We start from the raw sequence: 85,487 nt of genomic DNA, 5'->3' as shown, positions 1-85,487 counted from the left end.
GTAGCATAGAGCCACTTTTGGCAAGGATCCCGATATGCACGATTTCACTTCCCTTCTGCAGCAGGGCAATGCCTGGCTGTTTATTCCCAGCGCGATACTGCTCGGCGCGCTGCACGGCCTCGAACCCGGCCACTCAAAAACGATGATGGCCGCCTTTATCGTGGCGGTACGGGGAACCTTAAAGCAGGCGGTTCTGTTGGGGCTGGCGGCGACGGTCTCGCATACCGCGGTGGTCTGGCTGATCGCCATGGCCGGCCTGTGGTTTGGCCGCGGCTGGAACGCCCAGACTTCTGAGCCCTGGTTTCAGCTGATCTCGGGGATTGTCATTGTGTTGATTGCCTGCTGGATGCTCTGGCGCACCTGGCGCGAATCGCGGCCCCACGCCCACCACCATCATCCTCAGCACGGGCACGACCATGACCATGACCATCATCATCATGAACATCATGACCACCATCATTCTCACTCCCCTGGCGCGCCGCTGGTGGCTTCCGGGGCTATCGCCGCCCTGAGCATGAAACATGCCACCCGCCGCTGGCCGTGGCTTAACGACATCTCACGCAAAGCGCCATGGATCTCAGGCTTACTGATTATTGTGGTGGGGATCTACATGATGCTTCATGGCCTGAGCGGCCTGTAAACCACAATGCGCCCTCTTCTTGACGACGAGGGCGCGGGTTCCCTTCAGGAGACGCTCTCCCGGGGAGTGCTGACCGCCCGGCGGCGGACGGGCTGGCTGAACCGCGGCAGGCACAGCTGGATCAGCGGCCCAATCGACAGCGCGTAAATGACGGTTCCGACGCCAAACTTGCCCCCCAGCAGACAGCCAATCAGCAACACGGAGAGCTCGATCGCCGTACGGATACTGCGCAATGACCAGCCGGTGCGAGCGTGCAGGCCGGTCATCAGGCCATCGCGCGGACCCGGGCCAAAGCCCGCGCCAATGTACATCCCGGTGGCGATAGCGTTCATCACAATCGCCACCACCAGCAGCGCACTGCGCGCCACCAGCGACTCCAGCGGAGGCAGGACGGCCAGCGTGGCGTCCGCCGCCAGCCCCAGCACGATAACATTACTCACCGTGCCGAGCCCCGGCATCTGCCGAATCGGGATCCATAGCAGCAGCACCGCGGCGCCGGTCAGGATAATCACGGTCCCGAAACTGATCCCCAGCTGTTTAGCCACCCCAAGATGAAAAACGTCCCACGGATCGGCGCCGAGATTAGCATGCACGAAGAGCGCCGTGGACACGCCGTAGAGCACCAGACCGATATATAACTGCAGCAGGCGACGAAGCATATTTTTTCCTCAACATCATTGCGAATGCCCTCATCATCAGCAAAAATGGACTGATAATTAATGGCCAGTTTTGGAAAAGTGGATCGCTATGTCAGCCCGACGCTTTGGAACACAGTCCCTGGTACGCCTGCTTGGCAACTGGCAGGAGTCCAGTTCCCGCACACCGCTATGGCGCCAGCTGGCGGAAGCGCTCCGCCTGCTGATCCTCGATGGCCGTCTGACGCTACAGACGCGCCTGCCCGGCGAGCGCGAGCTGGCGGCAGCCCTCAACGTCAGCCGGACGACCATCGCCAGTGCCCTCGGCCAGCTGCGGGAGGAGGGGTTTCTCCATAGCCGCCAGGGGAGCGGGTCGCGCATTGTCCTGCCGGAACGCCCTGCCGATCTGCCGCCGCACTCTGCGACCCCCTCGACGATCAATCTCTCTACCGCTGCCCTCAGCGCCGGTCCGGAGGTCCATCAGGCCTTCCAGCACGCCATGACCCTGCTGCCGCCCTATCTCACCCAGACCGGCTACGATCAGCAAGGGCTCCCGGTGCTGCGGGAAGCGATTGCCCGGCGCTACAGCGAACGTGGCCTGCCGACGCGGCCCGATGAAGTGATGGTGGTCAACGGCGCGCTCAGCGCCTTCGCGCTGATCCTGCGTCTGTTCACCGGCCCCGGTGACCGGGTGGTCATTGACGCCCCGACCTATCCAATGGCCATCAGCGCCATTCAGGGCGCCTCCTGCCGGCCCGTCGGGGTCGCACTCCCCCAGCAGGGATGGGACTGCGATGGATTAGCGGCGACCATTGCGCAGACCGCGCCGCGTCTGGCATGGCTGATGCCGGATTTTCACAACCCTACCGGGCGCTGTATGGATGCCCCTACCCGCCAGCGGGTCGCGGACATCGCGGCCAGGACGCGAACAACGCTGGTGATCGATGAGACCATGGTCGACCTCTGGTATAACGCCCCGCCCCCGCCGCCGCTGGCCTGCTTTAATCCCGACGCCGCGGTGATCACTATCGGTTCGGCCGGGAAAAGTTTCTGGGGGGGACTGCGCATCGGCTGGATCCGCGCCAGCGCGCGAACGATCGCCTCGCTGATTCAGGCCCGCGACTCTCTGGACCTGGGTACGCCGCTGCTGGAGCAGTTGGCCTGCAGCTGGCTGCTGGCAAACGCCGCCACACTGCTGCCGCCGCGACGGGAGATGCTGCAGGCGCGCCGGGACATGTGCGAAGTGCTGATGAAAGAGTATTTTCCCCGCTGGCGCTTTACGCCACCGGAAGGCGGACTCTCTTTTTGGGTGGAACTCCCTGACATGCTGGCCACCCTGTTCTCTGCGCGGGCGGAAAGCCAGGGGATCCATATCGGCACCGGGACGCGGTTTGGTCTGGAGGGCGCGTTCGATCGCTATTTACGTCTGCCGTTTACCTTGCCGGACGAAGCATTGCGCCAGGCCTTCTCCACGCTACAACCATTGTGGCATAGCCTTGCAGAACAGCGGGAAAATACGCGTTTGCGGAAAATAATATAAGAAAATATCGACGGGCTGGCTTCAGCCCGTCAAAAGTCCGTCATCCATGAGGTATATGAGATGTTTTTATAAAATTGCCTGAGTATCCTGCCATCTGGTTATGGCAACCCGGTGACGGAAATAAGGCAATTTCATTAATGCTGGCGCGGAATAGGAAACCCTTTCAGGGAAATAATAAAGCCATCTTCATCTTTTTTAATTTTAGCGCCGGTGTCACACCAGTCGGAGGCAATGCGAAAGAACTCATCACTACCGATATTCCAGTTCAGGCGAACGTGTTTTACGTATCCTGAGCGCAACATATCGCAGGCTTCGCTATAGTTGCTGGCTGTAGAGAATTGTTGTTTCATTTTTTCTTCTTCAGAAGTTTTCTTAATGCTTTGATTTCTTTAGGGGTTAATGGCGTCGCTTCCTCTTCGGTATGCTGGCTGTCAATGTCCTCTTCCGTCACCCCCGCCTCACCTGCTGATGCCTCCAGCTGAAAAGCCAGCTGCAGCAGCTTTTCCGTTGCCGTACCCAGGTTCTCGTTATTCACTTCCGCATAATGACGCAACTTCTCTTTTAACTCAGCGTCAATTTTTACATTCAAAACCACTGTGGTCATAGCTACGCTTCCCGTGCAATAAAATCATCATAATTAATACACGAAGTTAACATGCTGATCCAGAGATATATTTTATAGCATGGATCTGGCAACAAATTCCCAGCAATAAGATGCGCTTTATTTATGACACGCAAATGACATTAATATTGCAGTAGCATTTCAGATTTATGACAAGTCAATATTATGGAATAAAAACGGGTTGTTTTAGCAACAAAAAATAATATGTGATCTGTATCAGGTATTGAATATAGCAGGAATAAAGACCGGAAAAATATAAGGGATATATCATGAGGGCGAAATGGGTGGGGGCCCTGCCAGCTACATCCCGGCACACACGTCGTCTGCTCTGGCTGCTTCCTTCCGGACCTGACCTGGTAAACAGAGTAGCGTTGCGGGAGAACCAACAGAGCCCCCATTGAGAGCGTTGTTACCCAACGCGCTGGCGCATTATCCCTGCTGACCTGGTGAATTGCAAGCGCGCCCCGACTGCCTGCTGGTTTATTGCGCAATAACGCGAATAAAACCAGTCACTCACGCTCAATCTGTGAGAGTGAGAGCATGCGCTCAGCACACAGCCGGGATATCCACCATACTTATCCACCTTATGTTCTCTTTTATCATCAGCGCATTGTCTCTACGGTAATCGAATGACTGACTCATCACCACAGACCATCACTCTGCCTTTGCCCGCCATTGAAGGGATGACCATCGCCTTTCAGGGGGTGAATTATCTGCGCCCTGAAAAAATGCTCGACTTCGTGACTATCAGTCAGGCGCCGGTGCGGGCGGTCACGCCGCTGGCGCTGCTCTATTCCACCGTCGGCGTGCTGCGTCAGGTGGAACTGCGCAAGCTACCGGTCTACATCAGCGGTCGGGTGGTCTACCCCATCTCGTCGCTGACCATGCCGGGCCTGCGCGCGAAGCTGATCATCAACGCCACCTCGCAGCGGTTAAAATTCCTGGAGAGCCTCATCGCCAGTTCACCTTCCGACAATGTCCATGGCATGCAGATCCTCGGCCTGGCCCTGACGTTCACCGTCGAACAGCCCGCCTGATCTGCAGGCTGTACAGCCTGCAGATCAGCGCTTATGCTGGCGTTTTTCGGGTAACAGGACTGAATATGGATCCGCTCGATACATTTCCCCAACGTGTCTGGCACATTGTGGCGTCAATACCGGAAGGGTATGTCACGACCTATGGCGATGTCGCCAGGCTGGCCGGTTCTCCGCGCGCGGCGCGCCAGGTGGGCGGTGTGCTGAAGCGTCTGCCGGAAGGGTCCACTCTGCCCTGGCATCGGGTGGTCAATCGCCATGGCGATATCTCCCTCACCGGCCCCGATCTGCAGCGGCAGCGTCAGGCATTGCTGGCCGAAGGGGTACAGGTCTCCGGCAGCGGCCATATCGATCTCCAGCACTATCGCTGGGTTTACTGAAGACCAAAAAAAGCCCCCATCCGGGGGCTCATCGAGCTTACTGTGCGACAGGTACGGCGGTCTGCTGAACCGGAACCAGCGTCAGGTCGGCATGGGTGCCCCCCTGATTGATCACCGTCTGCACGGTATCGGTAATGAACATCAGCTGGCCATTAACCGTAATCGCTGCACTCAACAGAATGCGGGCGTTCGGTTGAATATCTGCCGGGTTGTAAGGCAGGGCAAAGTTAAATGGCGCCTGCTTGCCTTCGGTACGCACCGCTTTTTGCGACAATACGCGGGCTGGCGCATCTGCCAGAGAAGCATCCGACAGGGTCACCGTCAGCACCGCATCCGGCGGTAATGCGATTCTCTGGCGGATATTAATCGTCCCCGTGACGCTCGGCTGCTGCTGCGCCACGCTCAGCGTCGCAATACCGTAAGGGTCGGGTGCGGCTGCCTGAGCGGAAGAACTGGTGGAGTGGTGATTAGCACAGGCGGTCAGCGTCGCGGCGACGGCTAAGGCACTAAACATATAGGCAAATTTCATGATGTTCTCCTTATCATCCCTTTATACCCAGGAGGATGTTCCGCCGCTTCGCCGGCAGGAACTTTCGTGTCGTCAATAAGTGTGGCACAGATCTCAGATTTCTTCCTGTTGACCGGTTGTTATTCAGATTATTACACCCATCGGACCACTTGCGATTCCAGGTTATACTTTGCCACATTACGCGCACGGCGCCGCCATTGTTAATTGAGGATAAGTATGAGTCAGGCACTCTCTAACCTGCTGGCATTATTAGATCTGGAAAAAATTGAGGAAGGGTTGTTCCGTGGACAGAGCGAAGACCTGGGTTTGCGCCAGGTTTTTGGCGGCCAGGTGGTGGGCCAGGCGCTGTATGCCGCAAAAGAGACCGTGCCCGTTGAACGTCTGGTGCATTCGTTTCACAGCTACTTTCTGCGCCCCGGCGATAGTCAAAAACCGATCGTCTACGATGTGGAGGTCCTGCGCGACGGCAACAGCTTTAGCGCCCGCCGGGTCGCCGCTATCCAGAACGGGAAGCCGATCTTCTATATGACCGCCTCCTTCCAGGCGCCAGAGCACGGCTATGAGCATCAGAAAGCGATGCCGGCCGCCCCCTCCCCTGACGGACTGCCTTCGGAAACCGACATCGCCCGCAAGCTGGCGCATCTCCTGCCGCCGCAGGTGAAAGACAAATTCCTCTGCGATAAGCCGCTGGAGATCCGCCCGGTGGAATTTCATAACCCGATGAAAGGCCATATCGCCGAGCCGGCGCGCCAGGTCTGGCTGCGCGCCAACGGCGCCGTTCCCGACGATCTGCGCATTCATCAGTATCTGCTGGGCTATGCCTCGGACTTTAACTTTCTGCCGGTGGCGCTGCAGCCGCACGGCGTTGGTTTCCTTGAGCCCGGCATGCAGGTCGCCACCATCGACCACTCAATGTGGTTCCATCGGCCGTTTAATATCAATGAATGGCTGCTGTACAGCGTTGAAAGCACCTCGGCCTCCAGCGCCCGCGGCTTCGTTCGCGGCGAGTTTTACACGCAGGATGGCACGCTGGTTGCCTCAACGGTCCAGGAAGGGGTGATGCGCAACCGCAATGCATAAAAAAAAGCCTCCCTGACGGGAGGCTTTTTGCTACATGGAGAAGGGGTTTCTGTCAGGCGTTGTAGGCGTTTTCGCCATGGCTGTTGACGTCCAGCCCTTCGCGCTCCTGCTCTTCCGGTACGCGCAGCCCTACGGTCATATCCGCCACTTTGTAGCCGATGAAAGCGACGACGCCGGACCAGACCACGGTAATGCCGATACTTTCCAGCTGCACCAGCAGCTGATGGCCCATGGTGACGCCTTCCGCATAACCGACGCCGCCCAGTGAAGTCGCCGCGAAGATACCGGTCAGGATACAGCCGACGATGCCGCAGACGCCGTGGACGCCGAAGACGTCGCAAGGGTCATCCACACGCAGCCAGCGTTTCAGCGCAGTCACGCCCCAGATACCCGCCAGGCCAGAGGCGATACCGACGATCAGCGCGCCGCCGACACCGATATAACCACACGCCGGCGTAACGCCAACCAGACCGGCAATTGCCCCGGAGCAGGCGCCCAGCAGTGAAGGTTTGCCGCGCAGAGCCCATTCGCCAAAGGTCCACGCCAGGATAGCCGCGGCGGTCGCCACGACGGTGTTAACGAACGCCAGGGCCGCGATTTCATTCGCTGCGCTGGCAGAGCCGGCGTTGAAGCCGAACCAGCCCACATAGAGGATAGCGGTGCCGGTGAACACCATCGGCAGGTTATGCGGTTTGAACGCTTCTTTGCCGAAGCCCACGCGTTTGCCCATCATATAGGCGCCCACCAGCCCGGCGACCGCGGCGTTGATGTGCACAACGGTGCCGCCGGCGAAATCCAGCGCGCCATGGGTCGCCAGCAGACCGCCGCCCCAGACCATATGCGCAATCGGCACGTAGGAGAGCGTCATCCACACCACCACGAAAATCAGCACCGCGGAGAAACGGATACGTTCAGCCAGCGCGCCGACGATCAGCCCGACGGTGATGCAGGCGAACGAGCCCTGGAAGGCGACGTGGATATACTGATAGAAGGTGCCCATCAGCGCTTTCAGTTCAATATTTTTCAGCATTACCCAGTCAAAGCTGCCGAAGAAGCTGCCGCCGGTGCCGAAGGCCAGGGTATAGCCATAAATTACCCACAGTACGCAGACGAGGCCAAAGGTGACAATCACCTGCGTCAGCATGGAAAGAACGTTCTTACCGCGGATCAGCCCGCCGTAAAACAGCGCAATCCCCGGGATAGTCATAAACAGAACCAGCGCGGTGCAAATCATCATAAACGCATTATCGGCTTTGTCCGCCACCGCAGGCGCGGCCATCGCCAGCCCCGGAAGAAGGGCTAACGCCCCCAGACCCGATTTCATTGTTGCCATTTTCATTGTTTCGTTCCCCATCACTGTGTGGTCTGGAAATTACAGTGCCGCTTCGTCAGCTTCGCCGGTACGGATGCGAATGACGCGCTGCAATTCAGCGACAAAAATTTTGCCGTCGCCAATTTTTCCGGTGTAAGCCGCTTTGCTGATGACATCGATAACTTCATCCAGCTGATCGTCGGCGATCGCCACATCAATCTTCACTTTTGGCAGAAAGTTGACGCTATACTCGGCGCCGCGGTAGAGCTCCGCATGACCTTTCTGACGGCCAAATCCTTTGACTTCAGTGACCGTCAGGCCCTGAATGCCGATGGAAGACAAGGCTTCACGCACGTCTTCCAGTTTGAATGGTTTGATTACCACGGTAACCAGCTTCATAAGTCCCCTCCAGTCAGTATTCGGTAATGGCCGCAGCTAACACGATGGATATAAAGCAAGGGCTATGCCAGAAATGAAAAAAGGCCGCTGAGCGGCCCTTTGATGGCAAAAAACAGGCGAGAGGTCAGGCATTAGCCTGCGTAAAGACGTTTAACGGGCAAAAATGCACCACGGCGGTGCATTTGATGTAACGTTTTTGCACCACGACAGGCCGACCCGCCTTCGCTGCCTGCTGGTGGTGCATCAGGCGCTGAGCGACTCTTCTCTGGCGCTGGCCGCCAGCTCTTCACCAGCCAGCTGTAGCTGATACATCTGCCAGTAGCGGCCTTTCGCCGCCAGCAGTTGCTGATGGTTGCCCCGCTCGACGGCCTGACCGCGATGCAGGACCAGAATGGTATCCGCCTCAACGATGGTCGACAGACGATGGGCAATGACCACCAGAGTGGTATGCTGGCGAACCTTCGCCAGCGCCTGCTGGATCGCCTGCTCGGTGCCGGAGTCGATGTTCGCCGTCGCCTCATCCAGAATCAGAACCTGCGGGGTCTCCACCAGCACGCGCGCCAGCGCCAGCAGCTGCTTCTGCCCGACGGAGAGATTATTGCCCTGCTCGCCCAGCTGGGTATACAGGCCGTCGCTCATGCTGCGCGCCACCGCCGCCAGCTGCACCGCCTCCAGCGCTTCCCAGACCTGTGTTTCGCTGATGTCCCGGCCCAGCGCGACGTTGGCGTAGAAGGTATCCGCCAGCACCACCGGATCCTGTTGCACCATCGCGATGCCCCGACGCAACGCGCTGTGCCTGAGAGAAGAGAGCGGCCGGCCATCGATGCGGATCTCCCCGTGGGTTAACGGGTAATAGCCCATCATCAGACTGGCGAGGGTACTCTTCCCACTGCCGGTATGCCCGACCAGCGCCACAAAACTGCGGGAAGGTATATCCAGCGTGATATCCTGGAGGACCAGACGATCCCCGCGGTAGGCAAAGGAGAGATGGTCGATTTCCACCCGACCGCTGCTCAGCGGCGCGTCATCGGCGCCCCACGCCTGGCGCGGACGGTCCATCAGTTCGAAAACGCGTTCGCCAGCGACCACCGCCTGCTGCAGCATCGACTGCTGGGTGGTCAGCTCAATGAGCGGCTCGTTGAGGCGTCCGAGATAGCTGATAAACGCGTACAGCACCCCGACCTCAATCGTGCCCGCCGCGCTAAAGCCGAACAGCATCAGCAGCCCGCACAGCACCAGCGAGGAAAAGAGGCTCAGCAGCGGACGCAGCAGAAAACCGTCCAGGCGCAGCGTCTGCATCCGCGCCAGGTAGTGGGCGTAGCTGGCCTCGCGCATCCGTTCGCCAAAGCGCGCCTGCTGGCGGAACTGCTGGATGACCCCCATGCCGTTGATCACTTCGTTAAAGCCATCGTTGATGTCGGCAAGCCAGGCGCGCACCCGGCGCACGATCGGCGTGCTATAGCGCTGATAAATGATCATCACGATCAGCACCGCCGGGAAAATCGCGATCGCCACCAGCGCCATCCGCCAGTCGAGGCTAAACATCGCCACCAGCATCGCGCCAATCAGCGCCGCGCTGCGCAGCACCGTCGCCACTACCGTCACATACAGGTCACGAATGACTTCGGTATCGTTGGTCACGCGTGAGATCAGCTGCCCGACCGGCTGAGTATCAAACTCGCTGAGCGGCTGATGCAGGGCGGCATCCATCACATCGCTGCGTAACTGCTGGACCACGCCGACCGCGGCGCGGTTAAACAGCAGCGACTGGTTATAATGCAGTAGCGCCGCCAGCAGCTGCAGACCGATATAGGCTGCCGCCAGGCCTGCCACCAGCTTCAGCGGTAGAGTCTGTTTCGCCACCATATTGTCGATGAAATAGCTGATAAGCAGCGGGCCGCTCACCTCCGCCGCCGCCGCGATCCACATCATCGCCACCGCGATGGCCAGCGGCTTACGCCACGGTGAACCATAGGCCAGCAGGCGTTTAAGCGTCGGCCAGAATTCGGTAAAGCTACGCATCCAGGGCCTCCTCTTGCTCCTGGGGAACCTCGTCGAGCGCGGCTTCCAGCTGCTGATACCGATACATGTCGCGGTACCAGCCGGGCTGCACCGCCAGCGCCTCATGGCGGCCGCGCTGGGCGACATGCCCATGCTGCAGCACCAGGATTTCGCTGGCCTCAGTCAACGCCGACAGGCGGTGAGCGCTGATGATCACCGTCCGCCCCTCTCCCCACTGACGCAGGTTATGCAGGATCTGGTGTTCGGTGCGGCCATCCACCGCGGATAAAGCATCATCAAGGATCAGAATTTCGGCCTCCAGCAGCAGGGCGCGGGCAATCGAGATGCGCTGTTTCTGGCCGCCGGAGAGCATCACGCCGCGCTCGCCCACTTCAGTATCGTACCCCTGGGGCAGACGCAGAATGTCGTCATGCACGCTGGCCAGCCGCGCCACCCGCTCAATCTGTTCCGGCGTCGCGTCCGGTTGTCCCAGCGCGATATTATTGGCGACGGTATCGGAGAATAAAAACGGCGTCTGATTGACCACCGCCAGCCGCTCGCGCCAGCTGTCGAGCTGCAGACGCGGTAGCGGCAGATCGTGAAAGCGGATCTCGCCGCTGGTGACGTCAAAATGGCGCTGCAGCAGGGCCAGAATGGTGCTTTTGCCAGCGCCCGTTGGCCCGCAGATGCCCAGCATTTGCCCCGGCTGCAGGGTAAAATTAACCTGTTCCAGCGAAGTTTTGCTCGCCTGCGGATAGATGAAATCGCGGATAGCGACCTGCAGGACGCCGCGGCCAGCCGGTACCGTCTCGGTCCCGTCGTCCACCGCCGGCGCCTCTTCGAGCATGGTGCGAATACGACCATAGGCCGCGCTACCGCGCTCCACGATGTTAAACATCCACGCCAGCGCCAGCATCGGCCAGATCATCAGACCAAGGTACATCACAAAGCTGGTGAGCTGACCCAGCGTCAGGCTACCGTGGATCACCATCCAGCTGCCGCCGCCGATGGCCAGCAGATTCGCCGCCCCGATGGCGATATAGATAGTAGGATCGAAGCGAGCGTCAATGCGCGCCACGCGCATATTTTTCGCTCCGGTATCGGCCGCATCGGCGGCAAACTGCGCCGACTGGCGATCCTCCAGCCCGAACGCCTTAATCATGCGGATGCTGGTCAGACTCTCCTGCGTGCGATCGTTGAGGCTGGAAAAGGCCGCCTGAGCAACGCGAAAACGTTCGTGAAGGGCATCGCCGTTGCGTTTGATCGCCAGGGCCATCAGCGGCATCGGCAGCAGCGCCAGCAGGGTGAGCTGCCAGCTAATCTGCGTCGACATCACAATCAACACCGCACAGCCCATCACCAGGGAATCCACCAGGGTTAACACCCCTTCACCGGCGGCAAACACCACCCGGTCCACGTCGTTGGTGGCGCGGGCGATCAGATCCCCGGTGCGATGGCGCAAATAGAACGCCGGATGCTGGCGGCTCAGCTGCCGGTAAAAATCTTCCCGCAGTTCAACCGCCAGCTGGTAAGAGGCGCCGAACAGCAGCACGCGCCAGACATAGCGCAGCAGGTAAACCATCACCGCGATCAGCACCAGCGCGCCGATCCACATCCACACCTTCTCCGCGGTGTAATGTTGTTGCGTCACGCCGTCGACCACAATGCCCACCACCTTCGGCGGAACAAGCTGCAGGACGGCAATAATGGCCAGCAGGGCAATGGCGCCAAGATAGCGGCGCCACTCCCGGCGGAAATACCAGCTGAGTTGTGCAAATAATCGCAAGCAGTAAGATCCTGATTTTGTTATGGGTTACGGCGCAGTACCGTTATTCGACAGGCAAGGCGGTGGTGTATTTTATCTGTTCCATGGCAAAACTCGAAGTGACATCCGACAGCCCCGGCACGCTGTTCACCAAACGTTTATAAAAGTCGTCATAGCGCTTCATATCGGCCACCTGCACCCGCAGCAGATAGTCATACTCCCCCGCCATCCGCCAGAAGCCGAGCACTTCAGCCATCTGCGTCACTTCGCTTACAAAATGGCAATACCAGTCGCTGCTGTGATGTTGGGTCTTGATCAGGACAAACGCCGTCAGCCCCAGCCCCACCTTTTCCGCATCCAGTAAGGCGACGCGCCCGCGGAGAATACCGTCATCCTCGAGTCGTTTCAGGCGTTTCCAGCAAGGGGTCGTGGTCAGATTAACGGCATCAGCCAGCGCCTGCAAAGAGAGGGTGCAATCTTCCTGCAGCAGCGCCAGCAGCTTACGGTCAATTTTATCTAACATAGGGCCACCAGAGAGAATAATTTACTCCCGCAATTGTAATTGAAAGGCTAAATAGCAACAATTTTTCCCGCACAATCCGCTAAGCTGGGCACAAAATGACAAACAGGAATCCGAGATGAATAGCGCCTGGGTAAAACACGCCATTAGTGAAATTAACGCCGACTATCAGCGTTCCGCCGATACACACCTGATTCGCCTGGCGCTGCCTGGTTTTCCCGGGATCCCGATTTATCTGAAGGATGAAAGTACGCATCCGACCGGTAGCCTCAAACACCGTCTGGCGCGGTCGCTGTTTCTCTATGGCCTGTGCAACGGCTGGATCAAAGAAGGCACCACGATTATCGAATCGTCTTCGGGTTCGACCGCGGTTTCTGAAGCCTATTTCGCCCGCCTGCTGGGGCTGCCGTTTATCGCCGTGATGCCCTCCTGCACCGCCAGACGCAAAATCGAACAGATCGAGTTCTACGGTGGACGCTGCCATTTTGTGCAGAACGCCTGCGAAATCTACGCGGCTTCCGAAACGCTGGCGCGCGAGCTGAACGGTCACTATATGGATCAGTTTACCTTCGCCGAGCGGGCCACCGACTGGCGCGGCAATAACAATATCGCCGACAGTATTTTCCGCCAGATGAGCCATGAGCCGCACCCGCAGCCATCGTGGATCGTGATGAGCGCCGGCACCGGCGGCACCTCAGCGACCATTGGCCGCTATATTCGCAGCCAGGGCTACGAGACGCAGCTGATGGTTGTCGACCCGCAAAATTCGGTGTTCCTCGATTACTGGCAGACTCGCGACGCCAGCCTGCGCAGCCCGGTCGGCAGCAAAATTGAAGGCATCGGCCGCCCGCGGGTCGAGCCATCATTTATTCCCGACGTTGTCGATGAGATGCTGCGCGTGCCGGATGCGGCAAGCGTGGCCACTGCTTTGTGGCTGGAAACGCAGCTTGGACGAAAAGTCGGCGCCTCGACCGGAACCAATATGTGGGGGGTGCTGCAGCTGGCCGCGCGGATGCGCGAGGAAGGACGCACGGGTTCCCTCGTGACCCTACTGTGCGACAGCGGCGAGCGTTATCTGGAAAGCTATTACAACCCACAGTGGGTGGCGGCCAACATCGGCGATATCGCCCCCTGGCAGGCGGAGCTCGCCCGGCTGGTCGGCAGAACATAAAAAAAGCCAGATAGAATGCTATCTGGCTTGCTGGAAGGGTCTCTCTATTCGGGGGAATAAGGAAGATCAGGATTATCCAGCCAATGCGTTAAAAAATGGGAGACCGCCTGATGCCGGCAGTCGCCGATAACCGGGAGATGCGGCAGCTCGGCTTTCAGCTGCGGCATCGCGTTGCCCATGATGAACCCCCGCCCGACGCTGCGAAGCATCTCGCGATCGTTCATCGCATCGCCGAAGGCCATGCACTCCTGTAGGGTGAGGCCCAGGTGCTGGCTCAGCCTCGCCAGCGCCGCGCCTTTATTGCAGCCAACCGGCAGCACTTCCAGACAGTCCATCGCCGAGAAGCAGAGAAACGCGCGCTGGCCCAGCGCCTCATTCAGTTGGATCCGCAGTCGGCGCAGATCGTCATGATCGCCGCAGAAGCAGATCTTGGTGACATGATGCGCCGACATACGTTTCGGATCGCACAGTTGATAGCGAAACCCGCTAAAGACATGCGCCTTCAGCAGCTCAGGCCTTGCCTGGCCGGTGAACCAACCGCCGTCATTAAACACGTGCATGCTGGCCCGGGTATCCCATCGACTATGCAGCACTTCTTCCGCTACCTCGGGATTGAGATCCTGACGGTACAGCTCCTCCCCTTCCAGCGAGTGGATGCGCGTCCCGTTGCCCGTGATCAGAAAGGCGTCCAGGGAAAACTCACCCATCACATGGTGCATCTCCAGCGCATGGCGGCCGGTGGCGAACGTCAGGGTGATATCGCGTTCCCGCAGCCGTTTCAGCGCGGTGAGCGTCTTTTCTCCGAGACGATGGTCCGGCATCAGCAAGGTGCCGTCCATATCAAATGCTGCCAGTTTTGCCATGGTGTTTTCCCCAATGTGTGATTGGCTTCGCTTGTGCTGCAGTATCACCTGGGATATACGGAAGTAATAGTGAATAGATAATATAAATTGTTCCGGGTTTATTACGGCCCGGTGGACGACAGCGCTTATGCGACTCTTACACCGTTTAAATCAGTACCAGCGGCTGTGGCAACCCTCAGCCGGGGCGCCGCAGCAGGTCACCGTCGGCGAACTGGCGGAACGCTGTTTTTGCAGCGAACGCCACGTCCGTACCCTGCTGCGTCAGGCGCAAGAGGCCGGATGGTTAAGCTGGCAGGCCCGCTCCGGGCGCGGCAAGCGCGGACTGCTCTCTTTTTACAAAACGCCGGAACGTTTGCGCAATGAGATGATGGAGCTGGCGCTGCATAAAGGTCAGCAGCAAAACGCGCTGGAGCTGGCGCAGCTGGCCCCGGTGGAGCTGAAAGCCCTGCTCCACCCCTTTCTGGGCGGTCAGTGGCAAAATAATACCCCGACGCTGCGTATTCCATACTATCGCCCGCTGGAGCCGCTACGCCCCGGCTTTCTGCCCGGACGCGCCGAGCAGCATCTGGCCGGGCAGATCTATGCCGGGCTGACGCGCTTCGACGAAGGCGACACTATGCCGATCGGCGATCTGGCGCACCACTGGCAGGTCTCCCCTGACGGCCTGCGCTGGCAGTTTTATATCCGCTCCACGCTGTGCTGGCACAACGGCGATGCGGTGGAAACCGCACAGCTGCGGCAGCGCTTACTGCTGCTGCTGGATCTGCCCGCCTTGCGGACCCTCTTCGCCAGCATCAGCCGCATCGATGTCACTCACGCCCAGTGCCTCACCATCACGCTGCATCGTCCTGACTACTGGCTGCCGTTCCGCCTCGCCAGCTATTGCAGCGTGCTGGCCCATCCTGACGATCCGGCCATCGGCTGCGGACCGTTCCGCCTGAAGCGGTTTAGTCCGGAACTCGTCCGCCTGGAGAACCATCCCCGCTACCATCTGCGGCATCCGCTGATCCAGGCGGTGGAGTACTGGATCACCCCCCAGCTCTTCGATCGCGATCTCGGGACCAGCTGCCGCCACCCGGTGCAGATCACGATTGGCGATCGCGAAGAGCTCCATAACCTGCGCCAGGTCAGCAACAGCATCAGTCTTGGCTTCTGCTATCTGACCCTGCGTCACAGCCCTCGGCTTAGCAAAGCGCAGGCCCAGCGGCTGGTATCGATAATTCACCGCTCGTCGTTGCTGGAAACGCTGCCGCTCGACGAGGATCTGATTACGCCAAGCCATGAGGTGTTGCCGGGATGGTCCATCCCGCAGGGGCCGGAAAACAACGCGGTGCCGCTGCCGGCCAGGCTCACGCTGCTCTACCATCTGCCGGTCGAACTCCACGCCATGGCCGAACAGCTGAGACAGCGGCTGGCTGTGCTGGGCTGCGAGCTGACGCTTCTGTTTCATGACGCCAAAAACTGGGAGGGCTGCCAGCATCTGGGGCAGGCCGACCTGATGATGGGCGACCGCCTGATCGGCGAAGCGCCAGAGTATGCCCTGGAGCAGTGGCTGCGCTGCGATATGCTGTGGCCCAATTTGCTGACCGGGGCGCAATATGCCCATCTGCAGGCGACATTAGACGCGGTACAGGCGCAGCCGGAAGCCCGCAGCCGCAACGATGCGCTGCGCAACGTATTCAACAACCTCATGGAAGACGCCATCATGACGCCGCTGTTTAAATACAACTATCGGATCAGCGCCCCGCCGGGTGTCAATGGCTTGCGCCTCAACGCCCGCGGCTGGTTCGACTTCGCCAGCGCCTGGCTGCCGGCGTCGACGTGAGAGAGCTGGTGGTGGCGGGCGTCTGGCGCTACCATATCGCCTTTACTCATTAAGTCAGGAATTGCCATGAAACGCGCCGTAGTTGTCTTCAGCGGAGGACAAGATTCAACCACCTGTCTGGTGCAGGCTCTGCAACAGTATGATGAAGTGCATTGCGTCACTTTTGATTATGGCCAACGCCACCGCGCGGAAATCGACGTTGCGCGCGAACTCGCCCTGAAACTTGGCGCCGTCGCGCATAAAGTGCTGGACGTTACCCTGCTCAATGAACTGGCGGTCAGCAGCCTGACCCGCGATAACATTCCGGTACCGGACTATCAGCCTGATGCCGAGGGCATTCCCAATACTTTTGTCCCGGGGCGCAATATTCTGTTTTTAACCCTGACGGCAATCTACGCCTATCAGGTAAAAGCCGACGCTATCATCACCGGCGTGTGCGAGACCGATTTCTCCGGCTACCCGGACTGCCGCGATGAGTTTGTCAAAGCGCTGCACCACGCCGTCAGCCTTGGGATGGCGAAAGACATTCGCTTTGAAACCCCGCTGATGTGGCTGAACAAAGCCGAGACCTGGGCGCTGGCCGACTACTGGGGTCAGCTGGATCTGGTGCGCCGGGAAACCCTCACCTGCTACAACGGCATTAAGGGCGATGGCTGCGGCCAGTGCGCCGCCTGCAACCTGCGCGCTAACGGGCTCAACCAGTATCTGGCCGATAAGGTCGGGGTAATGGCGGTGATGAAGCAAAAAACCGGCTTGACACAGGCATAGCCTCCGAAGAGGTATCTGCCCGAAGCTTCAGTTCAAATTCCCCGGTGGCGCTACGCATACCGGGGCAAGGGGTTCATCACCTTCCGGGGGGCGAGGCGCGCCACCGCCCGGCACGCACGCGACGGTTGTCAGCGCAAGTTCATCTGGTCGAGTTTCTCACGCAGTTCCCCTTCCAGCGGCAGCGCCTTCTGGGTTTTCAAATCAATACAGACGAAGGTGATCAGCGCATCGGCCACCACCTCGCCATTGGGGTTGAGGGTGACCACCTGGCTGAGCGTGCCGCTTTTGCCGTTGAGTTGCTCCAGTTTGCTGCTCACCGTCAGCACATCGCCCAGGACCGCCGGACGGCGGTAGTTGATATTAATATTCACCACCACGAAGGCGATGTTTTTCTCGGTCATCCACTGAAACGCCGGGCTATTTTCCAGACCATCCCAGCGGGCCTCCTCAAGGAACTCCAGGTAGCGTGCGTTATTCACATGCTGGTAGACGTCCAGATGATAGCCGCGAACTTTAATTTGTGTTTGCATAGCATCAATGCCTTTCTGTTATTGTTGTTTGTGAGGTAAGAGGTCACACCACTTAATGCAACCTCTTTATCCTGGCAAAAAATCACCGCTGTGCAAGCGCTGGCATAAAATTTACAGCGTCAGATGGGCTAAATTCCGCTCCACCAGCGCGCTGCCCATCCCCGGGACCTGCTTCAGGTCATCAAGGGTTTTGAATGGCCCATACTCCTCACGGTAGCTGACAATCGCCTGGGCTTTTTTCAACCCCACGCCATTCAAAGCCTGCGCCAGCTGCTCGGCGCTGGCGTGGTTAATGCTGACTTTGGTCGCCCCGTTGTCGGCATCGCCGGGTTCCGCTTTCGCTTTCGCCGAAGAGGACGCAGGGACATGCTCTTTGGTTACCACCGCTTTGCCGCTGGCGGGGGCGGCCAGCGCGCCCTGTGCGCCCTGTGCGCCTACCGCGAAAACCAGAACGCCCGCGGCCATCAGTGCTTTTATTCCATATTTCATGCTGATATCTCCTTGTGTGTAGACAGCAAGGCTACGATAGCGTCAGTGCGGATGGCCGACAAAAGGCAAATCACAGAAATGGAAAGGGCCGCGAAAGCGGCCCCTGAGGATTACATGGTGTTGCGTATTTTTGCGAAACGACGCGAAATTACTGCTGCTGGTCGATGCTGTCGCCCAGCTTAATTTTCGCCGCCTTGCGCAGGTTGCTCATCAGCGCTTCGAAAGCGATTTGGGCATTGTTCTGGGTAATCCCCTGAACCATAGCCTTCTTCTGCTCTTCCGGCATGCTGCCTGCTTTCACTTCATCCAGCGCCACCAGCACCACATCGCCTTGCATGTTGCTGCCAACGCCATAGACCGGTTTGCCCTGCTGCGGCAGCGGCAGAGTGAATGCCAGCTGGCTCAGCGGATCCTGGCCGGTACGGGAAAGCGTCTGCGGCGCGCCAAAGCTCAGCCCAGCCGCCTTCATCGCCTCATCGCCTTTGCCGTCTTTCAGCGCCGCCAGCAGCTTATCGGCATCCAGCTTCGCCTGCTGTTCCGCTTTATTGTGCTTAACGATATCGCTGACCTGCGCCTTCACTTCGGCCAGCGGTTTCACCGCCTCGGCTTTGTGCTCGCTGATACGCAGAACAAAAGCGCGATCGCCATCAACGGTAATGATGTCAGAGTTGCTGCCCGGCGCGCCGTTCACACCGACCAGACCGCCGTTGAAGATAGCGTCAGCGACCGGTTTAAAGTTCAGCTCTTCCGGCAGGTTATCGCGGCCAAACCAGCCGGTTTCCACCACCTGCACTCCGGCGACCTGCGCCGCGCCCGCCAGCGATTCATTATCGTTGCTGGCCGCATCGCTCACCTTCTGCTGCAGCGCATAGTAAGCATCCAGCGCTTTCTCCTGCTTCACTTTCGCCGCAATGTCATTGCGCACGTCAGCCAGCGGCTTGACCTGCGCCGGCTGGACGTCGTCCAGACGGGCCACCAGGAAGCCAACCGAGGATTTGATCACCCCGGAGAGCTGGCCTTTCTCTTTCAGGCCGGCCTCTTTCAGCTCAGGCACGGTAGAGGCATCTTCCATCCACCCCATATCGCCGCCGTTGCGGGCAGAGATAATATCGGTCGATTTTTCTTTTGCCAGCGTGGCGAAATCAGCGCCTTTTTGCAGCTCGGCCAGCACCGCTTTCGCGTCGGCTTCAGTTTTAGTCTGAATCACGCTGTAGCGATTACGCTGCGGCTGAGTGAACTGATCTTTATGCTGGTCATACCATGACTGGATTTCTTCGTCAGAGGCGTTTTCCTGCATGCTGGCGGCATCCATCTTGATGTAGCTCACGCGGAACTGCTCCGGCGCCATAAAACGGGCCTGATTCTGCTGCCAGAAAGCGTTGATTTCCTCATCGCTGGCGGTCTGTTTTGCCGCCAGGGCGTTGACGTTGATGGTCGCTTCGCGGACGACACGCTGCTGAGACACCAGCGCCGCCAGCTGATCGGACTCGCCCGGCAGCATGAAGTCGGTACCCGCAATGGCGTTAATCAGCTGCTGCGTGGTCAGCTGGTTACGCAGCGCCTGGGCGTACTGATCGGTGGTCATTCCCATCTGGGCGACAATACCGCTGAAACGCTGGTTGTCGAACTTACCGTTCGTCTGGAACGCCTGGGTCTGGAAGATCGCCTGCTTCACCTGCTCATCGCTGATGCTGAGGCCCAGCTCGCGGGCATACTGATCCAGAAGCGACTCATCGATCAGGCGGTTCAGCACCTGCTGGCGCATGGTTTTCATGTAGTTTTCGTTCGCCGCCAGCTCGGAGAACTGGTCGCCAAGCTGCTGCTGCATACGGTTACGTTCGCTGGCGACGGCGTTTTCAAACTGCCCACGGCCAATCTCCTGGCCATTCACTTTTGCGGCATAGTTTTTGCCACCGCCAATCAGGTAACCACTCACCCCGGTCAAAATGAACGAGACGATAATGATACCGAAAATAATCTTGAGCACGACGCTGTTGGCGGCCGTGCGTAGGTTGTCCATCATGGTGTAACAACGCTCCGCTGTAGATGACTTTAGCTCGCGCAGCATAGCACGTGATGGCCGCCGCGCGTGAGGACGTATTTTGACAAGAAAACAGGGTGATTGTCAGCCCACAAGTGGCGATAAACACACATAAAGTGGTCTGAAAAGGCAATAAAAAAGGCACATCTCACGATGCGCCCTTGTACTTCGTCACATTCCCTGACGGGAAAGCCGATCAGTTCACCGCGTCTTTCAGCGCTTTACCAGCACGGAAGCCCGGCACTTTTGCGGCAGCGATAGTAATTTCTTTACCTGTTTGTGGGTTGCGACCAGTACGGGCGGCACGTTCTTTAACAGCAAAGGTACCGAAACCTACCAGCGCAACGTCATCCCCAGCCTGCAGAGATTCAGTAACAGAAGCGATTAAAGCATCTAACGCACGTCCAGCTGCAGCTTTAGAAATGTCCGCACCCGCAGCAATTTTGTCAATCAGTTGAGATTTATTCACTGTTCTCTTCCTCTCTTTATAATTTATATCGCACCAGAGTCCTTCATAGTGCGACCGCGCAGCAGTTATATCAGGACTGTCATGCCCTTACAACAGCAGTTGTCGATGACCCCCCTGCCAGCGATCTAAGTTAGCTACACAAAAAAAGGCTGGCAAGTCCGAAATGACTTACCAGCCCTATTTTTATTAGCGCAATTTGCGCAGAATCACTATTTCGCGGTCACAACCTGCATGCCGAACGGTTCGTTCTGCAGCGCAAGTGTCAGAACTTCCTCGATTCGTTTCACCGGATGGATATCCAAATCGGCGATAACGTTATCCGGAATTTCTTCAAGGTCGCGTTTGTTCTCATCAGGAATCAGAACAGTCTTAATACCGCCGCGATGCGCCGCCAGCAGTTTTTCCTTCAGACCGCCGATCGGCAGCACCTGACCACGCAGCGTAATCTCCCCGGTCATCGCCACATCGGCGCGTACCGGGTTGCCGGTCAGGCAGGAGACCAGCGCCGTACACATGGCGATACCCGCGCTCGGGCCATCCTTCGGCGTCGCCCCTTCCGGTACGTGGACGTGAATATCACGCTTCTCGTAGAAGTCGGCGTTAATGCCCAGCTTGTCCGCCCGCGAACGTACCACGGTCAGCGCAGCCTGAATCGACTCCTGCATCACCTCGCCCAGCGAGCCGGTGTAGGTCAGTTTGCCTTTACCCGGTACGCAGGCGGTTTCGATGGTCAGCAGATCGCCGCCCACTTCCGTCCACGCCAGACCGGTCACCTGACCGACGCGGTTCTCACTATCGGCGCGGCCATAGTCGAAGCGCTGCACGCCGAGATAATCATGCAGATTCTCACCGTTAATTTCGATGTGTTTCAGCGTTTTATCCAGCAACAGCTGCTTAACGGCCTTACGGCACAGCTTGGAGATTTCACGCTCCAGGCTACGAACGCCCGCTTCACGGGTGTAGTAACGAATAATGCCGATAATGGCGCTATCGTCGACGGTCAGCTCGCCTTTCTTCAGCGCGTTGCGTTCGATCTGCTTCGGCAGCAGGTGACGCTTGGCGATGTTCAGTTTTTCATCTTCGGTGTAACCCGAGAGGCGAATTACTTCCATACGGTCCAGCAGCGGCGCCGGAATGTTCATGGAGTTGGACGTCGCCACGAACATCACGTCGCTGAGATCGTAATCCACTTCCAGATAGTGGTCGTTAAAGGCCACGTTCTGTTCCGGATCCAGCACCTCAAGCAACGCGGAAGCCGGGTCGCCGCGCATGTCGGAAGACATTTTGTCGATCTCATCCAGCAGGAACAGCGGGTTTTTCACCCCCACTTTCGCCATTTTCTGGATCAGTTTGCCCGGCATCGAGCCAATATAGGTCCGACGATGACCGCGAATTTCCGCTTCATCACGCACGCCGCCCAGCGCCATGCGGACGTATTTCCGGCCGGTCGCTTTGGCGATAGATTGACCCAATGAGGTTTTACCTACCCCCGGCGGTCCCACCAGGCAGAGGATCGGCCCCTTGATTTTGTTCACCCGGCTCTGCACCGCGAGATACTCAAGGATGCGGTCTTTCACGCGCTCCAGACCATAGTGATCGGTATCGAGGATCTCCTGGGCCTGACGCAGGTCTTTTTTGACCTTACTGCGCGCATTCCACGGCACCTGCACCATCCAGTCGATGTAGCCACGCACGACGGTCGCTTCCGCAGACATCGGCGACATCATCTTCAGCTTCTGCAGTTCCGCTTCGGTTTTCTCTTTCGCCTCTTTCGGCATTTTCGCCGCGTCGATCTTACGCTTCAGCGCTTCGTTTTCGTCCGGGGCGTCGTCCATCTCGCCGAGTTCTTTCTGAATCGCTTTCATTTGCTCGTTCAGATAGTACTCGCGCTGGGATTTCTCCATCTGCTTTTTGACGCGGTTGCGAATGCGCTTCTCAACCTGCAGCAGATCGATTTCCGATTCCATCATCGCCATCAGATATTCCAGACGTTCGTTGACGTCGGACATCTCAAGCACGGACTGCTTGTCCGCCAGCTTCAGCGGCATATGCGCCGCGATGGTATCCGCCAGGCGCGCCGGATCGTCGATGCTGTTCAGCGACGTCAGCACTTCCGGTGGGATCTTTTTATTCAGCTTGATATAGCCTTCAAACTGGCTGATAGCGGTACGAACCAGCACTTCCTGCTCACGTTCGTCAATCGCCGGCGAGTCGAGATACTCCGCTTTCGCCGAGAAATGTTCGCCATTATCAGACAGCGCAGAAATGCGTGCACGCTGTAGCCCTTCGACCAGCACCTTCACGGTGCCGTCCGGCAGCTTCAGCATCTGCAAAATAGACGCCACGGTTCCAACGGTGAAAAGATCGTTTACACCCGGCTCATCCGTCGACGCTTCTTTCTGCGCAACCAGCATGATTTTTTTATCATGGTCCATGGCCGCTTCGAGGCAACGGATAGATTTTTCCCGCCCTACGAACAGGGGTATGACCATGTGCGGATAAACCACCACATCGCGCAACGGCAATACGGGGATTTCAATGCGTTCAGAACGCTCAGGATTCATAGAGCTCTCTCTTAGTTTAAAGTCCGCCAGGTAGCCGACGACGCCACACTCCACTGCATCGTCGTTAATATGTAATCCAGTATATGGGGATGTATTCCACACATTCAACGGCGGGAATGCAGGAAAAATAAAAGGGGAGATAAAATCCCCCCTTTTTGTTAACTGCTTGAGTGAAATGGCTAATTATTCGCCAGATGCCTGCTGAGCTTCCGGTTTGCCGTAGATCAGCAACGGTTTGCTCTGCCCGGCGATAACCGACTCATCAATGACCACTTTTTCGACATCTTCCATCGAAGGCAGGTCATACATGGTGTCCAGCAGCGCCGCTTCCACAATGGAACGCAGGCCACGGGCGCCGGTTTTACGCGCCATCGCTTTCTTGGCGATGGCATCCAGCGCTTCGTCGCGGAATTCAAGCTCTGCGCCTTCCAGGCTAAACAGCGCCTGATACTGCTTGGTCAGGGCATTTTTCGGCTCTTTCAGGATCTGGATCAGCGCTTCTTCGCTCAGCTCGTTCAGAGTCGCCACTACCGGCAGACGGCCGATGAATTCCGGAATCAAACCAAACTTGATCAGATCTTCCGGCTCGACCTGGGCCAGCAGTTCGCCTTCGCTCGCTTTGTCGGACTTCGCTTTAACCGTCGCGCCAAAACCAATGCCGGAGCCGGTTTCCACACGGTGGGAAATCACTTTATCCAGACCGGCAAACGCGCCGCCGCAGATAAACAGGATCTTGGAGGTATCAACCTGCAGGAACTCCTGCTGCGGGTGTTTGCGCCCGCCCTGCGGTGGAACGGCGGCGACGGTGCCCTCGATAAGCTTCAGCAGCGCCTGCTGCACGCCTTCGCCGGAGACGTCGCGGGTAATCGACGGGTTGTCGGATTTACGCGAAATTTTGTCGATTTCGTCGATATAGACGATGCCGCGCTGCGCTTTCTGCACGTCGTAGTCGCACTTCTGCAGCAGTTTCTGAATGATATTTTCGACGTCCTCACCCACATAACCGGCTTCGGTCAGGGTGGTGGCGTCCGCCATGGTAAACGGCACATCCAGCAGGCGCGCCAGCGTTTCCGCCAGCAGCGTTTTACCGGAGCCGGTCGGCCCGATCAGCAGAATGTTACTTTTACCCAGCTCTACGCCATTGCTGGTATCGCCATTGCGCAGACGTTTGTAGTGGTTGTATACCGCGACCGCCAACACTTTTTTCGCCTGTTCCTGACCGATGACGTAGTCATCAAGGTGGTGGCGAATCTCGTGCGGCGTCGGCAGCGCGCTGCGCTCGCGGTGCGGCGCAACTTCTTTAATCTCTTCGCGAATGATGTCGTTACATAAATCAACGCATTCGTCGCAGATATACACGGATGGCCCGGCGATCAGCTTACGCACTTCATGCTGGCTTTTGCCGCAAAAAGAGCAATACAACAATTTGCCCGATCCATCTTTGCGTTTATCTGTCATGAGTCCAAACCTCTTTTTAAGTTCTTTGTGCCGCACACGACGACGCAAATGCCATTCTCAGGCGCAAGCCGCCATATAGCGTTGTGCCGCCCTTCATTAGTATATACACAAAATCCTTCGCGCTACATCGAGGCGGTAGCGAAGCTACCGGCCGCCTGCCTGCCCGGCAAGCCTCCGGAAAAATGCCAACCGCTTAGCAGACGTGGCGAGAAGGATGCAGCGTAAAGCGGCACCCTTGCGCCTCGGGCATCAATTACGATGGGTCAAAATAGAGTCGACCAGTCCGTACTCCACAGCTTCCGCAGCAGAGAGGAAGCGGTCACGCTCGGTGTCACGCTCAATCTGCTCAAGAGACTGGCCGGTATGATGCGCCATCAGCTCATTCATCCGTCCTTTCACCTTCAGGATTTCACGGGCGTGGATCTCAATATCCGTCGCCTGCCCCTGATAGCCGCCCAGCGGCTGGTGGATCATCACGCGGGAGTTCGGCAGGCAGAAACGCTTGCCCTTCGCCCCGGCGGTCAACAGGAACGCGCCCATGGACGCGGCCTGTCCCATACAGATGGTGCTGACGTCCGGCTTGATGAACTGCATGGTGTCATAGATCGACATCCCGGCGGTGATCACCCCGCCCGGAGAGTTAATGTACAGGTAAATGTCTTTTTCCGGGTTTTCCGCTTCCAGAAACAGCATCTGCGCCACGATCAGGTTTGCCATGTGGTCTTCGACCTGGCCGGTCAGAAAAATGACGCGTTCCTTAAGCAGACGGGAGTAGATATCAAAAGAACGTTCACCGCGTGAGGTCTGTTCAATGACCATCGGCACCAGGGCCATATGGGGTGCAAAGTTGTCTCGTTCGCCACTGTATGACATTTCCGTCTCCTGGAGTAATTTTAAAATACCTGCTGCACTGATTGTAACCTTACGGACGGATTATCAGCCACAGTTTCTATCCGCTGAACGCGTCACCGCCTCTTCAACACGCGTGCAATTGCGGATGCAGTTGCCTCCCCCGGTAATGGGGATGGCGTTGCCATATTTCAAGCATAACAAGCTTTTGCTGTAACGCTATCATGGTAAATGCGTTTTAGCACCGTGCCTGAGGCTGGCATTATCCTAAAAAAAAACCCGCCGCCTTTCGGCAACGGGTTTTTGCCCGAACCTTACACCATCGCGGCGAAATTACGCCTGCTGGTTCATCAGTTCGTTGAAGGAAGTGGCTTTTTCAGACACTTTGGCTTTCGCCAGCACGGCTTCAACAGCCTGCTCTTCCAGCGCCACGTTGCGCATGTTGTCCATCAGCTCTTTGTTCTTGCTGTAGAACTCAACCACTTCTGACGGATCTTCGTAAGCAGAAGCCATCTCTTCGATCAGGCCTTTCACGCGCTCTTCGTCAGCTTTCAGCTCGTTGGTGCGAATCACTTCGCCCAGCAGCAGGCCAACCACTACGCGGCGTTTAGCCTGCTCTTCGAACAGCTCACGCGGCAGTTCCAGAGCCTGTTTCTCGTTGCCACCGAAACGCTGAGCAGCCTGGCGACGCAGCACGTCGATTTCGCTGTCGATCAGGGCCGCCGGAACGTCGATTTCGTTAGCTTTAACCAGACCTTCGATAGCCTGAGACTTCACGCGGTTACGCACAGCGCCTTTCAGCTCGCGTTCCATGTTTTTACGCACTTCAGCGCGCAGGCCAGCGACGGAACCATCTTCCACGCCGAAACGTTTGATGAATTCTTCGGTCAGCTCCGGCAGTTCACGTTCTTCAACTTTCTTCAGGTTGATAACGAACTTAGCCGCTTTACCTTTCAGGTTTTCAGCGTGATACTCTTCCGGGAAGGTCACGTCGATGGTGAACTCGTCACCCGCTTTGTGGCCTTTGATACCGTCTTCGAAGCCCGGGATCATACGACCCTGACCCATCGCCAGTACGAAGTCAGACGCTTTGCCGCCTTCGAACTCTTCGCCGTCTACGGAACCGGTGAAGTCGATGGTTACGCGATCTTCAGCGTCAACTGCGCCTTCTTTGTCTTTCCAGGTGGCCTGCTGCTTGCGCAGGGTTTCCAGCATGGTGTCAACGTCAGCGTCGGTCACTTCAACAACCGGTTTTTCTACTTCGATCGCTTCCAGACCCTGCAGTTCAACTTCCGGGTACACTTCGAACTCTACCGCGTAGGTGAAGTCTTCGCCCAGTTTGTATTCGCCCGGAACGTAGTTCGGCGCGCCGGCCGGATTGATTTTTTCTTTGATGATCGCGTCAACGAAATGACGGCTCATCAGGTCGCCCAGCACGTCCTGGCGAACGGATGCGCCATAACGCTGAGCAACAACATTCATCGGCACTTTGCCTTTACGGAAGCCGTCAATGCGAACTTTTTTCGCTACGTTGACCAGCTCGCTTTTGACAGCATTCTCGATGCTGTCAGCGGCGATAGTAATCGTTACACGGCGCCCAAGGCCCTGAGTGGTTTCAACTGAAACTTGCATCTTGTTACCTCAAAAAAATCACAGTGCTCGGTCAACTCTGGAAGCGCGTGTAGGTGGCTTCGCAGAACCGGGATGCCCTCTTCAAATCAGAAACACATTCCCTGTCGTCAGAATCATCCCGAAGACATTCATATATAAGACGCGGCATTATAGCGGCATCACTTTTGTGAGTCGAGAACGGTTGTCGCCTGGTGCTGCGGCATTTTTCACATTTCCCGCTCAATTTTGTCCGCAAAAGCGCTGACTTTGCGCATTTTCCAGGCAAAACAAAACGGCCCGTAGGCCGTTTTTGCTAAATCTGCAAGCAACATACTGGAAAAGCGCCAGCGGTTGCAAATGGGATTTCTAGGCGATGCTCCCCGCGCCGCGGCACGGCGGCGAGGCGAAAACCGTATCCTGTAGCGCTTCCCATTCTTTAATCGTGTAGGTGTGCAACGCCAGGGCGTGCACCGTATTCGACAGCTCCTCGGTTAGCGTGCCGTAGATCATACGGTGGCGATTAAGGAAACGCTCGCCAGTGAAGCGATCGCTCACTAACACCACTTTAAAATGACTTTCAGAGCCCGCAGGGACGTTGTGACGATAACTTTCATCCACGACTTCGAGATACATCGGGTCGAACGCTGCTCTAAGTTTTGCTTCGATCTGTTCACGTATCATCATGAATTTTCTCCTCCGACAACGCTGAGATGCCGCCACTCCTTTTAAATGTTAGCCGCTTTTACCGCTTCCATTAGGAGAAAACAACAAAAAATTAGCATTGTTCTGATATTTTCATTCAAAAGTATCACGTTTACTGGCTCTGGTCGCCAGATCCGCCGGGGAAAGAGCGATTAACCGTAGCGGGGCGCTCAGAAAACCGCCAGGGCGATGGATTTACACGCGTTGCCACTTCCCCTTGCCGTTGGCAATGCTATGATGGCGGTAATTTTCCTTATAACAACACCATGCGTTGAGACCTGAACATGCTTAAGAAGATCCTTTTCCCGTTGGTCGCCATGTTTATGCTGGCAGGATGCGCCACGCCGCCGACCACCATTGAAGTATCGCCGAAAATCACGCTGCCGCAGCAGGATCCGAGCCTGATGGGCGTGACCGTCAGCATCAACGGCGCCGACCAGCGTCCGGACCAGGCGCTGGCGAAAGTGACGCGCGACAACCAACAGGTCACCCTCACCGCCTCCCGCGACCTGCGCTTCCTGCTGCAGGAAGTGCTGGAGAAACAAATGACCGCGCGCGGCTATATGATTGGCCCGAACGGCGCAGTCGATCTGCAGATCATCGTCAACAAACTTTACGCTGACGTCTCCCAGGGCAACGTGCGCTACAACATCGCCACCAAAGCCGATATCGCCATCATCGCCACCGCGGCAAACGGCACGAAGATGACCAAAAACTACCGCGCCAGCTACTCGGTTGAAGGCGCCTTCCAGGCCTCGAACAAAAACATCGCTGATGCCGTCAACAGCGTCCTGACCGATACCATCGCCGATATGGCGCAGGACACCAGCATCCACGATTTCATCAAGCAAAACGCGCGTTAATGCCACCACGAACCCGGCCTCCGCCGGGTTCGTGCTTTATGCTATGTCCAGTCACTACTTACGCATTTTTCAGCAGCCTAAATCAGCGATTTTGCTGATCCTCGGCTTCGCCTCCGGTCTGCCGCTGGCCCTCACCTCCGGTACCCTGCAGGCCTGGATGACGGTGGAAAATATCGATCTGAAAACGATCGGTTTTTTCTCGCTGGTCGGCCAGGCCTATGTCTTTAAATTTCTCTGGTCCCCGCTGATGGACCGCTACACGCCGCCGTTCCTCGGCCGACGTCGCGGCTGGCTGGTCACCACCCAGATCCTGCTCCTGTTGGCCATCGCGGCGATGGGCTTTCTTGAACCCGTCTCCCAGCTGCGCTGGATGGCGGCGCTGGCGGTGGTGATCGCCTTCTGTTCAGCGTCGCAGGATATTGTCTTTGACGCCTGGAAAACCGACGTTCTGCCGGCGGAAGAGCGCGGCGCCGGCGCCGCGATCAGCGTGCTGGGCTATCGCCTCGGGATGCTGGTCTCCGGCGGTCTGGCCCTGTGGCTCGCCGACCGCTATCTCGGCTGGCAGGGGATGTACTGGCTGATGGCGGCGCTGCTGGTGCCCTGCATCATCGCCACGCTGCTGGCGCCCGAGCCGAGCGACGTCATCCCGGTTCCCCGATCGCTGGAGCAGGCGGTGGTTGCGCCGCTGCGTGATTTTTTCGGCCGTAACAACGCCTGGCTTATTCTGTTGCTCATCGTTCTTTATAAGCTTGGCGATGCGTTTGCCATGAGCCTGACCACCACCTTTCTCATCCGCGGCGTCGGTTTTGACGCCGGTGAGGTGGGGATGGTGAACAAAACCTTAGGCCTGTTCGCCACCATTCTCGGCGCCCTGTACGGCGGCGTACTGATGCAGCGGCTGACGCTGTTCCGGGCGCTGCTGATCTTCGGTCTGCTGCAGGGGGTCTCCAACGCCGGCTACTGGCTGCTGTCGATTACCGATAAGCACCTCTATTCCATGGCGACCGCGGTATTCTTTGAGAACCTGTGCGGGGGAATGGGCACGGCGGCGTTTGTGGCGCTGCTGATGACGCTGTGCAACAAGTCGTTCTCCGCCACCCAGTTCGCGCTGCTCTCGGCGCTGTCCGCGGTTGGCCGCGTGTACGTCGGGCCGATTGCCGGCTGGTTCGTCGAGGCCCACGGCTGGTCCACCTTCTATCTCTTCTCTGTGGTCGCGGCGGTGCCGGGGATCGCGCTGCTGCTGCTGTGCCGGCAAACGCTCGAGCATACCCAACGCACGGCAAGCTTTATACCGCGTAGCGAATATCCGCAGGCCTATGCGCTGGCGCTGGGGATCCTGACGCTGGGCTGCCTGCTGCTGGCGGTATGGCTGGGTCTGCTGATCCTCAACGCGCTGGATTATACGTCGTTCAGCTTCCTGTCCGGCCTGCTGGAGGTTGCCGCGCTGACGGCCGTTGGCGGTATTTTGCTCGGCGGCCTGCTCGACTACCTGGCGCTGCGTAAAACCCACCTGATTTAAGGACGCTGCATCATTATTAGCCGTTGTAATTACGAAACGTAATTATAACGGCTTATTAACGCTTTTATATTGCCCGCCGCGCTATTTGTTGTTTTGTGCGTTTTTGTTTTCTGGAAATTATTGACAGTTTTTATTCGATTCTTTAAATAATTTAACCGATTCAGCTAAGCCGATTTTATTTTACGTTTCCACAATGTCTTTTATTTGATAATTAAATGTTAAACAATTGTTCTAATTTTTGGGTGGTTATGCCCATTCGCCGCTAAGCACTCCTTTTCTTATCCCTTTCGTTATCGATCCCACGAAAATCAGGCTTTGCAAGCGATTACGTAACACTACGTAACATATGTGACAAAGCAAGCAGAAGCCGCTAACACAGAACTGACAGAGATCCAATCATGTTTACAGTAATGCAACCTTACCGTAAAATGCCCGTACACTTTAAACGCCACCAGATCCCGTGGAATTGAGGTCGTTCAATGAGACTCAGGAAATACAATAAAAGTTTGGGATGGATGTCATTAATCGCAGGTACTGTATTACTCAGTGGTTGTGATTCTGCACTCCTTGACCCAAAAGGACAGATTGGACTGGAGCAACGCTCTTTGATTCTGACGGCCTTCGGCCTGATGATGATTGTCGTTATTCCCGCCGTCTTGATGGCAGTAGGATTTGCCTGGAAGTATCGCGCGAGCAATAAAGATGCGAAGTATAGCCCGAACTGGTCACACTCCAATAAAGTGGAAGCTGTGGTCTGGACGGTACCTATTCTGATCATCCTGTTCCTGGCCGTTCTGACCTGGAAAACCACTCACGCACTGGAGCCAAGCAAACCGCTTGTCCATGACGAGAAACCAATCACCATCGAAGTCGTATCGATGGACTGGAAATGGTTCTTTATCTATCCGGAACAGGGTATTGCTACCGTTAACGAAATCGCCTTCCCGGCGAACGTACCGGTACACTTCAAAGTGACCTCTAACTCGGTGATGAACTCGTTCTTTATTCCGCGCTTAGGCAGCCAGATCTACGCAATGGCCGGGATGCAGACTCAGCTGCACCTCATTGCTGACGAAGCTGGTACTTATGACGGTATCTCCGCTAGCTACAGTGGCCCGGGCTTCTCTGGTATGAAGTTCAAAGCGATTGCTACCCCGGATCGTGCAACTTTCGATCAGTGGGTTGAAAAAGCGAAACAGTCTCCGAACGCTATGGACTCTATGGCCGCGTTCGAGAAAGTGGCTGTGCCTAGCGAATATAACAAAGTGGAATACTTCTCTAACGTGAAGCCGGATCTGTTCAAAGATGTTGTGAACAAATTCATGTCTCACGAGAGCATGAACATGTCCAAACCTGAAGGCGAGCATGCCGCTCACGACGGGATGGAAGGCATGGACATGAGCCACGCGGAAACCGCTCACTAAGGGGCCGAGGAAGAAAACGATGTTCGGAAAACTTACACTGGATGCAGTGCCCTACCACGAACCTATTATCGTGGTAACGGTGGCTGCGATTATCATTGGGGGACTGGCGCTTCTGGCGGCCATCACTTACTTCGGTAAGTGGTCCTACCTATGGAACGAGTGGCTGACTTCTGTCGACCACAAACGTCTCGGTATCATGTACGTTATCGTGGCAATCGTCATGCTGCTGCGTGGCTTTGCTGACGCCATCATGATGCGTAGCCAGCAGGTGCTGGCCTCGGCCGGGGAAGCAGGCTTCCTGCCGCCTCATCACTACGATCAGATCTTTACCGCCCACGGCGTTATCATGATCTTCTTCGTGGCGATGCCGTTCGTTATCGGTCTGATGAACCTGGTGGTTCCGCTTCAGCTCGGCGCACGCGACGTAGCCTTCCCGTTCCTCAACAACCTGAGCTTCTGGTTCACCGTTGTGGGCGTGATTCTGGTTAACCTGTCTCTGGGCGTCGGTGAGTTCGCGCAGACCGGTTGGCTGGCCTATCCGCCGCTGTCGGGAATTGAGTACAGTCCTGGCGTAGGGGTCGACTACTGGATTTGGGCGCTGCAGCTCTCCGGTATCGGTACTACCCTGACCGGTATTAACTTCTTCGTGACCATTATCAAGATGCGCGCCCCGGGCATGACCATGTTCAAGATGCCGGTATTCTCCTGGGCATCTCTGTGCGCTAACATCCTGATTATCGCCTCTTTCCCCATTCTGACCGTCACCATCGCGCTGCTGACCCTGGATCGTTACCTGGGCACCCATTTCTTTACCAACGATATGGGTGGCAACATGATGATGTACATCAACCTGATTTGGGCCTGGGGTCACCCGGAAGTGTACATCCTGGTTCTGCCGGTGTTCGGGGTCTTCTCCGAAATCGCCGCGACCTTCTCGCGTAAGCGTCTGTTCGGTTACACCTCTCTGGTGTGGGCAACCGTCTGTATTACCGTTCTGTCGTTCATCGTTTGGCTGCACCACTTCTTCACCATGGGTGCCGGCGCAAACGTAAACGCCTTCTTCGGTATTACCACCATGATTATCGCGATCCCGACCGGGGTTAAGATCTTCAACTGGCTGTTCACCATGTATCAGGGTCGCATCGTCTTCAACTCGGCGATGATGTGGACTATCGGCTTTATCGTGACCTTCTCCGTAGGTGGGATGACCGGCGTGCTGCTGGCGGTACCGGGCGCGGACTTCGTTCTGCACAACAGCCTGTTCCTGATCGCGCACTTCCATAACGTTATCATCGGCGGCGTGGTATTCGGTTGCTTCGCAGGTCTGACCTACTGGTGGCCGAAAGCCTTTGGCTTCACCCTGAACGAAACCTGGGGCAAACGCGCTTTCTGGTTCTGGATCATCGGCTTCTTCGTAGCATTTATGCCGCTGTACGTGCTGGGCTTCATGGGGATGACCCGTCGTCTGAGCCAGCAGATCGATCCGCAGTTCCACCCGATGCTGGTTGTTGCAGCTTGCGGTGCGGCGCTGATCGCCTGCGGTATCCTGTGCCAGCTGATTCAGTTCTACGTCTCTATTCGCGACCGCGATCAGAACCGTGACCTGACCGGTGACCCGTGGGGTGGCCGTACGCTGGAGTGGGCAACCTCTTCTCCACCGCCGTTCTACAACTTCGCTATCGTTCCTCAGGTTCACGAGCGTGACGCCTTCTGGGAAATGAAAGAGAAAGGTGAAGCGTACAAACAGCCTGCTCACTATGAAGAAATTCATATGCCGAAAAACAGCGGCGCCGGCATCGTCATTGCCGCCTTCGCGACGGTATTTGGTTTCGCCATGATCTGGCATATCTGGTGGATGGCGATCGCCAGCTTCATCGGCATCGTAGCGACCTGGATTATTAAGAGCTTTGACGAGGACGTGGATTACTACGTACCGGTTGCAGAAGTCGAAAAACTGGAAAAACAGCATTTCGATGAGATTAACAAAGCAGGGCTGAAAAATGGCAACTGATACTCTTGCGCATACTGCCCACGCGCATGAACACGGGCACCATGATACAGGACCGATGAAGGTATTCGGTTTCTGGATCTACCTGATGAGCGACTGCATTATCTTCGCTACGCTGTTTGCTACCTATGCCGTTCTGGTGAACGGCACGGCCGGCGGACCGACTGGCAAAGATATTTTCGAACTGCCGTTCGTTCTGGTTGAAACCGCACTGCTGCTGTTCAGCTCCATCACCTACGGCATGGCGGCTATCGCCATGTACAAAAACAACAAGAGCCAGGTGGTTTCCTGGCTGGCGTTGACCTGGTTGTTTGGCGCCGGATTTATCGGGATGGAAATCTATGAATTCCATCACCTGATCATGGAAGGCTTTGGTCCGGATCGTAGTGGCTTCCTGTCCGCGTTCTTCGCGCTGGTCGGCACCCACGGTCTGCACGTGACCTCTGGCCTTATCTGGATGGCGGTGCTGATGTTCCAGGTTTCACGTCGTGGCCTGACCAGCACTAACCGCACGCGTATCCTGTGCCTGAGCCTGTTCTGGCACTTCCTGGACGTCGTGTGGATCTGCGTGTTCTCGGTTGTCTATCTGATGGGGGCGATGTAATGAGTCATTCTACCGATCATAGCGGCGCTTCTCACGGCAGCGTGAAGAGCTACATGACAGGATTTATCCTGTCCATCATCCTGACGGTCATTCCGTTCGCCATGGTGATGAGTGGCTCCGCCTCGCATGCGGTTATCCTTGGCACCATTCTGGTGACCGCTGTGGTGCAGATCGTGGTACACCTCGTGTACTTCCTGCATATGAACAGCAAGTCCGATGAAGGCTGGAACCTGACCGCATTTATCTTCACCGTAATCATCATTGCGATCGTGGTTGTCGGCTCCATCTGGATTATGTGGAACCTGAACTACAACATGATGATGCACTAAGAGCGGCGAGTATGTTTAAGCAATACCTGCAAGTTACGAAACCAGGCATTATTTTTGGCAACCTGATCTCCGTGATCGGCGGTTTCCTGCTGGCCTCCAAAGGCCACATCGACTATCCGCTGTTCGTCTGGACGCTCCTTGGAGTATCCCTGGTGGTCGCCTCGGGTTGTGTATTCAACAACTACATCGACCGGGACATCGATCGTAAGATGGAACGGACGAAAAACCGGGTGCTGGTCAAAGGGCTGATCTCGCCAGAAGCTTCGCTGGTGTACGCCACCTTGCTGGGTATTGCTGGCTTTATGCTGCTGTGGTTCGGCGCAAATCCGCTGGCCTGCTGGCTGGGGGTGATGGGGTTCGTGGTTTATGTCGGCGTCTACAGCCTGTACATGAAACGCCACTCTGTCTACGGCACGCTGATTGGCTCACTCTCCGGCGCCGCGCCGCCGGTGATTGGCTACTGCGCGGTCACCGGTGATTTCGACAGCGGTGCGGCGATCCTGCTGGCTATCTTTAGCCTGTGGCAGATGCCTCACTCCTACGCCATCGCGATTTTCCGCTTTAAGGATTATCAGGCGGCGAATATTCCGGTGCTGCCGGTGGTGAAAGGCATTTCGGTCGCCAAAAACCATATTACGCTGTACATCGTCGCCTTTGCCGTTGCGACCCTGATGCTCTCGCTGGGCGGTTACGCCGGGTATAAATACCTGGTCGTGGCGGCAGCGGTCAGCGTCTGGTGGCTGGGTATGGCGCTGCGTGGCTACAAAGTGGCAGATGACAAAGTCTGGGCGCGCAAGCTGTTCGTCTTTTCCATCGTCGCCATCACTGCGCTGTCCGTGATGATGTCTGTTGACTTTATGGTGCCGGATTCACATAGCCTGCTGGCTTACGTGAGATAATCTCGCTCTCCAGTACGATATAAAGCCCCGTCTTGACGGGGCTTTTTCTTTTCTGTTTCAAATTGGTTCCTTTCTCATTTCATACTTCCCCTCCCCTCCCCCGCATCGGTTTCGCTATCTCACGCCAAAAAATGAGGAAAAAATGAGCTTGTGCTAACCGGTTATCGCTCGCGCCGCACGCGCCCGCGATGCTACTTTTCTCCTCGGGTTTACACCCGTTTGGGAAATATTCACTACAAGGAATCGCAATGAAAGAATTAACACTGAACGAAATGGAGTACATCTCCGGCGGCTTTAACCTGATCGGCGCGGCCAACGGCTTCGCCAGCTTTGTCGCCAACTCTGCCGTCGGCTTCACCTCGTTTGTCCTCACCTCCGGTACCGCCTTCGCCTCATTCGTTGGCGACAGCGCGATGGCGTTTGGTTCCTTCCTGACCGGTCAGACAAACTGGGAAACCTTTGTGACCACCGGTAAGGAAAACTGGGGTAGCTTCGTCAATACCGCCGGCACCAGCTGGAACACCTTTGTCGATAACGCCGCCAGCGACTGGAGCAGCTTCCTCAACAAAGCGTCAGCCTAAGCGACGTCTCGCCGAGGGCAGCGCATCGGCTGCCCTGTTTAACCCACCAGCATCGCCTGCGCGCTATAGAGCAGATCAAGGTGGTCGCGGCATAACGCGTCCAGCGAAGTCCGCGATTGATGACTGGTCAGACTTAACGCTCCCCACCAGGTCCCTTCCCTGTCGGTTAACGGTACCGCCAGCACCAGCATACCAATCTCAAACTCCTGCTCGATAGTGGCATACCCCTGACGCCGCACCTGGGCAATCTTCTCCATCAACGACGCGACGTCGGTCACCGTATAGGGCGTGCGTTGTTCCCGGGTAATGCGCTGTAGAACCGCTTCACACTCTGCTTCCGGCAGCGAAGCCAGCCATAGCCGCCCCCCGGCGGTACAAAAGATGGGCACCCGCTCCCCAAGCCGAACCGACGTGGAGTTAAATGGTGTGTGACGGCTGCGGGCGATATAGACCAGTTCATCTTCATCCACCACCCCCACCGAGGCGTGCTCCTCGGTCCGGCTGGCGATGTATTCGACAATCGGCCGCACCATGCGGGGAAACTGCGCCGAATCGACGTAGGCCTGACCAAGCCGCAGCGTCTTCGGGGTAAGCCAGTAATAGCGCCCATCGGTTTGCAAATAGCGCTCATGCAGCAGCGTCAACAGAAAACGTCGTGCCGCGCTTTGCGTCAGGCCGCTCATTTTCGCCGCCTGAGCGACGGTGAGCTTTGGGCAGGTTTTAGAAAAAAGCTGGATGAGCGCCAACCCTTTTTGTAAACCGACGATCAGATCGCGAGGATGAATGGTGTTTTGCATATTCGCTCACATTTTTGCAACATCATTATCGATTTCCTGCGATTATCGCAGCGATCGTGCGATTAACAACCGACATGTCCGAATTCTGCGTTGTCGCTCCCAGCTTCCACTGAAATACTTTCACAACATTCATTTAACAAATGAGGTTTGCAATGGTCAGTGGAACTACCCAGGTTGTCGCCGTGATTGGTCATCCGATCGCCCAGGTGAAATCACCGGATAACTTCAACCGCTACTTTGCCGAACAGCACATGGACAGCGTCATGATCCCGGTGGATATCGCCCCTGACGCGGTGGCCGCCTACCTCAACGCCCTGCGCGGCTGGCAGAACATGAGCGGCGTGCTGGTGACGGTGCCGCATAAACAACGCGCCGCCGCGCTGGTCGACGAGCTTACGCCGCGCGCCCGCCGACTCAACGCCATCAATGTGATCCGCAAGCTGGCGGATGGCCGGTTACAGGGCGATATGCTGGACGGCGTCGGCTTTCTGCTCGCCGCCGAGGCACAGGGTTTTCAGCCGGCGGGTAAGCAGGCGCTGCTCTCCGGTTGCGGCGGCGTCGGCAGCGCCATCGCCTGGGGATTGTGCGAGGCGGGGCTCCGTCAGCTGGCTCTGCACGATCAAAACCCCGCCACCCGGCAACGCCTGCACGACCTTCTGGCTGAAGCCTTTCCGGCGGTGCGACTGAGCGCGCTGCCGGACACCCTGCACGGCGTCGATCTGCTGGTCAACGGCTCGCCGGCCGGCATGGCCGGATTTGATGCGCTGCCCCTGCCGCAGGCGCTGCTGGAGACCCTCGGCAGCGCCACCCACGTGGCTGACGTTGTCACCGCCCCGGTGATGACGCCGTTGCTCACCTTCGCCGCCGCCCGCGGCTGCCGGGTACAGACCGGGCCGGAAATGGCGCTGGCGCAGATGACGCTGATGGGCCAGTTTATCGGCGCCATCCCGCCGGCGCAGGGAGCGGCGGCATGAAGAGCTGGGACGTGATCGTCATCGGCAGCGGCGCCGCTGGCTTTGCCGCCGCGGTCACCGCCAGCTGCAAAGGGCTGTCGGTGCTGATGCTGGAGAAAGCCGGTCAGTTCGGCGGCACCTCGGCCATCTCTGGCGGCGCCGTGTGGCTGCACGATACCGACCAGGCGCGCGCCGCGGGCAAAAGCGGTAGCGCCGAAGCGATCAAAACCTATCTGCGAACCATTATCGGCGAGGCCCACTACCGCGAAGATATCGCCGAGGCGTTTGTCAGCGCCGGGCGAGAGGCCCTCGCCTTTCTGGAGCGCGAGGGGGCGGTGAAGTATAGCCTGCGCCCACTCTCACCTGATTACTATCCGGATGAGCCCGGCGCCGTCGACGTCGGTCGGGCGCTGGAGGTGGTGGAGTATGACGGCCGTGAACTGGGTGACGCGTTTCGCGACCTGCGCTCGCCGCCGCCGGGGATGCTGCTGTTTGGCGGAATGATGGTCAACCGCGTCGACATTCAACATTTTCTCGATATGCGTCGCTCGCTGCGCTCCCTGGCCCATTGCACCCGACTGCTGCTGCGCTACGCCCGCGACCGGGTGACATACCCTCGCGGCACCCGCCTGGCGATGGGCAATGCCCTGATTGCCCGCATGGCGACCACGGCGCTGCGTAAAGGCATGAGCCTGCGGCTGAATGTCAATGTTCTGGCGCTGCGCGAAGCGCAAGGCGCGGTCACCGGGGTAGAGATCGAGTGTCAGGGGCAAAGAGAGACGCTGCACGCCCGGCGAGGAGTGGTGCTGGCCGCTGGCGGTTTTGCCGCTGGCGCGCTGGCGGCGCGCTATCGGCCTGACACCCGAGAGCACTTCACCATGTCGCCGCCGGCCAATGATGGCGCCGCGCTGCGTCTCGCGGCGGCGCTTAACGCTCGCGAGGGAGCCGATCGGGCATCCAACTTTTTCTGGGCGCCGGTATCGGTGCTGACCCGGTCCGACGGCAGCGAGGAGCGCTTCCCCCACCTGGTGACCGACCGGGCCAAGCCGGGCGTGATTGCCGTCAATCAGCGGGCGGTACGCTTCGTTAATGAGTCCAGCTCCTATCACCATTTTGCCAGCGCGATGCAGCGTGCTGCGGAGAATGCCCCCTGCTTTTTACTGTGCGACGCTCAGGCGATGAAGCGTTACGGCCTCGGGCTGGCGCGCCCGGCGCCGGTGAACAATGACGCCCTGATCGCCGCCGGCTATCTGCACAAAGCCGACACCCTGGCCGCGCTGGCGCAGCAGCTTGGGCTGGATGACCACACCCTGAGCGAGACGGTCGCCCGCTACAATCGTGACGCCGCGCAGGGCTTGGACCGTGAGTTTGCCAAAGGCGGCAACAGCTATAACCGGGCGATGGGCGATCCGGGCCATCACCCTGACGCCTGCAACGCTCCCCTGCTCAGCGCGCCGTTCTATGCCATCAAACTCTATACCGGCGATCTGGGGACTTCCCGGGGTCTGGTCACCACCGCCGATGCCCAGGTCGTCAACGCCGAAGGAAAGCCTATCGCGGGGCTGTACGCGGTGGGAAACGACATGGATTCGCTGATGGCCGGCACCTACCCGGGTCCCGGCATCACCCTTGGCCCGGGGCTGACGTTTGGCTACCTCGCCGCCTGCCATCTGGCGCAACCCGCCACCCACTAATCAGGAAAACATCATGATCTACGAAAAACGCACCTACACCATCAATCCGCTGAAAATGGCCGACTGGCTGGCGCTGTACCAAAGCGATGCCCTGGCGGTGCAAACTGACCATCTCGGCAAACTGATCGGCTTCTTTTTTACCGAGATCGGCGTGGTCAATCAGGTAGTGCACATCTGGGCTTACGAAAGCCTGGACGATCGCCTGGTACGCCGCGCGCGGATGGCCCAGGACGAGCGCTGGCAGACCTTCTCGCGGAAAAATCGCGAACTGGCCGCCGTGGAGCGCCTCGAGTCGGTGCTGATGCGCCCCACCGCTTTTTCACCATTGCAGTAAGGAGTCCATCATGAGCGGGCCTGTGAAGGTGGATATGCTGGTGGTCGGCTCCGGCGCGGCGGGACTCTCTGCCGCGGTCACCGCGGCAATGCACGGCGCCAGCGTCATGGTGGCGGAGAAGGCGTCAGTGCTCGGCGGAACCAGCGCCTGGTCCGGCGGCTGGCTGTGGATCCCCCGTAACCCGCTGGCGCGGGCGGAGGGCATCGACGAAGCGGCCGATGCCCCGCTGACCTATCTGCAGCATGAGATGGGGGGCGAAGCCGCCGACGAACGGCTGCAGACCTTCCTGCGTCACGGGCCGGAAATGGTGGATTTTTTTCATCAGCGGACGGCGGTGAAGTTTCTGTCGGGCAGCGCTATGCCGGACTTTCACGCGTCGCCGGGCGCGGCGAACGGTGGGCGGTCGGTGACCGCTCAGCCCTACGATGGCCGCCTGCTCGGCGACTGGCTCCACCGACTGCGCCCGCCGCTGGAGACCATCAGCCTGGCCGGGATGGGCATCGCCGGCGGCGCGGACATGGCGCATTTTTTTAACGCCACCCGCTCGCCGCGCTCCGCGCTGTATGCCGCCCGCCGCCTGCTGCGCCACGGCTGGCAGCGGTTGCGCGCCGGACGGGGGCAGCATCTGGTCAATGGCAATGCGCTGGTCGCCCGTCTGCTGCGATCCGCCCTCGACGCCGGAGTGCGCTTTCAACTCAATGCGCCTGCGGTTCGGCTGCTGCAGGGGCCGCAGGGCGTGTCCGGCGCGGTGCTGCGCAGCGATGACGGGGAGATGCACGTCGAAGCGGGCGCCGTGGTGCTCGCCTGCGGCGGTTTTCCCCACGATCGGCAGCGCCTGGCGCAGGTGGTGCCTCACGCCGCGGAGGGCTACGGCCATTTCTCCGCCGCGCCGCCTGACAATCAGGGCGAGGGGATCCGCCTTGGCGAATCCGTCGGCGGCCAGTTCGATACCCGCCTGCGCCACCCGCTGGCCTGGGCGCCGGTGTCCCGCGTCACCCTCGCCAGCGGCCAGCAGCTGATGTTTCCCCATCTGGTGGAGCGAGCCAAGCCCGGGGTGATCGCCGTCCTGCCTAACGGCAAACGCTTTGTTAACGAGGCCGACTCCTATCACGACTTTATCGCCGCCCTGCTGGCGGCGACGCCCGTGGGCGACACGCCGCAGGCCTGGCTGCTGGCCGATCGGCGCGCGCTGCGCCGCTATGGCCTGGGCCACGCCAGGCCCTTCCCGTTCACCCCTACCGCCTGGCTGCGTACCGGCTATCTGCTGCGAGGAAACACCCTGGCCGAGCTGGCGAAACGGTGCGCCATCGATACCGATGCGCTGGCGGAAACCGTTGAACGCTTTAATCACTTCGCCAGCACCGGTGAAGACGTCGATTTTCACCGCGGCGCATCGGCCTATAACCGCGCGCAGGGTGACCATCAGGTGACGCTCGGACCGCTGCGCGAAGGGCCGTTCTACGCGGTGCGCATTCTGCCCGGCTCGCTGGGCACCTTTAGCGGATTGCAAACCGACGAACACGCTCGGGTGCTGGACGGGCAGCAGCAGCCGATACCGGGCCTGTTCGCCATCGGCAACGACATGTCGAGCGTGATGCGCGGCTATTACCCCAGCGGAGGGATCACCCTCGGGCCGGCGATGACCTTCGGCTACCTGGTGGGCAAAAAACTGGCTGAAAACACAATAAAAACAGAGCAATAACAACCAGGGACGGCAATAACCCTGGCTAACTTCACCTGCAACTGAACCGGAGCCATTTATGAACATGCGTACCCTATCGCTCGCCGCGCTGAGCCTGCTCGATGTCTCTCCCCCCGAACAGGTGCGGATAGCGGCCAGAACCGGTTTTACCCACGTGGGTCTGCGGCTGCTGCCCGCCACCCCCGCCGACCCGGACTACGATATGCTGGGCGATACCCCCGCCGTCCGCGCGACCCTGGCCGCGCTGATGGAAACCGGCATCCGCGTCTCGGACGTGGAGATCGTCCGCCTGAGCCCGGGGTTTACCCTCGACGATCGGCTGCAGCGCTTTATGGAGACCGCCGCGCGGCTTGGCGCCGGGCAGGTGTTAGTCGCCGGGAATGACGACAACCTGCAGCGCAGCGCCGACAACCTGGCCACTCTCGCCGCGGCCGGCCGCCCGTTTGGCCTGACCATGAACCTTGAGCCAATGCCCTGGACCCAGCTGCGCACGATCGCCGATGCGCAGGCGCTGATCGCCGCCAGCGGGCGGGAGGATATCGGCATCCTGGTGGACGCCCTTCATTTCTGGCGCGCGGGAGAATCGCTCGCCGCCCTCTCCAGTCTGCCCGCGCATCATCTGAACTATATGCAGCTCTGCGATGGCGCGGCGCAGCGGCCGGAAAGCGAGCAGGAGCTCATCCGCCAGGCCCGCTCAGCGCGCAACGTGCCGGGGGAAGGCGGTTTGGATCTGTACGGTCTGATGTCGGCTCTGCCGGCGACGCTGCCGGTCTCCCTCGAGGTGCCGCTCGACGGCGAGCAGGGCGCCCTGCCGCCCCTCCAGCGGGCGCAATTACTGTTCACTGCCGCGCAGCCCTACCTGCGCTCCTGCGCATAAGGAATCCGCTATGACACAGACTCAACGCCTGGATGTCAGAGAGTTAATTAACCGTAACCCGCTGAGCCGCTTTCAAAAGCAGATTATTTTTCTCGGCTTTTGCGTTATCGCTCTCGATGGGTTTGATATCGCGATCATGGGCTTTATCGCCCCGACGCTGAAGCTGGAGTGGGGGGTAAGCAACCACCAGCTGGGCCTGGTGATCAGCGCCGCGCTGATCGGCCTCGCGCTGGGCGCTATTTTCTCTGGCCCGCTCGCCGACTGGCTGGGACGCAAAAAGATCATCATCAACAGCGTCTTCTTCTTCGGCTTCTGGACCATCGCCACCGCCTTCTCGCACAACATTGAGCAGATGATGTTCTTCCGCTTTATGACCGGCCTTGGACTGGGTGCCGCGATGCCGAACATCGGGACGCTGGTGTCGGAATACGCTCCGGAACGCCAGCGCTCATTTATTATTACCGTCATCTTCTGCGGCTTCACCTTCGGCGCGGCGGCCGGAGGATTCACCGCATCATGGCTGATCCCGCAGTTTGGCTGGCACTCGCTGATGGCGCTCGGCGGCATTCTGCCGCTGCTGTTTGCCCCCCTGCTTATCTGGCGGCTGCCGGAATCAGTTCGTTTTCTGGTGATCAAACAAGCGCCAGCGGCGCGCATTCGCGCCATCCTTAATCGTCTTTATCCCGGACAAATCAGCGACAACGTGACGTTTATCCTGCCGGCGCAGCCGGCGGCCGGCAACGCGATGCGCATTGTGCTCTCCCGCCAGTACGGCTTTGGCTCGTTGATGCTATGGCTGGTCTATTTTATGGGGCTGTTCCTGGTCTATATTCTCGGCAGCTGGCTGCCAACGCTGGTTAAGGAGGTCGGGCTTACCGTCAGCCAGGCGGCCGTGATGACGGCGATCTACCAGGCGGGAGGCACACTCGGCTCGCTGTTTGCCGGCTGGCTGATGGACCGCATCAATCCCCATCGCGCGCTGGGAATGATCTACGCCGTCGGCGGCCTGTTTACCATGGCGATGGGCTACGCCGCGGGCAGCTTTGCCTTGCTCTGTATGCTGGCGTTTATCAGCGGCGCCTGCCTGAACGGCGCCAATACGGGCATGAACGCCCTCTCCGCCCGTTACTACCCCACGCAGGCGCGGGCGACAGGCTCCAGCTGGATGCACGGCGTCGGGCGGATCGGCGCGATCCTCAGCGCCTTTGCCGGCGCTGAGATGATGGCGCTCAACCTGCCCTTCGAAAGCGTCTTTTTGATCCTCGGCATCCCGGCTGCCCTCACCGTCGCAGGCCTGGCGGCGAAGGGCATCTTCGCCGCAGGTAATCCTCCCGCCGCTTCGCCAGCCCCCGCCTCTGTGCGCGGAGCGTAATGCGGTATCCTTCCTCCGGTGCAATCTGCGGATTGCACCGCGCGCTGCGGCTAAAAAGAACATTTATTTCATCTTGCTGTGTAACGAAAAGCGCTCCGCAACCGTCCGGCCTGCACCCATTGCCGTTGTTTCCCCTCTCCTCTTTTCAAGCCAGCAGAAAATAAACTTCTGCTTATTCGATCCCCTTCGCATATATGAAAAATAAATTCCACATAACAATTGAAACAGAACAAACATTTCCTTAAGTTTAGGTCAGTTTATCCGGATGCGCGTTGCCGCAGGCGTCGGCATTGAGCGCCTCAGAGTGCGAATGATTTCAAAAAGGAGAGCACCATGTTAAACGGTCTGAAACCCTTATCCCGTTCCCTGCGTTGGGGCATGGTCGGCGGCGGGGGAACCAGCCAGATCGGCTACAGCCACCGCTGTGCGGCGCTGCGTGACAATGTTTACACCCTGCTGGCCGGCGCGCTTGACGTTGATGCCGAGCGCGGGCGCGCGTTTGGTGAGCAGCTGGGCATCGCGCCGGAGCGCTGCTACGCCGACTACCAGACCCTGTTTCGTGAAGAAGCCCGCCGTCCTGACGGGATCGAGGTCGTCTCGGTCACCACCCCGAACAATACCCATTTCGCCATCACCAAAGCGGCGCTGGAAGCGGGCCTCCACGTCATCTGTGAAAAGCCCCTCTGCTTTACCGCCGAAGAGGCGCGCGAGCTGGTGGACCTGAGCAAAAAACAGAACAAAATCGTCGGCGTCACCTACGGCTACGCCGGCTATCAGATGATCCAGCAGGCGCGGCAGATGATTGCCGATGGGCTGCTCGGCGAGATCCGCATCGTCAATATGCAGTTCGCCCACGGCTTTCATAACCAGGCCGTCGAGCTGCAGGCAGAATCCACCCGCTGGCGCGTAACGCCGAAGTTCGCCGGGCCCAGCTATGTGCTGGGGGATCTGGCCACCCATCCCCTGTTTGTCGCCGAAACCATGGCGCCGCAGCTCAATATCAAACGGCTGATGTGCTCCCGCCAGAGCTTTGTCCCCTCCCGCGCGCCGCTGGAAGATAACGCCTTTGTCCTGATGGAGTATGACAACGGCGCGGTTGGCTCGATGTGGACCAGCGCGGTGAACAGCGGCGCCATGCACTCGCAAAAAGTGCGCATCGTCGGCGAAAAGGCGAGTATCGAATGGTGGGATGAGCATCCTAACCAGCTCAGCTATGAGGTGCAGGGCGAGCCAGCGCGCATTCTGGAACGCGGGATGCCCTACCTGAGCGCAAACGCGCTGGCGGACGATCGCATCGGCGGCGGCCACCCGGAAGGGCTGTTTGAAGCCTGGGCCAACCTGTATCGCCGCTATGCGCAGGCGATTGACGCCACGGACCGTGACGATCGCGCCTTCCTGCAAGACTTCTGGTATCCGGACGTCGAAGCCGGGCTGCACGGCGTCTACTGGGTCGAGCAGTGCGTCAAATCGGCTGATGCCGGCAGCCAGTGGGTTGACTTTACTTTACCTTAATTTTCCCCCTCGCCAGTGGAGTCCCCCTCCACTGGTTTATTGATTTTTACCAACTTGTCGCATCACGCAACAGCCCCGTAATATCTGTTAAACAAACATTTATTTACGCTTCTTACCCCCCGCCGCTACACTAGGCGCAGTTTTTATATTGAGGTGGTAATGAACGATAACAAAATGACGCCAGGGGAACTGCGCGCGACCTGGGGTTTGGGGACGGTATTCTCCCTGCGCATGCTTGGCATGTTTATGGTCCTGCCGGTTCTGACCACGTATGGCATGGCATTGCAGGGCGCCAGTGAAGCGCTGATTGGCCTGGCGATCGGCATCTACGGTCTGGCGCAGGCGGTGTTCCAGATCCCCTTCGGACTGTTATCTGACCGTATTGGCCGCAAGCCGTTGATCGTCGGCGGCCTGCTTATCTTCGTGCTCGGCAGCGTCATCGCCGCGCTCACCGACTCCATTTGGGGCATCATTCTTGGCCGCGCCCTGCAGGGTTCCGGCGCCATCGCCGCCGCGGTCATGGCCCTGCTCTCCGATCTCACCCGCGAACAGAACCGCACCAAAGCGATGGCGTTTATTGGCGTCAGCTTCGGCGTCACTTTCGCTATCGCCATGGTGCTGGGGCCGATTATTACCCATCAGCTGGGCCTGCACGCCCTGTTCTGGATGATCGCCATCCTGGCGACCGTCGGCATCCTGCTCACCCTGTGGGTGGTTCCCAACAGCCAGAATCATGTGCTTAACCGCGAATCCGGGATGGTGAAGGGCTGCTTTAGCAAGGTGCTGGCGGAGCCGCGCCTGCTGAAGCTCAACTTTGGCATCATGTGCCTGCACATCATGCTGATGTCCACGTTTGTCGCGCTGCCCGGACAGCTGGAGGCCGCCGGCTTCCCGGCCGCCGAGCACTGGAAGATTTACCTGGTCACCATGGTTATCTCCTTCATCTCGGTGGTGCCGTTTATTATCTACGCCGAAGTGAAGCGCAAGATGAAGCGCGTCTTTTTGCTCTGCGTGGCCATCCTGCTGATTGCGGAAATTGTCCTCTGGGGCGCCGGAGGCTACTTCTGGGAGCTGGTAGCGGGCGTTCAGCTCTTCTTCCTGGCGTTTAACCTGCTGGAAGCGCTACTGCCGTCATTGATTAGCAAAGAGTCGCCAGCGGGCTATAAAGGCACCGCGATGGGCGTCTACTCCACCAGCCAGTTCCTCGGGGTGGCGATTGGCGGCGCCCTTGGCGGCTGGGTCGATGGTTTCTTTGATTCACAGACCGTGTTTCTGCTGGGCGCGCTGCTGGCGATGCTGTGGCTGCTGGTGGCCAGCACCATGAGCGAGCCGCCCTACGTCAGCAGTCTGCGGGTGGAGGTACCGGACGGCGTGGTGGTCGACAGCGCGCTGCAGGCGCGTCTGCTCAGCGCCAGCGGGGTTCATCAGGCGCTGGTGGTGCCCGAGGAGCGTTCGGTGTATATCAAAATCGACAGCAAGGTCACCAACCGCTTCGAGATAGAGCAGCTCATCAAAGGGGTATAAAAAAAGCGGGGAATTCCCCGCTTTTTGCTGTCAGTCTGCCGCCTTAGTCGCGGAAGTTTTTGAACTGGAACGGCTGTCCCAGATCGCCACCGCGCACCAGCGCCATCACCGACTGCAGATCGTCGCGGGACTTACCGGTCACGCGGATCTCTTCGCCCTGAATCTGGGCCTGCACTTTCAGCTTGCTGTCTTTAATCAGTTTAACGATCTTCTTCTGCACCGCGCTTTCAATGCCCTGTTTCAGCTTCGCTTCAACAAACCAGGTTTTACCGCTGTGTACGATATCTTCCGGCACGTCGAGGGAGGTGCCTTCAATGCCGCGCTTGAGCAGCTTGGCGCGCAGGATATCCAGCAGCTGATTCACCTGGAAGTCAGACTCGCTCAGCACTTTAATGGTCTTGTTGGCGTCGTTTAATTCAAACGTGGCTTCAACGCCACGAAAATCAAAACGCGACTCGACTTCGCGGCTCGCGTTGTCCACCGCGTTACGGGCTTCCTGAAGATCAACTTCAGAGACAATATCGAAAGATGGCATCTTTTCCTCTCCTTCCGTTTCTTTTGCGTTGCATAATACCTGCAACGCGGCATAACTCAACTTGTTATCCCGGAAGCTTAGCTGATTACGCAACGCTCGCGCTATTTTCCCCATGCTGCCCGACGACGCCGAAACCCCCTTTCCGTCCGACGATGCGAAAAGCGACGAGATATACTTTAGCCATCAGCGCCTGGGGTAGCGGCAGATGAGGAGGAACAATGAAAGTAACCGTACTGGGATGCGGTGCACTGGGACAACTATGGCTGACCGCGTTGTGCAAACAGGGACATGAAGTCCAGGGCTGGCTACGCGTACCGCAGCCATTCTGTAGCGTCAACGTCATTGAAACCGACGGCTCGGTGTTCAACGAGTCGCTGACGGCCAACGACCCCGATTTTCTTGCCAGCAGCGAGCTGCTGATTGTCACCTTAAAAGCCTGGCAGGTTTCAAACGCGGTGAAGCACCTGGCCGCGATCCTGCCGGTCACCACGCCGATTGTGCTGGTGCATAACGGCATGGGAACCGTCGAGGAGCTGCGCAGCGTGAAACAGCCGTTGCTGCTGGCCTCCACCACCCAGGCGGCGCGCCGCGACGGGAATGTCATCATCCACGTCGCCCAGGGCACCACGCATATCGGGCCGGCGAAAAGCTACGAAGAGGACTACAGCTACCTCGCTGAAGTGCTGCAGAGCGTGCTGCCGGATGTCGCCTGGCACAACAATATCTTCTCGGCCACCTGGCGCAAGCTGGCGGTTAACTGCGTGATTAACCCCCTGACCGCGCTAAAAGGATGTAAAAACGGCGATCTGCGCGACTATCCGCAGGAAGTTGCGGCCATTTGTCGCGAGGTGGCGGCAGTGATGGAGCGCGAAGGTATTCATACCTCGGCGGAAAACCTGCTATTTTATGTCGAACAGGTGATTGAAAGTACGGCAGAAAATATCTCATCCATGCTGCAGGACGTTCGCGCCCAGCGGCACACGGAGATCGACTATATCACCGGTTTTCTGCTCAACCGCGCCCGCGCCCACGGCGTTGCCGTACCGGAAAACGCCCGCTTATTTGAACTGGTCAAGCGTAAGGAGAATGAATATGAGCGCGTCGGCACTGATTTGCCTCGCCCCTGGTAGCGAAGAGACCGAAGCGGTCACCACCATCGACCTGCTGGTCCGCGGCGGAGTCAAAGTGACCACCGCCAGCGTCGCCAGCGACGGCAATCTGACCATCCTCTGCTCGCGCGGCGTCAAACTTCTGGCGGATGCCCCGCTGGTAGAGGTGGCCGATGGCGATTTCGATATCATCGTCCTCCCGGGCGGTATCAAGGGCGCAGAGTGCTTCCGCGACAGCCCGTTGCTGGTGGAAACCGTCCGACAGTTCCATCTCTCCGGGCGCATTGTGGCCGCCATCTGTGCCGCCCCGGCGACCGTGCTGGTGCCCCATCAGCTGTTCCCGATCGGCAACATGACCGGTTTTCCGGCGCTGAAGGATCATATCCCCGCCGATCAGTGGCAGGATAAACGGGTGGTCTGGGATCCACGGGTGAATCTGTTAACCAGCCAGGCGCCGGGAACATCGATTGATTTCGCCCTGAAAATGATCGATCTGCTGGTGGGGCGCGAGAAAGCGTATGAGGTCGCCTCGCAGCTGGTGATGGCCGCCGGCATCTATAATTACTACGAAGCCTGATAGCCGGTCCGCGCCGCGGACTGGCTCCCCCTTTTCCTGAGGAGTCGTAGCATGTCCCGAAGCGCAACCGATTCTCGCGATCTTGTTATCAGCCGCCTGCTCAGCGCGCCCGTCCCTGCCCTGTGGCGCGCGTGGGCCGACCCGGCATTACTCAAAACCTGGTGGTGCCCGAAGCCCTGGCAAACCGAGGTGCTGGCCTTTGATTTTCGCGCCGGCGGGGCCTTTCACACCGTGATGCACGGCCCTGACGGTGAACGCAGCGATAACCCCGGCTGTTTTCTTGAGGTTATCCCGCAACAAAAAATCGTCATGACCTCGATGCTGACGGCGGATTATCGTCCCGCCGTTTCCCCCTTCGCGATGACGGCTATCATCACCTTTGCCGATGAACAGGGCGGGTGTCGCTATATGGCCACGGTGCTGCATGCCGACGATGAAACCCGCGAGCAGCATGAGCAGATGGGATTTTTCGAGGGCTGGAATATTGTCATCGATCAGCTGAATGACCTGGCGCTGACCCTGCGCTAATACACGCCCCTGCCAATAGTAAAAAGGCCTTCCATCAGGGAAGGCCTTTTGCATCATAACAACCTGTTACGGGCGATAAACTTTTACGTTGCTGAAACCCTGCTCGCGCAGATAAAGCGCCTGCAGACGGCTCATCACCCCGCGTTCGCACCATAGCAGCCAGGTTTTGCTCTGATCGAGATCGCCAAATTTGGTGCTCAGCTTATAGAACGGCAGGGAAACGACCTCAACCCCCTCGACCTTCAGCGGCTTGTCTTCCTGCTCGTCGATGGAGCGAATGTCGAGGATCGCATCGTTGGCGCCAAAGCCGGTCACGGTTTCCACTTCCACCACCGTCTCTTCCGTCTGCTGGGCGATTTCGCGAATATCGATATTGCTCGCCTCTTCCACCACTTTATCGAGGATGCTGAAATCGAAGTGTTCTTCTTCCGCTTCAATCTTCGCCTTCACCGCCTTCACGGTCGGGCTTTTGGAGATCACGCCGCAGTACTCCGGCATGGTGCGGGCGAAATCTTCCGTGCCGATCTCGCGGGCCAGGTCGATGATGTGCTCTTTATCGTGCGAAATCAGCGGACGCAGGATCAGGGTATCGGAGACGTTGTCGATCAGGCGCAGGTTGGTGAGAGTCTGACTGGAGACCTGGCCCAGCGCTTCGCCGGTGACCAGCGCCTGCACGCCGTAGCGTTCCGCGACCTTTGACGCGGCGCGGACCATCATGCGCTTGAGCACCACGCCCATCTGACCGTCATCCACTTTTTCGAGGATTTCGCCGACCACCGGCTCAAAGTTAATCGCCACAAAGCGAACGCGGTGTGAGCTGCCGAAGCGGTTCCACAGATAATGCGCGACCTGGCGGACGCCAATCTCATGGGCGGCGCCGCCAAGGTTAAAGAAGCAGTAGTGCACACGGCAGCCGCGGCGCATCAGCATGTAGCTGGAGACGCCGGAGTCAAAGCCGCCGGAAATCAGCGACAGCACATCTTCCTGCGTGCCGATCGGGAAGCCGCCGATACCTTCATAGCGGCCTTTCACCAGCAGCAAGCGATCGTTTTCAATCTCAAGGTTGACGGTGACGTCCGGGTCGGTCAGCTTCACGCGCGCCGTTTCAATATGCTGATTCAGGCCGCCGCCGACGTAGCGCTCCACCTCAATTGAGGTGAATTCATGTTTGCCGCGACGCTTCACCCGCACGCAGAAGGTTTTGCCTTCCAGCGCCTCGCGCCACAGCGGTAGCGTCTGCTCAAAAATATCGTGCAGCGAGGTGAACGGTACGTCTTCGACTTCCAGAATATGGTGGATGCCGGGAATACGGGTCAGCGCATCGCGAATAGCCGGGCGCTGATTTTCATCTTTCGCGCGAACTTCGATATGATCCCAATGACGAACGACGGCCAGCGTCTCGTCAAAGTTTTTGAGAACGTTACGAATGTTCCCGGTTAAGATTTTAATGAAGCGCAACCGCACAGATTGGCTTTTGATGGTGATTTCCGGGAACAATTTAATGATAAACTTCATGGCGACAATAGTTCGTTGGCAAGCCCGACGGGGCTTTAAGCAAAAGTTGTAAAGCAGCGCACACCGGTGCCTGCATCCTGGGCGCGGAGTATATCACCATTGCGCGTTATTTGCTTACACGCGTGACTTCGTTACCATACCCGGTATTGCCGTCGCGACATAACAAGAGTCTACATTCACTATGCCAAAGAAAAATGAGGCCCCGGCCAGCTTTGAAACTGCGCTGGGCGAACTGGAGCAGATCGTTAACCGTCTGGAAAGCGGCGATTTGCCGTTAGAAGAAGCGCTCAGCGAATTTGAGCGCGGGGTCCAGCTGGCCCGCCAGGGGCAAAGCCAGCTACAGCAGGCCGAACAGCGCGTGCAGATCCTGCTGGCGGATAGTGAAGATTCCCCGACCACGCCTTTTACGCCGGACGCTGAATAAATGGATTTCCCGCAACAATTGCAGGCCTGTGTGGAACAGGCTAACGAGGCGCTGCGCCGTTTTATCGCGCCGCAGCCCTTTCAGAACACTCCGCTGGTGGAAGCGATGCATTATGGCGCACTCTTAGGCGGTAAACGCCTGCGTCCCTTCCTTGTCTACGCTACCGGCGAGATGTTCGGCGTGAGCCGCACCACGCTGGACGCCCCTGCCGCCGCGGTCGAATGCATTCATGCTTATTCCCTGATGCATGATGATTTGCCGGCGATGGATGATGACGATCTGCGTCGCGGACTGCCGACCTGCCATATTAAATTTGGCGAAGCCAACGCAATTCTTGCGGGAGATGCCCTGCAAACGCTGGCGTTTTCTATACTCAGTGATGCGCCGATGACGGACGTCCCTGACCGGGATCGTCTGGCGATGGTTTCCGAACTGGCGCAGGCCAGCGGCGTGGCGGGCATGTGCGGCGGCCAGGCGCTGGATCTGCAGGCGGAAGGACAGCAGGTGAATCTGCAGGCGCTGGAGCGTATCCACCGCCACAAAACGGGCGCGCTGATCCGCGCCGCCGTCCGCATGGGGGCGCTGAGCGCCGGCGAACGTGGGCGCGCCGCCCTTCCCGCGCTGGATCGCTATGCGGAAAATATCGGCCTGGCCTTCCAGGTCCAGGATGACATTCTCGACGTGGTAGGGGATACTGCGACCCTTGGCAAACGTCAGGGTGCCGACCAGCAATTGGGTAAAAGCACCTATCCCGCCCTCCTGGGCCTTGAGCAAGCCCGGAAGAAAGCGCACGACCTGATCGCTGATGCCCGCCGGTCGTTAGATGAACTGGCCGCACAATCTCTGGATACTTCGGCACTGGAAGCGCTCGCGAATTACATTATTCAGCGCGATAAATAAACAATAAATGAGTCTCTGATGAGTTTTGATATTGCCAAATACCCGACCCTGGCGCTGGTAGATTCCACCCAGGAGTTGCGCCTGTTGCCAAAAGAGAGCCTGCCGAAGCTGTGTGATGAGCTGCGGCGCTACCTGCTGGACAGCGTCAGCCGCTCCAGCGGTCACTTTGCCTCTGGCCTCGGCACCGTGGAACTGACCGTGGCGCTGCACTACGTCTATAACACGCCCTTCGATCGCCTGATCTGGGACGTCGGCCACCAGGCCTACCCGCATAAAATTCTGACCGGCCGCCGCGACAAAATCGGCACCATTCGCCAGAAAGGCGGCCTGCACCCCTTCCCGTGGCGCGGTGAGAGCGAGTACGACGTACTGAGCGTCGGTCACTCCTCCACCTCCATTTCCGCTGGCATCGGGGTGGCTATCGCCGCCGCGAAAGAGGATAAGCAGCGGCGCGCGGTGTGCGTGATTGGCGACGGGGCGATCACCGCCGGCATGGCGTTTGAGGCGATGAACCACGCCGGAGATATCAAACCCGATCTGCTGGTGGTGCTGAATGACAATGAAATGTCGATCTCTGAGAACGTCGGCGCGCTGAACAATCATCTGGCGCAGCTGCTCTCCGGTAAGCTCTACTCCACCCTGCGCGAAGGCGGCAAAAAGGTCTTCTCCGGCGTACCGCCGATTAAAGAGCTGCTTAAGCGGACCGAAGAGCATATCAAAGGCATGGTGGTACCTGGGACGCTGTTTGAAGAGCTGGGCTTTAACTATATCGGCCCGGTGGATGGCCACGATGTGCTCGGTCTGGTCAGCACTCTGAAGAACATGCGCGACCTGAAGGGGCCGCAGTTCCTGCATATTATGACCAAAAAAGGCCGCGGCTATGAGCCCGCCGAGAAAGACCCGATCACGTTCCACGCGGTGCCGAAGTTCGACCATACCAGCGGTGTGCTGCCCAAAAGCAGCGGCGGTCTCCCCTCCTACTCGAAAATCTTCGGCGACTGGCTGTGCGAAACGGCGGCCAAAGACAGCAAGCTGATGGCCATCACCCCGGCGATGCGCGAAGGTTCAGGGATGGTGGAATTTTCGAAGAAATTCCCCGATCAGTACTTTGACGTCGCCATCGCCGAGCAGCATGCGGTCACTTTCGCCGCCGGACTGGCGATTGGCGACTACAAGCCCGTCGTCGCCATCTACTCCACGTTCCTGCAGCGAGCCTACGATCAGGTGATCCACGATGTGGCTATTCAGAAGCTGCCGGTGCTGTTTGCCATCGACCGCGCCGGGATTGTCGGCGCAGACGGCCAGACGCATCAGGGGGCGTTCGATCTCTCCTTCCTGCGCTGTATTCCGGATATGGTGGTGATGACGCCGAGCGATGAAAATGAATGCCGCCAGATGCTGCACACCGGCTACCACTACAGCGACGGACCCTGCGCGGTGCGCTATCCGCGCGGCAGCGGCACCGGCGCGACGCTGGAGCCGCTGGCATCGCTGCCGATCGGCAAAGGGGTCGTGAAGCGCCAGGGCGAGAAGGTAGCGATCCTTAACTTCGGCACCCTGCTGCCGGAAGCCGCGGCGGTGGCGGACAAACTCAACGCCACCCTGGTGGATATGCGCTTTGTGAAGCCGCTGGATACCGCGCTGATCCTGCAGCTGGCAGGCGAGCACGACGTTCTGGTGACGCTGGAAGAGAACGCCATTATGGGCGGCGCCGGCAGCGGCGTGAATGAAGTGCTGATGGCCCATCGCCGGGCGGTACCGGTGCTTAATATTGGCCTGCCGGATGTCTTTATTCCGCAGGGCACTCAGGAAGAGATCCGCGCCGACCTCGGCCTTGATGCCGCCGGCATTGAAGCCAAAATCCTCGACTGGCTGGCATAATCGCCCCTCCCGCTCCTGCTATGCTTAAGGGATACCCTTGATGAATAGCAGGAGCGCACTATGCACTATATCCCCCTCGGCGATACTGCCTTACGTGTTTCCCGACTCTGCCTCGGCTGCATGACCTTCGGCGAGCCGGACCGCGGCAGGCACGCCTGGACGCTTCCGGAAGAGAGCAGTCGCCCGCTCATTCAGCACGCCATTGAAGGCGGCATCAACTTCTTCGATACCGCAAACAGCTACTCCGACGGCAGCAGCGAAGAGATCGTCGGCCGCGCCCTGCGCGACTTTGCCCGCCGCGATGAGGTGATTGTCGCCACCAAGGTCTATCACCAGGTCGGCGATCTGGCGGAAGGGCTTTCCCGGGCGCAGATCCTGCGCTCCATCGACGACAGCCTGCGCCGTCTCGGGATGGACTATGTCGACCTGCTGCAGATCCACCGCTGGGACTACAGCACCCCGATTGAAGAGACGCTCGAAGCGCTGGACGAGGTGGTGAAAGCCGGCAAAGCGCGCTATATCGGCGCCTCGTCCATGCATGCCCGGCAGTTTGCCCAGGCGCTGGCGCTTCAGCAGCAGAACGGCTGGGCGCGCTTCGTCACCATGCAGGATCACTACAACCTGATTTACCGGGAAGAAGAGAATGAGATGCTGCCCCTGTGCCAGCGTAACGGCGTGGCGGTGATCCCGTGGAGCCCGCTGGCGCGCGGCAGGCTGACCCGCCCATGGGGTGAGACCACCGCCCGGCTGGTCTCGGATGAGTTCGGCAAATCGCTTTACAGCACCAGCGAAGAGAACGACGCGCAGATCGCCGGGAATCTCGCGGACGTGGCGGAAGAGCTCGACGCCAGTCGCGCGCAGGTCGCCCTCGCCTGGCTGTTAAGCAAGCCCGGCGTCGCCGCGCCGATTATCGGTCCGTCGCGCCAGGAGCAGCTCGATGACCTGCTGCAGGCGGTGGATTTGACGCTATCTTCGGAACAGATCGACAAACTGGAGGCGCCCTATCAGCCGCATCCGGTGGTGGGATTTAAGTGACGGGCGTGATTTCCCCGACAGCATGGCGCTGCCGGGGAGCAGCGGTCAAAGCAGACCGATCGGCCAGTGATGGCCAATAACATACAGCACGCCGGCGGAGATCACCCCGGCGACGATATCGTCCACCATGATCCCCATTCCGCCGTGAATATTGCGGTCAAACCAGCGAATCGGCCACGGTTTCCACATATCGAAAATACGGAAAATGACGAAGCCGGCGGCCACCCACTGCCAGTCGAGGGTCGGCAGCGCCATCAGGGTGATCCACATCCCGACGAACTCGTCCCAGACGATGCTGCCGTGGTCATGGGTGCCCATATCTTTGGCCGTACGATGGCACAGATAGACTCCGATACAGATGCTCATCATCACCACCAGCGAGTAGAGCTGCCAGGGGAGAAAAGTCATCAGATACCAGAACGGGATCGCCGCCAGCGAGCCCATCGTCCCCGGCACCACCGGGCTTAAGCCGCTGCCAAAGCCGGTCGCCAGCAGATGCCACGGATTACGCATACTCAGGCGGCTAAGCGCCTCGTCTCGACTACGCAAAGTGATCGTATCCCTTTAAATCAAGCGTGACCGGCTTACCGTCACGGATAAACTGCAAACCTTCGCTCTCCGGCGCAATCTGTCCGATACAGGTAAAACGCGCGCCTAGATGGCCAAGGGCCACGTCCAGCGCCCCGCGGTTCAGTTCCGGTACGGTAAAGCACAGTTCGTAATCTTCTCCACCGGCGAGCGCCCAGCGCAGCGCCTGCTCGGGCTCAACCTGGCGCAGCATGGCGTCAGAGTACGGCATGGCATCAAGATCGATGCGCGCGCCGCAGTCGCTGGCTTTGAGAATATGACCCAGATCGGAGATCAGGCCGTCGGAGAGATCGATGGCCGACGTCGCCAGGTCGCGCAACGCCTGGCCCTGCAGCACGCGGGGCATCGGACGCAGGTGACGGGCCAGCAGGTAGTCGGCATCCGTCGGCGCATCCACCGTCAGACGGTTCTGCAACAGCGCCAGGCCGGCGGCGCTGTCCCCCGGAGTGCCGGTGACATAGATCCAGTCTCCCGGCTTCGCGCCTGAACGTTTCATGGCGCGCCCTGGCGGCACAAAGCCGTGGATACCCAGAGTCATGGCGAGCGGGCCGCGGGTGGTGTCGCCGCCAATCAGCTGCATATCGTAGTAGTCAAGCTGGACAAACAGGCTGTCGCTGAAGGCTTCCAGCCAGGCTTCATCCACCTCCGGCAAGGTCAGCGCCAGGGTGAGCCACGCCGGCTCCGCGCCCATCGCCGCGAGGTCGCTCAGGTTTACCGCCAGCGCTTTATAGGCGAGGTCGGCCGGGTCGATATCGGGTAAGAAGTGATTGCCCGCCACCAGAGTGTCGGTGCTGATTGCCAGCGTTTTTTTCTCGGGAATATTCAGGAGAGCGCAGTCGTCGCCGATACCGGTTTCGACATCAAGACGAGCGCTTTTAACGCGATCAAAATAACGGGCAATCAGGGAGAATTCGCCACATGCCATACGTTATGCCTCAGCAAAATAATAAATAAGGCCGGGTTGCGAGGCGACCCTCGCAAAACCCGGCCTGCAGTTTACTTCTTGTGGGGACGAATTACCGGAGCCGCTTTGTCCAGCACGCCGTTGACGAACTTGTGGCTATCTTCAGCGCCGAAGGTTTTCGCCAGTTCGATAGCTTCATTGATGGCCACTTTATACGGTACGTCATCACGTTTGGATAGCTCAAACAGCGCGATACGCAGCACCGCTTTTTCCACCTGACCCAGCTCTTCCAGCTGACGGGACAGGTAGGGCTTCATCAGGCCGTCGAGGTACGCGCTGTTAGTCGCCACTCCGGACAGCAGTTCGCGGAAATACAGAACATCAACATCTTTTACGTCCTGTTCCGCCAGGAACTGGTATTCGACATCAGCGATGTCGTTGTGGGACAACTGCCAGGAGTAGAGCGCCTGAACGGCACACTCACGGGCGCGGCGACGAGCAGCAGGTTTCACGGAATTCCCCTTACAAAAATCAGGCCTTGATGGCTTTCAATACGTTAATCATTTCCAGCGCGGTCAGCGCAGCTTCTGCGCCTTTGTTACCGGCTTTGGTGCCAGCGCGCTCGATGGCTTGTTCAATACTTTCAGTGGTCAGAACACCAAAGGCTACCGGGATTTCGCTGTCCTGAGCGACGTGCGCCAGGCCATTGCTGGCACCGCCAGCCACATATTCAAAGTGGGCGGTACCGCCGCGAATCACCGTACCCAGCGCAATCACCGCGTCATATTTACCGGTTTTCGCCAGTGCGCCAGCCGCCAGCGGCAGCTCGTACGCGCCTGGAACCCAAACAACGGTGATGTTTTCATCTTTTACCTGACCAATGCGTTTCAGGGCGTCAATCGCACCTTCCAGCAGGCTGTCATTGATAAAGTTGTTGAAACGCGCAATGGTGATGGCGACGCGAGCGTCCGGGGTAGCAACGTTAGCTTCAATAATGTTCATACTCTTCCTTCGGGTTCATGTGCCCCGCAAGGGGGGCGGATTTTATCATATTATTCTGAGCGCTGCTTCCTAATAATCAGGAAAGCCTCACGCAGTGGTTAAATGCAGGCAGACATCCGGGCCAACCTGACGTATCTCATTGAATTTGAAATGGGGCGCCTGGCTCAGTTCTTCAAGCCCCGGCAGCGCGCATAATCCACGCGCCGCATTGCCTAACAGTTTAGGCGCAATATAGACGATAAGCTCGTCGACCAGGCCCGCCTGCAGCAGCGCCCCGGCAAGCGTGGCCCCCGCCTCCACCCAGACGCTGTTGATCTGCTGTTTGCCGAGCAGCATCATCAGCAGCACCAGATCGAGATGGCCGTTATGTTCCGGAACCAGCAGCGTGCGCACGCTGTCCGGCCACTGGCGCTCATCGGCGCTCAGGCGGGCAAACAGCGTTTCCCCCGCCTGCTGCACAATACGATGCTCGGGCGTGACGCGGTTCTGGCTGTCGATAACGACGCGCAGCGGCTGGCGCAAATTCGCTTCGGGATACAGCGCCTGGGTATCGGCGCTCAGCTCCTGCCAGCGCACGGTCAGCGCCGGATCGTCCGCCAGCACGGTGGCGCTGCTGGTCAGGATAGCATGGCTCTGGGCGCGCAGACGCTGCACGTCGCGTCGCGCCTGCGGGGAGGTGATCCACTGGCTTTCGCCGCTGGCCATCGCCGTGCGGCCGTCCAGCGAGGCGCCCAGCTTGAGCTGGACCCAGGGAAAACCGGTGCGCATCCGCTTCAGGAAGCCCTTATTCAGCGCTTCCGCCTCGTTCATCATCAGCCCGTGGCTGACGTCAATACCGGCCTGCTGCAGACGGTACAGGCCGCGCCCCGCCACCTGCGGGTTCGGATCCTGCATCGCGGCGACCACGCGGCTGACGCCGGCGGCAATCAGGGCGTCGCAGCACGGCGGCGTACGACCGTGGTGGCTGCAGGGCTCGAGGGTGACGTAGGCGGTGGCGCCGCGCGCCTTTTCCCCGGCCATCCGCAGGGCGTGCACTTCGGCATGCGGCTCGCCGGCGCGATAGTGGAACCCTTCGCCGACGATCTCGCCGTCTTTAACAATGACGCAGCCAACGTTAGGGTTAGGATGGGTGGTAAAACGACCGCGGGCGGCGAGCTTGAGCGCACGCGCCATGTACATTTCGTCCTGCATGGCTTAGTCCTGTAAGCGGGCGATCTCTTCGCCGAATTCTTTGATATCTTCGAAGCTGCGATAGACCGACGCGAAGCGAATATAGGCGACTTTATCCAGTTTTTTCAGCTGCTCCATCACCAGGTTGCCGATCATTTTGCTGGCCACTTCGCGCTCGCCGGTGCCGCGCAGATGGGTTTTGATATGGTTGACCGCCATTTCGACGTCATCGGCGCTGACCGGACGTTTCTCCAGCGCTTTCAGCATCCCACTGCGCAGCTTGTCTTCGTTGAAGGGTTCACGCACATCGTTACTCTTCACCACCCGCGGCATGACCAGCTCCGCCACTTCGAAGGTGGTAAAGCGCTCATTACAGACCAGACACTGCCGACGGCGACGCACGGAAGAGCCTTCCCCTACCAGACGAGAGTCGATCACTTTGGTATCCACGGCGAAACAGAAAGGGCAATGCATAGCGCGTCCTGACAGGTAGTTAAACTGAAGGGTAGTTTACCGCGAAGTGACCTGACTACAAAGAAAGAGCTTTTGAGACAAAGGATCTATGGGAGAGTCAGGCGGTTTGGCTACCATTAAGCATCCTCTGCAAACGGAATCCTGACCATGACAAGACGTTACCTGAAACTCGCCATCGCGGGCAGCCTGTTTACCCTGACCGCCTGCGCCCAGCAAAGCGAAATCCGCCAGATGCACCAGAGCGTGAGTACGCTGAGCCAGGAGATGACCCAGCTCAATCAGCAAACGATCAAAATTACCCAGCAAAACGCGCTGAACGCGAAATCCACCCGCGGCGTCTATCTGCTGCCGGAGGCGAAAACCCCGGCGCGGCTGGAGAGCCAGATCGGCACCCTGCGCATGTCGGTGGCGAGCATTACGCCGGATGGCGACGGGTCACGCCTGACCTTACGTATTCAGGGCGAATCCAACGATCCGCTGCCGGCCTTTACCGCCACCGTCGCCTCCGGACAGATCACCGGCACTACCCACAGCTACCAGGAAGTGAATGTTCAGGATCAATTGATCAGCGCCCCGGCCAGCATTCTCGCCCCCAGCGATGTCGATATCCCGCTGCGCCTGAACGTGACGCCGGACAAAGTCGGTTTTATTCGCGTCCACGATATCCAGCCCGCCGCCGCGCAGTAAGCCTTGCCGCCGGGCTTCCCCCTGCCCGGCGACGTCCTGTCCCGTTATTCTTATCCACTTACAACTTTTCGCAAGAGTTCATTAGAAATCGTTCTGCATCGCGATTTTCAGTAGCATTTTGTCAAGAAATGCATAGAATCGTGAACGCAATCGATTACGCATGTTCTGGTTATGTGAAACAACACGTATTTTTGTGAGCAATGATTCCTATAATAGACCCCCACAGAAACACGAAATATTTAGAAACGCTTCGGCACTTCTTTTAACGCCTTCAGGCTCAATTTAAACAGTGGCATTACTATGAAAAAAACATTACTGGCAGCGGGTGCGGTTGTGGCGCTCTCCACTTCTTTTACCGCGGGCGCGGCAGAAAACGACAAACCGCAGTATCTGTCTGACTGGTGGCACCAGAGTGTTAACGTGGTGGGCAGCTACCACACCCGTTTTGGACCGCAGATCCGTAACGATACCTACCTGGAATACGAAGCGTTCGCCAAAAAAGACTGGTTTGATTTCTACGGCTATATCGATGCCCCGGTATTCTTCGGCGGCAACAGCACGGCAAAAGGTATCTGGAACAACGGCTCCCCGCTGTTTATGGAGATCGAACCGCGCTTCTCTATCGATAAGCTGACCAACACCGACCTGAGCTTCGGGCCGTTCAAAGAGTGGTATTTCGCGAACAACTATATCTACGATATGGGCCGCAATGACTCCCAGGAGCAGAGCACCTGGTATATGGGTCTGGGTACCGATATCGACACCGGCCTGCCGATGAGCCTGTCGCTGAACGTCTACGCCAAATACCAGTGGCAGAACTACGGCGCGTCCAACGAAAACGAGTGGGACGGCTACCGCTTCAAAGTGAAATACTTTGTGCCGCTGACCGACCTGTGGGGCGGTTCGCTGAGCTACATCGGCTTCACCAACTTCGACTGGGGCTCTGACCTCGGCGATGACAACTTCTACGATCTGAACGGGAAGCACGCGCGCACCAGCAACTCCATCGCCTCCAGCCATATCCTGGCGCTGAACTACGCGCACTGGCACTACTCGGTGGTGGCCCGTTACTTCCATAACGGCGGCCAGTGGGCTGACGATGCCAAGCTGAACTTCGGCGATGGCGATTTCAGCGTCCGCTCAACCGGTTGGGGTGGTTACTTTGTGGTTGGTTACAACTTCTGATTGCTGAAACGGCAGGACAGCGCCCGGGCCTCCCGGGCGTTTTTATTTCTCCCACACGTCGCAGCGGACCTTGCGCAGAAAATCGCTTAACGAGCGGTCGGCGCACTCGCTGAATCGACGCTCGGTCGCCCTGACCGCCAGACAGCGGTCGAGGCGAAAGTTGCGATAATCATTGCGCAGCTCGCACCAGGCCACCAGCAGCCAGCGCTCCCCCCAGAAAAACAGCCCCAGCGGCAGCACGTCGCGCTCGGTCACCCGACCGGACTCATCCTGATAGCGCAGCGCCAGCACCTGCTGGCCGGAGACCGCCAGATGAATGACGTCAAAGAAGGTTTTGGCATAGCGATGGGCGCCGAGATCGGGGGCAAACAGGCGGGTCTGCTCCGCCTGGCGCCGGCGCGCCTCTGGCAGGATCGCCAGCATCTTCTCCTGGGCAGACTCCAGCGATTGCGACAGCGCCTCGCCGCCCCAGGTTTTCAGCAGCCGGATCGCGGCGATCAGCGCTTCGGATTCTTTGGTGGTCAGCATTAGCGGCGGCAGATCGTAGCCCGCCAGCAGGCGATAACCGCTCCCCGCCTCGCCCTCCACCGGCACGCCGGAGAGGGAGAGATCGCGAATATCGCGATACACGGTGCGCTCCGACACGCCCAGCCGCTCCGCCAGCAGCGCGGCGGTGGTGAGCCGCCTGCCGCGCAGGATCTGCACAATCTGAAATAAACGGTCGGCGCGTCGGGTCATGTCTCACTTCACAAAAAGTTCAGGTTAAGCCGGTTGGTGCAGGCCGACGCGGTTGCCCTCGCTGTCAGTAAACAGCGCGATGGTGCCAATATCATTCGGCAGCGTCAGCGGCCCGAAAACACATGCCCCACCCGCCGAGGCAACGCGGTCGAGGGTGGCGGTAAGATGGTCTGTATGCAGGTAAATAATAGCGCCCTGCGCAGAGGGCGCGATACCCTCAAATTTGGCGAGCGCGCCGCCGGGGGCCGGATCCTGATGCGGGAACACCGCCAGCTCGGCGCAGTCCATGGTTTCGCGACGCAGCGTCACCTGCATCACCGGCTCATAAAACGCGACGGCGCGATCCATATCGGCGACCGGAATTTCAAACCAGTTAATCACGTTATTCATACTTCCTCCTGCTCGTTAGTGAGTTCAGAAGGAGTGTATGGGAGGGCTCCTGACAGCATACTGTCAGCAGGTTTTGTCGCGGGCAAAAAAAATCCCGGCGCCTGACCGGGATTGCGTTATTTCAACTGAACTGTATTACGGCAGAATAGACGGCTGGTCCGCCCCTTCTTTTTCGACCTTCTGCTGCAGCAGATGCTCGCGCTTCATGCCCAGCTTCAACGCCAGCGCGGAGGCGACGTAGATAGAAGAAGCCGTACCGATGGAGACACCGATCAGCATGGTCAGCGAGAAGCCTTCCAGAATCGGGCCGCCGAACAGGAACAGCATCAGGATCACCATCAGGGTGGTCCCGGAGGTGATCAAGGTACGGTGCAGCGTCTGGGTCAACGACACGTTGAAGATCTCGTACGGCGTACCGCGGCGGATCTTACGGAAGTTTTCACGGATACGGTCCGATACCACGATACTGTCGTTCAGCGAGTAGCCGATAACCGACATCAACGAGGCCACAATGGTCAGGTCGATCTCGATATGGAATAGCGACAGCACCCCCATGGTGATCACCACGTCGTGCGCCAGGGCGATAACCACCCCCGCCGCCAGACGCCATTCGAAGCGGAAGCCGACGTAGATCAGGATACAGACCAGCGCGGCAATCAGCGCCAGGGCGCCTGTTTGCGCAAGGTCCGCGCCGACGCTCGGGCCGACAAACTCAATACGCTTCACCGCCGCGTTCTGGCTGGTCGATTCGTTAATCACCGTCACGACCTTGCTGCCCAGCTCCTGGCTGACGTTGGCGTCATGCACCGGCGGCATACGTACCATGATGTCGCGGCTGCTGCCAAAGTTCTGCACCTGCGGCTCTTCAAAGCCCGCTTTCTGCAGGGAATCGCGCATCTGGTCCAGATCGACCGGCTTCTCAAGGGTAATTTCGATCACCGTACCGCCGGTGAAATCGAGACCCCAGTTAAAGCCGCGGACGCCGATGATGGCGATCGACACAATCAGCAGAAAGCCTGAAATGCCGAAGGCCCAGTAGTCCCAGCGCATAAAGTCCCAGACTTTACGGCCGTGGTTCAATTGTTCAACAGTATATTCCTGTGCCACAACGCACTCCTCAGATAGACAGCTTTTTAACGCGCTTGCCGCCGTACAGCAGGTTCACGATGGCACGGGTGCCGACGATAGCGGTAAACATTGAGGTCGCGATACCGATACCGGTGGTAATCGCAAACCCTTTAATGGCACCGGTACCGACCGCGTACAGGATGATCACTTTGATAAGCGTCGTCACGTTGGCGTCGAAGATCGAGCTGAACGCGCCGCGATAACCTTCGTCAATCGCCTGCTGAACGGTACGCCCGTTGCTCAGCTCTTCTTTGATACGCTCGTTGATCAGAACGTTAGCATCGACCGCCACCGCAAGGGTTAACACGATACCCGCGATGCCCGGCATGGTCAGCGTCGCCCCCGGGATCAGGGACATAATGCCGACAATCAGCACCAGGTTGGCAATCAGCGCCGAGGTCGCAATCAGACCGAACTTCTTATAGAAGAGGATCATGAACAGGATAGAGACCACCAGACCGGCCAGACAGGCTTCCAGACCCTGCTTGATGTTCTGCATGCCAAGGGTTGGGCCGATAGTCCGCTCTTCGACGATCTGAATCGGCGCAATCAACGCGCCGGCACGCAGCAGCAGCGACAGCTGGCGAGCTTCGTTCGGGTTGCTGATACCGGTAATACGGAAGCTGTTGCCCAGACGCGACTGGATGTTGGCGATGTTAATCACCTCTTCCTCTTTCGCCAGGATAGCGCGACCGTTGGCGTCTTTCTTACCGCTGTCTTTATACTCCACGAACAGGGTCGCCATCGGCTTGCCGATGTTGTCCTTGGTGAAGTTGGACATGATGTTGCCGCCTGCGCTGTCCAGCGAGATGTTGACCTGCGGCTGGTTGTACTCATCCATGCTGGAGGTCGAGTCGGTGATATGGTCACCGGTCAGGATAACCCGCTTGTACAGCACCACCGGCTGGCCTTCACGCGTCTCTTTCACTTCCGAGTCGCCCGGCACGCGGCCTGAGGCGGCGGCGGACTGGTCCACGTTGGTATTGACCAGACGGAACTCGAGGGTCGCGGTCGCGCCAAGGATCTCCTTCGCCCGCGCGGTATCCTGGATACCCGGCAGCTCAACCACGATGCGGTCAGCGCCCTGACGCTGAACCAGCGGTTCGGCGACGCCCAGCTGGTTCACACGGTTACGCAGAATGTTAATGTTCTGCTGAACCGCATACTCACGAGCTTCTTTCAGGCGCTCATCGGTCATCACCGCTTTCAGGCTGTTGTCACCCTGAGAGGAGATCACCAGATCGCGATGGCGAGGGCTGAGATAAGAGATAGCCTGGTCGCGCGCCGCGCTGTCGCGGAAGACGATGCTCAGACCATAGTTGTCTTCCTTGCGCACGGTCGCGTAAGGAATGCCTTTGTCGCGCAGCTCGCTGCGCAGGCTATCGATGTTCTGTTCCTGCAGTTTGCCTAACGCGGTGTCCATGTCGACTTCCATCAGGAAGTGCACGCCGCCGCGCAGATCAAGACCCAGCTTCATCGGCTCGGCATAGAGTGCCGCCAGCCAGCGTGGGGTTGCCGGAGCAAGGTTTAGCGCCACGACGTATTTGTCACCCAACACGGTAAGCAGCGCTTCACGCGCGCGCAGCTGGGTATCAGTGGTGTCGAAGCGCGCAAGAATAGCGCCCTCTTCCAGTGCCACAGACTTCGCGGTAATTTTTTCTTCTTGTAAAGTTTTCTGGACCTGGATCAGCGTTTGCTCACTGGCGGCGACGCCGCGCGCGCCAGTGATTTGAACAGCCGGATCCTCACCATACAGGTTGGGAAGCGCATAGATCAGGCCGACGACAATGACGACGACCAGCATGACATACTTCCACAAAGGATAACGGTTTAACACGGCAGTTCCCTTTGGGAAAAGTTAGATTACAGCGCCTTCATGGTGCCTTTCGGCAGAACGGCAGCAACGAAGTCACGTTTGATAACCACTTCAGTGGTATCGTTCAGCGCGATAGCAATGTAGCCAGTTTCCGCTACTTTGGTCACGCGACCGACCAGACCGCCGTTGGTCAGCACTTCATCACCTTTGGCGATGGAGTTCATCAGGTTCTTATGTTCCTTGGTGCGCTTCTGCTGTGGACGCAGGATCATGAAGTAAAAAATCAGACCGAACACCACCAGCATCAGAATCAGAGACATCGGGCTGCCCTGCGCCGGTGCACCCGTTGCCGCTACCGCATCAGAAATAAAAAAGCTCATTGAAATTCCCTCATTATTAAAATTAATCAACGTTCAAAGGAGGCACGGTGCGCCCCTGACGTTGGTAAAAATCGGTCACGAAGCTCTCTAATTTACCCTCTTCGATAGCCTTGCGTAAACCAGCCATTAAACGCTGATAGTAGCGCAGGTTATGAATGGTATTGAGACGCGCGCCCAATATTTCGTTGCAACGGTCAAGGTGATGCAAGTAAGCGCGTGAATAATTGCGACATGTATAGCAATCACACTCGGCGTCCAGCGGCGCGGTATCGCTTTTGTGCTTCGCGTTGCGGATTTTCACCACGCCGTCGGTGACGAACAGGTGGCCGTTACGCGCGTTGCGCGTCGGCATGACGCAGTCGAACATATCGATACCGCGACGTACCCCTTCCACCAGATCTTCCGGCTTCCCGACGCCCATCAGGTATCGTGGTTTATCGGCCGGGATCTGCGGGCAGACGTGCTCCAGAATACGGTGCATGTCTTCCTTCGGCTCGCCGACCGCCAAACCGCCGACAGCGTAGCCATCAAAGCCAATCTCTACCAGACCTTTCACCGAGATATCACGTAAATCTTCGTAAACGCTGCCCTGAATGATGCCGAACAGCGCATTTTTATTGCCAAGGCTATCGAAACGGTCGCGGCTGCGCTTTGCCCAGCGCAGAGACATCTCCATCGAGCGCTTGGCGTAATCCCAGTCCGCCGGGTACGGCGTACATTCGTCGAAGATCATCACGATATCGGAACCGAGATCGTACTGAATCTCCATGGATTTTTCCGGATCGAGGAAAATCGGATCGCCGTTGATCGGGTTACGGAAGTGGACGCCCTGCTCGGTGATCTTACGGATATCGCCAAGGCTGAACACCTGGAAGCCGCCGGAGTCGGTCAGGATCGGTCCTTTCCACTGCATAAAATCGTGCAGATCGCCGTGCAGCTTCATGATCTCCTGACCCGGTCGCAGCCACAGGTGGAAGGTGTTGCCGAGAATAATCTGCGCGCCGGTGGCTTCCACCTCTTCCGGCGTCATCCCTTTGACGGTGCCGTAGGTGCCAACGGGCATAAAGGCCGGTGTTTCCACCACGCCGCGCTCAAACACCAGGCGACCGCGGCGGGCGCGACCGTCGGTGGTATCCAGTTCAAATTTCATGCTTGCTCCTGCGTCAGAAAAACAGTCCGACGTTTTGATACTCGCCACGGAATGATTCCGTGGCTAAAAATGCGTCATGGCGTGCCAAAAGCCGGCGGGCCGGCCTTTTCAGGGACGCTCAGAAATAGCCTGCGGATTGTACGTGATAAACATCGCATCCCCGTAGCTAAAAAAGCGATATTTCTGCTCCACCGCTACCTTATAGGCGTTCATGGTGTGCTGATAACCCGCAAACGCCGACACCAGCATAATCAGTGTGGATTCAGGGAGATGGAAGTTGGTCACCAGCGCATCGATCACCTGGTACTGATAACCCGGATAGATGAAAATCTGCGTATCGTCGAAGAACGGCGCGATCAGGGCGTCTTTCGCCGCCTGCGCCGCGCTCTCCAGCGAGCGTACCGAGGTGGTGCCCACCGCGATCACGCGATTGCCGCGCGCTTTCGCCGCCAGCACCGCATCGACCACCTCCTGCGGCACTTCCGCATATTCTGAGTGCATCGTGTGCTCTTCAATGCTGTCGACGCGCACCGGCTGGAAGGTACCCGCGCCCACGTGCAGGGTGACAAACGCCATCTCAACCCCTTTAGCGCGCAGTTTGTCCAGCAGCGGTTCGTCGAAGTGCAGACCCGCGGTCGGGGCGGCTACCGCGCCCGGCCGGGTGCCGTAGACGGTTTGATAGAGCTCGCGGTCAGCGTCTTCGTCCGGGCGATCAATGTAGGGCGGCAGCGGCATATGGCCGATCCCGTTAAGGATCTCCAGCACCGGGCGCTCGTCGTTAAATTCCACTTCAAACAGCGCGCCGTGACGCGCCAGCATGGTGGCCTGAATGCTCTCGTCGTCGCCCAGCAGCAGCTCGGCGCCCGGCTTCGGCGCTTTCGAGGCGCGAATATGGGCGAGGATGCGCTTATCATCCAGCATCCGCTCCACCAGCACTTCAATCTTGCCGCCGCTGGCCTTGCGGCCGAACAGACGCGCCGGGATCACCCTGGTGTTGTTAAACACCAGCAGATCGCCGGGATTGAGCTTATCGAGGATGTCGGTGAAGGTGCCATGCGTCAGCGCGCCCGTCGGCCCGTCCAGGGAGAGTAAGCGGCAGCTACTGCGCTCAGGCATCGGATAGTGGGCGATCAGGGATTCGGGTAGTTCAAAAGCAAAATCGGTAACGCGCATGACGATAACTCAGACTGAATAAAGAGGCGGGTAGTCTAGTGCCGGGGCGGTCTGCCTGCAACCTTTACCCCTCCGGATGAATGACATAATCTATATTCCAAATCATTCCGAATGCCGCCATGCGGCAGCCGAATGCATCACCGGTGGCAGAGGGCCGCGCGAGGCCAGACAGCACGCCATCCGGGCACCGGGGCTGCCGTTCAGGGCGACGCGCAGCGCTACACCGCTCACTCTGCCCGCCAGAAAGTCTTTGAAGGATGTCGTCACTATGAATTTTCTCGCCCACCTGCACCTGGCCCATCTCGCCGAGAGTTCGCTGCCCGGCAATCTGATGGCCGACTTTGTGCGCGGCAACCCGCAGGGCGACTATCCGGCGGAGATTGTTGACGGCATCTATATGCATCGGCGGATTGACGTGCTGACTGACAACCTGGCGGAAGTCAAAGAGGCGCGGGAGTGGTTTCGCCCGCAGACCCGCCGCGTCGCCCCGATCACCCTCGACGTCATGTGGGATCATTTCCTGTCGCAGCACTGGGCGCAGCTCTCCCCTGACCTGCCGCTGGAGGAGTTCGTGCGCTACGCCGAGCGGCAGATCGTTCCCATCCTGCCCGACTCGCCGCCCCGCTTCGTCAATCTCAACCAATATCTCTGGTCGGAGCGCTGGCTGGAGCGCTATCAGGAGATGGATTTTATTCAGCGCGTGCTCAACGGCATGGCCAGCCGCCGCCCGCGTCTCGAGGCGCTGCGCGACTCCTGGCAGGATCTGGATACCCACTATGACCGGCTGGAGGGGCAGTTCTGGCGCTTTTATCCGCAGATGATGCGTCAGGCGAAAAACAAACAGCTGTAATCGCTGCGACATTGATAGGTAAAAGCTGGCTGAACGATTGTCAGTGCCTCTTTGTGTTATTGGCGGACAGGCTCTATACTTGCCGGCGTTGCGTTTTAAATAACCTTAGTAATTACAGGAGAATCAAATGGTTCTGGTCACTCGTCAAGCGCCGGATTTTACTGCAGCCGCTGTGCTGGGTAATGGTGAGATCGTTGAGAAATTCAATTTCAAACAGCACACCAACGGTAAACCTACCGTTCTGTTCTTCTGGCCGATGGACTTCACCTTCGTTTGCCCGTCTGAGCTGATCGCGTTCGACAAACGTTACGAAGAATTCCAGAAACGCGGCGTGGAAGTGGTTGGCGTTTCCTTCGACTCCGAGTTCGTGCACAACGCATGGCGTAACACCCCGGTAGACCAGGGCGGTATCGGCCCGGTTAAATACGCGATGGTTGCTGACATCAAACGTGAAATCCAGAAAGCTTACGGTATCGAGCATCCGGACGAAGGCGTTGCCCTGCGTGGTTCCTTCCTGATCGACGCCAACGGCGTGGTTCGTCACCAGGTGGTTAACGACCTGCCGCTGGGCCGTAACATCGACGAAATGCTGCGCATGGTTGACGCGCTGCAGTTCCACGAAGAGCACGGCGAAGTTTGCCCGGCGCAGTGGGAAAAAGGAAAAGAAGGTATGGCTGCCTCTCCGGAAGGCGTTGCAAAATACCTGACCGAAAACGTCTCCAGCCTGTAATCGGCACACGTTTTTATAAAAGGCTCGCTCAGGCGGGCCTTTTTTGTTAGCGACGTCAAAATTTAGGAAAATGACCCGGCGATATTTGTGACCAGGAATACACTTCTGCCGAAAAATTTCGCTCTGCCTCTCATTTTTTCTCTGTCAAATTTCAGCACCAAATCTCAAGCACTCCGTAACCAACTGAAAATCATATAAATTATTTATATGGTTTTCTGCCAGCACTTTGCCGTCGATGTGATCGCCATCAATATTTAAAACCGCGGATGTGATCTCATCCATCATTTTTATCAATGTATTTGGTCATGATTTTACTCAGGAACAGGAATACGTTCAGGAGAAGAGAATGGATATTATTTTTGACCCGACGTTAATCGCCCTGAAGCAGAATATTTCCCATGCGGAAGAGGCCATCGAACTGGCGGGTTCATTACTCGCCAGGCATCAGATTTGCAGCGCCGAATATGTCAGCGAGATGCTGACGGTATACGAAGATTTTGGCGCCGCCATCGTGATAGATGACGGGATTGCCATGCCGCACGCCCGCCCGGAAAAAGGGGCATTGCAGACCGGATTTTCGCTTGTCACCACCGCCACGCCAGTGACCTTCGGCCACGATGAGTTCGATCCGGTTACCGTCGTCATCGCCATCGCCGGCGCCGATGCTGACAGTCATATCAAAATGATCCAACTGATAGCCTCGCTGATCGAGTCAGATATCGTGACCTTTCTTCAGCAGGAAACTGACGTGAATTCAGTCTTACATTTCATCCAAAAACAAATGGAGTAGTCATTATGTTAGTTATCAGAACGGTTTGTGGTAACGGTATTGGCAGTTCATTGATGGCTGCGAATAATGTGAAGAAGATTTGTGAAGAATTAGGTATCAAAGCGGACGTCGCCTCGGTCGATTTTGCTAACGCGGTCGGGGAAAAAGCCGACCTTTATGTCACGATCAAAGAACTGGCAAATCAATTTCCGGCCCACTGTCATGTCGCCATTATTCGCAGCTATGTCCATAAAGCAAAAATCGCCGAGGATATTACCGACGCGCTGATGAAAATTGCTGCGACTCACTCTTAATCAGCATAGAGGGAACGACCATGCAGGCTATTCTTAGTTTCTTAACGGAAATATTCAGTCAACCCGCTTTTTTAATGGGGCTTATCGCCTTCGTTGGCTTAGTGGCGCTGCGCTCCCCCGGCAACAAACTCCTTACCGGCACATTAAAGCCGATTTTAGGCTATTTGATGTTGAGCGCTGGCGCAGGCGTTATCGTTGCCAATCTCAACCCGTTGGGCGGCATTATCGAAGCGGGATTTAATATCCGCGGCGTTATTCCGAACAATGAAGCCATTGTCTCCGTCGCCCAGAAGATGCTGGGCGTGGAAACCATGAGTATTTTGCTGTTGGGCTTTATTTTCAATCTGATCATTGCCCGCTGCACAAAATATAAATATATCTTTCTCACCGGTCATCACTCATTCTTTCTCGCCTGCCTGTTCTCCGCCGTCCTGCAGGCGGCGGAGTTCCAGGGCTGGATGTTGATCCTGATCGGCGGATTCCTGCTGGGCTCATGGTCGGCCATCTCCCCCGCCATTGGCCAGCGTTACACCAGGCAGGTGACCGAGGACGGCGGGATCGCCATGGGCCATTTCGGCTCTCTGGGCTACTACCTCTCGGCGTGGATCGCCAGCCGGACCGGTAATCCGGCAAACTCCTTCGCCGATACCGAAATCTCAGAGAAATGGGGTTTTCTGCGCGATACCACCGTCACCACCGGTATCGTGATGTTTGTCATCTACTTTGTCTGCAGCGCTGTCGCCGGGTCGGCGTACCTGAGCACCATCACCGACCAGAACATGCTGATCTTCTCCGTGCTGACCGGTCTGCAGTTCGCCGTTGGCGTAGCCATTGTCTACAACGGCGTGCGCTTGATCCTGGGCGATCTGGTGCCGGCATTCCAGGGCATCAGCCAGAAACTGATCCCGGACTCCATCCCGGCCGTTGACTGCGCGGTGTTCTTTACCTTTAGCCCCACCGCGGTGGTGGTGGGATTCATCAGCTCCTTTGTGGGCGGGCTGGTCGGGATGCTCATGCTCGGCGGTCTGGGCATGGCGCTGATTATTCCCGGCATGGTGCCGCACTTCTTCTGCGGCGGTACCTCCGGGGTCTTTGCCGACAAGCTGGGCGGTAAGCGCGGTTGTATCATCGCCGCCTTTATCGGCGGGATCTTCCTGGCCTTCCTGCCGGCGATGCTGCTGCCGGCGCTCGGCAACCTCGGGTTTGAAAACAGCACCTTCGCCGATTTCGACTTCGCGGTGTGGGACATCATTATCGGTAACGCGTTTACCCTGTTTGGCCAGGTCACTATCTACCTGATTTGTCTGGCGCTGCTCGTCGCGCTGCTGGCGCCTTTCTGCTTCCGTCAGGTACGGGTGGTGGGCAACACGCTCAGCTATGAGGAGCTTATCGCCAAGCAGAAAAATGAATAAGCGAGGTCATTTTTCCCGGCGGGACGGTCAAGCTTCCCGCCGCTGACAAATAATCAGGAGTGGTTATGGCTATTTTGTCCATTGGATTTGCTTGTTTCGATCAGTTTTTCTTTCTCAATGAATGGCCCCAGGAGAATACTAAAAACTTTTGTCATGATTTTATCGAAAGCGGCGGCGGCCCGGCGGCCAATGCGGCCTGGCTGCTGGGATTATGGGGGGAGGAGGTCTATTACATCGGCCATCTGCATCAGGATCTTTACGGTCAGCGCATTATCGATGAGTTTGCCGAAGCGGGCGTGGATACCAGCCAGGTGGTTTTCTCCGATGACATGATCACCCCGCTGGCCTCGGTGCTCGTTAATCGCTTAACGGGTTCGCGGACGATTATTACCCGCAAGATGCAAACACCGCCTTCCCTGACCTACGATCAAAAGCTCAAACTGGACGATCTCGCCGAGCGACTGATTGCCGCCGAGGAGCCAGTCACTATTTTAATTGACGGCCATGAGGCGGAAATCAGTGAATATTTAATTAAGAAACTGCCCAACGCCAGAGTCGTGATGGACGGCGGGTCACTGCGTGCCAGCAATATTAAACTGGCGGCCTGGACCGACTATTTTGTGGTGAGCGAACATTTTGCCCGCGACTATATGAGCTATCGCTCGCTGAGCACCGAAGCAGAAATTAAAGCAGCGCTGATTGAGCTGAATAAAATTTGCCGCGGTGAGGCATTTATTACCCTTGGCGAAAAAGGCTGCGCTTTTTTAAAAAGCGGTATGCTGCAGATCGTTCCTTCCTGGCTGTGCAATGCCGTGGATACCACCGGAGCCGGGGATGTATTTCACGGCGCCTTCACCTATGGCGTCCATTACTCATGGCACATAGATAATATTATTTTATTTGCCAGCCTCACCGCAGCCATTTCTATTGAGAAAAAAGGGGTACGGGAATCTATGCCGGACCTGGCGGTCGTCCACCACTCGTTAAATAGCTACGAGAGAAACTTAAAGCAATATTTTGAAGAATAACTGTATTTAATAAATATCAAGAGGTGAATATGTTAGTGTCGATGAAGGACATGCTTCAGCATGCCCTGAGGGACGGCTACGCCGTCGGTCAGTTCAACATTAATAATCTGGAATGGGTTGGCGCCGTATTAAGCACCGCCCAGCAGTGCCGCTCACCGGTTATTTTGGGCGTGTCCGGCGGCACGGTTAAGCATATGCTCGGGTTAAAATGTATTCATGACATCGTGGTTAACGCCATGGAGTATTTACATATTGATGTTCCGGTGGCGCTGCATCTGGATCATGGCACCACCCGGGAGGCCTGCGAAGCGGCGATCGCCGCCGGCTTCAGTTCCATTATGTTTGATGGCTCACATCTGCCGTTCAGGGAAAACCTGGCCATTACCCGCCATCTGGTGACGCTGGCGCACAGCAAAGGTATCTCCGTGGAGGCCGAACTGGGGACTATCGCCGGTAGCGAAGACGGCATTGTCAATTCCGAAGTCATCTATGCCGATCCGCAGGAGTGCTACACCCTGGTGACAGAAACCCAGGTGGACTGCCTCGCCGCCGCGCTGGGCTCCACCCATGGCCTGTATAAAGGCAAAGCCAGGCTGGGATTTAGCGAGATGAAAGCCATTGCCGAGCGGGTGAAGGTTCCGCTGGTGCTGCATGGCGGCACCGGTATTGCCGATGAGGATATGCGCCGGGCGATTGCCTGCGGCACCGCCAAGATTAACGTTAATACCGAAAATATGTACGCCTGGTGCCAGCAGGTGAAGGCGATCTTCGCTGCCGATACCGGGCACGATGTGAACGATCCGCGGAAAGTGATCGCCCAGGGGCTGCAGCCGGTACGCGAGATGATTGCCCGCCGCATGGCGCTATTTGGCTCACAGCAGCGCTATTGATGCGGGAAAGGTGGCTGAGACCTCCGCCCCTTAGCTACCGGGGCGGAGGCGTCAGGCATCAGAAGGCAAAGCAGGAGCAGCCCAGCACGCCCCAGAAGGCCTGCTCGTCGGAGACCGGGATCGACGATTTCCGCGCGATATCATGCTGATGGCCGTGAACGCCGCAGCTACCGCAGCACTGGTGCATCTGTACCATGGCGCCAATTTTAGCCGCCGCCGGCGGAGCGGAACGGTAATGGCCCGGGACCTTCACCACCGGCGACCACTCCGGCAGCACTGGAATCGGCGGCGGCGCCAGCGGCGAGAAGTGACCGGCGGCATACACCACTTTGCCGTCAACCACCGTCAGCACCGACTCAATGCCTTTGATCTCCTCTTCCGCGACGCTGAAATAGTCCTTCGACAGCACCACCAGATCGGCAAGCTGACCGGCGGCCAGACGGCCCTTTTTCCCCTGCTCGCTGGAGAACCAGGCGCTGCCCGCCGTCCACAGCTCCAGCGCGACATCGCGCGGCAGCCGGTTGTTGTCGTCATACATCGCCATCCCGCCGACGGTGCGCCCGGAGACCAGCCAGTACAGCGCGGTCCACGGGTTATAGCTGGCGACGCGGGTGGCATCGGTCCCCAACCCTACCGGTACGTCCAGCTCAAGCATTTTCGCCACCGGCGGCGTATGTTTCACCGCCTCTTTGCCGTAGCGATCGACAAAATATTCGCCCTGGAAGGCCATCCGGTGCTGCACCGCAATGCCGCCCCCCAGCGCCTTCACCCGCTCAATGTTGCGCTCGGTAATGGTCTCGGCATGGTCGAAGAACCAGTGCAGACCGTTAAACGGAATGTCGCGGTTCACCTTCTCAAACACGTCCAGCATCCGGCTGATGGACTCGTCGTAGGTGGCATGCAGGCGGAACGGCCAGCGATGTTCCACCAGGTGGCGCACCACCCGCTCCAGCTCATCCTCCATGCCTTGCGGCAGATCCGGCCGCGGCTGCAGGAAATCTTCAAAATCCGCCGCCGAAAATACCAGCATCTCGCCGGCGCCGTTGGCACGATAGAAGTCGGTCCCCTGCCCCGGCTTCAGCATGTCGGTCCAGCGTTCGAAGTCCTCCAGCTCCTGCTTCGGCCGCTGGGTAAACAGGTTGTAGGCGATGCGCACGGTCATTTGCTCTTTCGCGTGCAGCTGTTCGATAATTTCGTAATCTTCCGGGTAGTTCTGGAAACCGCCCCCGGCGTCGATGGCGCTGGTCAGCCCCAGCCGGTTCAGCTCGCGCATAAACTGGCGGGTGGAGTTCACCTGCAGATCCAGCGGCAGCTTCGGCCCTTTGGCCAGGGTGGCATAGAGGATCATGGCGTTTGGTTTGGCGATCAGCATCCCGGTCGGGTTGCCGTGGCTATCGCGGACGATCTCGCCGCCCGCCGGATCCGGCGTCTCTTTGGTATATCCCACAGCTTTCAGCGCCGCGCGGTTCAGCAGCGCGCGATCGTAGAGATGCAGTACAAACACCGGCGTATCGGGCGCCGCGTCGTTTAGCTCTTCCAGGGTCGGCATCCGTCGTTCGGCGAACTGGAATTCGCTCCAGCCGCCGACCACCCGCACCCACTGCGGGGAGGGTGTGCGATCCGCCTGCTCCTTGAGCATTCGCAGCGCATCGGCCAGCGAGGGCACCCCCTCCCAGCGGAGCTCAAGGTTGTAGTTCAACCCACCGCGGATCAGGTGCAGGTGAGAATCGTTGAGGCCCGGGATCACCGTATGCCCTTTGAGATCGACGATCTGCGTCCCCTCGGCGGCAAAGCTCATGATCCGATCGTGGCTTCCGGTGGCAACAATTTTTCCGTCGGCGATGGCCACGGCTTCCGCCAGCGGATTCGCGCGATCGAGGGTATGAATCTGGCCGTGGGTCAGAATCAGTGTGGCAGTTTGCGACATAACGCACTCCTTGGGGAGGCTGACTCAGTTTTTCTTTAACCAGCCAGCAAACAGGCGGGTCACGATGGGCATCCAGAACCAGACCACCAGCGCAACCACGCAGGCATCATTGATCAGGTGCAGCAGCAGGCTCCCCTTAAGCGACGGCAACAGCATGCCGGTCACCGCCGGCACCAGGTTGGTGCTGGGGAAAATCACCAGCAGGGTGATCAGAAACTGTTTCCAGCGCCGCGGCTGGCGCACATTCGCCACCGGCGGGGTAAACCAGAAGGCCGGTTCGGTCCGCACCTCCGTCCGATCGCCCTCCGTCAGCAGCGGGGCAATCTCCGCCACCAGCTGACGACGGGTTTCCGACTGCGTCCAGGCGTAGAGATGCTCCAGGGTGTCGAAGCGGATAATCACGCTCCACAGATTCTGCCCTGCGGCGGGCCGGATCACATTCGCCCCGAGATGGCCGGGAAATTCAGCCGCGATGGGCATGATTTTGCCGAGCCACTCTTCGTAGCGCTGGCCGTGTTGCGGATCGAGCAGATGGCTGATGACCAGGGTCACCGATTTTTGCTGCGCCATAAAGAGTTCCTTGCTTCAGGGGAATGGCAGGATTGCTCCTGCCATTAGCGATAAATGGCTCTGCACAACATCATTCATGCTGCGTCGGGGCGGACAAACGCAGCCAACAAAGAGGCAGCTTGAAGGATGAAGTGAGTTACGCTTTACGCTCTGGCGCGCCGTGCACCATGGTATAAGCGTAATCCACGCCCATCCCGTAGGCGCCGCTGTGTTCGCGCACCAGGTCCATGACCGCATCGTAAGTCGCTTTGCGCGACCAGTCGCGCTGGTACTCCAGCAACACCTGCTGCCAGGTCACCGGCACCGCACCCGCCTGCACCATCCGGTCAATAGAACGCTCATGGGCGTCGACAGAGGTACCGCCGGAGGTATCGGTGACCACATACACTTCGTAGCCCGCCTCCAGGGCCATCAGCGCCGGAAACGTCAGGCAAACTTCGGTCCACAGAGCGGAGATCACCAGCTTTTTACGGCCGGTCGCTTTCACCGCCGCGACGAAGGCATCGTCTTCCCAGGAGTTCATTGAAGTACGCTCAATCGGCTTGACGTCAGGATGCACGGCCAATAATTCCGGCCAGATATAACCGCTGAAGCTTTTGGTCTCTACGGAAGTGTAAATCACCGGTACATTAAAAATTTTGCCAGCTTTGGCCAGCGCCACGGTGTTATTTTTGAGGGTCTGGCGATCGATATTCGCCACGCCAAATGACATCTGTGGTTGATGATCAATAAAGATAAGGGCGGAATTAGTGGGATCGAGCAGTTCACGAATAGACATTAAATACCTTCTTAATCAATGAGTTAAAAAGATGACATGATGGTTAATGCGTCGTGTAGATCCTGACTGATAAAGCATGGTGAGTATAGCCAGTTATTTCTAACAAGTTATTAAAGTTTTTTTGTGATTTATATTTTGTCGGCGGTTAGTATTGACTCACGCCAGCTTTCATCAAATTTTTACGTCAAACTGTTCTGATTTATTCACTGGCATTGATTATTGCGCTTAGGTACAACAAGGGGAAAATAAATTAATGGAAACCCCTGATGCGCGTAAACTTTGATGTTCTGATGATCCTTGATGCGCTGGACCGACACGGATCCTTCGCCACCGCCGCGGAGTCGCTGTATAAAACCCCCGCCGCGCTGAGCTATATGATCCAGAAGCTGGAGAACGATCTGGACATTGTCTTATTGGATCGCTCCGGTCACCGGGCGAAGTTTACCGATACCGGGCGATTGATGCTCGAGAAAGGACGCCAGCTGTTGAGCGCCGCCAGAGATCTGGAAAAGCAGGCCCAGCAGCTAAGCGCCGGCTGGGAGCGAGAGCTGGCGATCGCCCTCGACGCCTCGTTTCCCTTTTCAGCCCTGCTGCCGCTGATCGCCGAGTTCTACGCGCAAAACCCGCAGACGCGGCTGAACTTCAGTCATCACACCCTCGCCGGTTCGTGGGAAGAGCTGACCCACCATGGCGCGGATATTATCCTCGGCGCCATCAATGAGCCGCCTACCTCCGCCGAGTGGTCATGGCAAACCCTTGGCGCGCTGGATAACATTTTCGTGGTCGCCCCGACCCACCCGCTGGCCGGCGCGGAAGCGCCGCTCAGCAATAAGCAGCTCAGCCAGCACCGGGCGATAGTGATCCGCGACAGCGCCCGCTATTGCCATCCGCTGAACAGCAACCTGCTTGATGAACAACCGCAAATCGGCGTCGATGATTTCGCCAGCAAAGTCGAACTGCTGTGCGCCGGGCTGGGCTGCGGCTTTCTGCCGCGTCATATCGCCCGCCCGTGGCTGGAAAAAGGCTGTCTGGTGGAGAAAAGCGTCGCCTGCTGGCGGGAAAAAGATATCACCTACATGGCCTGGCGCAGCGGGAATGATGGGCTGGCTCAGCGCTGGTGGCGGGAGGCGCTCCTCCGCGACGACCTGCTGAGCCAGCTCTATCGTTAACGGCCGGACCAGACGCAGGCGGAGATAGCCGGGAGGGTCAGCACCCCGTCATGGAAGGCGCCAGCGCCTTCCTGCAGCGTCCAGGCCCCCACGTCCAGCAGCGGCGAATCCTCGATAACCACCTCGCAGGCTTCGCCGCGGTTAATCGCCACCAGCACCCGCTGCTGTTTATAAACGCGGACAAACACCACCACGTTATCCTCGGCGTAAATCACCTGGCAGCCGCCGTAGCGCAGCGCCTGCTGGGCTTTACGCAGTTTCGCCATCCGCTGATACAGCGCCAGCAGCTGGGTATCCTGCAGCGCCGGATCCCACGGGAACGGTTTACGGCAGAACGGATCGTTATTGCCATCCACGCCCACCTCGTCGCCGTAGTAGATGCACGGTACCCCCGGCCAGCTGAACAGCCACACCACCGCCAGCGGCAGGCGCGCTACGTCTTTGCCAAGGAGAGATTTAAAACGCGCCGTATCATGGCTGTCGAGCTGATTGAACATCCGTAGCTGCTGCTGATGCGACAGCCCGGCGCGATAATTATCCATCCACGCCATACAGGTCTGGGCGTCTATCTTCTGCGGATCGTAAGAGATATCGGTATTGGCAAGGAATCCCCAGATCGGGAAGGTGAAGCCGCGGTAGTTCATTGCCGAATCTTCGGCATCCGCCTGCAGCCACTGGCGCGCGTCGCCAAAATGTTCGCCAAAGACAAAGGCTTCCGGCTGCGTTTGCTTCGCCGCCTGGGTGATGCCGGCGATATGCCGCAGGTTATTTCGCGCCCCGCCGCCTTCGCCGAGCATATGCACCACGTCCAGACGCCAGCCGTCCATGCTCCACGGCGCCTTCAGCCAGTGGCGTACGATGCTGTCCTCGCCGGCATAGATCTCGTTGACCAGGCTGGTCGACCGATAGTCGAGCTTCGGCAGACTGGCATAACCCAGCCAGTTGTGCGCCTGCCCCTCCCCGGAGAAGGTAAACCAGTCGCGCCACGGGGAGTCCGGATGATGGCCGGCGCCGCCGCTGCCCTGCTGGTGACGGTCGAACCAGGGATGGGAATCGCCGGTATGGTTGAACACGCCGTCGAGGATCATGCGCATCCCCGCCCGCTGGGTGTTATGGCGCAAGCGGAGCAGCGCCGCGTCGCCGCCAAACTGCGGATCGACGCGCCGATAATCCTCCGTGTCATATTTATGCACGCTGGGGGCGGCGAAGACCGGGTTCAGATACAGGGCGGTCACACCGAGCTGCTTCAGGTACGGCAGTTTTTCGCTGATGCCGTCGAGATCGCCGCCGTAGAACGTCGAACCGCCCGCCTCGCCGGTAAGCGGTTCGTCCCACGCCTTGCGCACAATCTCCCGTCCCGCCGCGTGATGGTAATAGACCGCGTCCTGTTCGCCGTCACGCGCAGCGCTGCGGGCAAAGCGATCGGGGAAAATCTGATAGAAAACCTGATCGGCCACCCACTGCGGGCCGGCGTCCGGCAGGTCGACGGCGAACTGCTCCAGCCTGGCCGGCGGAAAACGGCTGAAGCCCTGCGGCGTAAACCAGCGCTGATGGTCGGCCCACAGCAGCTTAAAGCTGTAGCGGCGGCGCGGCTGACCGCTGGCGAGATGGATTTCACCGCGCCATGCCACCACCCCCGGCCTCGGCGCCTGGCGGAGGCGCTGCATCGGCAGCGACAGCTCTTCGTTATCTTCTTCCGCGCGCAGCGTGATCCGCTGCGGCAGCGACTCACCGCTTAACCACAGGGTAATAAACAGTCGGTCCTGTTGCACCTTGATAAAGGGTACAACCGGAAGGTGCCATGCCTTCAACATCGTGAATCCTCATTGTGCAGAATGGGCACACCTTGCCATAGCCGTCAGGCGCAGAACTCATCGTCACAGGATTTTTTGGGGGAGGATAACGGGGGAGGACGCGGGTCGGCAAGCCGCCCCGGTCGCGCGATGCTGACCGGGGCGATGTCGATTACTGAGCCTGCGCCAGGCGGCGCTCGCGACGGGTCTTAAAGACCCAGCCCAGCAGCAGCAGCGCAATCCACGCCATACCGACATACAACGAAATGCGGGTGTCCGGATGATAGCCGATCAGGGCGATAATAAACGCCAGGAACACCAGGCCGATAACCGTGGTCGCCACCCCGCCGGGGACTTTGAATTTCAGGGCCTTGACCTCCTCCGGCGACAGACGGCGGCGGAAGGCAATCTGCGACAGCAGGATCATAATCCACACCCACACGGTGGCGAAGGTGGCCAGCGAGGCGATCACCAGGAAGACGTTTTCCGGCATGATGTAATTGAGGTATACCGCAAACAGCAGCGCAATGGTCATCACCATCACCGTCACCCACGGAATACCGCGACGCGAGGTTTTGGCGAACACCTTCGGAGCGCTCCCCTGCTCGGCCATGCCGTGCAGCATACGGCCCACGCCGAACACGTCGGAGTTAATCGCCGACAGCGAGGCCGTCAGGACCACGAAGTTAAGAATGCTGGCCGCAAAGGTGATGCCCAGATGCTGGAAGGTCAGGACAAAGGGGCTGCCGTCGGTACCCACCTGGTTCCACGGATAGATAGACATAATGACGAACAGCGTGCCGACATAGAACACCAGAATGCGCATCGGCACCGAGTTGATGGCGCGTGGAATGGATTTCTCCGGATCTTTCGCCTCGCCGGCGGTAATGCCGATGATTTCAATACCGCCGTAGGCGAACATCACCATCTGCAGCGACATCACCATTCCCAGCCAACCGTTGCTGAAGAAGCCGCCGTTGCTCCACAGGTTATGAATCCCCGTCGGCTGGCCGCCGTTGCCGATCCCCCAGATAATGATGCCGAACCCGGCGAGGATCATGATGATGATGGTGGCCACTTTGAAGAACGAGAACCAGAACTCCAGCTCGCCAAACACCTTGACGCTCATCAGGTTGACGGCGCAGATGATCAGCACCACGCTGAGCACCCAGATCCAGTGCGGCACCGTCGGGAACCAGACGCCCATGTAGATCCCGAAGGCGGTGACGTCGGCGATGGCGACAATCAGGATTTCAAAGCAGTAGGTCCAGCCGGTGATATACCCCGCCAGTCCGCCGAGGTTTTCCTGGGCATAGCGGGAGAATGAGCTGGCGGAAGGGTTATGCACCGACATCTCACCGAGCGCGCGCATAATGATATATGCCGCGACGCCGCCGATAATGTAGGCCAACAGTACGCTGGGTCCGGCCATTTTAATCGCGTCGGCTGAACCGTAAAAAAGCCCGGTGCCGATGGCGGAACCCAGGGCCATAAAGCGAATGTGCCGGGTGCTTAGCCCGCGCTTAAGCTTGTTACTACTTTCCATCGTGGTTTTTCAATGCCGTTTAACACAAAAAATAAAAAACCACGGAACCCGAAGTCCCGTGGTTAAACGCTTGTCCTCAACGCCGGTTAGTGCGCGCTGGAGGTCACCTGACGTCCGGCGGCACGGTCCCAGATCACCGCGAGAATTGCCATCACGGCGGTCGGCATCAGCCAGGCCAGGCCCTGCTCCGCCAGCGGCAGACGCGCGGTCCAGGCCGGCAGGATAGCGGCAAACGCCGATGACTTAATCCCGTCAATGATACCAAACATCAGACTGATAAACATGGCCGGCGCGATAACACGGGACGAATTATGCCACCAACTGCGGGTAAAGCTTAATACAACCAGTGCGATACACGGCGGGTAGATAGCGGTCAGCACCGGAATCGACACCTGAATCAGGTGGCTCAGACCGAGGTTGGAGACCGCCATCGAGAACAGGCCGAGGATAAAGACCAGCGTGCGATAGGAGAACGGCAGATACTGGGCAAAGAATTCGGCGCAGGCGCAGGTCAGGCCCACCGCCGTCACCAGGCAGGCGATGAAGATCAGCGCCGCCAGCAGGAAGCTGCCCGCCCCGCCGAAGGTATGCTGCACGTAGGCGTGGAGGATCGCCGCGCCGTTAGCGGACTGGTCCACGAGGGTGGCGCTATCCGAGCCCAGACGGAACAGCGCCAGATACAGCAGGGTCAGACCGACGCCTGCCATCAGGCCCGCCCAGACGGTGTAGCGGGTCAACAGACGCGCTTCGCTGACGCCGCGGGAGCGTGCGGCATTGACAATCACGATCCCGAACACCATCGCGCCGAGGGTGTCCATGGTCAGGTAGCCGTTGACGAAGCCATTGGAGAATGGCGCGGTACGATACGCTTCCAGCGCGTCGCTGATCGGGCCTGCCGGCCAGACAATAGCGGCGACCGCCAGCACAATCAGGGCGATAATTTTCAGCGGCGCCAGGAAATTGCCCACCGTATCCAGCAGTTTGCCCGGATAGAGCGAGACCAGGATCACCAGCGCGAAGTAGATAACGCTGTAGATCAGCAGCGGCAGCGGGCCGTCGCCGGTCAGCGGCGCAATCCCGACCTCAAAAGAGACGGTCGCGGTGCGCGGGGTCGCGAACAGCGGTCCCACCGCGAGATAACACACCACCGCCAGCAGGATACCAGCCACTTTACCAATCGGGGTGCTCAGGCTTTCAACGCCGCCGCCGACTTTCGCCAGCGCCACCACCGTCAGCACCGGCAGACCCACCGCGGTGATCAGGAAGCCGATCGCCGCCGTCCAGACGTGCTCGCCCGCCTGTAAGCCAACCATCGGCGGGAAAATAATGTTGCCTGCGCCAACGAACAACGCGAAGGTCATAAAGCCCAACGCTATGATGTCGCGAGATTTTAACTGATGGGTCATAAATTCATTACTGCCTGTGGATGTGGTGTTGTAAAAAAATGGAAAAATACCGCGCTACCCTCTCAGGGACGATACAGCGGCGATTGCCGGTAAACTCAGCGAGATATGCTCCCGAAGCGGCGTGGGAAAGAATTGTTTTTGGTATTACCACGCAAAAGCAGTCTGTCATCGACTACGCAGGCGCAATTTAAACGCTTATAACGTTTTAAAGCAAGGCACGATCGCAAAAGCAGATGATTATGCTGGTTATCAGTTTCACGCCAGAATCATTTACCATATTGATGGAAAACCCGTGGCTTATCATGCGAACAAAAAAGCAGCGCGCGTTCATTAAATAGGCGAGAGAAAACGACTGCCAGGGAAAATGACCAGCCGAAGCTGGTCATTGGCAAGATAAGCTGACAGCGGGCCGCTCAGGCGTCATTTCTGGCAATTAATCGTTCCGGGAGCAGGAAGCTAAAACGGGTTCCCTTGCCCACCGTGCTGTCGATCTCCAGCCGGCTGTCATGATGGTTGACCGCATGTTTGACGATCGCCAGCCCCAGGCCGCTGCCCCCGGTTTGCCGGGAGCGAGCCTTATCCACCCGATAGAAGCGCTCGGTCAGACGGGGAATATGCTCCGGCGCAATGCCCGGCCCATTATCCTCGACGCTGAACAGCGCCCCCTGGGGCGTTCGCTGCCAGCTGACGCGAATTTCGGTGCCCGGCGGGGTGTGGTTCACCGCGTTATAGACCAGGTTAGAAATGGCGCTGCGCAGTTGTTCCTCGTTGCCCAGCACCTTGAGCTGCTCATCGACGGTAAAAATCAGCGTCTGCTTATCCTGGCTGAGGGTCTGCGCCTCGCGCTCCACGACCCGCAGCATCATCGGCACGTCGATGCGGTCATTCATCGCCAGCGCCGGCGCGGCTTCAATACGCGACAGCGTGAGCAACTGCTTCACCAGCCCCTCCATACGCTGGGTTTGCTCACGCATGGTGTGCAGGGCCTTTTCACGGGTCGCCCCTTCCAGCACCTGCTCCTGCATCATCTCCAGATAGCCCTGCAGCACCGTCAGCGGGGTGCGCAGCTCATGGCTGACGTTGGCGAAAAAGTTACGCCGCGCCCCTTCCAGCTGATGCATCTGCGTCACGTCGCGCGCCACCATCAGCCACTGTTTGTCGCTGTAGGGCATCACGCGAATTTCCAGATGACGGGCATTATTCAGCACCAGATTGAGCGGCTTTGAAAAATCACGCTGCTTCAGGTAGTTGGCGAATTCAGGATAGCGCAGAAGGTTAAGAATGTTTTGCCCACTGTCGTCCGGCCAGCGCAGGTTTAAAATCTGCTGCGCCAGGCCGTTGCACCAGAAAATGGCCCCCTCTTCCGTGGTCAGGACCACCGCGTCCGGCAGGGATTCCGCCCCGCTGCGAAAGCGTTTGATCAGGCTACCCAGCTCACGTCGACGCTTTTTATTACGCATCTGCATCTGGTGCAGACCATATAGCAGCGGCTCCCAGCTGCCGCGGCCGGGCGGAGGGGTCATGCTCCGGTCCACCCACAGCCACCACGACAGGCGCATCAAATTCCAGAAATGCCAAATCAACAAACCGGTCACTGCCGCCAGTAAAAACCACGGCAAATGACCCACAAACGCCCCCAGAATCAGGGCCGGAATACACGCTAAAAAGAGCTCCAGCGCCAGCCTTTTCCATGACAGCCGTTCCAGCACGGGTCACACTCCTGTCAAAATTCAGAAACGGGCGGAGAAACGATACCCCGTGCCGCGAACCGTTTGCACCATGCGATCATGGCCACTGTGTTCCAGCGCTTTACGCAGGCGGCGAATATGGACGTCTACCGTGCGGTCTTCCACATAGACGTTGGTTCCCCAGACGTGGTTCAGCAGCTGCTCGCGGCTGTACACACGCTCCGGATGGGTCATAAAGAAGTGCAATAATTTAAATTCCGTTGGCCCCATGTCCAGCGGACTTTCGCCGGTCATCACCCGGTGCGATGAGGGATCGAGGCTCAGCCCCTGCATTTCAATCACCTCTTCCACCGCCATCGGCGAAATACGGCGCATCACCGCTTTGATTCGCGCCACCAGCTCCTTCGGTGAGAAAGGCTTGGTAATGTAGTCGTCCGCCCCGGTCTCCAGGCCGCGAACGCGATCCTCTTCTTCTCCGCGCGCGGTCAGCATCACCACCGGAATATCCCGGGTCATCGCCTCGCGCTTGAGCAGCTTAA

General features: G+C 58.3%; 85 protein-coding genes, 1 other RNA gene and 1 pseudogene (1 of these 87 only partly in view). 41 read left to right on the top strand and 46 right to left on the bottom strand.

Going from position 1 to position 85,487, the window contains the following annotated elements; all coding sequences use genetic code 11:
- The first annotated feature begins 34 nt into the window (after nucleotides 1–34).
- Complete coding sequence (locus ABLV52_RS20105; RefSeq protein ID WP_348890857.1) at nucleotides 35–640, top strand: nickel/cobalt efflux transporter; 606 nt, start codon at nucleotides 35–37, stop codon at nucleotides 638–640.
- A 44-nt stretch (nucleotides 641–684) separates the two neighbouring features.
- Here the strand turns inward: ABLV52_RS20105 and ABLV52_RS20100 are convergent, their stop codons facing one another.
- Nucleotides 685–1,299 carry a hypothetical protein gene (locus tag ABLV52_RS20100; protein WP_348890856.1) on the bottom strand — a complete coding sequence of 205 codons (615 nt, stop codon included), beginning with the start codon at nucleotides 1,297–1,299 and terminating at the stop codon, nucleotides 685–687.
- Nucleotides 1,300–1,387: 88 nt separating this feature from the next.
- Here ABLV52_RS20100 and ABLV52_RS20095 point away from each other — a divergent pair, with 88 nt between their 5' ends.
- Nucleotides 1,388–2,815 (top strand): PLP-dependent aminotransferase family protein, encoded by a 1,428-nt coding sequence (locus tag ABLV52_RS20095; RefSeq protein ID WP_044521273.1) that lies wholly within the window; start codon nucleotides 1,388–1,390, stop codon nucleotides 2,813–2,815.
- A 134-nt stretch (nucleotides 2,816–2,949) separates the two neighbouring features.
- Here the strand turns inward: ABLV52_RS20095 and ABLV52_RS20090 are convergent, their stop codons facing one another.
- The 3 genes from ABLV52_RS20090 to ffs form a co-directional block, all read right to left on the bottom strand.
- Nucleotides 2,950–3,165 carry a hypothetical protein gene (locus ABLV52_RS20090; protein ID WP_004142688.1) on the bottom strand — a complete coding sequence of 72 codons (216 nt, stop codon included), beginning with the start codon at nucleotides 3,163–3,165 and terminating at the stop codon, nucleotides 2,950–2,952.
- Complete coding sequence (locus tag ABLV52_RS20085) at nucleotides 3,162–3,419, bottom strand: hypothetical protein (protein WP_023288627.1); 258 nt, start codon at nucleotides 3,417–3,419, stop codon at nucleotides 3,162–3,164. The genes ABLV52_RS20090 and ABLV52_RS20085 overlap by 4 nt, the downstream gene beginning before the upstream one ends.
- Nucleotides 3,420–3,728: 309 nt before the next feature.
- Nucleotides 3,729–3,825, bottom strand: an RNA gene (gene ffs / locus ABLV52_RS20080) — signal recognition particle sRNA small type.
- Between the two features lie 241 nt (nucleotides 3,826–4,066).
- On the opposite strand from ffs, the gene ABLV52_RS20075 reads away from it, so the two are divergent.
- A complete protein-coding gene (locus tag ABLV52_RS20075) occupies nucleotides 4,067–4,474 on the top strand; it encodes a hypothetical protein (RefSeq protein ID WP_017898905.1) in 408 nt (135 codons plus the stop codon).
- Between the two features lie 65 nt (nucleotides 4,475–4,539).
- Nucleotides 4,540–4,851 carry an MGMT family protein gene (locus ABLV52_RS20070; protein WP_023288626.1) on the top strand — a complete coding sequence of 104 codons (312 nt, stop codon included), beginning with the start codon at nucleotides 4,540–4,542 and terminating at the stop codon, nucleotides 4,849–4,851.
- A 37-nt stretch (nucleotides 4,852–4,888) separates the two neighbouring features.
- Here the strand turns inward: ABLV52_RS20070 and ABLV52_RS20065 are convergent, their stop codons facing one another.
- The gene (locus ABLV52_RS20065) at nucleotides 4,889–5,380 is read right to left on the bottom strand and encodes a YbaY family lipoprotein (protein WP_023288625.1); all 492 of its coding nucleotides are present in this window, start codon (nucleotides 5,378–5,380) and stop codon (nucleotides 4,889–4,891) included.
- Between the two features lie 216 nt (nucleotides 5,381–5,596).
- Between ABLV52_RS20065 and tesB the strand changes: the two genes are divergently transcribed.
- Nucleotides 5,597–6,460, top strand: coding sequence for an acyl-CoA thioesterase II (gene tesB, locus ABLV52_RS20060; RefSeq protein WP_023288624.1), 864 nt, complete (start codon nucleotides 5,597–5,599; stop codon nucleotides 6,458–6,460).
- A gap of 52 nt (nucleotides 6,461–6,512) precedes the next feature.
- On the opposite strand, the gene amtB is transcribed toward tesB, so the two are convergent.
- The 5 genes from amtB to ABLV52_RS20035 form a co-directional block, all read right to left on the bottom strand.
- Nucleotides 6,513–7,799, bottom strand: coding sequence for an ammonium transporter AmtB (gene amtB / locus ABLV52_RS20055; RefSeq protein WP_004204781.1), 1,287 nt, complete (start codon nucleotides 7,797–7,799; stop codon nucleotides 6,513–6,515).
- A 33-nt stretch (nucleotides 7,800–7,832) separates the two neighbouring features.
- Nucleotides 7,833–8,171: a P-II family nitrogen regulator gene (gene glnK, locus ABLV52_RS20050; RefSeq protein WP_002891893.1), complete on the bottom strand. Its 339-nt coding sequence runs from the start codon at nucleotides 8,169–8,171 to the stop codon at nucleotides 7,833–7,835.
- 243 nt (nucleotides 8,172–8,414) lie between these two features.
- Complete coding sequence (locus ABLV52_RS20045; RefSeq protein WP_348890855.1) at nucleotides 8,415–10,193, bottom strand: SmdB family multidrug efflux ABC transporter permease/ATP-binding protein; 1,779 nt, start codon at nucleotides 10,191–10,193, stop codon at nucleotides 8,415–8,417.
- The gene (locus tag ABLV52_RS20040) at nucleotides 10,186–11,958 is read right to left on the bottom strand and encodes a SmdA family multidrug ABC transporter permease/ATP-binding protein (RefSeq protein WP_348890854.1); all 1,773 of its coding nucleotides are present in this window, start codon (nucleotides 11,956–11,958) and stop codon (nucleotides 10,186–10,188) included. Before ABLV52_RS20040 ends, ABLV52_RS20045 begins: the two co-directional genes overlap by 8 nt.
- Nucleotides 11,959–12,001: 43 nt before the next feature.
- Nucleotides 12,002–12,460, bottom strand: coding sequence for an Lrp/AsnC family transcriptional regulator (locus ABLV52_RS20035; RefSeq protein WP_048296864.1), 459 nt, complete (start codon nucleotides 12,458–12,460; stop codon nucleotides 12,002–12,004).
- 115 nt (nucleotides 12,461–12,575) lie between these two features.
- On the opposite strand from ABLV52_RS20035, the gene ABLV52_RS20030 reads away from it, so the two are divergent.
- The gene (locus ABLV52_RS20030) at nucleotides 12,576–13,628 is read left to right on the top strand and encodes a PLP-dependent cysteine synthase family protein (protein WP_023288621.1); all 1,053 of its coding nucleotides are present in this window, start codon (nucleotides 12,576–12,578) and stop codon (nucleotides 13,626–13,628) included.
- Between the two features lie 44 nt (nucleotides 13,629–13,672).
- Here the strand turns inward: ABLV52_RS20030 and cof are convergent, their stop codons facing one another.
- Entirely contained in the window at nucleotides 13,673–14,491 is an 819-nt protein-coding gene (cof, locus tag ABLV52_RS20025; protein WP_044521268.1) for an HMP-PP phosphatase, read from the bottom strand.
- A 127-nt stretch (nucleotides 14,492–14,618) separates the two neighbouring features.
- Here cof and ABLV52_RS20020 point away from each other — a divergent pair, with 127 nt between their 5' ends.
- The gene (locus tag ABLV52_RS20020; RefSeq protein WP_023288619.1) at nucleotides 14,619–16,316 is read left to right on the top strand and encodes an SgrR family transcriptional regulator; all 1,698 of its coding nucleotides are present in this window, start codon (nucleotides 14,619–14,621) and stop codon (nucleotides 16,314–16,316) included.
- Between the two features lie 66 nt (nucleotides 16,317–16,382).
- Nucleotides 16,383–17,084: a 7-cyano-7-deazaguanine synthase QueC gene (queC, locus tag ABLV52_RS20015; protein ID WP_023288618.1), complete on the top strand. Its 702-nt coding sequence runs from the start codon at nucleotides 16,383–16,385 to the stop codon at nucleotides 17,082–17,084.
- 128 nt (nucleotides 17,085–17,212) lie between these two features.
- Here queC and ABLV52_RS20010 read toward each other — a convergent pair whose 3' ends face one another.
- From ABLV52_RS20010 to bolA, 9 genes are all read right to left on the bottom strand, one after another.
- Nucleotides 17,213–17,614: a YbgC/FadM family acyl-CoA thioesterase gene (locus tag ABLV52_RS20010; RefSeq protein ID WP_023288617.1), complete on the bottom strand. Its 402-nt coding sequence runs from the start codon at nucleotides 17,612–17,614 to the stop codon at nucleotides 17,213–17,215.
- 111 nt (nucleotides 17,615–17,725) lie between these two features.
- Nucleotides 17,726–18,103, bottom strand: coding sequence for a helix-hairpin-helix domain-containing protein (locus ABLV52_RS20005; protein WP_348890853.1), 378 nt, complete (start codon nucleotides 18,101–18,103; stop codon nucleotides 17,726–17,728).
- Between the two features lie 148 nt (nucleotides 18,104–18,251).
- Nucleotides 18,252–20,126 (bottom strand): peptidylprolyl isomerase, encoded by a 1,875-nt coding sequence (gene ppiD, locus ABLV52_RS20000; protein ID WP_032453854.1) that lies wholly within the window; start codon nucleotides 20,124–20,126, stop codon nucleotides 18,252–18,254.
- Between the two features lie 214 nt (nucleotides 20,127–20,340).
- Nucleotides 20,341–20,613 (bottom strand): nucleoid-associated protein HU-beta, encoded by a 273-nt coding sequence (hupB, locus tag ABLV52_RS19995; protein ID WP_002444653.1) that lies wholly within the window; start codon nucleotides 20,611–20,613, stop codon nucleotides 20,341–20,343.
- Nucleotides 20,614–20,822: 209 nt separating this feature from the next.
- Nucleotides 20,823–23,177, bottom strand: a complete 2,355-nt coding sequence (lon, locus tag ABLV52_RS19990; protein ID WP_023288614.1) for an endopeptidase La — start codon at nucleotides 23,175–23,177, stop codon at nucleotides 20,823–20,825.
- A gap of 183 nt (nucleotides 23,178–23,360) precedes the next feature.
- On the bottom strand, nucleotides 23,361–24,635 hold the full coding sequence (clpX, locus tag ABLV52_RS19985; RefSeq protein WP_002891807.1) for an ATP-dependent protease ATP-binding subunit ClpX: 1,275 nt from the start codon (nucleotides 24,633–24,635) through the stop codon (nucleotides 23,361–23,363).
- Between the two features lie 249 nt (nucleotides 24,636–24,884).
- Entirely contained in the window at nucleotides 24,885–25,508 is a 624-nt protein-coding gene (gene clpP / locus ABLV52_RS19980; protein WP_002891804.1) for an ATP-dependent Clp endopeptidase proteolytic subunit ClpP, read from the bottom strand.
- Nucleotides 25,509–25,817: 309 nt separating this feature from the next.
- Nucleotides 25,818–27,116, bottom strand: coding sequence for a trigger factor (gene tig / locus ABLV52_RS19975; protein WP_023288613.1), 1,299 nt, complete (start codon nucleotides 27,114–27,116; stop codon nucleotides 25,818–25,820).
- 345 nt (nucleotides 27,117–27,461) lie between these two features.
- Nucleotides 27,462–27,779 carry a transcriptional regulator BolA gene (gene bolA, locus ABLV52_RS19970; protein WP_002891649.1) on the bottom strand — a complete coding sequence of 106 codons (318 nt, stop codon included), beginning with the start codon at nucleotides 27,777–27,779 and terminating at the stop codon, nucleotides 27,462–27,464.
- A 302-nt stretch (nucleotides 27,780–28,081) separates the two neighbouring features.
- On the opposite strand from bolA, the gene ABLV52_RS19965 reads away from it, so the two are divergent.
- The 8 genes from ABLV52_RS19965 to ABLV52_RS19930 all read left to right on the top strand — a co-directional run bounded on the left by ABLV52_RS19965 (nucleotide 28,082) and on the right by ABLV52_RS19930 (nucleotide 36,024).
- A complete protein-coding gene (locus ABLV52_RS19965) occupies nucleotides 28,082–28,660 on the top strand; it encodes a lipoprotein (protein ID WP_004204800.1) in 579 nt (192 codons plus the stop codon).
- A gap of 43 nt (nucleotides 28,661–28,703) precedes the next feature.
- Nucleotides 28,704–30,179 carry a muropeptide MFS transporter AmpG gene (gene ampG, locus ABLV52_RS19960; RefSeq protein WP_032453853.1) on the top strand — a complete coding sequence of 492 codons (1,476 nt, stop codon included), beginning with the start codon at nucleotides 28,704–28,706 and terminating at the stop codon, nucleotides 30,177–30,179.
- A gap of 479 nt (nucleotides 30,180–30,658) precedes the next feature.
- The gene (gene cyoA, locus ABLV52_RS19955; RefSeq protein WP_004204802.1) at nucleotides 30,659–31,603 is read left to right on the top strand and encodes a cytochrome o ubiquinol oxidase subunit II; all 945 of its coding nucleotides are present in this window, start codon (nucleotides 30,659–30,661) and stop codon (nucleotides 31,601–31,603) included.
- A 19-nt stretch (nucleotides 31,604–31,622) separates the two neighbouring features.
- Nucleotides 31,623–33,614 carry a cytochrome o ubiquinol oxidase subunit I gene (cyoB, locus tag ABLV52_RS19950; protein ID WP_004204804.1) on the top strand — a complete coding sequence of 664 codons (1,992 nt, stop codon included), beginning with the start codon at nucleotides 31,623–31,625 and terminating at the stop codon, nucleotides 33,612–33,614.
- On the top strand, nucleotides 33,604–34,215 hold the full coding sequence (locus tag ABLV52_RS19945; RefSeq protein WP_002891635.1) for a cytochrome o ubiquinol oxidase subunit III: 612 nt from the start codon (nucleotides 33,604–33,606) through the stop codon (nucleotides 34,213–34,215). The genes cyoB and ABLV52_RS19945 overlap by 11 nt, the downstream gene beginning before the upstream one ends.
- Nucleotides 34,215–34,544 carry a cytochrome o ubiquinol oxidase subunit IV gene (locus tag ABLV52_RS19940; RefSeq protein WP_002891634.1) on the top strand — a complete coding sequence of 110 codons (330 nt, stop codon included), beginning with the start codon at nucleotides 34,215–34,217 and terminating at the stop codon, nucleotides 34,542–34,544. The genes ABLV52_RS19945 and ABLV52_RS19940 overlap by 1 nt, the downstream gene beginning before the upstream one ends.
- Nucleotides 34,545–34,555: 11 nt before the next feature.
- The gene (gene cyoE, locus ABLV52_RS19935; RefSeq protein ID WP_002891629.1) at nucleotides 34,556–35,443 is read left to right on the top strand and encodes a heme o synthase; all 888 of its coding nucleotides are present in this window, start codon (nucleotides 34,556–34,558) and stop codon (nucleotides 35,441–35,443) included.
- Between the two features lie 248 nt (nucleotides 35,444–35,691).
- Entirely contained in the window at nucleotides 35,692–36,024 is a 333-nt protein-coding gene (locus ABLV52_RS19930; RefSeq protein ID WP_348890852.1) for a hypothetical protein, read from the top strand.
- 38 nt (nucleotides 36,025–36,062) lie between these two features.
- On the opposite strand, the gene ABLV52_RS19925 is transcribed toward ABLV52_RS19930, so the two are convergent.
- On the bottom strand, nucleotides 36,063–36,821 hold the full coding sequence (locus tag ABLV52_RS19925) for an IclR family transcriptional regulator C-terminal domain-containing protein (RefSeq protein WP_023288610.1): 759 nt from the start codon (nucleotides 36,819–36,821) through the stop codon (nucleotides 36,063–36,065).
- Nucleotides 36,822–36,973: 152 nt separating this feature from the next.
- On the opposite strand from ABLV52_RS19925, the gene ABLV52_RS19920 reads away from it, so the two are divergent.
- The 8 genes from ABLV52_RS19920 (at nucleotide 36,974) to ABLV52_RS19885 (ending at nucleotide 46,789) form a co-directional block, all read left to right on the top strand.
- Nucleotides 36,974–37,795, top strand: coding sequence for a shikimate dehydrogenase (locus ABLV52_RS19920; RefSeq protein WP_048296853.1), 822 nt, complete (start codon nucleotides 36,974–36,976; stop codon nucleotides 37,793–37,795).
- On the top strand, nucleotides 37,792–39,468 hold the full coding sequence (locus ABLV52_RS19915) for an FAD-dependent oxidoreductase (protein WP_348890851.1): 1,677 nt from the start codon (nucleotides 37,792–37,794) through the stop codon (nucleotides 39,466–39,468). The genes ABLV52_RS19920 and ABLV52_RS19915 overlap by 4 nt, the downstream gene beginning before the upstream one ends.
- Before the next feature lie 13 nt (nucleotides 39,469–39,481).
- Nucleotides 39,482–39,802, top strand: a complete 321-nt coding sequence (locus ABLV52_RS19910) for an NIPSNAP family protein (RefSeq protein ID WP_004204812.1) — start codon at nucleotides 39,482–39,484, stop codon at nucleotides 39,800–39,802.
- A 10-nt stretch (nucleotides 39,803–39,812) separates the two neighbouring features.
- Nucleotides 39,813–41,504: an FAD-dependent oxidoreductase gene (locus ABLV52_RS19905; RefSeq protein ID WP_147733605.1), complete on the top strand. Its 1,692-nt coding sequence runs from the start codon at nucleotides 39,813–39,815 to the stop codon at nucleotides 41,502–41,504.
- Nucleotides 41,505–41,562: 58 nt separating this feature from the next.
- Nucleotides 41,563–42,381, top strand: coding sequence for a TIM barrel protein (locus ABLV52_RS19900; protein ID WP_086075213.1), 819 nt, complete (start codon nucleotides 41,563–41,565; stop codon nucleotides 42,379–42,381).
- A 10-nt stretch (nucleotides 42,382–42,391) separates the two neighbouring features.
- Nucleotides 42,392–43,753 (top strand): aromatic acid/H+ symport family MFS transporter, encoded by a 1,362-nt coding sequence (locus tag ABLV52_RS19895; protein WP_017898923.1) that lies wholly within the window; start codon nucleotides 42,392–42,394, stop codon nucleotides 43,751–43,753.
- Nucleotides 43,754–44,086: 333 nt separating this feature from the next.
- Nucleotides 44,087–45,265: a Gfo/Idh/MocA family oxidoreductase gene (locus tag ABLV52_RS19890; RefSeq protein ID WP_023288604.1), complete on the top strand. Its 1,179-nt coding sequence runs from the start codon at nucleotides 44,087–44,089 to the stop codon at nucleotides 45,263–45,265.
- A gap of 159 nt (nucleotides 45,266–45,424) precedes the next feature.
- The gene (locus ABLV52_RS19885; RefSeq protein ID WP_023288603.1) at nucleotides 45,425–46,789 is read left to right on the top strand and encodes an MFS transporter; all 1,365 of its coding nucleotides are present in this window, start codon (nucleotides 45,425–45,427) and stop codon (nucleotides 46,787–46,789) included.
- Between the two features lie 43 nt (nucleotides 46,790–46,832).
- Here ABLV52_RS19885 and ABLV52_RS19880 read toward each other — a convergent pair whose 3' ends face one another.
- Complete coding sequence (locus tag ABLV52_RS19880; protein WP_002891465.1) at nucleotides 46,833–47,324, bottom strand: YajQ family cyclic di-GMP-binding protein; 492 nt, start codon at nucleotides 47,322–47,324, stop codon at nucleotides 46,833–46,835.
- Between the two features lie 218 nt (nucleotides 47,325–47,542).
- Here ABLV52_RS19880 and panE point away from each other — a divergent pair, with 218 nt between their 5' ends.
- From panE to ABLV52_RS19865, 3 genes are read left to right on the top strand one after another with little or no spacing between them, the layout of a single operon-like run.
- Entirely contained in the window at nucleotides 47,543–48,454 is a 912-nt protein-coding gene (panE, locus tag ABLV52_RS19875) for a 2-dehydropantoate 2-reductase (protein WP_023288602.1), read from the top strand.
- Entirely contained in the window at nucleotides 48,417–49,010 is a 594-nt protein-coding gene (yajL, locus tag ABLV52_RS19870) for a protein deglycase YajL (RefSeq protein ID WP_050533094.1), read from the top strand. Before panE ends, yajL begins: the two co-directional genes overlap by 38 nt.
- 51 nt (nucleotides 49,011–49,061) lie before the next feature.
- Entirely contained in the window at nucleotides 49,062–49,538 is a 477-nt protein-coding gene (locus tag ABLV52_RS19865) for an SRPBCC family protein (RefSeq protein WP_110237850.1), read from the top strand.
- Between the two features lie 66 nt (nucleotides 49,539–49,604).
- Here the strand turns inward: ABLV52_RS19865 and thiI are convergent, their stop codons facing one another.
- Entirely contained in the window at nucleotides 49,605–51,053 is a 1,449-nt protein-coding gene (thiI, locus tag ABLV52_RS19860; protein ID WP_348890850.1) for a tRNA uracil 4-sulfurtransferase ThiI, read from the bottom strand.
- 181 nt (nucleotides 51,054–51,234) lie between these two features.
- Between thiI and xseB the strand changes: the two genes are divergently transcribed.
- Genes xseB through ABLV52_RS19840 form a run of 4 tightly spaced genes read left to right on the top strand, consistent with a single transcriptional unit; the run spans nucleotide 51,235 to nucleotide 55,293 of the window.
- Nucleotides 51,235–51,477, top strand: a complete 243-nt coding sequence (gene xseB, locus ABLV52_RS19855) for an exodeoxyribonuclease VII small subunit (RefSeq protein ID WP_004204824.1) — start codon at nucleotides 51,235–51,237, stop codon at nucleotides 51,475–51,477.
- Nucleotides 51,478–52,377 carry a (2E,6E)-farnesyl diphosphate synthase gene (gene ispA / locus ABLV52_RS19850; RefSeq protein WP_004204826.1) on the top strand — a complete coding sequence of 300 codons (900 nt, stop codon included), beginning with the start codon at nucleotides 51,478–51,480 and terminating at the stop codon, nucleotides 52,375–52,377.
- Between the two features lie 18 nt (nucleotides 52,378–52,395).
- Nucleotides 52,396–54,258 (top strand): 1-deoxy-D-xylulose-5-phosphate synthase, encoded by a 1,863-nt coding sequence (gene dxs, locus ABLV52_RS19845; RefSeq protein ID WP_023288599.1) that lies wholly within the window; start codon nucleotides 52,396–52,398, stop codon nucleotides 54,256–54,258.
- A gap of 60 nt (nucleotides 54,259–54,318) precedes the next feature.
- On the top strand, nucleotides 54,319–55,293 hold the full coding sequence (locus ABLV52_RS19840) for an aldo/keto reductase (RefSeq protein ID WP_023288598.1): 975 nt from the start codon (nucleotides 54,319–54,321) through the stop codon (nucleotides 55,291–55,293).
- 45 nt (nucleotides 55,294–55,338) lie between these two features.
- Here the strand turns inward: ABLV52_RS19840 and pgpA are convergent, their stop codons facing one another.
- The 6 genes from pgpA to nrdR form a co-directional block, all read right to left on the bottom strand.
- Nucleotides 55,339–55,842, bottom strand: a complete 504-nt coding sequence (gene pgpA / locus ABLV52_RS19835; protein ID WP_004177266.1) for a phosphatidylglycerophosphatase A — start codon at nucleotides 55,840–55,842, stop codon at nucleotides 55,339–55,341.
- Nucleotides 55,835–56,806: a thiamine-phosphate kinase gene (gene thiL / locus ABLV52_RS19830; protein WP_023288597.1), complete on the bottom strand. Its 972-nt coding sequence runs from the start codon at nucleotides 56,804–56,806 to the stop codon at nucleotides 55,835–55,837. Before thiL ends, pgpA begins: the two co-directional genes overlap by 8 nt.
- A 71-nt stretch (nucleotides 56,807–56,877) precedes the next feature.
- Nucleotides 56,878–57,297, bottom strand: coding sequence for a transcription antitermination factor NusB (gene nusB, locus ABLV52_RS19825; protein WP_002891356.1), 420 nt, complete (start codon nucleotides 57,295–57,297; stop codon nucleotides 56,878–56,880).
- Between the two features lie 19 nt (nucleotides 57,298–57,316).
- Nucleotides 57,317–57,787: a 6,7-dimethyl-8-ribityllumazine synthase gene (ribE, locus tag ABLV52_RS19820; protein ID WP_001021161.1), complete on the bottom strand. Its 471-nt coding sequence runs from the start codon at nucleotides 57,785–57,787 to the stop codon at nucleotides 57,317–57,319.
- 87 nt (nucleotides 57,788–57,874) lie between these two features.
- The gene (gene ribD / locus ABLV52_RS19815; protein WP_032453582.1) at nucleotides 57,875–58,978 is read right to left on the bottom strand and encodes a bifunctional diaminohydroxyphosphoribosylaminopyrimidine deaminase/5-amino-6-(5-phosphoribosylamino)uracil reductase RibD; all 1,104 of its coding nucleotides are present in this window, start codon (nucleotides 58,976–58,978) and stop codon (nucleotides 57,875–57,877) included.
- A 3-nt stretch (nucleotides 58,979–58,981) separates the two neighbouring features.
- Complete coding sequence (gene nrdR, locus ABLV52_RS19810; RefSeq protein WP_002890417.1) at nucleotides 58,982–59,431, bottom strand: transcriptional regulator NrdR; 450 nt, start codon at nucleotides 59,429–59,431, stop codon at nucleotides 58,982–58,984.
- 147 nt (nucleotides 59,432–59,578) lie between these two features.
- Between nrdR and ABLV52_RS19805 the strand changes: the two genes are divergently transcribed.
- Together ABLV52_RS19805 and ABLV52_RS19800 are read left to right on the top strand one after the other, a co-directional pair.
- A complete protein-coding gene (locus ABLV52_RS19805) occupies nucleotides 59,579–60,118 on the top strand; it encodes a DUF3251 domain-containing protein (RefSeq protein ID WP_023288595.1) in 540 nt (179 codons plus the stop codon).
- A gap of 300 nt (nucleotides 60,119–60,418) precedes the next feature.
- The gene (locus tag ABLV52_RS19800) at nucleotides 60,419–61,303 is read left to right on the top strand and encodes a nucleoside-specific channel-forming protein Tsx (protein ID WP_004204836.1); all 885 of its coding nucleotides are present in this window, start codon (nucleotides 60,419–60,421) and stop codon (nucleotides 61,301–61,303) included.
- A gap of 42 nt (nucleotides 61,304–61,345) precedes the next feature.
- Here ABLV52_RS19800 and ABLV52_RS19795 read toward each other — a convergent pair whose 3' ends face one another.
- The 8 genes and pseudogenes from ABLV52_RS19795 to ABLV52_RS19760 all read right to left on the bottom strand — a co-directional run bounded on the left by ABLV52_RS19795 (nucleotide 61,346) and on the right by ABLV52_RS19760 (nucleotide 68,258).
- On the bottom strand, nucleotides 61,346–62,041 hold the full coding sequence (locus tag ABLV52_RS19795) for a YafY family protein (RefSeq protein ID WP_085551220.1): 696 nt from the start codon (nucleotides 62,039–62,041) through the stop codon (nucleotides 61,346–61,348).
- Between the two features lie 24 nt (nucleotides 62,042–62,065).
- Entirely contained in the window at nucleotides 62,066–62,431 is a 366-nt protein-coding gene (locus ABLV52_RS19790) for a VOC family protein (RefSeq protein ID WP_048296845.1), read from the bottom strand.
- A 135-nt stretch (nucleotides 62,432–62,566) separates the two neighbouring features.
- Nucleotides 62,567–63,538, bottom strand: a complete 972-nt coding sequence (gene secF / locus ABLV52_RS19785) for a protein translocase subunit SecF (protein ID WP_008805371.1) — start codon at nucleotides 63,536–63,538, stop codon at nucleotides 62,567–62,569.
- Nucleotides 63,539–63,548: 10 nt separating this feature from the next.
- Nucleotides 63,549–65,396 (bottom strand): protein translocase subunit SecD, encoded by a 1,848-nt coding sequence (gene secD, locus ABLV52_RS19780; protein WP_008805370.1) that lies wholly within the window; start codon nucleotides 65,394–65,396, stop codon nucleotides 63,549–63,551.
- A gap of 26 nt (nucleotides 65,397–65,422) precedes the next feature.
- Nucleotides 65,423–65,755 (bottom strand): preprotein translocase subunit YajC, encoded by a 333-nt coding sequence (gene yajC / locus ABLV52_RS19775; RefSeq protein WP_002890398.1) that lies wholly within the window; start codon nucleotides 65,753–65,755, stop codon nucleotides 65,423–65,425.
- A gap of 22 nt (nucleotides 65,756–65,777) precedes the next feature.
- Nucleotides 65,778–66,905 carry a tRNA guanosine(34) transglycosylase Tgt gene (tgt, locus tag ABLV52_RS19770; RefSeq protein ID WP_002890395.1) on the bottom strand — a complete coding sequence of 376 codons (1,128 nt, stop codon included), beginning with the start codon at nucleotides 66,903–66,905 and terminating at the stop codon, nucleotides 65,778–65,780.
- Between the two features lie 108 nt (nucleotides 66,906–67,013).
- A complete protein-coding gene (gene queA, locus ABLV52_RS19765) occupies nucleotides 67,014–68,078 on the bottom strand; it encodes a tRNA preQ1(34) S-adenosylmethionine ribosyltransferase-isomerase QueA (protein ID WP_004204841.1) in 1,065 nt (354 codons plus the stop codon).
- Between the two features lie 64 nt (nucleotides 68,079–68,142).
- Nucleotides 68,143–68,258 (bottom strand): annotated as a pseudogene (locus ABLV52_RS19760) (hypothetical protein).
- A gap of 88 nt (nucleotides 68,259–68,346) precedes the next feature.
- On the opposite strand from ABLV52_RS19760, the gene acpH reads away from it, so the two are divergent.
- Both acpH and ABLV52_RS19750 read left to right on the top strand, forming a co-directional pair.
- Nucleotides 68,347–68,928 carry an ACP phosphodiesterase gene (acpH, locus tag ABLV52_RS19755; protein ID WP_348890849.1) on the top strand — a complete coding sequence of 194 codons (582 nt, stop codon included), beginning with the start codon at nucleotides 68,347–68,349 and terminating at the stop codon, nucleotides 68,926–68,928.
- 127 nt (nucleotides 68,929–69,055) lie between these two features.
- Nucleotides 69,056–69,658 (top strand): peroxiredoxin, encoded by a 603-nt coding sequence (locus ABLV52_RS19750; RefSeq protein ID WP_004178733.1) that lies wholly within the window; start codon nucleotides 69,056–69,058, stop codon nucleotides 69,656–69,658.
- Nucleotides 69,659–69,802: 144 nt separating this feature from the next.
- On the opposite strand, the gene ABLV52_RS19745 is transcribed toward ABLV52_RS19750, so the two are convergent.
- Entirely contained in the window at nucleotides 69,803–69,949 is a 147-nt protein-coding gene (locus ABLV52_RS19745) for a hypothetical protein (RefSeq protein WP_065805442.1), read from the bottom strand.
- Nucleotides 69,950–70,004: 55 nt separating this feature from the next.
- Here ABLV52_RS19745 and ABLV52_RS19740 point away from each other — a divergent pair, with 55 nt between their 5' ends.
- The 5 genes from ABLV52_RS19740 (at nucleotide 70,005) to fba (ending at nucleotide 74,071) form a co-directional block, all read left to right on the top strand.
- On the top strand, nucleotides 70,005–70,448 hold the full coding sequence (locus ABLV52_RS19740; protein ID WP_023288591.1) for a PTS sugar transporter subunit IIA: 444 nt from the start codon (nucleotides 70,005–70,007) through the stop codon (nucleotides 70,446–70,448).
- A 5-nt stretch (nucleotides 70,449–70,453) separates the two neighbouring features.
- Entirely contained in the window at nucleotides 70,454–70,741 is a 288-nt protein-coding gene (locus tag ABLV52_RS19735) for a PTS sugar transporter subunit IIB (protein ID WP_017898931.1), read from the top strand.
- 20 nt (nucleotides 70,742–70,761) lie between these two features.
- The gene (locus ABLV52_RS19730; RefSeq protein ID WP_348890848.1) at nucleotides 70,762–72,153 is read left to right on the top strand and encodes a PTS ascorbate transporter subunit IIC; all 1,392 of its coding nucleotides are present in this window, start codon (nucleotides 70,762–70,764) and stop codon (nucleotides 72,151–72,153) included.
- 65 nt (nucleotides 72,154–72,218) lie between these two features.
- Nucleotides 72,219–73,181 (top strand): PfkB family carbohydrate kinase, encoded by a 963-nt coding sequence (locus tag ABLV52_RS19725; protein ID WP_032453579.1) that lies wholly within the window; start codon nucleotides 72,219–72,221, stop codon nucleotides 73,179–73,181.
- A 35-nt stretch (nucleotides 73,182–73,216) separates the two neighbouring features.
- The gene (gene fba / locus ABLV52_RS19720; protein ID WP_072199152.1) at nucleotides 73,217–74,071 is read left to right on the top strand and encodes a class II fructose-1,6-bisphosphate aldolase; all 855 of its coding nucleotides are present in this window, start codon (nucleotides 73,217–73,219) and stop codon (nucleotides 74,069–74,071) included.
- A gap of 58 nt (nucleotides 74,072–74,129) precedes the next feature.
- Here the strand turns inward: fba and ABLV52_RS19715 are convergent, their stop codons facing one another.
- From ABLV52_RS19715 to ABLV52_RS19705, 3 genes are all read right to left on the bottom strand, one after another.
- A complete protein-coding gene (locus ABLV52_RS19715; protein ID WP_023288587.1) occupies nucleotides 74,130–75,998 on the bottom strand; it encodes an amidohydrolase in 1,869 nt (622 codons plus the stop codon).
- Between the two features lie 24 nt (nucleotides 75,999–76,022).
- The gene (locus ABLV52_RS19710) at nucleotides 76,023–76,568 is read right to left on the bottom strand and encodes an antibiotic biosynthesis monooxygenase (RefSeq protein ID WP_023288586.1); all 546 of its coding nucleotides are present in this window, start codon (nucleotides 76,566–76,568) and stop codon (nucleotides 76,023–76,025) included.
- 136 nt (nucleotides 76,569–76,704) lie between these two features.
- Nucleotides 76,705–77,346, bottom strand: a complete 642-nt coding sequence (locus ABLV52_RS19705) for a hydrolase (RefSeq protein ID WP_002890357.1) — start codon at nucleotides 77,344–77,346, stop codon at nucleotides 76,705–76,707.
- 266 nt (nucleotides 77,347–77,612) lie between these two features.
- On the opposite strand from ABLV52_RS19705, the gene ABLV52_RS19700 reads away from it, so the two are divergent.
- Entirely contained in the window at nucleotides 77,613–78,515 is a 903-nt protein-coding gene (locus tag ABLV52_RS19700; RefSeq protein ID WP_348890847.1) for a LysR substrate-binding domain-containing protein, read from the top strand.
- On the opposite strand, the gene malZ is transcribed toward ABLV52_RS19700, so the two are convergent.
- The 5 genes from malZ to phoB form a co-directional block, all read right to left on the bottom strand.
- Nucleotides 78,512–80,329, bottom strand: coding sequence for a maltodextrin glucosidase (malZ, locus tag ABLV52_RS19695; RefSeq protein WP_348890846.1), 1,818 nt, complete (start codon nucleotides 80,327–80,329; stop codon nucleotides 78,512–78,514). The two genes, ABLV52_RS19700 and malZ, sit on opposite strands and share 4 nt — an antisense overlap.
- 151 nt (nucleotides 80,330–80,480) lie before the next feature.
- Nucleotides 80,481–81,854 (bottom strand): proline-specific permease ProY, encoded by a 1,374-nt coding sequence (gene proY / locus ABLV52_RS19690; RefSeq protein ID WP_132134263.1) that lies wholly within the window; start codon nucleotides 81,852–81,854, stop codon nucleotides 80,481–80,483.
- Nucleotides 81,855–81,940: 86 nt separating this feature from the next.
- A complete protein-coding gene (gene brnQ / locus ABLV52_RS19685; RefSeq protein ID WP_023288582.1) occupies nucleotides 81,941–83,260 on the bottom strand; it encodes a branched-chain amino acid transporter carrier protein BrnQ in 1,320 nt (439 codons plus the stop codon).
- A gap of 413 nt (nucleotides 83,261–83,673) precedes the next feature.
- On the bottom strand, nucleotides 83,674–84,969 hold the full coding sequence (phoR, locus tag ABLV52_RS19680) for a phosphate regulon sensor histidine kinase PhoR (protein ID WP_023288581.1): 1,296 nt from the start codon (nucleotides 84,967–84,969) through the stop codon (nucleotides 83,674–83,676).
- Between the two features lie 21 nt (nucleotides 84,970–84,990).
- On the bottom strand, nucleotides 84,991–85,487 hold the 3' portion of the coding sequence (phoB, locus tag ABLV52_RS19675) for a phosphate response regulator transcription factor PhoB (protein ID WP_004204861.1). 193 nt of this gene lie beyond the right edge of the window; the window shows 497 of its 690 coding nt (coding positions 194–690); its start codon lies off the right edge, out of view; the stop codon is at nucleotides 84,991–84,993.

The sequence above is a fragment of the Klebsiella sp. GB_Kp056 genome, assembly GCF_040064755.1.
GTDB lineage: Bacteria > Pseudomonadota > Gammaproteobacteria > Enterobacterales > Enterobacteriaceae > Klebsiella > Klebsiella quasipneumoniae.
The sequence above is the reverse complement of the archived record's forward strand: the minus strand, read 5'-3'. Positions and strand labels throughout refer to the sequence as shown.

Coding starts and splice junctions, on each gene's coding strand:
- lon (WP_023288614.1), bottom strand. CDS start 23,177: ATGAATCCTGAGCGTTCTGAACGCATTGAAATCCCCGTATTGCCGTTG.
- cyoA (WP_004204802.1), top strand. CDS start 30,659: ATGAGACTCAGGAAATACAATAAAAGTTTGGGATGGATGTCATTAATC.
- ABLV52_RS19790 (WP_048296845.1), bottom strand. CDS start 62,431: ATGAATAACGTGATTAACTGGTTTGAAATTCCGGTCGCCGATATGGAT.
- queA (WP_004204841.1), bottom strand. CDS start 68,078: ATGCGCGTTACCGATTTTGCTTTTGAACTACCCGAATCCCTGATCGCC.
- brnQ (WP_023288582.1), bottom strand. CDS start 83,260: ATGACCCATCAGTTAAAATCTCGCGACATCATAGCGTTGGGCTTTATG.
- yajL (WP_050533094.1), top strand. CDS start 48,417: ATGAGCGCGTCGGCACTGATTTGCCTCGCCCCTGGTAGCGAAGAGACC.
- proY (WP_132134263.1), bottom strand. CDS start 81,854: ATGGAAAGTAGTAACAAGCTTAAGCGCGGGCTAAGCACCCGGCACATT.
- ABLV52_RS19915 (WP_348890851.1), top strand. CDS start 37,792: ATGAAGAGCTGGGACGTGATCGTCATCGGCAGCGGCGCCGCTGGCTTT.
- ABLV52_RS19865 (WP_110237850.1), top strand. CDS start 49,062: ATGTCCCGAAGCGCAACCGATTCTCGCGATCTTGTTATCAGCCGCCTG.
- ABLV52_RS19705 (WP_002890357.1), bottom strand. CDS start 77,346: ATGTCTATTCGTGAACTGCTCGATCCCACTAATTCCGCCCTTATCTTT.
- ABLV52_RS20090 (WP_004142688.1), bottom strand. CDS start 3,165: ATGAAACAACAATTCTCTACAGCCAGCAACTATAGCGAAGCCTGCGAT.
- amtB (WP_004204781.1), bottom strand. CDS start 7,799: ATGAAAATGGCAACAATGAAATCGGGTCTGGGGGCGTTAGCCCTTCTT.
- cof (WP_044521268.1), bottom strand. CDS start 14,491: ATGGCAAAACTGGCAGCATTTGATATGGACGGCACCTTGCTGATGCCG.
- ABLV52_RS20105 (WP_348890857.1), top strand. CDS start 35: ATGCACGATTTCACTTCCCTTCTGCAGCAGGGCAATGCCTGGCTGTTT.
- clpX (WP_002891807.1), bottom strand. CDS start 24,635: ATGACAGATAAACGCAAAGATGGATCGGGCAAATTGTTGTATTGCTCT.
- ABLV52_RS19795 (WP_085551220.1), bottom strand. CDS start 62,041: ATGACCCGACGCGCCGACCGTTTATTTCAGATTGTGCAGATCCTGCGC.
- ABLV52_RS19905 (WP_147733605.1), top strand. CDS start 39,813: ATGAGCGGGCCTGTGAAGGTGGATATGCTGGTGGTCGGCTCCGGCGCG.
- ABLV52_RS19715 (WP_023288587.1), bottom strand. CDS start 75,998: ATGTCGCAAACTGCCACACTGATTCTGACCCACGGCCAGATTCATACC.
- ABLV52_RS19925 (WP_023288610.1), bottom strand. CDS start 36,821: ATGCAAAACACCATTCATCCTCGCGATCTGATCGTCGGTTTACAAAAA.
- ribE (WP_001021161.1), bottom strand. CDS start 57,787: ATGAACATTATTGAAGCTAACGTTGCTACCCCGGACGCTCGCGTCGCC.
- ABLV52_RS19740 (WP_023288591.1), top strand. CDS start 70,005: ATGGATATTATTTTTGACCCGACGTTAATCGCCCTGAAGCAGAATATT.
- ABLV52_RS20085 (WP_023288627.1), bottom strand. CDS start 3,419: ATGACCACAGTGGTTTTGAATGTAAAAATTGACGCTGAGTTAAAAGAG.
- ABLV52_RS19880 (WP_002891465.1), bottom strand. CDS start 47,324: ATGCCATCTTTCGATATTGTCTCTGAAGTTGATCTTCAGGAAGCCCGT.
- ABLV52_RS19800 (WP_004204836.1), top strand. CDS start 60,419: ATGAAAAAAACATTACTGGCAGCGGGTGCGGTTGTGGCGCTCTCCACT.
- yajC (WP_002890398.1), bottom strand. CDS start 65,755: ATGAGCTTTTTTATTTCTGATGCGGTAGCGGCAACGGGTGCACCGGCG.
- ABLV52_RS20010 (WP_023288617.1), bottom strand. CDS start 17,614: ATGCAAACACAAATTAAAGTTCGCGGCTATCATCTGGACGTCTACCAG.
- ispA (WP_004204826.1), top strand. CDS start 51,478: ATGGATTTCCCGCAACAATTGCAGGCCTGTGTGGAACAGGCTAACGAG.
- tgt (WP_002890395.1), bottom strand. CDS start 66,905: ATGAAATTTGAACTGGATACCACCGACGGTCGCGCCCGCCGCGGTCGC.
- ABLV52_RS19710 (WP_023288586.1), bottom strand. CDS start 76,568: ATGGCGCAGCAAAAATCGGTGACCCTGGTCATCAGCCATCTGCTCGAT.
- ABLV52_RS19890 (WP_023288604.1), top strand. CDS start 44,087: ATGTTAAACGGTCTGAAACCCTTATCCCGTTCCCTGCGTTGGGGCATG.
- dxs (WP_023288599.1), top strand. CDS start 52,396: ATGAGTTTTGATATTGCCAAATACCCGACCCTGGCGCTGGTAGATTCC.
- ABLV52_RS19940 (WP_002891634.1), top strand. CDS start 34,215: ATGAGTCATTCTACCGATCATAGCGGCGCTTCTCACGGCAGCGTGAAG.
- ABLV52_RS19965 (WP_004204800.1), top strand. CDS start 28,082: ATGCTTAAGAAGATCCTTTTCCCGTTGGTCGCCATGTTTATGCTGGCA.
- ABLV52_RS20070 (WP_023288626.1), top strand. CDS start 4,540: ATGGATCCGCTCGATACATTTCCCCAACGTGTCTGGCACATTGTGGCG.
- ppiD (WP_032453854.1), bottom strand. CDS start 20,126: ATGATGGACAACCTACGCACGGCCGCCAACAGCGTCGTGCTCAAGATT.
- panE (WP_023288602.1), top strand. CDS start 47,543: ATGAAAGTAACCGTACTGGGATGCGGTGCACTGGGACAACTATGGCTG.
- ABLV52_RS20030 (WP_023288621.1), top strand. CDS start 12,576: ATGAATAGCGCCTGGGTAAAACACGCCATTAGTGAAATTAACGCCGAC.
- ABLV52_RS19930 (WP_348890852.1), top strand. CDS start 35,692: ATGAAAGAATTAACACTGAACGAAATGGAGTACATCTCCGGCGGCTTT.
- ABLV52_RS19725 (WP_032453579.1), top strand. CDS start 72,219: ATGGCTATTTTGTCCATTGGATTTGCTTGTTTCGATCAGTTTTTCTTT.
- ABLV52_RS19900 (WP_086075213.1), top strand. CDS start 41,563: ATGAACATGCGTACCCTATCGCTCGCCGCGCTGAGCCTGCTCGATGTC.
- ABLV52_RS19700 (WP_348890847.1), top strand. CDS start 77,613: ATGCGCGTAAACTTTGATGTTCTGATGATCCTTGATGCGCTGGACCGA.
- ABLV52_RS20045 (WP_348890855.1), bottom strand. CDS start 10,193: ATGCGTAGCTTTACCGAATTCTGGCCGACGCTTAAACGCCTGCTGGCC.
- xseB (WP_004204824.1), top strand. CDS start 51,235: ATGCCAAAGAAAAATGAGGCCCCGGCCAGCTTTGAAACTGCGCTGGGC.
- ABLV52_RS20035 (WP_048296864.1), bottom strand. CDS start 12,460: ATGTTAGATAAAATTGACCGTAAGCTGCTGGCGCTGCTGCAGGAAGAT.
- ABLV52_RS19840 (WP_023288598.1), top strand. CDS start 54,319: ATGCACTATATCCCCCTCGGCGATACTGCCTTACGTGTTTCCCGACTC.
- ABLV52_RS19730 (WP_348890848.1), top strand. CDS start 70,762: ATGCAGGCTATTCTTAGTTTCTTAACGGAAATATTCAGTCAACCCGCT.
- clpP (WP_002891804.1), bottom strand. CDS start 25,508: ATGTCATACAGTGGCGAACGAGACAACTTTGCACCCCATATGGCCCTG.
- cyoB (WP_004204804.1), top strand. CDS start 31,623: ATGTTCGGAAAACTTACACTGGATGCAGTGCCCTACCACGAACCTATT.
- ABLV52_RS19805 (WP_023288595.1), top strand. CDS start 59,579: ATGACAAGACGTTACCTGAAACTCGCCATCGCGGGCAGCCTGTTTACC.
- nrdR (WP_002890417.1), bottom strand. CDS start 59,431: ATGCATTGCCCTTTCTGTTTCGCCGTGGATACCAAAGTGATCGACTCT.
- ABLV52_RS19750 (WP_004178733.1), top strand. CDS start 69,056: ATGGTTCTGGTCACTCGTCAAGCGCCGGATTTTACTGCAGCCGCTGTG.
- ribD (WP_032453582.1), bottom strand. CDS start 58,978: ATGCAGGACGAAATGTACATGGCGCGTGCGCTCAAGCTCGCCGCCCGC.
- cyoE (WP_002891629.1), top strand. CDS start 34,556: ATGTTTAAGCAATACCTGCAAGTTACGAAACCAGGCATTATTTTTGGC.
- glnK (WP_002891893.1), bottom strand. CDS start 8,171: ATGAAGCTGGTTACCGTGGTAATCAAACCATTCAAACTGGAAGACGTG.
- ABLV52_RS20100 (WP_348890856.1), bottom strand. CDS start 1,299: ATGCTTCGTCGCCTGCTGCAGTTATATATCGGTCTGGTGCTCTACGGC.
- acpH (WP_348890849.1), top strand. CDS start 68,347: ATGAATTTTCTCGCCCACCTGCACCTGGCCCATCTCGCCGAGAGTTCG.
- tig (WP_023288613.1), bottom strand. CDS start 27,116: ATGCAAGTTTCAGTTGAAACCACTCAGGGCCTTGGGCGCCGTGTAACG.
- ABLV52_RS19945 (WP_002891635.1), top strand. CDS start 33,604: ATGGCAACTGATACTCTTGCGCATACTGCCCACGCGCATGAACACGGG.
- ABLV52_RS20005 (WP_348890853.1), bottom strand. CDS start 18,103: ATGAAATATGGAATAAAAGCACTGATGGCCGCGGGCGTTCTGGTTTTC.
- ABLV52_RS19885 (WP_023288603.1), top strand. CDS start 45,425: ATGAACGATAACAAAATGACGCCAGGGGAACTGCGCGCGACCTGGGGT.
- ABLV52_RS19910 (WP_004204812.1), top strand. CDS start 39,482: ATGATCTACGAAAAACGCACCTACACCATCAATCCGCTGAAAATGGCC.
- ABLV52_RS20095 (WP_044521273.1), top strand. CDS start 1,388: ATGTCAGCCCGACGCTTTGGAACACAGTCCCTGGTACGCCTGCTTGGC.
- malZ (WP_348890846.1), bottom strand. CDS start 80,329: ATGTTGAAGGCATGGCACCTTCCGGTTGTACCCTTTATCAAGGTGCAA.
- bolA (WP_002891649.1), bottom strand. CDS start 27,779: ATGATGATACGTGAACAGATCGAAGCAAAACTTAGAGCAGCGTTCGAC.
- queC (WP_023288618.1), top strand. CDS start 16,383: ATGAAACGCGCCGTAGTTGTCTTCAGCGGAGGACAAGATTCAACCACC.
- ABLV52_RS19735 (WP_017898931.1), top strand. CDS start 70,454: ATGTTAGTTATCAGAACGGTTTGTGGTAACGGTATTGGCAGTTCATTG.
- ampG (WP_032453853.1), top strand. CDS start 28,704: ATGTCCAGTCACTACTTACGCATTTTTCAGCAGCCTAAATCAGCGATT.
- ABLV52_RS20065 (WP_023288625.1), bottom strand. CDS start 5,380: ATGAAATTTGCCTATATGTTTAGTGCCTTAGCCGTCGCCGCGACGCTG.
- ABLV52_RS19895 (WP_017898923.1), top strand. CDS start 42,392: ATGACACAGACTCAACGCCTGGATGTCAGAGAGTTAATTAACCGTAAC.
- thiL (WP_023288597.1), bottom strand. CDS start 56,806: ATGGCATGTGGCGAATTCTCCCTGATTGCCCGTTATTTTGATCGCGTT.
- ABLV52_RS20020 (WP_023288619.1), top strand. CDS start 14,619: ATGCGACTCTTACACCGTTTAAATCAGTACCAGCGGCTGTGGCAACCC.
- ABLV52_RS20075 (WP_017898905.1), top strand. CDS start 4,067: ATGACTGACTCATCACCACAGACCATCACTCTGCCTTTGCCCGCCATT.
- tesB (WP_023288624.1), top strand. CDS start 5,597: ATGAGTCAGGCACTCTCTAACCTGCTGGCATTATTAGATCTGGAAAAA.
- thiI (WP_348890850.1), bottom strand. CDS start 51,053: ATGAAGTTTATCATTAAATTGTTCCCGGAAATCACCATCAAAAGCCAA.
- ABLV52_RS19920 (WP_048296853.1), top strand. CDS start 36,974: ATGGTCAGTGGAACTACCCAGGTTGTCGCCGTGATTGGTCATCCGATC.